The organism is Winogradskyella sp. SYSU M77433 (assembly GCF_029911945.1).
GTDB lineage: Bacteria > Bacteroidota > Bacteroidia > Flavobacteriales > Flavobacteriaceae > Winogradskyella.
Genome location: NZ_JARYTG010000003.1, coordinates 1 through 115,343, shown reverse-complemented (window position 1 = coordinate 115,343; position 115,343 = coordinate 1). Strand labels below are relative to the sequence as shown.

Sequence of the window (115,343 nt, the reverse complement as noted above, 5' to 3'; positions counted from 1 at the left end):
AAACAGCTATTGTGATACAATTATAAAGAAACTAAACTCTAAGAATAGAGATTACGAAGAAATATTCAAACATTGTTATAAGATAATAGACCTTTTACCATTTCCGAGTAAAGATGTATTGAAAAGAGCCAAATACAATCAAGAACTTTTAGAAAAAGCTAAAGAGTACGTAAAAAAACTGTAGAGAACACCATATATAATTCATTGCTAGTTAATACTTCCTTACGAAAGTCCTCGAGGGCTATTTATCTGTGATTTATTTGCAAATTTTAATACTTAAACACTCAAAGAAATAATACACTAGACCGATAAGCGTAATACTCAAAAAAGCTAATAAATTGCTCATTTGAATTACACACTACTTTCCATTAATAGTTAACAGCTGTTTTATTTTCCTAAAACTACTATATTACTTCTTAAAAGTGTAAACAAGATAGCTACCATTCTCATCACCTTTGTAGTATAAAAACATTCTATAACAAATTAACTTAAAAGTGATGAAAGTAAATTTAAAAAAAACAGTTAGAATTAGCCTTATGTTAATTGTCTTAATAGGACTTTTTTCAAGTTGTTCAGACAGTAAGCTATCAGATTTACAGGCTAAAATCAATGAATTAGAAACTGAGCTAAAAACTTATAAAGAAGCAGAAGCTGTAACAAAACAACGTTTGGTAGCGTTTGATTCTTTAGACTACGATTTCTACACTAACCAAAAATGGGATAAGTTTAGTCATAGTCATACAGATGATATTGTTGTGTACAATGCAGATGGAAGTATTACAGAAGGCCTTTATCCTGCACACATTAATGATTTAAAACCAATGTTTGTATTTGCGCCAGATACACGTATAGAAAAGCATCCGGTAAAATTCGGAAATAAAGATTGGACAGCTGTTATTGGTGAGTTACAAGGCACCTTTACAGAGCCAATGCCTATTGGAGAAGGTAAAACCATTCCGCCTACAGGTAAAAAATTCAAATTAAGAATGGCTACCATTGCACATTGGGAAGGTGGTAAAATGACAGAGGAATATTTGTTTTATGACAATCAAGACTTCATGAAACAAATCGGTTTAGCGCAATAATATTAATAACCTATAAAGTCTTACTGTAAGTTTAAAACTGAAAATTATATTTTCAAAAACCTGACAAACAATCCATTTGTAACAATTCACAGCATTTTACTACTAATAAGTAAACAGAAGTTTAACTATTAAAAAGGAAACGTTATGATTCATAAAGGAGCTTTAGCATTAGGTGTTATTTTAGGTGCAGCAGCAGGTGTATTGTTAGCACCAGATCAAGGCAGTGTCACCAGAGAAAAACTAAAAAAAGAAGGTAAGAGTATAAAAGATCAGTTTGTTGAGGACTTTACGGAAGTAAAAGACGATTTATCTAAAGCCGCTAAGTCTGGCAAGGATAAGTTTAAAGAAGATTTAAAAGATTTTGCGTCTAAAGCAAGCTACAAAACTGAAGATGCCATTACTTTTTTAGAAAAGCAATTATCAGTTTTAAAAGAGAAAAACAAAAACTTGCAGAGAACAAGTTAGTAATAGTTGTCATTCTGAATTTATTTCAGAATCTGAAACAAGTTCAGATTGACAACTTATTTTAGTTTCGTCAGTTCGAGTGAATTTTGTGAGTGAAAGGAATAAAATTTGTATCGAGAACAAGTATTAAATAAACTTCTCGATACAATTTGCTCGTTCCTCGCAAATCACTCGAAGTGACGTTACTATTATCCAATAACAGCAAGCAACTTTTCTTTGACCTCTGGCCATTCAGCTTTCAAAATACCATAACAGCACGTGTTACGTCTGTAGCCATCCTTCATAAGCTTATCACTTCGTAAAACACCTTCTAAAGTAGCACCAAGTTTCTCAACCGCTTTTCTAGATTTCTGATTTCGGTCATCAATCCTAAACTCTACTTTTTCAAATTCCAGCGTTTCAAAGGCATATTGAAGCATCAGGAATTTCATGTTGGTATTGAGTCCTATACCTTGAAATTCGTACCCAATCCAAGTCCAACCAATATGCAACACTTTGTCTTTCCAACTGATCAGTCCATAACGTGTTGAGCCTGCATAATTTTTAGAAATTTTATCAAAGACAATAAAAGGAATAGTGTTTTTGTGATAATAGCCATCAACCGCAGTTTGCACGTAAGCCTTCAATGCTTCAGGAGTAGAAATATCGGATGGAGAATAATAAATTAAATCCTTCTGCTGCGCGATGGATTCTAAATGTGTGTAATTGCTTAAGTCTAGTAAACTTAGTTTTACACGGTTGTTTTCTAGGTTTGGAATAGTCATAATTTTGTTTTGTCATTGCGAAGCTGACTTTTTTCGTCAGCTGTGGCAATCTTTTCAATGTAAGCTTTAATTATGAGATTACCACGTCATTCGTACCTCATTCCTCGTAATGACACAAATCACTCGAAGTGACGATACTTATTATACCAAGTCATTTATATAATCCACATTAACCACATGCTTACCTTCAAAAGGTAAAATAGTGATGTTATTCCCAAAGAGTTTGTGAGCTCTTTCTGTTTCTTCTTTTATACGTGCTTCATCCAAATACTCATCTTCGGTACCATAAATCAGTTTTACGTTGGTGCTTTCAGAGAGATATTCAAAATCTTTAGCGGTTAATTCTTTCGGAATTCCACCAGAATGTAACACCAATTGCGCACATTGTAACTGTCGTTTAGCTAAATAACGCATAGCTACACTCACACCTTGCGAATAACCAAAAACGATAAGATTAACGTGCTCTGGAATGTTTTCAGCTTCAAACACACTATCAAAATAATTGAGTATGTTTTGCATTCCTGCTTCGGTATCTACTTTAGTCAGCCAATTGGCTCCAACATGCATTTTGGGTTGCATATAGTACTTACTCGGTGCTTGTGGCGCAATGATATAATTATCGTTTGGGTCTAATGCTTTAAAATACTTCAAAAAATAGCGACTTAGATAGCCCATACCATGACACACAAACCACACATTTTTAGTTTGTTTGGTAAGCACGTTTAACGTAGAGTAGGAGTTGCTTGTGGTATAGGTGATTTCTTTCTCTTGCAAATTCATTATTCTTGGTAGTTTCAGTATTTTTGTAATCGACAATAAAAATAAGCTTTATAATGCAAATGTCTAAAGAAGATTTCTTAGCAAGAGCCAATGCAGCGAGTAAAAATACACTGATGGAAACTCTAGAGATAGAGATGGTAGATTTTGGTGATGATTTTTTGGTAGCCAGAATGCCAGTAACACCAAAAGTACATCAACCAGACGGTGTTTTGCACGGAGGAGCCACAGCAGCCTTAGCTGAAAGTGTTGGTAGTTTTGCATCTCATATATTTATAGATACCGAAAATTTGTTTGTTAGAGGATTAGAGATTACCGCTAATCACCTAAAGAGTATTAGAGAAGGTTTTGTTTATGCGAAGGCAACTTTTCTGCATAAAGGTAGAACCACGCAACTTCTAGATATTAAAGTGACGGACGAAGCGGATAACGTGATTTCTATTTGTCGTTTGTCTACAATTTCACTTCCAAAAAAGAAATAAGCATGACTGAAGATTCATTTTTTGAAGCTTTAGAGCAGCAATATGCCCAAAAATTACCATTTGTAGTATATCGAAGACCTGTAAACTCTGTTGTTAAATCGTGGTTACAAAAAGATGATGCACTGCATAAAACAAAGGACTTTAGCGAAAGTGGGTTTGTGTTTGCACCTTTTGATTTATCTGAAGATAGTATTCTATTTCCGCAAGACGACTGTAACATGTCAGAGCTTGACATAGTAACCTTAACGTCGGATGATTTATTAGATGAAAACACAGTAGAAGCTACAGGAAAGGAAGTGCACGAAACTTTAGTGCAAAAAGGTGTAGAAACTATTCAGCAAGGAGACTTGAAGAAAGTGGTATTATCTCGTGTTGAAGAAAAAGCTTTAGCTGATGAGAATCCTTTTGTGATTTTTAAAAGGCTGTATAACAAGTACAGGAATGCTATGGTGTATTGTTGGTACCATCCCAAAGTTGGTCTTTGGCTTGGCGCAACACCAGAATTACTTTTAAAAGTAGAAGGAAAACAATTAACAACCATTGCTCTGGCTGGTACGCAACCATATGGTAGAACGACCAATGTCACATGGAAAGATAAGGAGATTGAAGAACAGCAAATCGTTACCGATTATATAAAACAGCAAATAGAACCATTTACGGATAAAGTCAATATTTCAGAAGTTGAAACTATTAGAGCAGGAAGTTTACTGCACCTAAAATCGAGAATTACTTGTGTGATTGAATCGGCCGAAAATTTATATCCTGTTATTGAAGCCTTGCATCCAACACCAGCAGTTTGCGGTTTTCCAAAGCAAAAAGCCAAGGAGTTTATTTTACAACACGAAAACTATAACCGTGAGTATTACACTGGTTTTTTAGGAGAATTGAATCTTAAGCAAAGTAGAACCCGAAATACAAATAGGAGAAACGTTGAAAACAATGCTTACGCTGTAGTGAAAACACATTCTAATTTTTATGTAAACCTACGTTGCATGCAATTGAAAAATGAAACCGCTTTGATTTATATTGGAGGTGGTATTACCAAAGATTCCGACCCTGAAAAAGAGTGGGAGGAGACGGTAAATAAAACCAAAACAATAGGTAATGTTTTAGGTTAAGTCCATAGAGATTTTCTTATCTTTGTTTTTTGATGAAACACTCTAAAATTCCCTTATCACAGACCGTTGTAGCCTTATGTAAGGCACACAATATAAAACACATTGTAATTTCTCCAGGAAGTAGAAATGCACCTTTAACCATCGGTTTTACTCATGATGAGTTTTTTAACTCATATAGTATTGTAGATGAACGTTGCGCAGCCTTTTTTGCGCTTGGTATGGCACAACAATTAAAAACACCTGTAGCAGTAGTTTGTACTTCTGGTAGTGCTTTGCTTAATTATTATCCTGCAATTGCCGAAGCTTATTACAGTAATATTCCATTAGTGGTTTTATCAGCAGATAGGCCAAAGCATTTAATAGGTATTGGTGATGGACAAACCATTATGCAAAAGAATGTTTATGGTGAGCATGTGTTATATAGTGCGAATCTAAAATTGGATCTAAAAGATGAACAACGCTTACCTGCTGAAGACGATATTCCTATTTTTAAGAATATTGAAAGTAGACTAGAGCGTCTTTTAGGTTTTCAGAAAGACATACAGGAAAATAATGAGACTGAAACACATAATGCTTTATCTATAGCGACTTTGAGATCAGGACCAGTTCATATTAACATTCCATTCGACGAACCCTTGTATGAAATGGTTGATGAACTCACCATTGAGCTTGAACCTTATAAAATTCAGACTAGAGTAGAGAAAGTCGATAATTTTGAAATCAAAAGTTTACTGGATATTTGGCATGATGCCAAGCGCAAAATGATTTTAGTCGGCGCTCTAGAACCTAATGCTGTAGAACAACAATGGATTGAGGAAATAGCAGATGATGATAGTATTTTGGTATTTACAGAAACCATTTCGAATTTTCATCATCAAGATTTTTTCCCAGGTATAGATAAGATTATTGCGCCATTGGGTGAGGAAGAATTTAAGGAATTACAGCCAGATATTTTATTGACGTTTGGTGGACTCATTGTCTCAAAGAAAATAAAGGCTTTTTTAAGACAATACAAACCTGAGCATCATTGGCATGTTGGTTTGCATCATGCAAATGATACTTTTTTCTGTTTGGAAAAACATATTAAACTTTCTCCAAACACATTCTTTAGTGAATTTTTGCCGCAGGTAACACATCATACCAAAAGTACTTACAAGTCCAAGTGGTTAGAAGTAAGACAAAAAAGAAGAAAACTGCATGAATCATATTTAAAAACGATTCCTTATTCAGACTTTTCAGTATATAGTACAATTCTAAAAAGCTTACCAAAACAAAGTCAGCTTCAAGTCAGTAATAGTTCTACAATTAGATACACACAATTATTTCAGCTAAGAAAAGATATCAGCGTATTCTGTAACCGAGGAACGAGCGGTATTGATGGAAGTACAAGCACAGCAGTTGGTGCTTCTGTAGTTTCAAAAGAACGAACCACCTTTATCACTGGTGATTTAAGCTTTTTTTACGATAGTAACGCGTTATGGAATAACTACATTCCAAAGAATTTCAGAGTTATTGTTATCAATAATAAAGGAGGTGGTATTTTTAGAATTTTGCCAGGTCATAAGAATACAGAAAACTTTGACCAATTTTTTGAAACCAAACACAATTTAACGGCAAAACTGCTTTGCGAAATGTATGGTTTTAATTATGTAATGGCAGACACGGAGGCCTCATTAGATAAGGCTTTAAACTCTTTTTACGATAATGCCAAACGACCAAAGTTGTTAGAGGTTTTTACACCTTCTCAAGTAAATGATGAAGTATTGTTAGACTATTTTAAATTCATAAAATAGTTGTAAGATTAAGTCTTTGTAAATAGTGACTTAGGTACTTTTAGTGTGTCTAAAAAATACGTACCTTTAAAGAACAATTTATATAATCTAAAAACTTAAATAACATGAGTAAAAGAGACGACCTAATCGTTAAGTATGCAGCTGACTTAAAAGACAAATGCGGAGTTAATCCAGATATGGATTTACTAACAAAAGTAACAGTTGGTTTAGGACCTTCTATTTATAATGCTGATTCTTCTACAGTTTCAGGTTCTGATGAAAAGGAGCTTGCAACGGTAAAAAATAACTTTTTGATTAAGAAATTAGGCTTATCAGAAAGTGACGATTTAGATGGAGCTATCGCTTCAGTTATGGAAACTTATGGAATGTCCAACAGAAACAAGTACAGAGCGGTTGTTTATTATCTTTTAACAAAGCATTTCAAAAAAGAATCGGTTTACTAAGAATCGATTTTGAAGAATTTATAAGGCGTTATAATTATTAGTAGTTATAGCGCTTTTTCTTGTTTTAATATGAATATCTTTGCAGCATGATACATTTAGGCGAATACAATACACTCGAAATTTTAAGAGATACAGAACCAGGATTATTTCTAGGTGATGGTGAAGATAATGAAGTTCTATTACCGAATAGATATGTTCCTGAAGTATTTGATATTGGTGATAAAATTGAAGTTTTCGTTTATTTAGATAATGAAGAGCGACCTGTTGCAACAACAGATCAACCTTACATTAAAAAAGGCGACTTTGCTATGTTGAGGTGTAATCAAGTGACTAAATTTGGCGCCTTTTTAGATTGGGGTTTAGTAAAAGAATTGTTTTGCCCATTTAAAGAACAAGCTTTTAAAATGAAGTCAGGCGGATGGTATTTGGTATATTGTTACTTAGATGAAGAAACCGAACGTTTAGTAGCTTCAAGTAAAACAAATCGTTTTTTAGATAATAAAGAATTAACCGTTTCTCAGTTTGATGAGGTGGAATTAATCGTTTCCCATCCTTCAGAAATAGGGATGAATGTCATTGTAAACAAAAAGCACTTAGGTTTGGTGTTTAATGATGATATTTATAAGGATATTAGTGTTGGCGACCGTTTAAAAGGTATCGTAAAGAAAGTAAGACATGATAATAAGCTAGATATTTCACTTAGCCAAATAGGTTATAGAAACATTGAGCCAAATGCAGAGCTTATTTTAAAAGAGCTAGAAGACAATAGTGGCTTTTTGCCTATTCACGATAAATCGAGTCCTGAAGAAATCAAAGACATGCTTCAAATGAGTAAAAAAACCTTTAAAAAGGCTATAGGCTCTTTATACAAAGACCGTTTGATAACTATTGAAGAAAACGGAATTAGACTTAATAAATAGAATTTAATCTGTAAAATCAGATAAGCAACCTTCAACCCATTCAATAGCATCTTTTATATTACTAAAAGACTTTCGGTTAGATGAATTCCCATTGGCATCGAAAAAATGATTTTCAATCTCAAAAATTTGTCTAGACATAGGTTTGTGCACTATAACAGCATAGGCTTTGACATTGTTGACACTGTTGTTGAGAAGTTTTGAATCAGATAAATCTATTGAATAAGAGTTGACACGATTCGCAATAACACCTATAGGTATATTTCCGTAATATGCATTGATTGCTTCGGAAACTTCTTTAAAATTCTCAAAAGGTTACATTTTCACCTTCATTGAATTCTGTTACTAAATAATTTTCAAAAAAATACAAGTCTCCAAGGCTTACTGTTAGGACTTTGTATTCTTTTTTTTCGGTCAGGGTCGGGATATAGGTTTTCATAAAAAAAATACGTGGTAAATATATTAGGCTTCAATAAAAAATCAAAACAATAATTTGGTATAGTTCATTATTATTAATTCCGTATTTTTGCACCCAAAATAATATCAAAAATGAGCCATATAGATTGGAAAGTTGCCAAATCATATGAAGATATAACATATTCTAAATGCAACGGAGTTGCAAGAATTGCTTTCAATAGACCAAATGTTAGAAATGCCTTCAGACCAAAGACAACATCAGAGCTTTACGATGCGTTTTATGATGCTAATGAGGACGTTAATATAGGTGTTGTATTACTAAGTGCAGAAGGACCATCAACTAAAGATGGTATTTGGAGTTTCTGTTCTGGAGGCGACCAAAAAGCCAGAGGTCATCAAGGTTATGTTGGTGATGATGGTTATCATCGCTTAAATATTCTAGAAGTACAACGATTAATTCGTTTTATGCCAAAAGCTGTCATTGCAGTAGTGCCAGGTTGGGCTGTTGGTGGCGGACATAGTCTGCATGTGGTTTGTGATTTAACCTTAGCAAGTAAAGAACATGCTATATTTAAACAAACCGATGCCGATGTCACCAGTTTTGATGGTGGTTATGGTTCTGCTTATCTAGCAAAAATGGTTGGTCAGAAAAAAGCACGTGAAATTTTCTTTTTAGGTAGAAATTATTCAGCGCAAGAAGCATACGAAATGGGAATGGTAAATGCGGTTATTCCTCATGCTGATTTGGAGCAAACGGCTTATGAATGGGCTCAAGAAATATTAGCAAAATCACCAACTTCTATAAAAATGCTAAAGTTTGCTATGAATTTAACAGACGATGGTATGGTAGGTCAGCAAGTGTTTGCAGGTGAAGCAACAAGACTCGCTTACATGACAGATGAAGCCAAAGAAGGGCGTGATGCTTTCCTTGAAAAAAGAAAACCTAACTTCCCTAAAAAGTGGATTCCATAAATTAGAGTGGCATAGATGAAAAAAATTAAACCGTGGCTCTCAGCCATGCGCTTAAGAACGTTACCGTTATCTGTTTCAGGTATAATTTTAGGAAGCTGTTTTGCTTATTATAATGGAAAATTTGATTGGTTGGTTTTTCTATTGGCTATTCTCACAACAGTAAGCTTACAGATTCTTTCTAATTTAGCTAATGACTATGGTGATGGAGTAAAAGGCACTGATAATGATGAGCGTGTTGGCCCTCAAAGAGCCATTCAAAGTGGTGTCATTACTCCAGATGAAATGTTTGATGCTATAAAGTTCAATATAATTGTAGTTATTATTTTAACTATATCACTCATTTTAGCAGCTTTTGGACCAGCTAATTTACTCTTCTTATTGATTTTTGTGTTTTTGGGTGGAGTTTCTGTTTATGCAGCGCTTAATTATACCATGGGCGATTCGCCATATGGTTATAGAGCTTTAGGTGACGTTTTTGTTTTTATCTTTTTTGGCTTGGTAAGTACTATTGGTAGTTATGTATTGTATATACATGCTGTAGATCATGTCACTATACTTCCGGCCATTTCATTAGGACTTTTAAGTGTTGGTGTACTCAACCTTAATAATATGAGAGACATTGAGTCTGATATTAATGCAGGTAAAATCACCTTAGCAGTAAAACTAGGCTTAAAACGAGCTAAACAATACCATTATTTTTTAATTGGTGGCGCTATGCTGTTAGCAGTTGTTTTCTCAGTGTTATATTATGTAGAGCCTTATAATTACTTATACCTCATTGCTTTTGTGCCTTTAGTTTTTCATGTGAAAAACATTAAAAAAGCTAAACTTCCAGATGATTTTGATAGTCAGTTAAAAGTATTGTCATTATCTGCTTTTCTATTCGCGTTACTGTTAGGTATTGGTTATATTTTGTATTAATTTTAGGGAAACTATTTCTTAAAAATTAATATTGAAATGAAAATCACATTTTACGGTCATGCCACATTGGGCATACAGATTAAAGATATCCATATTTTAGTTGATCCTTTTATTACAGGTAATGAAAAAGCTTCAGCAATAGACATAGAGAAATTAAAAGCCGATTATATTCTATTAACACACGCTCACCAGGACCATACTCTTGATGTTGAAGCCATAGCCAAACGAACAGGAGCAATCATAGTTTCTAATCATGAGATTGTTACTCATTATCAAAATTTAGGTTTTGAAGGTCACCCGATGAATCATGGAGGTTCATGGGACTTTGAATTTGGTAATGTAAGATATGTTAACGCCATTCATACTTCATCTTTTCCTGATGGAAAATACGGAGGACAACCAGGTGGTTTTATAATTGAAGGCGAACACAAAAATATATACATAGCAGGAGATACTGCATTAACTATGGATATGAAATTGATTCCATTACGGACAAAACTAGATTTAGCTATTTTACCAATTGGAGATAACTTTACTATGGGAGTTGAAGATGCAATCTTAGCAAGCAATTTTGTAGAATGCGATAAAGTATTAGGCTATCATTTTGACACTTTTGGATATATAGAAATAGATCATGAAGAAGCCAAACGTAAATTCTTTGAAAAGGATAAAGATTTGATGTTGTTGGAAATTGGTGAGAGTGTAGAGTTGTAAGAGTTGAGTGTTAAGTATATATGTTTGAATTAACAAATGACCAAAGGCTATATTTTGGTCTAGAATCTATAAAAGACACTTGGGTAAGAAAAGAACTACCAAAAGAAACTGATAGTATATTATATTTTGAAGGTGATACCATCAAGAAACTAATTATTTCTAATGAAAATGAATATTTAGAATATCAATATGATGAGGATACTGATAATAAGGATTTTCTATTGCCTAAAACAAAAAAAGGAAAGTCTAAAAGGTTAACACTATCTACATTATATTCGAGAAAAGCGATAGGTATTTATTTAAAAGTTAGATCTAATGGAAGTTTAATGATTGGCAATTATACTTCTCAAAAGATGTTTTATTCACGAGATTGGGAATGTAGTCTATCAAATGGTGAATTATTTTCTTTAGAAGAAATGATAACTGATTTTATAGAGAAATCACCTTTAAATCATTTGTCATCAATAAAAATATTCAGAGAGGACAAAAGAAAAAATGTAAAATACAAAGCTGGAGACTTTTTTGCATTTAAAATAAACAGAACGGAGTATGGTTTTGGACGTGTTTTACTAGATATTAACAAAATAAGAAAGAAAAAATTGATAGCCGAAAATCATGGATTGCAGTTATTAATGGGCCCAGCGGTGTTAATTAAAGTTTATGCTTTTAAGTCAGAAAACAAATCTGTAAATATTGAGGAGTTGAGGGAATTAAAAGCATTTCCTTCAGAGTATATAGTAGACAATGTATTGTTTTATGGTGAGTATGAAATTATAGGTAATTTGCCTTTAGAAATAAAAGAATTGGATTTTCCAATTTCCTATGGAAGAAGAATTGACCAGACTCCAAATGTATTTTTGCAATGGGGCTTAATTCATGAAGAACTCTCAGTTAGTAAGTTTAGTAAATATATGTCTGGCATAAACGACAATTTACCTGAAAATAACCCTTCAAGATTTATGAGAAATCCATATGGTAATTATGGAATAGGTTTCAGATCTAGCTATAGTGCTTTGGAAATTGACCGTTTAATAAATAGTAAGGATAAATTTGGTTTTTCTTCTGGAGAAAATTATTTATTACAGAGGGATTTGAGAAACCCGATCAATGAGGTGATTCGTAATGAGGTTTTATCGAAGTTTGGATTAGATTTTAATAAAAGTTATCTTGAAAATTCAGTTACAAAAGGAACTTTAAATGTTCTCGATTTAATTGAAAATATCAACTAAAATTAATTGTTAGAGTAAACTTACCGTACTTGACTTCTCAAAACAACCTTGTGTAATAACTTAGGAAAAAGGCGTTTCAAGTAGACGCCTTTAGTTTCGCCTTTGCCAATGTAAGCTTCAAACTTTTCCTTTTTAATGGCTTTTAGCATACGTTTGGCAAATACTTCTACTTCTAAGCCGTTTTCGGTTGCGGAATCTTGTTCGTTTTGAGTTGAGCCATCACCAATTAAAGCATTGCGCGCAACGTTAGTGTTCACAAAACCTGGACAGATCATGGTGACTTTTATGTTATCCTTGTCGTGTTCTAATCTAAGAGCATCAAAAAAGCCATGTAAGGCATGTTTGGCTCCGCAATAAGCTGAACGGTATGGTGAGCTGAATTTCCCCATTAAACTTGTAACGGTAACAAAATGTCCTGATTGTTTGGAAATAAAATGAGGAAGTAAGGCTTTAGACAAAGCAACTGTTCCCAAATAATCAATATCCATAAGTTTTTTATCCACTTCTATATCAGTATCTATGATTAAAGAACGTTGACTAATGCCACCATTGTTGATAAGAATATCAACGTTTCCAAACAACGAAATAGCTTTTTCTACAGTTGCAGGCATCGTTTTATAATCAGCTAAATCTAAAGGGAGGACTTTGATGTTTTCAGGTTGTTGGCATTCGTTTTTAACGGTGTTTAAAACTGTTTCTCTTCGAGACGATATGATGAGTTTGCAGTTTTGTTTCGACAATTCCAATACTAAGGCTTTCCCAATGCCACTCGAAGCACCAGTAATCCAGACGACTTTATTTTCAAAGGTCATAGTTGTTTTTTAGAGTTTAACCATTCTTCACGTAGATCATTACTCAATTTACCAGTACCATCATGTTTCCAGCCAGGTGGTTTAATCAAATATTGAAAACGATCTTTAAGAGATTTCTTTCCTGTAAAAGTATCTTTTAGCATGTTCCACCATTCAATAAAGGCAATCTTTACTGGGTTGTATGTCTTAATATTCGTCACTAAACCATACATTACTTTTTCATCATCTAATTCAGGCTGAAATGTGCCGAAGAGTTTATCCCAAATGATCAGTATTCCGGCATGATTACGGTCTAAATAAATCGGATTACTGCCATGATGTACACGATGGTGCGACGGTGTGTTAAATACAGCTTCAAACCAACGTGGCATTTTATTGATAGCTTCAGTATGAATCCAGAATTGATACAATAGGCTTATGGACATTTGTAACAAAATCATTGCAGGATGAAAACCTAAAAGCGGTAACCATAGCCAAAAGATAAAGGTGTAAAAACCGCCAGACCAAGTTTGTCGTAATGCAGTACTAAGATTGTAGCGCTCAGAAGAATGATGCACTACATGAGATGCCCAAAACAAACGACATTCATGCGACACACGATGAAACCAATAATAGGAAAAATCATCGGCAAAGAACAGTAATACAAACGACCACCATACTATCGGAATAGTAAACAATCTGAAGTTATCATAGATCCAAAACAAAGCTAATAACACCAATGCCTTACTTGCAAAACCCAAAATAACATTGCCCAAACCCATAGCAATAGAAGAAAAAGCGTCCTTAGTTTCGTAAGTATTAATATGCTCTTTTGTAGTTACATATAACTCTAGCAACATCGCCAAAATAAAAAACGGAATGGCGTACAAAATTATGTTCGGAAAATCGGGCATTTTGATTGTTGTTTGACTCCTAAAATACAAAATTATTTAAGTATTTTTGAAAGAGATTATGAAGGCGACTTATCAACGATATGTATTAAATTTTAAAAGACCAAGCGGAACGTCTCGTGGCGTTATGACTACTAAAGAAACTTGGTTTATAAAACTCAATTCAGGAGATAAAATTGGTGTAGGTGAGTGTGGTATTCTAAGAGGTTTGTCCGTTGACGACCGACCAGATTATGAAGACAAACTAAAATGGACATGTAACAATATTGATCTTGGATTAGATAGTCTTTTATCTGAGTTAAAAGAATTTCCAAGTATTCAATTTGGTATAGAAACAGCTTTTAAATCTTTAGAAAGTGAAGGTCCCTTTTTGTTATTTCCTTCTGCATTCACAAAAGGTTTTGATAATATTCCGATTAACGGATTGGTTTGGATGGGAGATGAAGCGTTTATGAAGACACAAATTAAGGAGAAAATTGAAGCTGGTTTTGATTGTATAAAAATGAAAATTGGAGCCATAGATTTTCAAACTGAATTAGATATTTTGAAGTCTATACGGGAGGAATTTTCAGTTTCAGATATAGAATTACGGGTTGATGCTAATGGAGCTTTTAGTTCAAGTGAAGCTTTAGAAAAACTGAGTCAATTGTCAGAATATCAATTGCATTCCATAGAGCAACCAATAAAACCTAAGCAGTTTGAGGTAATGGTTAAACTTTGTGAAGTGACACCTTTGCCAATAGCTTTAGATGAAGAGTTAATTGGTGTTTTTCATAAAGAAGAAAAGCAAGAATTGCTTCAAACTATAAAACCACAATACATTATTTTAAAACCAAGTTTAGTTGGTGGATTTCGAGGTAGTCAGGAATGGATTGATATCGCCGAAAGCTTAAATATAAAATGGTGGATTACGAGTGCGCTTGAAAGTAATGTTGGGCTCAATGCTATTTCTCAGTGGACATACAGTCTAAAAAATAACATGCCACAAGGTCTAGGAACAGGAAGTTTATTTACTAATAATTTTTCTTCCCCATTAACTGTAAAAAATGGTACTTTGCAGTACGATACAAAACACTTTTGGAAATTTAATTTATGAAGTTGAATTATATACAACAAGCCTACAAAGGCTTACATGAAGGCTGGAGATACATAGTCGGAGTTGTTATTATTATAGCATTTATAGTGGCAGGACAAATACCATTTACTGTAGCTGCAATTTTTAAGGCACAACAACAAGGTATGAATCTTTTTGAATTAGATGAAGCTGCTTTAATGGGAGTTTTAGAGTCTAACCTCAATTTGGCTTTAATGCTATTGTCTTTTGCTTTTGGACTTGTGGGTATTCTTGTAGTCAACAAATTTTTACACAAAATGTCGATAACACAGTTAACGACTACTAGACCAAAAATAGATTGGAAACGCTTTTGGGTCATCTTCTTTGCTTGGGGTATTTTTTCTTCAGGATTGGTGTTGTTAGATTATTTTATGTCACCAGAAAACTATGTATTGAATTTTGACCTCAATAAATTCTTAATATTATGTGTTATTGCCATAGCTTTAGTGCCATTGCAAACCAGTTGTGAAGAATATTTGTTTAGAGGTTATTTGATGCAAGGTTTGGGTATAGCAACTAAAAATAGATGGTTTCCACTCTTACTTACTTCTGTTGTTTTTGGGCTTTTACATATAGCTAATCCAGAAGTTGAGAAATTAGGCTATGTGATTATGGTTTATTACATAGGGACAGGGCTGTTTTTAGGAATTATGACTTTAATGGATGAAGGCTTGGAATTGGCTTTAGGATTCCATGCGGCTAACAACTTGTTTACAGCTTTATTGGTTACTGCGGATTGGACAGCCTTTCAAACACATTCAGTTTTAAAAGATATGTCAGATCCTACAAGTGCTGGTTTTGCTGATGTTTTTATGCCAGTATTTATAGTATTCCCAATAATTTTATTCATTCTTTCTAAAGTTTATGGTTGGAAAAACTGGAAAGAAAAATTATTTGGAAAAGTAGAAGAACCACCAAAAGAAGATTATAAAATCATAGAATAGATGACACCTCAGTACGACAAAATCCATAACCGCTTTAAGTTTAACGGTCTTCACTTTGATTTTGAAGACTTAAAAGAAGTTGCCTACAGCTTAATTAAAGAAGGTGCACCTTATGAAAAGGCAACTGGAAATTTTTTAATGGATTGGCTGAATAAAGAAGACTTTATTTATGTGAATACCTCAGGTTCTACAGGGCAACCAAAAGCTATTAAGTTAAAGAAACAAGCCATGGTTAACTCTGCTATTGCCACAGGTGATTTCTTTGGTTTAGAACCAGGAGATACGGCAATAGACTGTTTACCGAGTCATTATATTGCAGGAAAAATGATGTTGGTTCGTGCTATGATTTTAGGATTAGATATTGATTGTGTTGAGCCAAGTGCACATCCTATTTTTGATTATGAAAAGCACTATGATTTCTGTGCTATGATTCCGCTTCAACTAAAGCATACCATTAATTATACAAGCAATATTGACACCATCATTGTAGGAGGTTCTAAAGTTACAAAACCGTTGTTAGAGAAGATAAAAACCAAGACGTCTAAATTCTATGAGACTTATGGTATGACAGAGACCGTAACTCATGTTGCGGTGCGTCAATTACCTTCTAAAGGTCATAAAGGACAGTCTTTGTTTACAGCGTTACCAAATGTTGTTTTTGGACAAGATGAACGAAAATGTCTCACAATCAAAGCGGCTAAGCTTGTGAAAGAAACTCTAGTCACTAATGATATTGTCGATTTAAAATCCGATACCACTTTTAAGCTACTTGGCCGTTATGATAATGTGGTTAATTCTGCAGGAGTAAAGTTGTTTCCAGAGCAAATAGAGGACAAGCTACAAGCAATTATAGATGAACGCTTCATAATTGCTGGTGAAGAAGACGAAGCACTTGGAGAAAAGCTAATTCTAATTATTGAAAACCCTAGAGATTCCGTTGAAAGCTTTGAAAACCGTATAAAGTATCTTAAAGGTATTACTAGATATGAAATACCTAAGAAAATCTATTTCGTAGATAAATTCTCTGAAACAGTTAATGGTAAAATCCAACGAGATAAAACGATTGATGCTGTTATTGGGTAGACTTATTTTATTTTTTAAAATTTTAAAAAACAAAAAACCCAATGCTTTGCATTGGGTTTTTCTGTATTTTAATCTTAACTAAGGATTAGTTTCCTTCAGCTAAGTTTTTCATTTCTTTCTCTACCATTTCGTAGAACTGATCAATCTTAGGCATAACAACAATACGAGTACGTCTGTTTTTCGCTCTGTTTTCAGCAGTATCATTTTCTACTAAAGGTACATAGTAACTACGACCAGCAGCAATTAATTGTTGAGGATTTACTTCTAAGCTTTCTAAAACCCTTACAACAGAAGTTGCACGTTTTACACTTAAATCCCAGTTATCAACTAATGGTGGTTTGTTATATGGTACATTGTCTGTATGAGACTCTACCATAGCTTCAAAATCTGGTTTGCTATTGATAACCTTAGCAACTTTAGCTAAAATTTCTTTTGCTCTATCAGTTACAGTGTATTGTCCACTTTTGAACAATAATTTGTCAGCGATAGAGATAAAAACAACACCTTTTTCTACATTAATTTCAATATCTGGATCGTTGATACCAACTGCTTTCTTAAGACTTGTTACAACAGCAAGCGTAACACTATCCTTTTTAGTTAAAGCATCTTGAAGTCTAGATATTTTTAAATCTTTTTCTTTTAAGCTTTCTAATGATTTTTCAAGGTTTTCAGCACCTTTTTGTGTTAGAGTAGTTAAGTTACCTTTGGTATCAATTAAATCTTGATTGGCCTTACGTAAATCAGCTAACTGATCTTTCATGGTTTCAACTCTTGCATTAGCAGCAGCAGCGTCAGAAAGACATTTGTTTAATTTTACTGTGGCACTATTCAATAAATCTTCAGTTTCTTGATATTTTGCCTGAAGTGCAGCATGCTCTTTCTTAGAAACACAAGATGCTAGCAACACTAAAGAACAAACACTTAATAAAACTATTTTCTTCATAAGTTTCGTTTTAGTTTAAATTGTTAATTTTAACATTTCAAAATTAGAGAAAAGAAGACAGGCTTGTACAAGGATTAACAAAAATTTTAACAGTTTTGTAAACAATCAAAATGTTTTCTTTCCCTTGATAAAGTAACTCCATACAACGGAAGTTATTCTGTAATAACCAGCACGTTTTGAAGTCTTTTTGCGTTGGCTTAAAACCGTATTTAAATTCAAATAAAAAGCGCCATGTGCTTTTAAAATGGCTAAAAAATGATTGGGTTTTAGTTGTACTAAAAACATCAATCCAGCAATACCATCTAATAACATTCTAACGAATGCTTTTCCGAAAACATTACCATCGGCATTCTTAACTAAAGTAAATAGACTATTTCTAAAATTAAGATAGGTTTTCTTTGGATTATTAGTTTTTAAAGTGGCTCCACCAACATGGTAAACCGTTGAGTGGCCAACATATTTAATTTGGTGATTTTGATTGAAAGCGCGCCAGCATAAATCAATTTCTTCCATGTGAGCAAAATAGCTTTCATCAAAGCCGTTAAGATTATTAAAAACAGCATTGCGAATAAAAAAACAAGCACCAGAAGCCCAGAAAATATCAATGATATCGTTGTACTGTCCTTTGTCTTCTTCAACAGTATTAAAAATGCGTCCTCTACAATAGGGATAGCCATATCTATCTATAAATCCACCCGCTGCACCAGCATATTCAACTTTCGATTTGTCTTTATAATCTAAAATCTTAGGTTGAATAATTGCTGTCGATGGATGATCATTAAATTCTTTCAAAACAGGTTTTAGCCAGTCTTTTGTGACTTCAATATCGCTATTCACTAAACAAAAAAGAGATTCTTGAATCTTTTTTAGGGCGTCATTGTAACCTTTAGCATAACCACCATTATCTATGTTCTGAATAATTTTTACTGTTGGGAAATGTTCAGAAACAAAGCTTACAGAATTGTCTGTAGAAGCGTTATCGGCAACATATATTGTAGCATTTTCGGAATGCTCAATAATTGAAGGCAAAAACTGCTTCAATAAATCTTTGCCATTCCAGTTAAGGATAACTACAGCAATGTCTTTGGTGTCTAACATTTAATTCTGTTTGTAATCTGGTATATCTCTCAAAAACGAATATGCTTCAGCTTTCATATCCATTTCACAATAATAATGATTAATTCCGTTAGTCACCATCAAATATGTAGCATCTAAAACTAAATTGTAACGTGCAATTTGGTCAAACGTAAGTTGATTAATGTTGATTGAAGGTGCTTTGCATTCTACAATAAGGTGAATGCTACCATCTGAATTGAAAATGACAATATCATAACGTTTTTTCAACCCGTTGATAATAAGTTCTTTTTCAACATTGATGAGTGATTGTGGATATTTTTTATGGTTAATCAAATAATGGACACAATGTTGGCGTACCCATTCTTCAGGTTGAAGAACAATGAACTTTTTACGGATAACATCAAAAATAGAAACTTTATTTTCTGTACTTTTGAGTCGATAATCAAACTTTGGAAAGTTGAGATTTTGCAATGTGTTTTCGCTATTTTTTTCAAATTTAGTATAGAATAAAACAAAACCCAATTTTAGAATCCCAAATTCCATCATAGTTTATTTTATTTAGAAATTACACCACAATTGGACGACGTAAAAGCATTAGTATCAGCAATAAAAAAGGGTGACCTTAAACCTATTTATTTTTTAATGGGTGAGGAGCCCTATTATATTGATAAGATTTCGGATTTTATTGAAGGTAATGTTCTGGATGAATCTGAAAAAGGCTTTAATCAAATGGTGCTTTATGGAAGAGATGTTAGCATAGATGATATTGTCAGTAATGCCAAGCGTTATCCTATGATGGCTGAGCGACAAGTGGTTATTGTTAAGGAGGCTCAGGATCTCAGTAGAACTATTGAAAAACTGGTTCAATATGCCGAAAATCCACAACCAACTACTGTTTTGGTTCTAAATTATAAATACAAGAAATTAGATAAGCGTAAAGCCTTATATAAAGCGCTAAACAAAAGTGGTAATGTCGTTTATGAAAGTAAAAAGCTTTATGAAAACCAAGTTCCGGATTGGATTAGACGAGTTCTAAAAGGTCAAGGTTATGATATTTCTCCCAAAGCGGCTCAAATGCTTGTTGAATTTTTGGGTACAGATTTAAGTAAGGTTAATAATGAACTTAATAAGCTTAAAATTGTATTACCTGAAGGCACACATATTACACCAGAGCATATTGAGGAAAACATAGGAATTAGTAAAGACTTTAATAATTTTGAGCTAAGAAAAGCGGTTGGTGAGAAAGACGTTTTGAAAGCTCATAGAATTGCTAAGTATTTTGCTGAAAACCCAAAGGACAACCCAATGGTCGTTACCATAGCGTTGCTGTATAACTTTTTTTCTCAGTTGTTGCATCTTCATGGTATGTCTGATAAGAATCCAAGAAACGTTGCTTCAGCTTTAAAAGTGAATCCGTATTTTGTAAATGAATACATCACTGCGGCACGAAATTATCCTATGAAACAAGTGAGTTACATCATTGGTTTATTACGAGAATTTGATGTTAAAGGGAAAGGAGTAGGAGCTAACGCAGTACCTCAAGGCGACTTACTTAAAGAGTTGTTGGTAAAGATGTTAGGTTAGTCTGATTTTTTTTAATCCTTAATAATTAGCTTTTTAGTTATAGTTTTCTTATTTGTTTCGGATTCAATTTTAATCAAATAAGTACCAGCTTCTAAATCAGAAATATTAATTTCTCTTTTAGTTGAAGACTTCATAAGTTGTCCGTTGATATTATAAATTTTGAATTTGCTATTTTCTTCATTTATAATAATACTATCTCTTGCAGGATTAGGATAAAAAACAATATCATCTTCATCAAAATTTTCATAGGATAGTGTAGATGTATTGAAGCTAAACAACCCTGAAGCTGTTCCAAAAAAAGCTTCCGAAGTGATGTAGTAATCTGTTTCACCAAAAGTCGCTATACCTTCCGTTTGAAATGAATAACCCGTAGGTACCATAACCGAAGATTTCGTAATTGTACCATTAGTGAATAAACCAGAACTAAAACCAGAGAGTTCGGTTATGAAAGTTCCTTCTGCATCATATCCTATAAGCATAATATTATCATTAATGGTGTTATGTATTCCACCAGTAACTAAACCTTCACTGTCAAAAGAATCAATAATTGATATACTATGATTTCCAGGTGTTTTTGGTAATTGATAAATATTGGTTTGCCAATCAATCCAATTTTTGGAAAAAATATACAAGTTGTTGTTGTAGTGAACTAAAGCTTCAGCATCAAAATTTGTATTCATAGAACTAGGTGTAAAGTCCGTTTGATCACTGTAACTAAAATTAATAACATCTGCTGTTACGCTGGTGTTTGCAAAATAATCAGTAATTAATATTCTATAAATTTTTAAGTCAGTTCTACTACCTTGATTGTTCCCAAAATCAGCAATGTATATATACGTATCGTCATGAGATAAATCTTCCCAATCTACGTTTGTAGCGTTAGAGATGGTGACAGTTCTAGAGATATTGCCAGTAGAGGTATCAATTTCGTAAAGTTCGTTATTACCACCAGAGTCGTTATGAGTGATGAGTGTATTATTGAGATAAATTAACCCTGAGGATTCACTAACATTACTATCTAAAGGTGCTTCTAAAACCAATTGCTGTGCCTGAACTTGAGTTATTAGAAAAACGAGAATGAATAGATATGATAGAAATTTCATTTTAGTAGCTATTTTTAATAAATGTAAGCATTTAAAATTATTGATTTAGAACTTTGTGATAATGTAATAATTCTTCGCTGTCATTTGGTATGAATGTTTTACCTATTAATGAAAACCCTAGTTTTTCTAATAGTTTTCTAGAAGACGTGTTTTCTTCCAATGTATATCCGCTGAGTTCAGAGATAATAAAATCTGAATAAGCAGCCTCTATAAGCTTGTTAGCAGCTTCATAGGCATAACCTTTGCCTTCATGTTGTGGCAGAAATGCAAAACCAATATCTACAACTTCTAAGCCATCTCTTTTATACAATCCACAAGTGCCTAATTTTACATTATCTTCTTTTCTAATGACTACGTTATTTGAATAGCCATACTTCTCTAGATTAGGCAACATTCTTTCTGAAATGTATTGTTGAGCTTCTTCTGTAGAATTAATATTTCTATCACCAATGTACTTTTTCCATTTTGGTGAATTCATTAATTCCAAAATGAAATCAGCATCCTCTATAGAAATGGGTTTAATGATTAATCGTTTAGTTTGTAATGTTTTGTAATTAGTCAATTGATAGTTTTTATCTAAAATTAATCAATTTTTGAATTTATATAGAAACAAAAAAGAGGGTATAAAACCCTCTTTGTAAATTATATATCAGAAATATTATTCTTCTGATTCTTCCATAGTGTGATATACGTTTTGTACATCATCATCTTCCTCAAGTTTTTCTAAAAGTTTTTCAACATCTTCAGCTTGCTCTGGAGTTAATTTTTTAGTGACTTGAGGTATACGTTCAAAACCTGATGAAATGATTTCAATATTATGCTCTTCTAAATACGATTGAATATTGCCAAAACTTTCAAAAGGAGCATAAATCATTACACTGGTAACTTCGTTGCCATTTTCGTCTTCATCTGTGTCTTCAAAAATTTCTTCAACACCAAAGTCTATAAGCTCTAGCTCTAATTCTTCTAAGTCTAAACCATCACCTTTAATCTTAAAATTACAAGTGTGATCGAACATAAAAACAACAGATCCCGAAGTACCTAAACTACCATCTGTTTTATTGAAGTATGAACGCACATTTGCAACCGTACGTGTGTTGTTGTCTGTTGCAGTTTCTATAAGTACAGCAATACCATGTTGTGCATAACCTTCAAAAATCACTTCTTTATAATCACCTTGACTTTTATCTGAGGCACGCTTAATAGCACGTTCAATATTGTCTTTTGGCATGTTTACAGACTTTGCGTTCTGTATTACAGCTCTAAGACGCGAGTTACTGTCAGGGTCTGGACCACCTTCTTTTACAGCCATTACGATGTCTTTACCAATACGAGTAAAGGCTTTACTCATGGCAGACCAACGTTTCATTTTTCTTGCTTTCCTAAATTCAAAAGCTCTTCCCATGTATTAAAATATTTTTGTTTTCTTAATTAATTGAATGTATCTAAAATTGAAAATTTAGAATAACAAATTTAAATAAATCTATTAATCATTAGGAATATGTTTTTTCAAAAAGTTTTGATTGGTATTATTAAGGTTGTTTATAACAGTTTCTCTTTTGTTGTTCAATTCAGTGTTAATCTTGTTATAATCTTTTACACCTTTATTGTATTTATTCACTAGAGCATTATAGCCGTCAATTTGTTCTTGGGTACGTTTTTTTTGTGGTGTTTTTTCTAAAGCTGTTTGTGTCTTTTCTAAATCTTCTTTTGATACAAGAAAATCTACTAGAATAGGCATTTTATTATCTGCTTCATCAATAAAGAACTCAAATGCTTTTTTTGTAGCCATTACAATTGATTTATCATTTTTGTAGTTTTCAACACTTTTCAGTATTTCTAGACCTTCTTTGGCGCTCTCAGATAATGCGTTTGCATTTTGTTGTATAGCATTAGCATCATTGTTATTTAAAGCTTCCATTAAATACACTTCATTAATGTATACTTTAAAGTAAATGAGATAAAGCTTTTTGTAATAGCCAAAAACTTCATTTGATAAAGTCATCTTTTTTCCTAGGTCTGTTTCGCTCTCAACTATTTTTATATTGTGCTTATTAGCAAAGGCATAATAATTAGCTTCATATTCTTCTTGAGTTTCTTCAAGCTTTTTATCTGCCATTTCTTGAGCCATCATGTAGGCTTCCATTAAATCGTAGGATTGTTCGGCAACTTCTTTCATATCAATAATTTTTGCATAATCATTATTGAGCAAGTTTTTGTTGAATCTTAAGCGATCTAAAAGCTGTCCTTTAAATTCGTTACCATCATAACCAGGTGCTTTTTTGATATTTTCAATGGCCTTATCTAGTGTTTTTAGTAGACTTTTTCTTTTGTTTTCAACATTTCGGTCACTTTTGCTGTGGGCTATTGCTTTAGTGTATTTCCACATTTTTTTTGTGATTCCTTCTTGTTGTTCACCTACAAATTCTAAATAATCTACAGCAGTATCGAACTTTTGAGCATTAACAGAGAAGGCTAATAAAAAAATAAAAATGATAAAAAAATGTTTCATGTTGAATGTTAATTTATTGATTTAGTATAGAGTTTGCAATATAATAAGCTTCCTGAATATAAGGGTCTTTAGCTATTGATTCTTTAAGATTTTTATTTAGTTCTTTATCTTCAGAATTGTATGATAATATTTCATTTGTAGAATCGGTATTTCTTACTTCATAAACAACTTTTGTTTTATCCATAGCTTCTTCATAATTACTGTAGGCTTCAAAATAATTTTGGTCATCATTAAAAATGAAATCTAATGAAAGTGGGTAAGAACCTTCTCTATAAACGTAATTGTTTATAAATACAGCATTAAAGTCTTTTATGGCTTTGAAAGCTATGCTTTTATTCACCCTTTCTTCACTTTGAAGTTTTATGCCGTCTATATTTTTTTTAGCCTTTACCTTTGGTTTCATGATGACATCAACAGTTGAATTTGGTAATGTGTAAGCCAAATATTCTTCTCTGGTTTTGTAACCATCGTAAATGTTTGGTAATGATATGTCTGGTTTTATTCCGATACCTTGATGACTTTTTCCTGTAACTCTGTAAAACTGACCCATGGTTAATTTTACAAAAGCTGTGTTTTCTGAGTTATTTAGCGGCATTATGGTTTGTGATGTTGCCTTTCCATGAGTTACTGAGCCAACAATAATAGCTCTATTATAGTCTTGCATAGCACCAGCAAAAAACTCTGAAGCAGAAGCACTAAACTGATTTACTAATATAACTATAGGTTTGCTGAAAATTGTACCTCTATTAGGATCTCTTATAGTATAATTGTTCTCATTTCTAATAGCAGATATTGCTACTGGTCCTCGGTCTATAAACATTCCAGATAAGTCAGCTGCTTCTTTCATAGAACCACCTCCGTTAAATCTCAAATCTAAGATGAGGGCTTCGATATTTTGTTTTTGGAGTTTGTAAATCTGTTTGGCAACATCATTACTAACTCCCAATCCGTTAATAGACTCTAAGTCTGTATAAAAACTAGGGATGTTAATATAGCCAATATTGTGAACTTCGTCTTTTATAATAAAGCCAGTTATGGTGTTTGCTTCAATATTAACAACATTTTTAACGAGTTTAATATTCTTTATTTCGCCGTTCTTTTTCTTAATTTTAAATGATACGGATTTGTTTTCTGAATTGTTTAAAAAGTTTAGTATAGTTTCGTTAGAAGTGCAATAGGTTTCAATGATTTCGCTTCCACTATCTAAGGAAATAATGATGTCATTAACTTCAAAGTTCCCGTTTTTAAAAGCTGAGCTACCTGCTGAAATATGTGCAATTGTAATATCTCCGTTACTCTTCTTGGTTGTGGTTATTCCGAAAGATAATTGAGAATTTCCGACAGATTGTTCAAACATATTCTTATCAGAACTACTTAGGTAAGCCGAATTAGGATCTTGATATTTTAATAAAGCATCTAAAAAAGCTTCTTCTACATAATTATATAAAGAGCCTTTAGTTTGTTCTAAATCGTTAAGAAGGCAGATTTCATTATCAATTACCTTTTGTTTTATTGATGATTCTAAAGATTTGAAGTTGGATGAAATATTAGAATAAATTGAATCATTTTCTACTAATTTTCTTAAGATTTTGTATCGAACTTTTTTATTCCAAAATTTTCTTTGAGCTTTTTCGTTTTTAAAATATGAATAATCTTTTTTAGAATAATAATGTAAGCTATCAATACCACTATAATCTAAATTAACGTTTCTAAGAGATTCCAATACGTCTCTAGAATCTTGGATTCTGCTTTTTAAAGTTGTATTGTATTTAGTTAAAAAAAGACAGTTTTTATCTTTGATATGGTCGTCAATTAAAAATTCATCTTTTTTAAAATCAGAGATGTCATTTTCGGTAAAGAAGTGTTTGTCTTCATCAATCTTGTCTAAAAAAAGATAAAAAACATGTTTAGATAAACTGTCGTTTAATGGCTTAGGACTAAAATGAGAGCTTTGTATGATGTCGTTAACTTTTATTAGCTCATTACAGAATTTATCATTTTGAGAAGTTGAAATAAAAAATGTGAAGCTAAATAAAAGAGCAAAAGTTTGTTTCATTTAGTAATCTTTTACTCTTCAACCTCTACAATAGCCTCAATAGCTTCAGCTAATTTAAAGTCCTTATCGGTAACACCGTCTGCATCGTGTGTGGAAAGTGAAATTTTAAGAACATTGTAAACGTTTGTCCAGTTTGGATGATGATTTTGAGCTTCACATTCAAAAGCAATTCTACTCATGGCACTAAAACAATCCTTGAAATTGTCAAACTCAAATTCGGCATGGATAGCGTTTTCAAAATATTCCCAATCTGGAAATCGAAGTAGTTTTTTTTCTATAGTTGCTTCGTCTAATTTCATAAAATAAGTTTATCGAAAAGTACTAAATATGAAGCGTATAGACAAGCTTATTTCTGAAGTTCTTCTAAAACCGTAGAACTGGTAATTTGTAAGTGTTTTGGTAATTTATTAAACTTTGGTAATACGGCTAAATATCGGTCTTCATTTGTGGTGTAGACTTGTTTTAGGATTACTTTTTTATCTGAAATAAAACTAAGTACATCTTTTATAAAGTCGTCGTGATGCACTAAATCTGTACTGCCCAAGTGAAAAACACCATGCTTATTTCTGTTAATGATATAATGAATTTGTTGTGTCACTTTTTTATCTAATGTCACATTCATTATAAGATTAGGAAATACTTCTATAGGTTCTTTATCGGAAATTAATTGTTTTATTTCTAGTATTCTTGGGCTTTTAGAACCAAAAACCATTGGTAATCTTAAAACAGCAACTTGCTTTTTGGGTAAGCGCAATAGCATGTTTTCTATTTTGATTTTGAAATGACCATAAATACTATGACTTAGCGTTTTGTCTAGCTCATAACTGGGGAATTTACTGTAAGCATCAAAAGCATTAGCAGAAGACAAGAATATAATTTTACATCCAGATTCAATAACATACTCCGTTATGTGTTGATGCGCAATGGTCTGTGCATGAAAATCACCACGAAGTGCTGAGATAATAATAGATGGTTTGCAGGCTTCCAATATTTCATAAACATCATCTTCTTCAACATTATATTGAAAAAACTGTTTATTCTTTTCAAACTCTTTTTTAGGTGTTCTATAAGTCCCAAAAGTTCTAAAGTAAGGTCCTAATTCTTTATATATAGCATTGCCTAAATAGCCACTAGCACCAAGTATAAGTATGCGATGTTTATTTAAATCCTGCTTCATTAATCAATCGACACTTAAAAATGACATTACCCTTTGTAAAATGGTAATTTCACAACAGTTGCAGGAATTGCTTTTTTACGAACTTGAATATGGATCTTGCTTCCAAAATCTGAAAACACAGGAGATACATATCCTAAACCGATGCCTTTTTTAAGAGAAGGAGACATTGTTCCAGAAGTTACTTTTCCTATTTGCTTCCCGTTAGAATCAACAATATCGTAACCTTGTCTTGGAATTCCTTTTTCGTCCAATTCAAAAGCTATCAATTTTCTGTTTAAAATATGTTTTTTCGATTCGGCAAGGTTATCAGAGTTGGTGAATTGCTTTGTGAATTTGACAATCCAGCCTAATCCAGCTTCAAAGGGTGATGTTGTATCATCTATATCATTACCGTAAAGGCTGTAACCCATTTCTAGACGAAGTGTATCTCTTGCAGCTAAACCAATAGGTTTTATGCCATAAGCAGCACCAGCTTCAAACACTTTATCCCAGATTTGTTTTACTTCAGAGTTTTTACAGTAAATCTCAAAACCACCACTTCCGGTATAACCCGTAGCAGAAATAATTACGTGCTCAATTCCTGCAAAATCACCAACTACGAAATTGTAGAATTTTATTTCAGATAAATCATGACTAGTTAATGCTTGCATAGCTTCTACAGCTTTTGGACCTTGAATAGCTAATAGAGAATAATCTTCGCTTAAATCTCGTAATGTTGCACCAACATCATTTTTAGAGCTTATAAAGTCCCAATCTTTTTGAATGTTACTTGCATTTACCACTAATAAGTAAGTGTCTTCTTTAACTCTGTAGACGATTAAATCGTCAACAATTCCACCAGTTTCATTTGGTATACAGCTGTATTGTGCTTTTCCAACCGTTAGTTTTGAAGCATCATTACTGGTTACTTTTTGAACTAGCTCTAGAGCATTTGGTCCTTCAACCAAAAATTCACCCATGTGAGAGACATCAAAAACACCAACAGCACTTCTTACCGTTTCATGTTCAATATTTACACCTTCGTATTGTACTGGCATATTGTAACCTGCAAAAGGAACCATTTTAGCTCCAAGAGCAATGTGAGTATCGGTAAGCGCTGTATTTTTCATTGTGATTATATTTTGATGACTAAAAAATTGATGCGCAAAATTAATGAATTTTATGAGGAACTTTTAAAAATCGAGCAACCAATCATCAACCTTTTTATCTTCAGAACCATGAAGCACTGATATATCACCTGTAGATTCAAATACAACAGCTTTAACTTCAGAAATCTGTATAACATTGGCTTCTCTAAGTTTGGCTTTTAAATCTGAAATAGTGACTTTACATTTCTTTAAGTTGTCTTCTAGAATCTCACCATTTTTCATTAATAAGGTAGGTTTATTGTCTGTTAGTTTTCGGATGGTTTCCCACCGTCTTCCATATGCAACACTTATTTGAATTATATATAATATCAGAAGACCAATAATACCATCTTGAAGCACAACAGATTTGGATAATATGGTTGAAGCTAGTATTGAACCAATTGCAACGGTAATCGCAAAATCAAAACTAGACATTTTGGAGAAACTTCGTTTACCGCTTAATCGTGTTAATAAAACGAGTGCAATGTAAATTCCTAATGCCGTTAATATTATAGCTGATAAAGTAATATTGTTTGTAGTAAACCATTCTTTCATTCTGAATTGATTTAAAAGTTAAAACATCTATGATTTTGTTTAATTTATAAAATTTCAATGAACAACACTTTGTATTTATTAAATGGGTCAAGAGTTTTATGGATAGTATTATCAATTGACAGTTTATCACTATAATTTCGTGTAGTATAACTAATCAAATATATTATGAATAGCGCATATCAAAAATGTATAGAAGCCTGTCAAAAATGTTTAATCGATTGCCAAAACTGTTTGGTTGAAATGGCAGGTATGGAAAGTATGAACGACTGTCCAAAATGTTGTGTACAGTGTGTTGATGCTTGTTATATTTGTATAAAGATGATGGCTGCAGATAGTGCTTATGCAAAGCAATATTCTTTGTTGTGTGCTGAAATATGTGAGTATTGTGCAGACCATTGTAGTGCACATCATCATGAACATTGTAAAGTTTGTGAAGAATCTTGTAGAGCGTGTGCAGAAGAATGTAGAAAAATAGCAGCTTAAAAAAATTCAAAATGGCATTTATCGGACATATCATTAAAGGAGCAATTTATCTCAAAGACTTTGTTTCGAAAGAGGTGAATCATGTTGAAGCTCAAAAAAATGTACTTAAAGATTTATTGACAAAAGCAAAAGATACCCAATTCGGTAAGCATTATGATTTTAAAACAATTTTAGAGTCTGATGAAGTTGAAACAGTTTTTGCGAAACAGATTCCATATTTTGATTACAATAAAATTAATGAGGCTTGGTGGCATAAGTTGCATGAAGGTGAGTCTGATGTTACTTGGCCAGGGAATCCTAATTATTTTGCATTGAGTTCTGGTACTACAGGAAAAACCAGCAAACGAATTCCTGTGACTGATGAAATGATTGAAGCCATTAGGCAAGCAGGAATAAAACAAGTTTTTGCTCTCAAGAACTTTGATTTACCAGCAGATTTCTTTGAAAAAGATATCATGATGTTGGGAAGCTCAACAGATTTACAGGAAAACAATGATCATCTCGAAGGAGAAATTAGTGGTATTAGTGCTAGTAATATTCCGTCGTGGTTTAGTGGTTATTATAAACCTGGAAAAGACGTTGCTAAAATAGATGATTGGGATGAACGTGTACAAACTATTGCGGAAAGAGCAGAGGAGTGGGATATAGGAGCGTTGAGCGGAATTCCGTCGTGGATAGAACTAATGCTTCAAAAAGTGATTGAACATCATGATTTGAAAAACATACATGAAATTTGGCCGAATCTTCAAGTTTATACTTCAGGAGGTGTCGCTTTTGGGCCTTATGAAAAAAGTTTTAATGCTTTGATGGGCAAACCAGTTACCGTCATAGATACCTATTTGGCTTCAGAAGGTTATATAGCAACTCAAGTGCGTCCCGAAACTGACGCTATGCAATTGAATACAGATAATGGTATTTATTTTGAATTTGTACCATTCAAACCTGAATATATTAATGAAGACGGCTCACTTACAGACGAAGCACCTTCGTTAACTTTAGCGGAAGTTGAAACGAATCAAGATTATGCATTAATTATAAGCACAGTGAGTGGAGCTTGGCGTTATCTTATTGGTGATACCATCGAATTTACAGATGTTGAACGTGCTGAAATCAAAATCACAGGACGAACTAAATTTTTTTTAAATACCGTAGGTTCGCAATTGTCGGTAAATAAAATGGATGCTGCTATGCGAGAACTGGAAGAGCAGTTTAAAACTAAAATTCCTGAATATACCATTTGTGCAAAGCGAAGTGAAGAGGATGGTGAATTTTATCATTATTGGTATTTGGGTTCGGAAATTGAAAATCCCGATGAAGAATCTGTGGCTAATGCTCTTGATGAAGCACTAAAAAACGCGAATAAAAATTACAAAGTAGCAAGAAGTAAAGCTTTAAAAGGAGTAAAAGTAAAAGTCATTTCGCCTGAAGTTTTTTACGACTGGAACGCACATAACAAAAAGAAAGGTGGACAAGTAAAAATGGAACGCGTTATGAATGAAGACAAATTCAAAGATTGGGAGGATTTTGTTAATAATTAATTGGCTTGAAGCAGGTCTTCTCGTTCTTTCACTAACTCTATAATTTCTTCAGGAGACAAATAATATCTTTTTATTCTGTCTTTATAAGTTTGATTAATATCGGCATTATTTAATATGAAATCTTTCGTTTTCAGAATGTAAGATTCCATACCTTGATTTACTGCAAAAGAATCCGCAGCTCTTTCTGCTTCAACAATATGATTTTGAGAGAGTAAGTAGTTAATTCCAAACCAAACTAGATTAAAATTACTTCTATTTTGATAATCTAAAATATGACCTAACTCATGACCAATCCAACCCACAAATATATCTGAAGGCATATCAACAGTTTTAAATTCTTTATCAGATATTTTGAATTTCTCACTTATTAAAATTACATAACGTCTATTCTTTTTACTTCTAAAGAAACTACCAAAAGTAGGTCTGGCCTGCATTGTAGATTTTTTTATGTTTTTTTTGAACTTGAATTCTATATGTGTGCTATCCAATTGCGGATAATAATCCAAAGCTTTGTTTACTTGTGTTTCAATATTTTTTGGAATTATATGCTGTGCACTCATAAAATTTAATGTCGATATTATAAAAAAGGTTAAAAAATGTAATCTCATAGTCTATCAATGAATATAAGGTTTTCAAGAGTTTTATACCAGTTTTTATGATATACTTTAACATTTGATTACTACAAATGTCAGCAATAAAAAACTATAATTGTTAGTATTTTTGTGTTGGTAGAAATTTATTCAATAAAGTAGTCTCAAATTGTCATTTCAGCGTATACAAGAAAAACTTAAAATCTTAGCCGATGCTGCTAAGTATGATGTTTCATGTTCTTCAAGTGGAAGTAAAAGAACAAATACTAACAAAGGTTTGGGTGATTCTTCAGGTATGGGAATTTGTCATTCTTATACTGAGGATGGCAGATGTGTGTCTTTGTTGAAAATTCTACTAACTAACCACTGTATTTTCGATTGTGCTTATTGTGTCACTAGAAAAAGTAATGACATTAAGCGTGCTGCTTTTAAGGTTCAAGAAGTGGTGGATTTAACTATTAATTTTTATCGCAGGAATTACATCGAAGGCTTGTTTTTAAGTTCAGGGATTTTTAAAAATGCCGATTATACAATGGAGCGTTTGGTAGCTGTGGCGAAGAAACTACGAAAAGAGGAAAATTTCAATGGCTACATTCATTTAAAATCTATTCCTGGAGCTTCTGATGAATTAATGCGAGAAGCAGGTTTGTATGCAGATCGATTGAGTGTGAATATTGAAATCCCAACAGAATCTGGTCTTAAAAAATTAGCTCCTGATAAGAATAGAGAGGATTTTATTAAACCAATGGCTAAAGTGAAAAATGAAATTATTCAATATAAAGCCGAAAAGAAAATCATAAGAAGCACTCCAAAATATGCTCCTGCAGGACAAAGTACACAGATGATTATTGGAGCAAGTGGAGAGAATGATTTTCAAATTATGCAAACCTCAAATCATTTTTATAGAAACTTTAATTTAAAACGGGTTTACTATTCGGGTTATGTCCCAATAAGTTATGATGATAGGTTGCCTAAAATAGGTAGTGAAGTGCCTATGCTTAGAGAAAATAGATTGTATCAAACTGATTGGTTAATGCGATTTTATGGTTTTGATGTTAGTGAAATTCTGAATGAACAACACCAACACCTAGACTTAGACATAGATCCTAAATTGAGTTGGGCTTTACGTAATTTACATGAATTTCCTGTAGATGTCAACACTGCTGATAAACGTATGTTGGCTAGAATTCCAGGTCTGGGCATGCGATCGGTTCATAAAATATTGAATGCAAGGCGCTTTAGAAGATTGAATTGGGAACACCTCAAAAAGATTGGTGTAGCACTTAATAGAGCAAAATACTTCATGGTTTGTGACAGCAATCAGTTTGAAAAACGAGATTTGACTTCTGAAAAAATTAAAGGTTATATTTTACAAAATTCAAATAGTAAATATAGAACAACGTTAAGTAATCAATTGAGTTTATTTGGATAGATGCAATCAAAAACTTTAATATATGACGGAACTTTTGATGGCTTATTGTGTGCTGTCTTTCATGTCTATGAGTATAAGTTAAAGGATGTAACTATTAAGAATAAATTTTCTGTGCAATCACAATTATTTTCTGATAATGAAAATATTATAACGGAAACTGAAAAAGCCAATCGTGTTTGGAATGGCATTAAAAATAAAACAAGCAGAACAGGTAGTTACCAATTGTACTATACTTTTTTGAGTGAAAGAGAAGGTGTTGAAAATATAATGTTAGATGCTATTCGATATATTCTTAGTTCAAGAATAAATAGCGACAAAGATTATTCTCATCCTTCTATTTTACAAGTAGCTCAAATTGCAAAAATGGTAGGAAGGGAAAAGCATAGAATGGAAGCATTTGTAAGGTTTAAACTGACTAAAGATCATATTTATTTTGCCAATATAGAACCTGATTTTAATGTGTTGCCACTTATCATTAAACATTTTAAAAGTCGATACGCAGATCAAAAATGGTTGATTTATGATATTAAGCGCGCTTATGGTATTTACTATGACTTAGAAAATGCTGAAATCATGAATATTGAACTGCCTTCTGGTTTCAATTTTTCAAAAACGGATAGCGATTATTTTTCAGAGGAAGAGTTTGAATTTCAAAAGTTATGGCAAGATTATTTTAAAAGTACCAATATAGAATCACGAAAAAACATGAAGTTGCATACACGACATGTGCCAAAACGCTATTGGAAATATTTAAGCGAAAAACAGCCTGATTAACTTTCTGACACCTTTTCAGAATAAGCTTTTGCCCAATTATCAATTCGAGATCCAAAACATTCCAAAATTGCATCGACACCAATAACACTACCTTTTGCTAAACGACCTAAAACGGCAATGTTGACTTTATTCTTTTTGTTTTCGGTTTCAACGTAAGCATTTTCATCTGTTTCTATACCGAGTTTAGAATGTATTGGTGAAATTAAATCGTGTTGTAAAAGGTTTGTGACTAAAGGTGAATTCACTTCCAATAGTTTTGGAGAATCGAGAACACTATTAATCATTATGTTTACATTCTTGCGGTCTTGACTTTCATTGGTAAGTCGCCAACCATGGTTTTCTAGCTCAATATCTGGATTATTAACAAAATTTAAATTTAAAATTCCAGCGTCCACCAAAGCCAATAGTTGTTGCATGCTTTCTATTGGTGGTCCATAAGAGTAGCGTTTACTTTGTTCGTCTTGAGCAATCACATCTTCTATGATTTCAGGTTTTAGATTTGCATAAGAAAAAGCATCATAGAGTGTTGGTTGGCAATGTCGCCAAACCTGACCAACACAATAGTCTAAAGTGATTTTAGTTTCACCCAAAGCCATTTCAATATAACTTTTAATAAGATTGTAAGTGCTGATATTGTTGTTTTGTAGTGTTGGGTGTTGATGGTCTTTGTTTTGTAACCAATTCAATACTACGGATTCAATTTCCTTTTTTTCATAATTATGACTTACAGCTTTGTCTCCTAAATCAAGAAAAACTCTGGAGCTAATTTCAGCTATAGGTTTTATCAAAAAGTCAATAGTATTAAAGTTTTTGCTGGTTTGTGCTACAGAAGTAATTGAAGTTTTAAAATATTCTAGTTCTTCATCTGTTGGTTTGTACCAATTATCAATATGTTCATTTAATGGTTTTGGAACTAGAGGTAAACCATCTAAAGAGAAAGGCACAATTTGAAGTTGTTGATCTTTAACTTTGTAATATAAGGTTTCAAAAGTCTGATCATCTGTGATTTTGAAATTACCAAAATCGTTTATGGTAAGGTAACGCATTACATCTATCAAAGAGAGTCCAAAACCTCTAATACCAATTGAAATGTTTGTTTGGTTCTTTATGTCTTTAAATAGAGATACTGGATATGTATTCTCGTAAACTTTGATCTCAGTGTTTGATTTTGAATGTTCAATCCATTCATTGAGCTGTTCAGAATTTTTTGTTGATTGATGACCAATGCTTAAAAGCACGTCATCTACTTTCCAAACTTTATTGTCTGATGATAGCGCTAGTTTATTGTTTTCTAAATCAATAGATTTAATGGAAGTCTTAAAGAGTTCAAAACCTGATTTAGATTTTAAAACATCAATTATTGAGTTGGCGCGTTCCGAAAGGTATTTACCCACTTTTTTTCTAGGAGGAAAGGTATCTGGCTCTAGTTCATTTTGGGAGAATTCACACCATTGATGATAAGAAGGAAACTGTGGAATTATAGTATTTCTATATACAATTTTAGGTCTTGACGGTAAGTCTACCAAGGCACGTTCTGTTATATTTATAAGATTGCTATTTGGTTGATCCTTGTTCCAAGCCGCACCTGTGCCTAGTTCTGTTTTACTTTCAAAAACTAAAATATTGATCTCTTGTTTTCTCATCGCTAAATGATAAACAAGACGTTCTAAAGCATAGAGTCCACGAGGTCCAAATCCAATAATAGTTAGTGCTTTCATATGGTATTAAAAGTAATAAAAAAACCACCTTGAATAAGGTGGTCTTAAATAATATATTTCAACTAATTAAAATTGATATCTTATTCCTAATGCGATGTCAAAATCTAGATCGTCATTATCGTAGTAATCATCTCCGAAACCTAACTCAGGTCTAAAATCTAAAGATAAGATTAGTGGAATGTCAAAGTTGTATTCAATACCAACATCACCTGCTATAAATACAAATGTTTCGCTGTCATCACGACCACTAGGTACATTATCGAAGCTATAAGACGCTAAACCACCACCAGCACCTGCGTACCAGTTAAAGTTACCATCTAAGTTCCAAACCCATTGATATAATCCTGCTAACTTAAAACCGTCATAATCACTTCCACTCCTAAGTCCTAAATCTAGTTCTAGTCTATTGTTTCCTCCAAGTCCACGTTGGTAGGAGATTTCAGTTCCAAATCCGTCACTATCTCCAATTCTTAGCCCAATAGCGTTATCAGCTATTTCTTGTGCGCTGGTTACGGTTGTGAAACCTATTAATAATGCACTTAATAAAAATAATTTTCTCATAAGTTTTAAAGTTTTAATTTCTATATTTCAAACAGCAAGTAATACTGTTAATTCTACAACGGCAAATTTATGTTAAAATTGAGTTAGCACATTTTACTTTAAGATAATATTATAACACATTTCCGACAAATTTTAACACAAATGCGCTCTCCAATAACAGATAAACTTCAAAAACTAAGCACCAATTTTGAAGGTGATTTGCATTGTGATGATTTAACCAGAAAACTGTATGCGACTGATGCTTCGGTATATAGAAAATTGCCGTTAGCTGTTGCTATTCCTAAAACAAATAAGGATATAAAGTTGCTAATTGAGTTTGCAAATGAGAATGAAACGTCAATAATTCCTAGAACAGCAGGAACATCATTAGCTGGTCAATGTGTTGGTGAAGGTATTGTTGTAGATGTATCTAAACATTTTACTAAAATTTTAGATTTTAATGAAAATGATAGAACAGTTACAGTGCAACCTGGTGTGGTTAGAGATGAATTGAATAATTTCCTAAAACCTTACGGATTGTGTTTTGGACCAAATACATCAACATCTAATCGTTGTATGATTGGCGGTATGGTTGGCAATAACTCTTCAGGTACAACGTCTATTCAATATGGAGTAACGAGTGATAAGGTTTTGTCAATAAAGACAATTTTAAGTGATTGGAGTGAAGTTGAGTTCTGTAATATATCAAAGCAAGAATTTCAAGATAAGATAAAGCTCAAAACGCTTGAAGGTGCTATCTACAAAACTATTTATGAAGAATTAAAGACCGAAGAGGTACAACATCAAATCAAAGAAAACTTTCCTAAACCCAATATACATCGTAGAAATACAGGCTATGCTATTGATGAATTAGTAAATTCTGAGGTATTCATTGCATCCGAAACAAAGTTTAATATGTGTAAACTATTGGCAGGAAGTGAAGGTACACTAGCATTTACTACAGAAATAACATTGCAATTAGATCAGTTGCCACCAGAGGAAAATGCTATGGTAGCACTTCATTTTGATAGTCTAGCGAAATGTCTTAAAGCGGTAAAGGTGGTTATGCAGCATAATTTGTATACCTGTGAAATGATGGATGATAGTATCCTTAATTTAACAAAGCATAATAAAAGCCAGCAAGAAAACAGGGATTTTGTAGTTGGGAATCCGGTAGCGATCTTAATGTGTGAAATTCGTGCAAATTCTCAAGGAGAATTGAAAGACCTAATTTCAAAATTTCAAGAAACAGTAGAAGTTCTGAATATGAGTTATGCAGCTCCAATACTATTTGGAGATAATGTGAATAAAGCTGTAGAGTTGCGGAAAGCTGGCTTAGGACTTTTAGGTAACATGGTTGGTGATAAAAAAGCAGTGGCTTGTATTGAAGATACTGCTGTGGCTCTTGAGGACTTAGATAATTATATTACTGAATTCACAGAATTAATGACTTCGTTTCACCAGAATGCTGTGTATTATGCGCATGCAGGAGCTGGTGAATTGCATTTAAGGCCAATTTTGGATTTGAAGCAGTCTGGTGATGTAAAACTCTTTAGGCAAATAACAACTGAAGTCGCAAAATTGGTAAAAAAATATAATGGTTCTATGTCGGGAGAGCATGGTGATGGCATTGTGCGTGCAGAGTTTATTCCGATGATGATTGGTAATGACAATTATGAGATTTTAAAAGTAATAAAGTCTGCCTTCGATCCTAAAAATATATTTAACCCAGGGAAGATTGTAGAGGCATTACCAATGGATAAAAACCTTAGGTACGTGCCAGATAGAGTTGAGCCGCAGATTGAAACTGTATTAGATTTTTCGAATTCAGAAGGTATTCTTCGAGAAGCAGAAAAGTGTAATGGCTCTGGAGATTGTAGAAAATTACCAGAGTTTGGTGGTGTTATGTGTCCAAGTTACAGAGCAACACGAAACGAAAAAGATACCACAAGAGCACGTGCCAATGCATTACGTGAATATTTAACAAATTCCGAAAATTCCAATAAATTTAATCATACCGAATTAAAGGAAGTTTTCGATTTGTGTTTAAGTTGTAAAGCTTGTGCTAGTGAATGCCCAAGTAGTGTAGATGTGGCAAGTCTAAAAGCTGAATTTTTGTATCATTATCAAAAGGAAAATGGGGTGTCTTTAAGAACGAAATTATTCGCTTATAACAATACGTTCAATAAATATGCAAGTCGAGTTCCGAGGTTGACAAACTTTATGTTTTCTAATAGTTTTACTAGCAATATTATTAAATCTTTTAATGGAATTGCTAAAGAACGAAGCTTGCCTTTAATTTCAACAAAAAGTTTATATAAATTATTTCAAGAAATTGAAAATCAAGAAATTGAATTAAAAATAATAAAAGAGGTTTATTTGTTTAACGATGAGTTTACTAATCATCTTGATACTGAAGTCGGTGTTGATGCAATTCAACTTTTGAAACATTTAAATTATAAGGTAAATATCATTTCCCACGCTGAATCTGGTAGAGCAATGCTATCAAAAGGGCTTTTGATTGACGCAAAAAAAAGGGCCAATAAAAATGTTTCAATTTTTAAAGATTTAATCTCAGAAAAGACACCTCTTATAGGTATTGAACCTTCAGCCATTTTAACATTTAAAGATGAGTATCTAAGATTAGCGGATGATAAAGGTTCAGCTAAATCTATAGCTCAAAAGACGTTTCTAATTGAGGAATTTATTCAAAAGGAAATAGAATTAGGTAATATAACTTCAGAACAATTTACTCAAGAAACTAAAGTTATTAAATTTCATGGACATTGCCATCAAAAGGCTTTAGCCAATCAGAAATCTAGCTTTGATATTCTAAACCTTCCTGAGAACTATAAAGTCACCATAATACCAAGTGGTTGCTGTGGTATGGCTGGTAGTTTTGGCTATGAAAAAGAGCATTACGAGGTCAGTATGCAAATCGGTGAACAAACCTTATTTCCTGCCGTTAGAAAATCATCAGAAGCTATTGTTATAGCTGCTAACGGAACAAGTTGTAGACACCAAATTAAAGATGGTACAGGAAGAATAGCAAAACATCCCATTTCAATTTTAAGAGAAGCTCTACTTTGATTTTTGCTTTTTAGGTTGTTCTACTATGGTAATTGCAGCAATCAAGTCCTTAACATCCATATCTTTTAGTTCTTCATCTGCAAAGAATGGAGAAAGTTTATCACTGTTGTAGTTGTAGACTTTCCAGCGTTTAAACTGATATTCTAAAGCCGTAAAGTTTTCTACCCAATCACCAGAATTTAAGTAAGTGGTTTTACCATGTTTATTTTCTTTTATCAGCATTTTAGGCTGATGGATATGGCCACAAACCACATAATCATAACCATTTTCTATGGCTAAATCCGTAGCAACACTTTCAAAGTCGTTGATATATTTAACAGCACTTTTAACACTGTTCTTGATGCGTTTTGAAAGGGAATAACGCTCTTTTCCAAGCTTTTCTAATCCCCAGTTCACTACGCTATTTAATAATATTAATAAATCGTAACCCCAACCGCCAAGTTTGGCTAACCATTTTGCATTTTGAATTGAAATATCAAAAACGTCTCCATGAAAAAACCATGCTTTCTTCCCATCAAGATCCAAAACTAGTTTATTTACTATGGAAATATTGCCAATCTCAGCATCTGTGAACTTCCTCAGCATTTCATCATGGTTACCAGTAATGTATATTACTTCAGTACCATTGGCGGCAAAATCCATGATTTTTTTAATAACGCTAAGATGTGACTTTGGAAAGTAACGTTTTTTGAACTGCCAAATGTCAATTATATCACCATTAAGAATCAATTTCTTAGGCTCAATACTATTCAAATAGGTAAGAAGCTGTTTGGCTTGACAACCAAAAGTCCCCAAATGAACGTCAGATATAACTGCTATTTCTACTTTTCTCTTTAAATTCAAGGCAATAAATCAATAGATGCAAATTACAGGTATTGCTATTAACTAACTGTAACGCTATAATTAACTAACTATGAGTAAACTGTTATTAAATTGTTATGAGAAAAATCATGTAAAAAAGTGCTTTTCAGTATTGAAGCTATATGACAAAAATTCTAATTCGGTTTTTGTTTCTGTTAGAATAAAATTACATTAGCGTAAAATACACTTTGAATGGCAGGAAATACCTTCGGGAAATTATTTAAACTCACCACTTTTGGTGAATCGCACGGCAAAGCTATTGGTGGAATTATTGATGGCTGTCCTGCAGGAATTGAGTTGAATCTTGAAGCCATACAGCACGAATTAGATAGAAGAAAACCTGGACAATCCAAAATTGTTACACAACGAAAGGAACCTGATACAGTTGAGTTTTATTCTGGGATTTTTGAAGGGATTACAACCGGAACGCCTATAGGTTTTGTTATTCATAATACCAATCAAAAATCAAAAGATTATTCGCATATCAAGGATGTGTATCGTCCTAGTCATGCCGATTATACTTACGATAAAAAATACGGAGTTAGAGACTATAGAGGTGGAGGTCGAAGCTCAGCTCGTGAGACTGCAAGTAGAGTAGTGGCAGGTGCTATTGCTAAACAGATGTTGTCTTTAATAAAAATTAATGCATTTACGTCTTCTGTTGGTGATATTTTTATAGATAAGCCTTATCAAGATTTAGATTTCGATAAGATTGAATCTAATATTATCCGTTGTCCGGACGAAGTTTCTGCCGAAAAGATGATTGCTAAAGTACAAGAAGTAAAAAAACAAGGTGACACTATTGGAGGAACTATAACCTGCGTTTTGCAGAATGTTCCTGTTGGTTTGGGAGAACCTGTTTTTGATAAACTTCATGCTGAATTAGGAAAAGCGATGTTATCCATAAACGCCGTTAAAGGTTTTGAATATGGAAGTGGCTTTTGCGGTGCAAAAATGATGGGCAGTGAGCATAACGATAAGTTTAATGAAGACGGAACCACGCAAACCAATTTGTCTGGCGGAATTCAAGGAGGCATAAGCAATGGTATGGATATTTACTTTAGAGTTGCTTTTAAGCCTGTTGCTACCACATTGCAAAAACAGGAAACTATAAATAGCAAAGGTGAAACCGTTGAAATGCAAGGTAAAGGTAGACATGATCCTTGTGTGGTGCCAAGAGCTGTACCTATTGTAGAAGCTATGGCTGCTTTGGTTTTAGCAGATTACATATTACTCCGTAGGCAAGAGTCTAACGATTGGAAATAAACGATTAACTTAAGAGATTACCGCTTTTGCGGCAAATATTATGAAGAAACTAGCATTACACTGGAAAATAATTATAGGAATGGTTCTCGGTATCATTTGGGCTTTATTATCAAGTTCAATGGGCTGGAGTCAATTTACAATAAATTGGATTGATCCTTTCGGAACTATTTTTATCAACTTATTGAAGCTTATTGCTGTTCCTTTAGTGTTGTTTTCTATTATCAGTGGTGTTGCAAATATTGGTGATCCTTCAAGTTTGGGTAGAATGGGAGGAAAGACTTTAGGAATCTATCTGGTTACAACAGTTATGGCCATTTCTCTCGGCTTATTGCTTGTTAATATTGTAAAACCAGGTAAACTTATAGATGAACAAAGTAGAATTGATAATAGAATAAGTTATGAAATATGGGCAGATGCTGAAGGTTATGAAATAAAAGATGGAATCAATTATTTGAAAGATCCTGAATTTTTCGAACGTGCTCAAGAAATATCAGAATTATCAAAAAGTGAGCTTCAAGATGCTGCAGTTGCGGATAAAATGAAAACGGTAGATAAGCAAAAGCAAACCACACCGCTTCAACCTTTAATAGATATTGTTCCTAGTAACTTTTTCTATTCATTATCTAATAATGGATTAATGCTTCAAATAATATTCTTCGCTATATTTTTTGGTGTCTGTTTATTATTTATTCCTACTGAAAAATCAGCTCCTGTTTTAAATCTTGTTGATGGCATCAATGAAGTTTTTCTTAAAATGGTTGATGTTGTTATGCAAGCAGCACCTTTTTTTGTATTTGCTCTTTTAGCCGGAGTTGTGAGTAAAATGGCAGGCGACGACATTGGTAAAGTGGTTGAGATTTTTAAAGGTTTAAGTTGGTATTCTTTAACTGTTTTAGCAGGTTTGCTTTTAATGATTTTTGTGGCTTATCCTTTAATCCTAAAGCTTTTTGTAAAGAAAATACCTTACACAGGATTTTTTAAATCCATGAGTCCAGCACAAACCTTAGCTTTTTCAACTTCTAGTAGTGCTGCAACACTTCCGGTAACTATGGAGTGTGTAGAACAAAACCTAGGAGTCAATAAGAAAATTAGCAGTTTTGTTTTACCTATTGGTGCTACGGTAAATATGGATGGAACGAGTTTATATCAAGCTGTCGCAGTTATATTTTTGGCACAAATGCACATGATAGATTTAACCATTGGTCAACAAGTTACGGTTGTGTTAACAGCAACATTGGCATCTATAGGTTCTGCAGCTGTTCCTAGTGCAGGTTTAGTTATGCTTATTATTGTGTTAAGTTCGGTAGGTCTGAATCCTGCTTGGATAGCCATAATTTTTCCTGTAGATCGTATTTTGGATATGTTTAGAACTGTGGTTAATGTTACTGGAGATGCAACAGTATGCTCAATAATTGCAGATGGAGAAAACATGTTAGATTACAGTGAGCATGATAACCCTACACAAACTTTTGATTTAGATTCATAATTTTTATATCTTCAAATATTACTTTTTAAGATTGCAATAGTAACTAACCAAAATCATAACGAATGAATATTTGCTTTATAATGTATCCTTGGGAGCAAATCGATCCCGAAAACGACACTAGTTTAACACTCATAAAAGAGTGCGTAAAACGAGGTCATGGTGTAGCAATGTGTACACCAGCAAATCTTACCATTAGAAATAGTGTCACTAATGCATTTTGTAATGTTATTGGGAGAATGGAAAAAGTTCCGCCAACTTTAAAAGCATTCTATAATAAAGCAAAGCTTCGCGAAGAAATGTTGCCTTTAGCTGGTTTTGATGCTATTTTCTTTAGAGCAAATCCACCTTTAGATCCAATTATGCTCAACTTTTTGGATTCGGTAAAGGATGATGTTTTTATTGTGAATTCTTTACAAGGTATGCGTGAAGCAAATAACAAGCTTTACACTGCTGCTTTTGGTGATGCACATAGTAACATTATACCGAATACACACGTGTCTAAGAACAAAAGGTATTTAGTAAAACAGATTAAAGATTCTAAGGCAGACAAGATGATTATAAAACCATTAAATGGTTTTGGTGGTTCTGGTGTTATTCTTATTGAAAAATCGGCCATGAGCAATATCAACTCATTGTTAGATTTTTATATTTCTAATTCTGATGGTACGTCAAACTATGTTATTCTTCAAGATTATATTGAAGGAGCAGATCAAGGTGATGTTAGAATTTTAATGCTAAACGGTGAAGCGGTAGGTGCTATGAAACGTGTTCCTGGAACTGACGATCATCGCTCTAACGTATCTGCTGGAGGAAGTGTACAAAAGCACAATCTTACCAAAGCCGAAAAGGCATTATGTAAGCAAATAGGACCTAAATTGGTTAAGGATGGACTTTATTTTGTAGGTATTGATGTTATTGGCGGTAAATTGGTTGAGGTCAACGTGATGTCTCCTGGTGGAATAACTTATATCAATAAAGTGTATAAGAATAAAATTAAAGTTGAAGAAAAAGTTATCGACTTTTTAGAAAGCAAGGTTTTAGATCAACTTCAGGCTTTTGATAGACGTGCAAGATTACGAAAAACAGTTGATGAGGCTTAATTCATTATAGATGAATTCAATTCCATTTCAAACACCTCTTGTTTCTGTTCAATGGTTGAACGAAAACATCGATTTACCTGAATTAATTGTTTTAGATGCTACAATAAATAAATCCATCGATACATCTTCAGTAAGAATTCCACATGCAAGATTTTTTGACATAAAGCAAAAATTCAGCGATGTGTCAGCTCCTTTTCCAAGCACGTTACCTTCTAAAGAACAATTTGAACAAGAAGCTCAAAGTCTAGGAATCAACAAAAATTCAATTGTCGTAGTTTATGATGATAAAGGGATTTATTCTAGTGCTAGAGCTTGGTGGCTATTCAAAACGTTTGGATTTAAAACTGTTGCTGCTTTAGATGGAGGACTGCCAGAGTGGAAAGTGCAAGGTTATAAAATAGAATCCTACTCAACTGTAATTTTTGAAAAAGGAAATTTTAAAGCTGATTTTAATTCTTACTTAATGACAGATTTTAATGGTGTTGGTGAATTTTCTAAAAATAGTGATGCTCTAATTATAGATGCACGCTCCAGTGAGCGCTTCCAATGTAAAGTAGATGAACCTCGTGAAGGTTTGAGACGAGGCACTATTCCAAATTCAGTAAATTTACCTTACACGGACTTATTTGATGGTTATACATTGAAACCGGTTAACGAATTAAAGATTATTTTAGATCATATATTTAAAAAACAAACTACATTAGTATTTAGCTGTGGCTCTGGCATTACAGCCTGTATATTAGCATTAGCGGCTACTTTATGTGATTATAAAAATCTTGTGGTCTATGATGGATCATGGACAGAATATGGAACTTTAACCTAAGCATAAAATGAAAACAATTCACTGGACAAGGGATGAACTCGTAGCATATATTCTTTTGTTTGCTGCCAATTCTGACTTTAAAGAAGACAATCGTGAACGCAACATTATCATTAAGAAAGTGGACATGAATACCTTTCAAGAAATTCATGACGAATTTGATAATGATAACGATTATCAAGGTATTAAAAAGATAATGACGAGTTTAAAACAGCACAATTACGATAAGGACGATATTGAAGTATTATTGGCAGATATAAAAACGCTTTTCTTTTCAGATGGTAAATTCAATATTAATGAACGTAATATGCTTAAAAGTTTAGAACGCTTATTTAGTACGCTATAATGAATAAACTTAATACTTGGCTTTTAAAAAACACCTTTTGGATTTTACTTTATTTAGCGATTTCAGGTTTATTATTTCAATTTGTAGATATACTTAATTTTAAACAAGATAGTTTTATAAAGTGGATCTATTTATTTTTTGATTTTAGTTATTCAGACCTTAAGTTTTTTGATTTAGAAGTCTTTACTTTTAAACGTAATTTAGAAGGTGGTTCTTATTATTATATAAGTTACTTAGACATTGTATTTTATGTACTGTTTATAATTTCTGTAGTAGTATATAAATTATCAAACTATAGAGAAACAAAAGTGATTCAGTTTTGCCTAAGTGTTATCTCACTGTTTACAATCTTATCCTTTTTGTATCAAGTTTATGTATTGTTTATCTTTTTTGAAGTAAAAGGCTTTTTAGGAATACTGTTTTTATTAAAAGCAGTATTTATGTTTTATGTGTGTTATTTCTATCTAAAGACATGGAAGGCAGAGCTAGAATATATACAGTCCAAAGAAAATCAATTATCTGATTTCAAAACTTTCCAATTGAAACCAGCAAGTAAATGGAAAAGATTAGCACATCACATTATAGATATCTTTTTGATTTTAAGTATATTTTCTAAATATATTTTTGATTTCCATGTTAGTACTTTAATACAAGATTTTCAAAGTTTAGTTGGAGAGAACATTGCTGGTTGGATAGTCTTTTTTGTGTTCACCACAACGTACTACTTAATTTTTGAAGCCTTGTTTAAGGCAACACCCGCAAAATATTTAACACAAACCAGCGTGGTAAGTCTAGAAGAAAAACCGGTTAGTTTCTTAAATATTTTAAGGAGAACATTAAGCAGGAAGATTCCTTTTGAAGGATTTTCATTTTTAGGAAAAATAGGTTTGCACGATAGTTTATCAAAAACAACAGTTGCAGAGCAGGTGAAAGAACCTTCAAAATATAAAGTTTTCTATATAGTCTTTATAACCCTCTTTGTATTGTTTTTTTTGTATAAAATTCTTGTAGTGTTTCATTTTATTTACGGTTTCTAATGGAAAAGTTAAGTGTTCAACAAATTATAGAATGTATAAATAGCGAACAGTGTTTTCATGCTGTTGCTGAAGATTATTCCTTTACTTTAAAGATAGACGAATACGTACCTTATGCTTGTGCAGCAGTGCATGATGGTCATCAATTTAGAAAAGACCTTTGGGACAATTGTCTACATTCAGAATACGACAGATGGTATGAGGAAGATCCTGAGACTAAAAACATGATTATTTCGCATCCTATAGTCATTGCAGGATGTAATTCTAGATTTGAATATGATTTAAATCGTGATCCGGAAAATGCTGTTTTCGATACCGCTTGGGGAAAACAACTTTGGAAAAATCCATTACCAGAATTAGAGAAAGCTAAAAGTCTAAAAAAGCATCAGAGTTTTTACAACGTCGTGGAAACGCTTATATCTAAATTAGAAGAAAAATTTGGAGTCTGTGTAGTTTATGACATGCACAGTTATAACTGGAAACGCTGGGATAGAGAAGTGCCAACATGGAATTTAGGAACTTCTAATATTGACAACGATAGGTTTGGAGATGAAGTTGGACGTTGGAGAAGCTATTTGGAATCTATAAAATTTCCGCATAACATTAAGCAAACTGCAAAAGTCAATGATACCTTTCAAGGTAATGGATATTTCTTAAAATTTATTACCAATAACTTCAAGAATACCTTAGTTTTGGCAACCGAAATTGCAAAGGTGTATTGTGATGAATATCAACAGATCATTTATCCTGAAGTAGTTTCTACAGTAGAGGAACAACTTAAAATACTTTTGCCAAAGCATGCAGCAGAATTTTACAAAAATTTTAAAAACTAATGTCCCAAATTAAAGCAACGGATGAGTTTCATGATTTGTTTGATATTGATGCTAACCTCAATAGGTTGGTTAAAAATATTGAACTGCTTAATTACATTAACCCGTTAAATATAGCTTCAGAAAAAAAGAAATTTTATTCTTCAAAATATAACTACGAGCCAGAGTTTAAGTACCCAAAAATGCGATTTAACGGTTATAAATTGCATCGTTTATTTTTTTCACAACGATTAGAACGCATTGAAGATGATGATATCAGACAGCTTTATGAAGACATTATCTATGAATATTCTGGTTTAATTGAATGTATTGAAACTATTGGTCAAGGTCGTAAGTTTTATTTCAATAGTTTAAAAAGCTTTGGAACACCAACCGAAAAGGATATTGAAAACGCTAAGTTTATCTTACGTTTTGATGATTCTGAATTTAATGAGGAAATGCTTCCGATGTTTAGTGCTGAAGAAGCTAGAGCTTATTTTGATGAATTCTCTAAGCGTTATGATTTTGAATATAACATCAAAATATCGAATAATCTTTCTGCGGCAGCCATGGTGCTGAATAATACACAAACTTTAGTACTACGAAAAAGCCATAAATACAGTAAAAATCAATTAAAAGTATTGACAAATCATGAAATTGGTGTCCACATGGTAACCACATTCAACGGTTTGTCGCATCCACTAAAGGTGTTTTCTAACGGGTTTCCTAATAATGTAGAAACACAAGAAGGTTTAGCAGTTTATTCAGAATTTATGAGTAATTGCTTAACTATTGAGCGCTTAAAAGAGTTAGCTTTTAGAGTGATAGCTGTAGATAGTTTAAACAAGGGTTATGATTTTAGTGATACGTTTCATTTGCTACATAATCAGCATAAATTGAATAGAGATAAAGCATTTGCGATTACCTTACGCGTGCATAGAGGTGGTGGTTTTACCAAAGATCATCTTTACCTTTCAGGTTTAAGAAACGTTTATAAATACGCTAAAAAAGGAAAAGATTTAGGTGTGTTGTTAACAGGAAAAGTAAGTCAGGATTATATTCCAACCATAAAGAAAATGCAAAAGCTTGGTTTGGCTTTACCACCAAAGTATTTTACGGATGCTTATATTACAAATGATAATTCAAATCCAAATCTAGATTTTATTCTAAAAAGTTTAAAATAAATATTACGTCTGACCGACTCCGTTTGTCGAAATTTAGAAGAAGAATTTAAACTTAAATAAAAGCCTCAAAGCTTGATGTTTTATAACTTTCAGTGTAACTGAACTATTAAAAAGTTAGACATGCTTTTCTATAGAATTTGATTCATTCCCAGCTAACGGAAGCTAGGCTCAAACTGTCATTATCTTGCTTTGAGGCTTAGTTTTTTGTCATTCAGAGCGAATCGAAGAATCTTAAAAACCGAGTCGTTTTTTAGACTTCGATAGGTTCATTTTGAAAATATACTATAGATTAACCCGCTTATATTTTGGATATTTAATAGAATATGAATGTTTTACAGTTTCTGTTTCACCTGGTTTAAGGTTTAGTATCCATTTTAGGATCCCTTTTTCATCATCGTATTCTGAACTTCCTGTTTCAATATCATCTAGTTTTATGTCTTTATTTTGACTGATTGGAATGCGGTCATAAAGTGATAATTCAATATCAGATTGTTTATTGTTCTTAATTTCAATTTCGTAACCTTTGTAAATAACTTTATTGCTACCAATAAATGTGGTTTTCTTAAAATCGTTAAGCTGAGTACGCTTTACCACAATATTAGGGTCTACACCAAGAGAGATTGTTAGGCTATCTGTTGTAGCACTTGGGTTGATATTGGTTTTTCCAGAATAGCTTCCTTCAAAATAGACGTTAGCTTCAGCAGGAAGTAAATTGTATTGTTCCCAATTTCCAATTTTAGCTGTTAAGAAAACATTCTCATTAAGAACAGGTGCCGCAAAATAGTTGTAGTTAGCAGGCACATCAAATTTATCTATTTCAATAACCGTAACGTCTCCATCTGAAGGTATAGAATATTTTTTATTGATTTCAAAACGAGTGTTGGTGATTCCTGTTGCAACGGTATTTCCTAAGCAATTGATTTTACTTTCTGAACCGTTCTTTAATGTTACAACAACAACACCTTTGGCACCTCGATTCCCATATATCGATGTAGCACCTGCATCTTTTAAGACTTGTAAACTTTCTATATCATCAGTGCTAATTATATTAAACTTATCTGATGTAATAGGAATACCATCTACAATAAATAAAGGTTCATTATTACTGTCAATAGATCCTACACCTCTTAAATTAACTGTAGTATTACCACCTGGTTGACCATTTTTGTTAACTATATTTAATCCCGCTACCTGACCAGAAAGAGCTTGCGCAAATTTAGAGTTCGGTCTGTTTCCATTAGCAACAATTACAACTTCATCTAATGACTGTATATCCTCATTTAAACCCACATTCATAATACTAGAATGAATTGGCAGTTCTTCAGTCTGCATACCTACATAAGAATATACTAATGTGTTGCCTGAAGTAGTTTGCAAACTATAATTACCATCAAAATCGGTTTGCGTTCCATTAGAAGTGCCTTTTTCTATAATAGTTACACCAGGTAATGGTAAGCCATCAGTAGTAGAGGTAACAACCCCAGATACAGTTTTTACAAGTGGATTGTATTTGTAATTATAGCTTTTTGTAGCACGTTGCGATTGGTAATTACTATAGCGATTAATGAAATTGAGATATTTAGGATTGACTATAGGTTTAACATTATTTGTATTGGGATCGCTGGTAGATAGCACTAAATTCACGTTATCCCAATCACAACCAGAACTCTGATAAACATGGGCTTTATATTCAAGATTTAAAGGACTGTTTATTTTTTCTGCCTTTAAATCATAAATAGGAAACCAACCTGCATTTTTTATATTGTAACTGATGTTTAAATCTAATGTGGTATTGATGTCGCTATTGAGCTTAAGTGTTATTTCACCCGTTTGTATTTTTTCTTCAACGTTGAATTCAATAAGTTGTTTTCTTAAATCGTTTTGATTTTCTTCATGTTTAGCAATGTTCGCATTAGAGACGTTGATTGCTTTTTTAAGCTCTGTAATTCTAGTTCGATAATACGTTGCGAAGTTTTTTAATTGTTCTAGACTAACCACTTCGGTTTCATTGCCCAATCTTTTATTGCTTTGAATAAGGCTTATCTCTTCGTTATAACCAGCGATTAGCTCGTATTCACTTTCAATTTTAGTATCGAGAACTTTCATTTGGTCTTGCAACGCTGTTATAGAATCAGATTGTTTTTGCTTGGATAGATAATTAATTCCATAATTGATAGATAAAACAGAAGCATTTTTTAAGCCTGAAATTTGAATGCTACTTTCTTCAATGTGTGGTGAAAGCCCATTAAAAGTAAATTCAGTAGTCCCAGATTTAAGATTTATAGTCGATGTTCTATTGATTTCCGCTCCATCTAAATAAACTGTAACATCTGTTATATTACTTTTTTGCTGCCCTATTACTATTTGGGATATGATAAAGAATAAAAAGAGTAGTTGTTGGTTTTTCATGATGTCTTTAAATTTAGGTTTTATCCAAAACTATATGAGAATTTACCATTACTAAACTATAAATGAGTAACATGATTATATAGAGTAGTGAAGTCGGCTTATGAATTAGTTAAAAATGTAACTCATGGGTATTTTTTACATGTTAACATATTTTAACAGTTATAAATGACTTATATCGAATTTTTTATTTGAAGAAGGCAATCATTTATAAATTTGAACCAACAAAAATGTGCTATTAACCAATTCGTTAATATCCCTCTAAAGTAAACGAATTGAAATTAAATTTTTTGTTTAAAATTAGTTTTAAGTAAGTTGTTAATTTAGAAAAGCCCTTTTAAATTGTTTTAAAAGGGCTTTTTCTATTCTAAAAATTTAGACTTTAGTTCTGGTGTAGGAATCATACAAGATTCCTTTTTTCCATACCATTGATATCGGTTTTTGGCCACATAATCATAAACCCAATTTCTAATAAAAGTCGGTACAATAAAAAAGATAGTCATTAAATTATTTGGAAAACCTAAATGTTTAGCAACATGTAACGCTGCAGAAGATTTATATTTTAATGAGCTTTTCTTTGGATTGTAAAGCAAAATAGAATCTACTGCATCTGTATTTACACCAAAATGTGCAATAATTTCTTTACCAATAGCACTTTGTAGAGGTGCAAAAAGGAATTGGTCTTTTTTGTCTCTTTTTATAACATACAAAACACTGCTGTTACATAGATTACAGACTCCATCAAAAAGTATTAATTGTTTATCCTCAGGGACTTTAGCGTTCATACTATAAAGTTAAACTTTTTTAGCTTCCACCAATTCCAAAAGATCTAAGCTAACATTTGTTGTAAATAAGCCATAGTTTACTATAGCTTTTCCTTTTTCAATAGCGTCAATACTACCAACAGCTTTACCATCTTGCATACGTACTCTATCACCGATTTTTAAAGCTGGTTTAGGTGGCTCAGGTTTTTGTTGTTCTATTTTTTTAGCTTCTTTCTTCTTTTGTCTAATGACTTCAACCTTCTTTTCGGCTTCCTTTTTTATTTTGGTTTCCTTAGCTTTTTCAGCACGTTTTTGTTTTGCCGATATTTTTTTTCGTTTAGAATTTTCAATCTGAACTAAACGAAATAGTTCAGCCATAAGCTCTCGCTTTCTTTTGTTTTCAAAATATTTTTCAGAAAGATCATTAACTTTTTGGCCCAGATAAATTAAACGTTGATTACTGTCATATAATTCTTGAAAACTTTCTAGCTTCTTTTGAACTTTAGCATTGACTTCTTCAAGTTTATCAGCTTCAGACTGCTTTTTCTTTTCGTTTTCTTTTAGAGAGCGTTCGGTTTTTTCGAGCTTACTACGTTCTTTTTGAAGTTTAGCAATTGTAGCATCAAATCGTACTTTACCGCGTTCAATTTTCTTTTTTGATTTGTTGATTAAACTATAAGGAATGCCGTTTTTTTGTGCGACTTCAAAAGTAAAAGAACTACCAGCTTGTCCTGTTACCAATTTGTACATGGGCTCTAAGCTTTTTTCGTTAAAAAGCATATTGGCGTTTTGCATATGAGGCAGCTCATTTGCTAAAAGTTTTAAATTGGAGTAGTGGGTTGTGATAATACCAAAAGCACCACGTTCGTAAAAGACCTCTAAAAATGTTTCTGCCAAAGCACCACCTAGTTCAGGATCACTACCTGTACCAAACTCATCAATTAAGAACAATGTTTTGTTATTACATTTTCTTAAGAAATAATTCATCTGTTTTAGACGATAGCTGTAGGTACTTAAATGGTTTTCTATAGATTGATTATCGCCAATATCGCTTAGTACTCTATCAAAAATACAGACCTTACTGCGCTCATGGACAGGAATAAGCATACCACTTTGTAACATAGTTTGTAATAAGCCAACCGTTTTTAAGGTGATACTTTTTCCACCAGCGTTAGGTCCAGAGATTACTATAATGCGGCTTTCTTTATCTAGAGCAATAGTTTGAGGATAGGTGTCTTCGTTTTTTGCTTTATTGTTTAGATAAAGTAGTGGGTGATACGCATCTCGTAAAAATAAACGACGTTCTTCTGAGATTTCAGGTAGAATAGCATCCATGCGATTAGCGTATTTTGCTTTTGCTGAAATGATATCTATTTGGGTTAAAAACTCTTGATAGGTTTTTAAAAGTGGTGAGAATAGACGAATGAAGTCTGTGAGTTCTTTTAGAATTTTAATAACTTCTTCCTTTTCTTCATATTCTAAATTATTAAGCTCTCTAGAATATTGTAAGGTCGTTTCCGGTTCTATATAGACAATACTACCTGTTTTGCTACCTCCCATTATAGCACCTCTCACTTTTCTACGATACATAGCTTTTACAGCTAAAACACGTTTGTTATCTACAACAGACTCGCGGATATCGTCAAGATAATCTAGATTGTGATAAGTGTTTAGTGCAGAGGTGAAGCTACTATTAATCTTTGTTTTGAGTTGATTTATTGATTTTCTTAACTCTGAAAGTGTAGGTGAAGCATCATCCTTTATCTCACCAAATCGATCAACAACTGCATCTACTTGATCTATGAGAGCAGTAGTAACCTCAATGGAATTACTTTGTTGGTAGAGGTTAGGATAGTATTCTTCAAACTTTTTTAGAAATTTTAAAATAGAATTAACAGTAAGAGAAATACTCACTAATTTTTGTAAGCTTGGAACTTCAAGATAAGTGTTTTCAATCTTTAACAGTTTTAGCTCTTTGGTTATTGCATCAAATCCATGATTGGGAATTCTATTTTCATTTTGAAATGATGACAGATATTCATTAACATATTTCAATTCAAGTTGAATTTGCTCTACGGTAGGAAATGGTAGAATGCCCAAAGCAGCATCCCTACCTAATTCGGTAGAACAATGTTCGCTAACTTGTTTTAAAACTGTAAAAAACTCTAAATCCTTTAAGGTTTTTTCATGAATGTTTATCATCTATCGCTTTCGTATTTTGAGATGCAAATTTAAGTTAATTGTTAGGATATGCCTAATGCAGATCTCTTAAGTTATAATTAACGTTTTTATACTTTTTACATTACTTCTATAATTGCTATTTTTGATAAATTTTAATGGAGTAATGAACGTAGATATTCACCAAAGCTGGAAACCCTATTTAGAACCTGAATTCAATAAACCTTATTTTAAAACTTTAGTTGAATTTGTAAAACAAGAGTATAACACCCACAAATGCTTTCCTAAAGGTTCAGAGATATTTAATGCGTTTAACCATTGTCATTTTGGTGATGTTAAAGTTGTTATTATAGGACAAGATCCTTATCATGGCATCGGTCAAGCTAATGGGCTTTGCTTCTCAGTAAATGAAGGGATTGCTCATCCGCCATCTTTAATTAATATCTTCAAAGAAATAGAACAAGACTTGGGTGTAACTTATCCTAAAAGTGGAAATCTTGAGCCTTGGGCAGATCAAGGCGTATTATTGTTAAATGCAACTTTGACTGTAAGAGCACATCAAGCAGGAAGTCATCAAAATAAGGGCTGGGAGCAATTTACAGATGCTGTTATTAAGCTTATTAGTGATAACAGAAATAATGTAGTTTTCTTGCTTTGGGGAGGATTTGCTAAAAAGAAGAAAAAATTAGTTGATACAGAGAAACATTTTGTTTTGGAAACAGGTCATCCTTCACCTTTGAGTGCCAATAGAGGTTATTGGTTTGGTAATAAGCATTTTAGTAAAACTAACTCCCTGTTGGAGCAAGTTGGCCAGTCTGCAATTGAGTGGAAACTACAGTAGTTGGTTTCTTCTGTTTAATAACTCGAGGCTTCTTATTCTTAACTACTTTAGAAGTTTTGTTACAACTAAAGATTAACAATAAAAAATTAAGAGCAACTAAGGAGGATAGGACCAATATAATTGTAATGACCATAGATTGATGAGTTGATTTACTTTAACATAGCTATAACAAATTTAAATAAAAAATTGACATCCTGAAAGTTATAGCTGAAAACCACCCAATTTTAACAGTTATATAATTTGTAAAACCTTTAGGAAACACTAATAACACTATTGTTACTCTAAGTTTTTAGAGCAATTCTAAATTTCATGAACCAAATCCGAATAACCAATCTTTTCTGGAATAATATTTAAATCAAAAAGTTGATTTTGGATGTTTTTTATCGTTTTCTTATCTATTACGGTTTGTGACCATTCGGTTAACGACAACCACTCTTTAACGTCTTCTATTTCTTGCTCGTAACGGTTAGCAATGGTTTTGTCAATGCTAGGAATAGATTTAAAATCTGCTGTGGTATTATTGATAATGTCTAAAATAACTTTAAGGTCATCTTCACTATTATCTATAAATTCTTGTCTAACAGCAATAACAAAACAAGGCCAAGGAGAAGGGCAGTTACCAATTCTTCTAAATGTACCATCGTCTACCAAAGGTTTAGTGGTAAATTTCTCCCACATGAAGTAGTCAGCGTCTTCTTCTGTTAACCCTTTAACAGCTCCATCGAGATTTTTGATGACTTCAAATTTTAAATCCTTTTCTAAATCCCAATCGTTATTTTTTGCATTGACGTAAGCCATAAGGTGAGAGCCGGAACCATATCTGCTTATGGCAGCTCTAGTGCCTTTAATATCATCAATAGTATTGAATTTTGAATTATTAGCAACATGAATCCCCCAAATTAAAGGACTCTCAACAAAAGTTTGAACGATTTTTGATGGGTTGCCATCTATTATATCTGCTATAATTCCTTCGGTTAAAATTACTGCTATATCAATATCTCCATTACGCAAACCTTTACACATTTCGCCTGTTCCTCCATAATAATCATGCCAGCGTAGGTTAATGTCTTCTGCTTTATATTCACCATTCTTTAGTGTTAAGTACCATGCTAAATTAAAGTGCTCTGGTACACCACCAATATTTACTTTTTTCATTGTGCTGAATTTCTTTTAGTGCTTTCCGTGAAAGTGGAATAACACTATATGTTTACTATGCGTTCTAGCGCATATACAATTAATTTTTCTACTGTTTTCTTTGGGTCTTTGCTAAAATCGCCAGTAGCTCTATTAGCAATTATAGCATTCAGAGATAATGCTTCGTGCCCTAGTAATTTTGAAAGTCCATATATTACAGAGGTTTCCATTTCAAAATTGGTGATTCTAAAGTCTTTGTAATTAAAATTGTCTAATTTAGAATTTAAATCAGGATCATGAAGTGGTAATCTTAAGACGCGTCCTTGAGGTCCATAGAAACCACCAGCTGTACCTGTCATACCTTTGAATATTTTATCACTTTCAAAATATTTTTCAAGATACTTACTATTATTTATGATAATAGGACGTGCTTTATTTTTGTCCCAATTAGTATGCGTTATAAAAGCATCTTCAATTTCGGGATTACTAATACCTTCTATTTGATAAAAGTGAAGCATACCGTTAACATCAAGTCCATGTGTGCTTAGTAAAAATGCATCAACTGGAATATCTTGCTGCAAAGAACCAGAAGTTCCTATTCTAATGATATTTAAACTTGTGAGTTCAGTTTTTGGTTTTCTGGTTTTAAGATCTATATTAACTAAAGCATCTAATTCGTTGAGAACAATATCAATATTATCAGGTCCTATACCTGTTGAAATTACAGTAATTCTTCGGTCTTTATAATATCCTGTTTGTGTTTTGAATTCTCTTTTTTGTGTACTGAATTCAATACTATCAAAATGTTTTGTAATCTTTTCAACTCTATCCTGATCTCCAACAAAAATTATAGTGTCTGAAATATCTTGAGGCTTCAAATTGAGATGATAAACACTTCCATTAGGATTTAATATTAATTCTGAATCTTTAATTGGCATTTACGATAGTTTTTACAAGTTTATTTTGCTCTATACTGAATTGATATTCCAAACGATTTACTCCACCGTAATACATATCATTATTAATCTCAGAAGCATAATTGTGTCTATTAAAAAGAGCTTCATGTCCTTTTCTATTTAACATCAATCCATTTTGTGTTATATCATAAAATATGGATAGCTTTTCTATAATGCGATGAAATTGTGTATCGCCGAAACCATAATAGCCTTGATAGTTTAAAGCATATCCTAATAAATGATGAACAGATTTTATATCATTTTCTTTTATGATTTTAAGAATATTTTGTTCTATGATTCCTAAACCATTGTTTTGATATGGAAAACGCTGCAAATGTGCCTTTAGGCAGTTACTCATGTACTTAAAACTAGATTCTTTGACGATGTAAGGTTTTAAAATGTTGTGATCTTTGCCACAATAAGTTCTCCATAAAGCAATGGCTAAATCAATATCGTCTTTTGTCAACCGTATTTTATTCTTGTAGTGACTTTTTAATTGTGCAGGACTTAATTCTGGTAAACCTTTTAAGCTTTTTTCACCTTCAACGCGTCCGCTACAAATAAGATATAGAGGTTTTTTTATTTCTTTTTGATGAATTAAATTGATAACGCCTAGAAGATTGATGTGACAGAACAAGTCATATTCAAACCATAGGTTGATTTCATCGTATTTTTCGACTTTATCCAACTTTGATAATTCTCTTATAAGAGCTGATCTATCGACTTCAATATCATAATATTTCTTCAAGAATTTGGTTCTAATATTGAAGAATTCATCTGAATTTATAGCTGGAATTGTAGGACCTTCACATAGCATTTCTTGCCATGTTAAAATATCCTCTTTAAAGTCTAATTCTCTTAGGTAATCTGTTAAAGCACTACCATTTGTAATATGCAAACAATTTTCACTCATATATTAACCACCAACACGTTTTACGTTAAACCCTTTTTCTTTTAAAATAGCCATGATTTTATCTCTATAATCCCCTTGAATGATGATTTTATCATCTTTAAAACTTCCACCAACACTAAGTTGAGTTTTTAAATCCTTGGCTAATTTTTTGAAATCTTCTGCGGCTCCATTATAGCCTTCTAAAATGGTAATTGGTTTGCCTTTGCGCTTTTCGTATTTGCAAATAATTGGGTCGTCTTGCAACCATATATCACTTTGTTCTTCCTTTTCTTCAGAAGGTTCAGGAACATGATCTGGGAATAGGTTTTTTAATTGGTCCTGTAAATCCATTTGTGTTCAATTATTAGTTTTCAGTCTTCAGTATTTAGCACTTTCTCTTAATGCACTGCTTACTGAGGACTATGAACGGCTAACTATTTTTTTATAAGTCCAAGTTCAATTAAACGCTCAGTTAAAAATTCACCAGCAGTAATATCGCTATAAAGTTTAGGATTGTCCTCATCTACACAGCTTTCTAAAACATCTAGCTTCATTTCGCTGATAGGATGCATAAAGAAAGGTATAGAGTAACGAGAAGTACCCCAAAGTTCACGAGGTGGATTAATAACTCTATGGATTGTAGATTTTAATTTATTGTTGGTGTGTCTAGATAGCATATCTCCAACATTTATCATTAATTCGTCTGGTTCAGCAATAGCGTCTACCCATTCACCATCATGGCGTTGCACTTGTAAGCCACGTCCTTGAGCACCCATTAAAAGTGTTATTAAATTAATATCACCATGCGCTGCAGCTCTAACAGCATTTTTAGGTTCTTGGGTAATTGGAGGATAGTGGATTGGTCTTAAAATTGAGTTACCATTATGAATGTAATTATCAAAATAAGTTTCTTCTAAACCTAAATATAAAGCTAAAGCTCGTAAAACATATTTTGCTGTTTTTTCAAGCATTTGATAGGTTTCTTTACCTACTTTATTGAATTCTGGTAATTCTTTTACTTCAACATTTTCAGGATATTCTTTTCTACGCTCTTCATCATCTTCTACATATTGCCCAAAGTGCCAAAACTCCTTTAAATCTCCCTCTTTTTTACCTTTAGCACTTTCTTTTCCAAAAGACACATAACCACGTTGACCACCAATTCCAGGGATTTCATAATTTTCTTTGGTTTCTAACGGTAGGTTAAAAAAGTTTTTCACCTCTCCATAAAGTCTATCTACTAGTTCATCATTCAAAAAATGACCTTTTAAAGCTACAAAACCTATATCTTCATAAGCTTTTCCTATTTCATCTATAAATTTTTGCTTTCTTTTAGGATCGTCAGAGATGAAATCCTTTAAATCTACACTAGGTATTCTATCCATTGGATTTGTTTTTGTTTTTTTAGACAATATACAAAGGTAATTAAAATAGCGCTAAAAATATTAGGTCGGATTTATATACAATTTAGAGTCTGTTCTACATTATTGAAGCAATTTTATTTACATTTGAAACTTTACAGAAAGAATATTCTATGCCTACAATTACAAAAAGCAATATAGATTACGATAAGAGAAATTTGACAGATAAGAGCTTATTAAAGCTTTATTACAATATGTTGAAACCGAGACTTATTGAAGAAAAAATGCTCATTCTTTTACGTCAAGGTAAAATTTCTAAATGGTTCTCTGGTATTGGGCAAGAAGCCATTTCTGTAGGTGTTACAATGGCTCTAAAACCTAGCGAATATATTCTGCCAATGCATAGAAATCTTGGAGTTTTTACAACAAGAGAAATTCCTTTACATAGATTGTTTTGTCAGTGGCAAGGCAAGGCTAGTGGCTTTACGAAAGGACGTGATCGGTCTTTCCATTTCGGGACTCAAGAATATAACATTGTTGGTATGATATCGCATTTAGGACCTCAATTAGGAGTTGCTGATGGTATCGCACTAGCTAATATTTTAAAAAACAATGGTCAGGTTACAGCTGTTTTTACAGGAGAAGGAGGTACAAGTGAAGGAGATTTTCATGAAGCGTTAAATGTTGCTTCAGTATGGCAATTACCTGTGCTCTTTTGTATAGAAAATAATGGTTATGGTCTTTCCACTCCAACTAATGAGCAATACAACTGTAGGCATTTGGCCGATAGAGGTAGAGGTTATGGTATAGAATCTTTTGTATTGGATGGAAATAACATCATAGAAACTTACACTAAGGTTAAAAAACTAGTTGAAAGTATTAGAAAACGTCCTAGACCAATTTTGATAGAATTCGAAACTTTTAGAAGACGAGGACATGAAGAGGCGAGTGGTACAAAATATGTTCCTGAGGACTTAATGCAAGAATGGGAAGCTAAAGATCCTATTGAGAATTACCGTAGTTATTTATTCAGTAAAAAAGTGCTTAATACTGAAATTGATGAGCAATATATTTCTGATATAAAGGCTGAAATTGATACAGCTTTGGAGTCTGCATTTGCAGAATCAGATATAATTCCTAATGAAACTATTGAGTTAAGTGACGTTTATAAACCATTTGATTATAAGGATTATAAGCCAAATAGTACTACAAATGAAATAAGATTGGTAGATGCTGTTTCTGAAGGTTTAAAACAATCTATGGAAAAGCATAAAGACTTAGTGATAATGGGACAGGATATTGCTGAATATGGTGGTGTTTTTAAAGTCACAGAAGGTTTTGTTAATCGCTTTGGTAAAGAACGTGTACGCAATACACCAATATGCGAATCCGCTATTGTTGAAGTTGGAATGGGATTGTCTATTTCAGGAATGAAAGCAGTTGTAGAAATGCAATTTGCTGATTTTGTGACTTCTGGTTTTAATCCTATCGTAAATTATTTGGCAAAATCTCATTACAGATGGCAACAGCAGGCTGATGTTGTGGTACGGATGCCTTGTGGTGCAGGTGTTGCTGCAGGTCCATTTCACTCTCAGACCAATGAAGCTTGGTTTACAAAAACACCTGGTCTTAAAGTCGTTTATCCAGCTTTTCCATATGACGCAAAGGGACTATTAGCAACAGCTATTAATGATCCTAATCCAGTGCTATTTTTTGAGCACAAGGCGCTCTATAGAAGTATAAAACAAGAAGTTCCTACGGATTATTATACGCTTCCGTTTGGAAAAGCATCATTATTAAAAGAAGGAAATCAAGTTTCTATTATTACCTATGGATCTGGTGTACATTGGGCTTTAGAAACTTTAGGAAACAATCTGTCAGTTTCAGCAGATTTAATTGATTTAAGAACTCTAAATCCTTTAGATAAAGAAACCATTTTCAATTCGGTAAAGAAAACAGGTAGAGCTATTATTCTTCAAGAGGATTCTATGTTTGGTGGAATTGCAAGTGATATATCAGCTATGCTTATGGAGGAATGTTTTCAATATCTAGACGCACCTGTTAAGCGTGTTGCAAGTATGGATACACCTATTCCATTTATAAATCAGCTTGAAAATCAGTATTTAGCCAAAGGTAAGTTTGAATCTGCACTGAAAGAACTACTTTCTTACTAATTTTTAAAATCACAAAACGTGTCTAATTGTCATTATAATAGCTTGTTATGATGAAATTTTGACATGTGTTTTATCTTTGATTCTGCCAATTTTTGTGATGGCATTTTTTTTGAATAGTACTGGGAAAATTGATGTTTAATTTAAAATATAAAACTAATGAGCAATTTAATCCCAACTGTTAAGAGAAATGGTAGTGATAGAAATTCTAAATTAGGTTTTAGAACATTACCAAGCATATCATCATGGATGGATGATATAATTAACGAAAACTTTGGAAATGAATTTTTATCTAACTTCAATACTGGTATTACGTTACCAGCAGTGAATGTTTTAGATAATGACAATGAATATGTGGTAGAAATGGCCATACCTGGAATGAAAAAATCTGATTTCAATATCAATGTTGAAAATGATGTTTTATCAATATCAGCAGAATCCAATATCGAAGAAGAAGAGACTAAAGAAAATTATACAAGACGTGAATTTGGCTATTCTTCATTCAAACGAACATTTTCATTACCTAAAACTGTAGAAACAGATAAAATTGAAGCTAAGTACGAAGACGGTTTACTAAATGTAGTTTTACCTAAACGTGATGAGGCTAAGAAAAAACCTTTAAAACAAATTGAAGTTTCATAATTAATATGTTTTAAAGATTGAAAGGTCAGCAATTGCTGACCTTTTTTTTATGCTTATACTTAATATGTGTATTATTTAGATTGGTAGATATAATAACTTAATTAGTATATCCAATTTTGAAAAAATCAATTAACTCACTTGTTTTGTAGCTCATAGATTTTAAGGTGTTCAATTATTTAAAATTTAGTGTATTAGCTTTTTAGTTAAAGATACTATCTGGTTTTAGTTAAAATATTCTTAAATATTCTATAAATGCTTACTTTTGCACTCTATTAAAAATCCCAATTATGAAATTTAAATTACTATTTACTTTTTTATTTACTTGTGTTTTTGGTTTTGCCCAAGTTATACCCGATGAAGTAAAGCCTCCAAGTTGGAACTTAGAAGGGTTACCAAATGTGAAGGCTCATAAATTAGCGTCTTTTAATCTTAAAAAATTACAAGAAGAAGATAAAATTAATGACCAAGACAAGTCTAAACCTTGGAGATTTGGTCATGACATTTATGTAGATCACGACTTTAACGAAGTAGGAAAATGGACAACTTTAGACAACGGTGACCGAATTTGGAGAATGGCCTATACATCGGAAGGAGCTTTAACATTAAATTTTATGTTTGATATTTTTAAAATTCCTGAAGGAGCTAAACTTTACGTATACAATGATGAGAAAACAGATTTACTACGTCCTTTTACCCATCATAACAATAATGCTGAAGAAGTTTTAGGAACTTGGTTAGTTGAAGGAAACAAAGCTTGGATTGAATATTATGAACCAGCTAATACGGTTGGAATGGCAAAATTAACTATAGGTTCTGTTGTTCATGGCTATCGTACTGCTGAAACGTATCAGAAAAATTTAGGTGATTCAGGTGATTGTAATCATGATGTAGATTGTGATATTACTCCAACTTCAGATCCTTTTGAAATTAATACAAGAAAAGAGGAGGTTAAAAAGGCTGCTGGAATGCTTTTAACCGGAGGTTTTTCATTTTGTTCTGGTACTTTAGTTAATAATACAAATAATGATGGAACACCTTATTTCTTAACAGCTAATCACTGTGGAGGAGGAGAAGGATCTTGGGCATTCAGATTTAATTGGAGAAGTCCTAATCCTTCGTGTGGTACTACTGCTAATAGTACAAATGGGTCATTTAATCAAACAGTAAGTGGTGCAATTCTCAGAGCTGCAAGTGATGAATCAGATATGGAGTTGGTTGAAATAACTGACCCAACATTTTTTAACAACAATCCAGATGTTGTGTGGGCAGGTTGGAACAGATCAACAACACAGTTGCCTTCAGTAAATTTTGGTGTTCATCATCCGAGTGGTGATATACAAAAAACATGTAGAGATGATGATGGAGCTACACGTATAACTACTGGTTTTAATGGCAATGGTGCTGCTAAAATGTGGAGAATAGCCGATTGGGATTTAGGAGTTACAGAAGGCGGTTCATCAGGTTCAGGTTTGTTCAATGAGAATGGACATTTAATTGGTATGCTTTCAGGTGGTAGTGCTGCTTGTGCAGGAACTAATGACAATGGTGGTTTTGATATTTATGGTCGTTTTGGTGTTGCTTGGGATTTTGGAAGTTCTACTTCTTCAAGATTAAAAGAGTGGTTAGACCCTTCGGATTCTGGAGTAATAGAATTGGGTATATACCCAGCATTAGAAACTTATGATATTGATGCTCGGGTAACCGCAGGTTCAGGCAATAGTTCAGAAATTTGTGGTGAGGATTTTTCACCTCAGGTTACGTTAACCAACTTAGGAAACCTTAATTTAACTTCGGCAGTGGTCTCTTATTATTTGGATACGGAAGCACCAACAACCATAAATTGGACTGGTAATTTGGCTAGTGATGGTTCTGTTGTTGTTGCTACACCAACTTATAGTGGATTAACTGTAGGCTCTCATTCATTTACTATAAATGTTACCAATCCTAATTCAACCATAGACGAAAATACATCTAACGATAATTTTGTTTTTAATTTTCAAATATCGCCATCTTTTTCAACAACCTCATTAGTTTTAAATTTATTGACAGATGAATTTGGAGATGAAACCTCATGGGAATTTGTAAATAGTTCTGGTACTGTGGTAGCGAGTGGTCCGACTTTTAGTTATGCTGATGAGACATCTTATGTTGAAAACATTACAATTCCTACCTTTTCAGAATGTTATACATTTACAATATATGATGATTATGATGACGGTATGTGTTGTGATTATGGAATAGGAAGTTATAGTTTAGAAGATGAAAATGGCACAGTGATTATTTCTGGTGGTGATTTTGGTTCTTCTGAGTCCATTACTTTTAATGTACTAGACCCTCTTAGCGTTGATGAATATGGTTTAGAAAATTATATTTCTTTCTATCCTAATCCTGTTAATGATGACTTAAGTATAACAGTGAAACAATTGAATGATAATATAGATTATGAAGTATTCAATATGTTAGGGCAAACCATCACTAAAGGAAATTTAGTGCCAAATAACACTAATAATATAAATATGACTAATTACCAGTCTGGTGTTTATTTTGTGAAACTATCCACTTTAAATAGCTCATTTACTAAGAAGATAATGAAGAACTAAGATTGCAATCTTAAGAATATAAAAAAAGTCAGTTTCATCTTTTTGGAACTGACTTTTTAATTTTCTGTGTGTTTAGCTGATTGTATCTCACATTTTAATGTTTTCTAGGTCATCATCTAGACTATTAGATGTATTGACAATTTTAGATAAAGTTTTCATGATTGTTTGATTTTTTGATTGATGTTTTACTACAACTATCTGTAGCGTCTTTTACTATTCCAAGTGTAGCTTTTTGTGTCTGTTGTTGTACCTGATAAATGGTTACTGTTTAATGTTCTCATGATTTTTGTTTTTTAATTGATTTACACTTAATAGACGATGGATTTATAAAAATGTTACAGATTCTAGTTTCTAAACTATTGATTTAACAGATTTTAACTTTAATCAGTATATTTATATTTATGAAGATTATAAAAGTCATACTATTATTAATACTACTTATTAGTTGTGATAAACAAGTAGAAAAGCCTTGCTATAACAAAGATTTAGAGGTTACAGCAACGGCTTACAACTCTTTAGTTTATCAGACTAGCTCAAATCCTCATATTACGGCCTTTGGTGATAGTTTAAAACCAGGTTTGAGATATATCGCAGTTTCCAGAGATTTAATAGATTCTGGTCTTGTGCATAATACCGAAGTTAAAATTGAAGGTTTTGATAGTCTGTACATCGTAAAAGATAAAATGAATAGACGTTACCGAAAACGTATCGATATATACATGGGAACCGACGTAAAAAAAGCAAGAAATTGGGGCAAAAAGAAAGTGAACATTCAGTATTGCTTAAAACCGAAAGATACCTTATCTAATTAGTTCGTTTTACAGCAACCTCAGAAACTATAAATGGATATGCTTCTTTTATATGTTCTAACTCTTCACCTGATAATTCTTCAGGACTCTTATTGAACTTCAATTTGGCATATTTAGTTCTTAAGTTATAATAAGCTTTGGTTATTTCGTCTTGTACGGCAATAAAAGCTTCATATTTAGTTAAAGCATCGTGACTCAATGAAATTACAGCATCTTTAGGATGGTCGGAGGAATTTGATAGTTTTTCACCAGAACAATAATTACACTTGTCCGAGCCATTATTGTCCACAAACGATTCTACTAAGCCTTCAATAGCTTCAAGGTTTACAATTTCCTCATTAACCATAATTTCCTGTTTATCGTTAAGGGCTATTCTTAACAAATTCCGTTCTGGAATATCTTTAGTACAATACCCAGTTTCACAAATTCGAGGTAGTTGTCTTAAAATGCCTTTATCGGCAGAAATAGTTGTGGTTACCAAAAAGAAAATTAGTAACAAAAAGGCAATGTCTGCCATAGATCCTGCATTGACCGTTGCAGAATGTCGTCTAAATGATTTCATAATATAATTATTTAAATGTTAATATTTTATGAAACACAATAACAGTACCAATCTTGTTAAATGTTGTTAACAATTCATCCTAAAAACCTTTATAATATGTTATTTTTGCAAAATTAATTCAATAGGAAAAGAGCTACATGTCAACCCAAACTAAAATGCAACAAGATTCTACAACGGAAAAGCGTCTTTACGATTACCAAGTTAAAGATCTTAACCGCATTTTTGATGTTATGTATGAAGAGTCCGATGATTTTAACCTTCTGTACCAATTACCTACAGGTGGAGGGAAAACAGTCATTTTCTCTGAAATTGTAAGACGTTATATTGAAAAACACAACAAAAAGGTCGTTATACTCACGCATCGCATAGAGCTTTGTAAACAAACGTCTAATGTGTTATCTGGCTTTAATGTTAAAAATAAAGTCATTAACAGTAAAGTAAAAACTTTACCAGATCAAGATGACTATCAGTGTTTTGTGGCAATGGTAGAAACACTAAACAATAGGCTTTCTGATAAGGATTTTGAATTAAAAAACATTGGTCTTGTTATTATTGATGAAGCTCACTATAATTCATTTAGAAAACTATTCAAGTTTTTTAAAGCGTGTTTTATTCTTGGTGTTACCGCAACTCCGTTGAGCAGCAATATAAAGTTGCCAATGAAAGACAATTACGATAAACTCATTGTTGGAGATGATATATCTACACTCATTAAAAATGGCTTTTTAGCTGATGCTGAGTTCTATCATTATGATGTTGGTTTAACAAGTCTTAAAATTGGAATTAATGGTGATTATACCGTAAAATCTTCTGAAGCCTTATACACCAACAGCCTTATGCAATCTAAGCTTTTAGACGCTTATGAAGAATTGGCCAAAGGTAAAAAGACATTGATTTTTAATAACGGTATTTACACTTCAAAAGAGGTGTATTACACCTTCAAAAAAGCGGGCTATAATGTTAGGCATTTAGATAATACGGCTGGTAAACAAGAACGAAAAGAGATTTTAAAATGGTTTAAAAACACACCAGACGCAGTTTTAAGTTCCGTAAGTATTCTAACCACTGGTTTTGATGAACCTTCAGTTGAAACTATTATTCTCAATAGAGCAACACGTTCTTTAACTTTGTATTTTCAGATGATTGGTCGTGGTAGTCGTATCTATCAAGATAGAAATACGTTTCAAGTTATTGATTTAGGAAATAATATCGCACGATTTGGACCTTGGAATCAACCTGTAGATTGGCAACACATTTTTAAATATCCAGACTTCTATCTTGAGAATATTGTTGATGATGAGTCTATTGAACGAGATTTTGTGTACACAATGCCTGATGACATCAAGAAAAAATTCAAAAACTCAGACAATCTCGATTTTGATGTTAAGGCAGAGTATAAGGATGTCTTAAATTCTGGTAAAAAATCATTTACAGTCATAGAGCGTTCTATAGAACAACACTCCAAAATTTGTATTGAAAATAGTGAAGATGTTTTTGATGCTAGAGATTTGGTAAAAGATCTTCAAGACGAAATTGCTTATAGAATTAAACAGTACTGTTATTGTATTATGAATAGTACAGATAATTACAAAGACTGGCTTTTTGAAGAATACAACAGAAAGTTAAGAATAAGTTTCAATGGTAAGTTTTAACTTTTTTTTGTAAGGATTTATATTTTTATACGTTTATTTTGAAATAGGTATAGTTTTTGTTCCTTATTAGAAAAATTAAATTATAGTGAAAACCCTAAAAATCATATTTGTGTTATTCTGCTTATTAAGCGGAACGATGGTTTTTGCTCAAGTAAAAGATAAGCAGAATAAATCTATCCCAATTCCAGCAGAACCTTCTAAAAAAGAAAAAGATTCCGTTCAGGTGAAAATTAAAGTTGAACCTATTCTTAAAAAGGAAGAAGAGGATAAAGCTAAATCAGATACCAAACCAGAAGAAAAGAAGTTTGTCATTAGAGAAACAGAAAAGCCATTTTCTATGATAGATGACGATGGCTTAAAAAGTCCAAGCGAAATCTATGAAAAACGTTGGAAGAAGGAAGCTGCAAAAGGAGGTATAATTCAAGTCATGTCCGATCAATTTCTTGGGGAACATAAAGTTGATACTAAATTTGTAAATATTGTTTGTAGAGACCATGAGTTTCCTGATGGCGACAGAGTTCAAATCAAAGTGAATGATTACATCGTAAAACACAGTTTGCTATTAACAAGTAATTATAGAAGAGTAGAAGTCAACTTAGCAGAAGGTAAAAATACTGTGGAGATAATAGCTTTAAACCAAGGAGAATCTGGACCAAATACAGCTGAGTTTGTAGTGTATGATGACCAAGGTAATGTTATTTCTTCTAAAGAATGGAACTTACTTACAGGTGTTAAGGCTGTTATAGTTTTTGATAATCAAAAAATGACAATAAAAGAAAAGACTTCTGAGGAAGATGAGAAAGCAAAAACAGCTTCTAACTAAGTAATTTCAATCACTTCACTAGGCTTCATAGCGTCTAATTCATAATTACCTATTCTTACTCTTACAAGTCTCAATGTAGGCAATCCAATTTTTGCTGTCATTTTACGAACTTGTCTAAATTTTCCCTCAGTCAACGTTATAGATATCCAAGATGTAGGGCCGTGTTTTTCATCTCTAACAAAGCGATTAAAAATGTGAGATGTATCTTTTAGGATTTTAGCTTTACAAGGTTTTGTATTGTAAGGTTGTCCGTTGATGGAAATTTTAATTCCGCTTTGCAACTGTTCAATATGTTCTTCGGTTATCAGTCCATCAACCATAACATGATATTCCTTCTCAATACCAGAACTGGTAATATGATGACTAAACTTACCGTCCGTTGTTAGTAAAAGTAAGCCTTCGGATTTTTCGTCTAATCTGCCAACTGCCATTATATTTTCAGGAAAATCATATAATTCTCCCAATAATTTTTTAGACCTACGTTTGTTTTGATGATTTACAAACTGACTTAAATAACCATAGGGCTTGTAGATTTTATAATACTTATGTTTTTCTACCACCATGTTATAAAGCATTTCTGAAATCCGTTAGTATTATCTTTTATCCAACATAAAGGTGATCGCTTTTGTGCTATTGACTCTTCAATTTCAATAATAACATTTTCGAAAGCTAGCCAATCAACTGTATTATGAGGCGAATTAATCCATTCTAATTTTTCAGGAATATAAAACAGATAATTTTTTAGCATACCTATTTTTTCAAAATTTAAATACCATCCTTGAATGCAATCAGTATTCAACGAATCAATATCAACATTTTGATTATCATAAGGTAAAAACAGTTGTGCTTTAAAATTTACGTGTTGTTTAAAATCTTCAGCTCTAAGATTTAAGCTTTCTAAAGCTTTTTTTGTTTTGTTATGATAGAGTAGAGGCAATTGCTTTTCTTTCAGCTTTTTTAGTTTGTAAACTAAAGTATCATTGCGGTTTGGTCCAATCCAGTATTCTAATAGATTATTATAAGTTTTACTATTGTCATAAAGATAAAACTTATAGATAATCTCTAAATGAATTGGCTGTTTTTCTTCTTCAATAAGAAGATCTAATTCACCAATAGTTTGTTTATCATCTTGTATCTGTAAATTTTCACTGAGTATTTTTATACTTGAAGTTTGCTTCAACTGAAAACTAACAAATTGCTCAACCCATTTACCCAAACGTAACTTTTTATGAGGATTATTTACTTGAAATTCAGAATCAATATTGTTAATGCAAAACTGTTTTAGTTGTAATACATCGTCCTTTTTCCATAGCAAATCTGTTTGCTGAAAATCTTTGAAAAGAGAGTTGAAAAATGACGTTTTTTTCAATTTTTATTTTGAAAAAGGTGAATTATAGTTCAAAAATACTCAAAACCTAACTTAAGTCATATTTTTTCTTTTTTGTGGTAGTTACCTTTAAGGAAACGATTTTTAAACAATTTAATCTTCACAAAAAATAAATATTATGAAAGTATTTGACAGTAAACACATTAAAAATGTGGCTTTTGTCGGTGCTCACCACACTGGCAAAACCACACTGTCTGAGACCATGCTCTATGAAGCTGGTTTAATAAACAGACGAGGCACAGTAGAGCAACAAAATACAATTTCGGATTATCATGATATTGAGCACCAACGTGGTGCTTCTGTTTTTTCTACACCTTTGCATACCGAATGGAGAAATTATAAAATCAATATTATTGATACACCTGGTTTAGACGATTTTATTGGGGAAATTATTTCTTCCATCAGAGTAGCAGATACTATTGTAACCGTAATTAATGCCAAACATGGAGTAGATGTTGGTACTGAAATTATTTGGAATTATGTAGATCGCTATAACAAACCAACACTTTTTGTTATCAATAAAATAGATAGTGAAAAAGCTAATTTTGAAATGAGCGCAAACAGTCTTAAAGCGTTGGTTGGCAATAATGCGGTTTTAATTCAATATCCTCTACAGATGGATGGTGCGCAATGTATTATTGATGTTCTAAAGATGAAATGCTACAAGTTTGGTCCTGAAGGAGGAAAACCTGAAAAATTACCAATACCTCAAGATCAATTAGATTATGCTAATCAATTGCATAATGAATTAGTAGAAAAAGCTGCCGAAAATGATGAAGAGCTCATGGAATTATATTTTGAAAAAGGTACTTTAAATGAAGATGAGTTACGACAAGGTATTAAATTGGGTATGTTGAATCATGATTTCTTTCCTGTATTCTGCATTTCTGCTTTAAATGATATGGGAACAGGTCGTTTGATGGGCTTTATTGATAATGTAGCGCCAGCAGCAGCTGATTTAAAACCAGAACAAACTATTGAGGGTGATTTGGTAAAACCAGAAATGGATGCTGATGCATCACTCTTTGTCTTTAAAACCATCTATCAGCCTAACCTTGGGCAAATCACCTTTTTTAAAGTAAAGTCAGGTGAAGTTAATGTTAGTGATAAACTTTTCAATACTAGAACTGGAGAATCAGAAACACTGAATCAACTCTTCATTATGGATGGAAAAGAAAAACATACAGTTCAAAAATTATCTACAGGAGATATTGGTGCAACCACAAAGCTAAAGTATACAGAAACCAATGATACACTTGCAAGTAGTCCAGAATCTGGAACTATAAAACCTATTAAATTTCCACAACCTAGACTAGTTAAAGCTGTTTTTGCTGAATCAAAGAATGAAGAAGAAAAGCTTAGTGAAGCATTAAAACGTATCCATAGTCAAGATTTAACGGTAGATTTAACTTATAACCATGAGACACATCAAACCTTAGTAGGTACGCAAGGCGAGTTGCATTTAGCGATTTTAAAATGGCTTTTAGAAAATGTTTATGAGGTTAATGCAAAATTTGAGTCTCCTAAGATTTCTTATCGTGAAACCATTCAGCGAAGTGCTACAGCTAATTATAGACATAAAAAACAGAGTGGTGGATCTGGTCAATTTGGTCAGGTACATCTTAAAATAGAACCGTATTTTGAAGGTATGCCAGAGCCAGAAGGCTTTTCTATAAGAGGAAAAGAAGAAGCTGATTTGCCTTGGGATGGTAAGCTGGTGTTTTATAACTGTATTGTTGGTGGTGTGATAGACCAACGCTATTTACCTTCAATAATGAAAGGTATATTAGAAGTTATGGAGCAAGGTCCATTAACTGATTCTTACGTCAGAGATATAAGAGTTATGGTTTATGATGGTAAAATGCATGAAGTAGATTCTAATGATATTTCATTTAAAATTGCTGGTTCACATGCGTTTAAAGAAGCCTTCCTTAATGCAAATCCAAAACTTTTAGAACCGGTTGAAAAAATGATTTTGCGCTTACCTGAACAAATGATAGGTAATGTAATGACAGAGCTACAGAGTAGAAGAGCGGTTATAAAGGGTATAGATTCGGACTCTAATTATCAAACAATTGAATGTACGATTCCATCTGCGGAATTAACAGATTTTTCAAGTCAACTACGTTCTATCACTCAAGGCAGAGCGAGCTATAAAACAAGTTTTGAAGGTTATAGTCCAGTGCCAGGACATGTTCAAAAACAGCTAGTAGAACAACAAGAATTAATAACAACCTAAATATATAAGTTATGCAAAGTAAAGTAATGTATTTAAGCGATTTAAAGTTTAATATCGATACTTGGAAACGTGAGTTAAGATTTCATTTTAATGAAATGGATACCTTCCAAGAAAAGTTAGAAGAAATAGTATCTCGAATTGAAGATCCTATTGAATTGAAAAAACTAGAGGTTTTTCAAAATCGTATCATGATTGAAAAAGATGCGATTTCAAAATTAATGCATCGTTGTAGAAATAAATTGGCTAATATTAATAATGTAGATTTTAATGAAAGTATTGATGGCCGTTTAGCAAATGAACAACATACCTTACGCGACGATATGCGCGATTACATTAGAATGCATTATGATCTTAAAGAAGAGCTTATGGACTTCTTTTTAGAAGTGTTATGAAGTAAGTAGACACAAAATTGAGATTAAAAAAAACAGCCACATATTCTGTGGCTGTTTTTTTTTATTTATTATTGAATAACTAATTTTTGTATTCGCTTTTTATCAGCTTTATTATTTAATTCTATAATATAAATACCAGAACTAAGATGACTAGCATTGATAGTTTGTCGAGAGTCAGAATTATTTAATTGTTGACTCAAAATTTTTCTACCATGAATATCATACAAAATAGCATTAGTGGACTCTTGCAATAATCCATCAATAACAATTGATTTACTTTTGTTATCTGTGAAAATCAATAAACTATTCAAGCTAGAATCTAATGTGCTTAATGCTGAATTTTCAAAATGAATAAAGAATCTTCCAACACCATTGATTTGACTTGATGGTGTAAAAACATAATCATTTGTGTTCAATAGTGTAAATGTACTTGTTAGATTGTCTTCTAAGTAGATATCGATATTATCTGGCATATCAGTTTCAGAAATACTTATTGTTATTTCCTCACCTTGATTAGCATGAACACCTAAAGCAATTGTAACATCGTTCATATCAGTATCTCCTAAGGCTTGAATTGAAAAAGGAGTACCTGTATTGTTCTGAACTAAGTTAGAATACAAAGAAAAGTCTGTAGCACTTCCATACAAAGCCGCATCATAACCAGGATCTAGACCTAGTGTGGCATTACTATTAAAATAAATATCTGTATTATAACTATTAGAAGAAGAACTAGAATTTAGTGTTATATGTCCAAAATGAGCCGACTGGTTTGAAGCACTTCTTCCTAATATGAAATCATCAGAGGAACCTCCAACTCTCATTTCAGGTGTAAAAGTGACCGAACCACCTCCTGTTTTACTTCTTACATAGAAACCTTGACCAGGCGCTATTAATTGACCTGTCGTTACACTGTTTAAGATAGTCCAACCATCGTTAGAGTCACCATCATAACCGTAAATAGCTTTATATGAGCCTTCGTCTAATTCTAAATTATTCAAAGAGAAAAAAGTGTCGAAGTCAATATAAGACGAATAAGGATTACCTACTAGGTTCCACCCTTCATAATAAGACCCATTAGTATCTGTTAAATTAACAACAACAGAGTTTGTCTGAAGATCACCTTCAAAAGTAAAAGTTGTACCACTTATACCATCTTCTGATGCATCTCTAGCAGCTCTGTAACCTATACCAGAGTTTATTATAGTAAGTGAGTTGTCTATTATTGAGTAAATTTCATAGGCTCCATTAGGTTCATCAAATGGACCAAAAAGTTTTTGATTAATATCATTTGGGTTTTCAAATATGTTTGGATTATTACTAGCGAAATCTCCAAATTCTTGGTTAGCCACAGGAGGAGATATTAAATCGTTTGCTGTAACTCCATTGAAAAGATTAACATGTCTCTTATATTTTATATTTCCTGTGCTGGTTCCGCTAACGATAAGACTTGAATACTTATCGGATACGGAATTTAATATAACTTCTCCATTATTGGTAAAATTACCATTAATAATTAATGTACCTCCTTCAAGGATTTCAATACTACCACTTGCGGAAACTTCATAATCACCTTCAAAGGTTACAGTTTCATCAACACCAACAATTAAATCCATACAATTATTAGGAGCCGTAAAGACAACTCCATTACTTTTATAATCTGTTTGATAGCCATCGCTAAAAGAAGCTTCAATTTGGACACCTAAGCCATCAGAGTCTAATCCAGTTAATACAACTGTTTGAGGACTTGTAGTTATTGGGAATGATTGCCCATTTACAATTATTGATCCTGTTTCTGGAGCATCTGTATAAGTTATGGTTAATTCTTGAGTATATGTATTATCTACTGGGTTACAATTTGTTTGTGTGCCAGCTATAATATCAGTAATTTCTGTTGTATTATCAAAAGGCATAAACTGCATTAATGATGCTTTTGGCTCAGTACCACTATCATCACCACCATATGAAGTATGACCACCACGTCCTCTAATATGAATGCTAACTAGGTCATTTGTACCATCACTATAAAGTTGTAATCTTAAAGCTTCTGCATATTTAGGAGGATCATTTGTGCCATCCCAAACATATATACCATTATTGATCCAGCCACCTTGACCTTCTTCAATTGTAATCCAAGAGCCTTCCCTTAGATAACTAACTCGCCACATAGTATTTGGTTGTGGTTGGTTAGGAAATGATCCGCCAAAAGTTATATAATTAACAAACTTTGGGTGCGGCCAATCTACTCTCCAAAAGAATCCATTTTCAGCATCAACTGTGCCTAAATTATATTGGTAGGATTCACCATATTCAGCGAAGTTAGTTGTAATTTTATAATCTTGTAGTGATGGATCGTAAAGTATGGCTAAAGGGTTACCTCTACCTGAGCTTTGTATATGTCCACTGAGTTCAGCTGAAGATAGTAGAGCTAAATTTATTATAGGATTAGGATTGTTCGGTCCTATAGTACTATTTTCATCTAATTGATTTATCCATTCTTCTATTAATGCAACCGCAGGTTCATCAATTATGCTTTTAGCAAGTGGCGGCATCATAATAGCGGGATCAACACTATTCATTCTATGGTATAAAATGGATTTGGATGCATCACCAGCAAAAACAATTTTTTCATTTGGATCAATACCAAGAGGACTTAGTACACCTGCAGTAAGTAGTTCAGTAGCTTCAAGTGTATTAAAATATCTTAAATCAAATTCAGCTCTATTACTATTATCGTGTCTATGACAATATGCACAGTTCAAATCTAAATAAGATCTAGCTTTTTCATCAAGTGAGGCGTTGGTGTCATTCAGTGGTTTATTTGTAATAATATCTTCTGTGTCGGTATCAGTTATAGATTCGTCAATTATCCCTAAATGACTAAGTGTTACTAATTGATTTCCTGTAAGACCAGTTTCAGGGTAAGTGTAGTCTGTGTTTAAATATCTTGCTTTTAACCCAAGCGATCCTTTATTAGCTTCATTGTGGCAGTCTATACAGTTAGAGTTTGAAGGAAAAAACCAATCTTGAATTCTTGTTCCACCACCAACAGTAGCTATTTCTACAGGCTCTTCTGTACTGGTCGTTTGTAAAACAGCATCTGTTTCTTGTTCGTTCCAATTATAGGTTAAAAAATACATATTGCCATCGTCGCCTACTACAGATACTCTTGTTTCAATCTTTTTTGTCACCGAAGGGTCATTATCGTCAATTTTAAGATCAAAATGCTTTACAATAACTGTACCTGATGGAAAAACCCAATCACCATATTCAGAGTATTGTATTTGTTCATTAGGACCACTATGTACACCATCATTGTTAGGTACTGCTATCCATCTTCTTTTCAAGGCGCCATCAGACCAAAAAGGCTCATATAACTCATAGGGAACAAAGCCATCTTCTACCTCAAGAGTACTTAAGTCAGTAAAAATACCTGTTTGTGAGAGTAATTGAGGTGGATCTGGAAAATTATCATCATTATCTATTAACTTATATATATTAGTACTAAACCCAAGATTTAAAATATACAATTCACCATCATTATCTTCACCAAAGGAAATTATATCTTGTGGTGTAAATGTTGCTATTTCTACATATTCACCAGTAGTTGTGTCTACTGAAAATATTTCATCACCACTTCCATAATCAGCACATATATATTTACCATATAACTCTGGGATTGCAGAACCTCTGTAGACAAAACCTCCGGTAATAGAGTTGGCGTCTTCTGGACTAAAAGCCAAAAGAGGTTCTTCATGAGCCATATTGTTGAAAAGTTCAGGGTCACAACCTGGACCAGCAATAAAACCTTCATAATTTGGCCAACCATAATTAGAGCCACCTTGTAATACATCAACTTCTTCGTGAGTATTCAAACCAACATCACCAATGTAAAATGTACCAGTACCACTATCTTTAGTCATCCTAAAAGGATTCCTTAAACCAATAGCATAATATTCTTCAAAGAAATCACCTGACGTATATACATCATTTGGATCTGAAGTTGTTAAATTTGGTTGACCGTAAAGCGTTGTTGTAGAGCCTACCGTATTGTCACTAAAAGGATTATCATCAGGAATCCAATATTCAACACCTGTGATTTCATCTGACTCACCAGCATCTTGAGGCATTTTTCGTACTGCAGGATGACTTCTTGTAGGATCTTTGTCTACATCTAGTCTTAACACTCCACCACGAAGATTTCCAAATATATCTTGAGCTCTTGCCCAAGAGCCATGCTCACCTGTAGTTAGATAAAGAAACCCGTCATCGCCAAAATCCATTCCACCACCATAATGAGTGGTTCCATACATTCTATTCTTTAAGATTGTCGTTCTAGAACCTGTAACAAAACTCATAGTTGTAGGATCTACTTCAAATCTCTCAAGAATAACGAAGTTTCCTTGGTATACATCACTTGTCTCACTATAATAACAACCTTGTCCAGTATATTGTCCAAAACCAGGTAAATCTTGTCCATCGGAGTTTTTTGTACAATAGTATACGTAGAAATAATTTTTAGGGTTAGTAGCAGCGTCAAATTCAGGATGGATAGTTAAACCTAAAAAACCACCATCAGAAACCAAACCTACTTCTGATGATAGGTCTAGTAATACATTTTTTGTAGTTGTACTTTCGTCATTGTCAAACCAAAAAATTTCACCATCAAGTTGTGCTATCACAATTTTTTCTTGGTTAGGTACCATCTTGAAAGCAATAGGGTAGAAGAAAGTTAAATTAGGAAAAGCAACTCTATAAGTAGCATCTAAATCAAAATCAGCACCTACAGGAAATGCATTGTTTGCATACGGACCAATAGTTTGAGGTGTTAATAATCCTGGGCCTGAAAAATAGGGTATAGAACTAAATAATAGTAACGAAAGGGTGACGATTAAAGAAATTCTAATTTTAGCTGATTTGGGGAAGATATCAGTTATTAAAACTCCAATTTGTTTTTTGGAAATAATAGGTCTCATGAACTGTTTTAAGAAATAAAATTAATAGCAAGCCTAAAATTAGTAATTAAAGTTTACCACTAAGAATCAATTCGATGAAGTATCATTAAAAACGATGAAGTTAATTGCAAGAAAATGAGTGTGTTAAATATGGTGATTTTAACATTTAAAGATTTCAAAATGTTAATTTTATGAATTAAACAAGCTTATAAGAAATTATTATAGCACTTATTTAGAATATACTAAAAAAAGTGCTATAAAACTTGATTATTCTAATATTTAAAGCTATCACATTAAATCCCTACCTATAATAACTCTGACTAGTACCTTTAGTACAGGCACAGTTACTAGCATTTTGAAGGAAGTCTAGTCCAATAGTTACCATATGGGTTCCCGTATTAAACCCGGATAGGTCGTTCATAGTAAGCTGGTAAGAATAGGCAAAGAAAAACTGGTTGAAAGTAATCCCAGCCATAGGACCAATATTCAAAGGTTTCAAAAACTGATCGTTAAGGAACCTGTAGGATCCACCCAAAAAGTAGTAGTCTCCCTTTCTGTTAAACTTTCTGTATTTAAAGTTGATATCGGTACTAGAGCGCTTGTCACTATCGAACATCTGGTAGAATACCGACGGCTCAAATTCCACATCTTTATTAGCATTACTTTTAATGACCACACCAGAGTAGATCTGATAATTTAATAATCGGCTCGGCTCGAGTTCTGTAATGCCATCAAGATCCTTAGGTAAAAGGTTGTTGGCATTAAAGCTCAAGAAGAAGGCCTTCCAACGGTATAAAAGCCCAGCATCAAAATTATTGTTAGAGTTGGACCTGTCATCAGTAATTGTTGGATCCACAATTGGGATATCATAGGTTGTATTGAAGTTCTCGATATCGATTCTAAAACTGTTGATATTGTAGGATAGTCCAAAAGACAAAAACTGTTTGGATTTATAATCTAATGTCAAGTGGTGCGCAAAAGAGAACTTAACACCTTTCTGTCTTGTGTTACCATTCTTGTCGTTATAGGCAGATATACCCACACCAGTACGGTTCGATATCCTAAAGTCGGCGTATAAGGATTGGTTGTCTGGTGCATTCTTAATACCGACCCATTGCGTCAGTCCATTGGCTCTAATTTTTAAATTATCACCAATACCAGCATAAGTAGGGGAGACTACAAAATCATTGTCCGCTAGATATTGTGTAAATACAGGTAAGTTTAATTCTTGACCATAGCTAAACGATATGGTAAAAAGCAATACAAATATTATAAGTTTTTTCATCACAATCAATTTTTAAGCTATTATATAATTACCTGTATAGAGTAAAGTGTCCAACAAATTCCTTATCAATGGTATCGTTTGTTTTTACCACGAACCAATAATCACCCATAGGCAATTCAGCACCTTTGTATCTACCGTCCCAAACTTCACCAACACGGTAAGTCGCTACTTTACGTCCATATCTATCAAAAATATCAAAGGTTAGGTTAGGGTAGTTTTCCGTACAACCAGGTGCCCAAGTATCATATTGCCCATCACCGTTCGGTGTAAACCAGTTCGGGATACAAATGTCAATAAACTCCATTTCTATCTGAGCCGTAGCAGAACAACCACTACTATCTGTAGCAGTAACCGTATAGATACCAGATTCTGTGATGATATAGCTATTTTCACTACCATAATCTTCACCGTTCATTGTATAAGTATAATCACCAGTACCACCCGAAGCCGTAGCGATAAATTCATTTAAGCCACCTTCTTCAAAAGTTAGTGTTACAGGGTCATAACCTTCAATATCAAATAATTCGGTAGTCTGTATACAACCATTGGTATGTCTAACATCGATGAAATGATCCGTACCTACAGGAACATTAGTAAACACATTACTTGTTTGGTAAGCTCCGCCATCCAAAGAGTAATCCAATTCAGAAGTATCCGTAATAGAATCGTCAACGGTTACAGTTACGATACTTATGTTATTGTTGTTCTCACAGGCCGTTTCAATAGTAATCTCAGGATTAATAAAAACCGACTCAGGGAAGGTAATGTTCCATTCAGACTCACAACCTTCAGCATCTCTAACATAAACGATATGATCACCACCTTCAAGATTTGTAAAATCAAACTCCGTTTGTGTTGCCGAACCAGTCGTATAAGTGCCGCTATAGTCATCTAAACTAACACTGTAAGGCATTGTACCGCCAGAAATATCAATACTAAACTCACCAGTTTGATCGCCTTGACATAACTCTGGAAAAATAGAATTTGGCACAATACTTAAGATTACCGGTTGTGGTTCTTCAACTGTAAAATCAAAAGTTAGATAACACCCAAGTTCATCCTGAACAATCAATTCATAATCACCAGGTGCCAGGTTTTCAAAAACATTAGAATCAAAGAATTGGTTCAACTGTGGTGATATCGCATATTTTATAGTTCCGGTTCCACCAGTTGCCGTAATCTCTACCGAGCCATTTTGGTTTCCAAAACAGCTAACATCGCTGACTGCTATTGTAGCATCTAAAGGAGCCGTTGGTTCGGTAATGCTTATCGGAGCAGAGGTTGTGCTACAATCACCACTCTCAACTAAAACAATATAGTCACCAGCATAAAGTTCCGTAAAGAACCCAGGGCTGTTCTGTGTTGCAGTAATAGGATTGCCACCACCATCTTGTAGTGTGTATACATAGTTGCCTAGTCCACCAAGAGCCGTTGCAGATATAGAACCATTGTTGTCACCCGAACAGTTAATGAACAGGTTCGAAGCTTCCAAGGTTAAGGTTAACTCAGGTAAAGGATCAACAGTAATCTCATTGGAAACATTAGCCATACAGCCATTAGCATCCTGTACATAGTATGAATACGTGCCATCTGGCACAGAGAATGTAGTTGATGAACTAAAAGTTCCTAATATGTTAGTAAAACTACTATCGTCACTATAGGTATAAGTTCCTGTACCACCAGTAGCACTTAGAGTTAAAGTAGATTCCGTTAAACAAGTCTGTGTTGTCGTTCTAACCAAGTTGACCTCAATAGGAGTAGGCTCACCGATAACGATATCCACGGAAGTAAACTCACAATCATAGCCGTCAGTAATGGTTACCGAATAAGTTCCTGGGCCTAAATTGTTAAATACATTAGTCGTTTGAGGACCAGAAGAACTAGCAGTTGGTAAAATAGTATTCAAAGTATAGCTATAGTTGCTTCCTTGTCCACCAGTAACATTGGTAATGGAGATACTAGCATCTTGATCACCAAAACACGCTAAGGTTGTAGTACTAGGAGTGAATGTCGCCGTAATCGGAGTTGGTTCAACTAATGTTATCGTTTCCGAAACGATACAGCCACCAGCATCTCTAACATTTACTGTATAAGTACCTGCAGATAATCCAGAGAATGAATTATTAGAAGAATAGGCCACCGTAGCGTCACCAGTCAATTCATATTCAAAACTTCCCCAACCACCAGTAGCAACAGCAGAGATGGTACCTTCGTTGTTGTTACAGGTTACATTTGAAGTTTCTGATATAGAAAGCGCCAAAGCTTCAGTAGGTGATGCAATGACCACATCAGCAGTATTGGAACAGAAAGGAATATCAGTCTCAGTGATAACCACAGTAAAAGTACCAGCATTCATACCAGTAACCGTTAATGGGTTTGTAGAGGTGTTAGCATTTACAGGGCCTAGGATAGAAGTGTTCGAGCTATCGAAAATCTCATAAGTATAGGCACCAGTGTAATTTGTAATATCAATATCAAAAGCACCCGAGTTGTCCCCAAAACAAGTCACAGCACTAGGGGTTAGTGTAAATGTAGGTATGATAGCTTCAGGTAAAGAAATAGTGGTTTCTTCAGTACATCCAGTTACAGCATCAGTCACCGTAATCGTATATAATCCAGAAGGCACTCCAGAAAACACATTACCACTTAAACTTACCGAAGCAGGATTTGGAGACATACTATAGTTGAAAGTACCCGATCCACCCGTAGTAGTTAATGTAATCTCACCATCGTCGTTATTACAAGTAGGTAAGGTCGTCGCTTCAGGAGATATGAATAAAGGAGCAAAAACATCAACAGAAACCAAGTTACCACAACCATTAGCATCCTGTATTTCTACCGTATGAGTTCCAGAATAGAGATTTGATATGGTAAACGGAGCAGACATGGTCTGAAAAGCACCGCCATCAATACTATAGCTATATGGAGCTATACCAGCCGTATCCAAGGTCACATCGATTTCAAAGTTACCTTCGGTTACCGTACATTGATTGTTCAATGTCGCAGAAATAACTGGAGTTGGATCCATAGGAACCACAGTTAAAGGACTTGATATAATACAGCCATAAGCATCAATAACATGAACATAGTAATCACCAGCATCGACATTGAATACACTTGCTGATGCCCAACCAGCATCCGTAGCAGTTGGAGCAGTAGCACTTGTTGTGATTTGGTATTGGTAAGGAGCTGTACCATTTTGCGCCACCGCACTCACCATACCAGAGCTAGGCTCACAATTAGCACTCTGATCAACCGAAACCGCTAATTCTAATAAGAAGGCAGACTCTGTAATGTTAAATGTTTCAGTAATTACACCACAACCAGCATTTGTTCCAGAAGTCTCAGAGATGTTCACAAAGTAGTTTCCAAAAGGTAATGGCCCTAAATCGGATACATCTAATGTTCCATTAGCAGGCACATTACCTGTACCACTAACACCAGTAGAGTTGAACGTTAAAGAATCAAAAATCTCAAAAGTAACATCAACACTGCTAGAAGCACTGTTGTTTATGGTAAACGATACATTTCCATCTGCACTACCTGTACAAGTAATATTGTTTGATGTTAACGCCGAAGCCGTTAATGTTGAATTGGTTGGTATTGGTGTCGTAGCAGGTTCGTAATAACTACAATTTGTAGATTGGTCATACACAATGAAGGTATAAGTCACGCCAGGAGTAAGTCCTGTAAACGTAGCCGATTCACTACCTGGAGAATCCTCAGGAATCCATGATCCCGCAGGATTAGGATAAACAGAAATAGGACCTTGATAGATGCTGAAGAAGAATGGTCCAGCACTAGTTAAAGTAGAACCAATACTAACAACAGCCTCACCACCCGTAGCACAATCTACAGTAGAGTTAACAATAATATCTAGATCCGTTGGAGGAGAAGCCACAAGCACATCCTGAACTAAAACAGAACAGCCATTAGCATCTACAACGTTAATTTGATAAAGTCCGAAATCAACCACATCAAAGCTAACAGATGTAGACCCTGTTGTATTAAGCTCAGAGTTAGAATAGCCATTAGTTCCCGTTACAAAATAGTTGTAAGGAGCCGTACCACCCGTAACCGAATCCACGATAACAGATCCTTGAGACACACCACCAGCACCACAGGTAATATCGACAGCACTATAGTTAACGTTGATAGGATCAGGCTCACTGATAGTAATTGTTTCCGTAGCCGTACAAGATTTAGCATCGGTAAGTGTTACCGTGTATGTTCCAGCAGGTAAGCCAGAAGTCTGTGTACCATAGTCGGTACTTGTAGTATCGTTGTTTACATTGATCACAAACGGAGGAGTTCCCACAGAGGTATCAATAGTAACATCAATAGCACCATTACTATCACCATTACAAAGTATAGATTGACTTTCTGCCACTAAACTCAGGGCAGGTAAAGACAATGGTAATACGTTAATTTCTGATGACTCGGCAGTACAGCCATTAGCATCAGTGATTTGGAACTGGTAAGTCCCTTCATTAGGTGTTGAATATGTAAAAGAAGCACCTGTTGACCCTAGATCGGTATAAGTACCACCATTAAAAGAAACAGCATAAGTATATGGTGCAGGTCCTGTAATAGTTCCGCTTAATACCGCATCTGGTGAAGCCGTACAATCCAAGTCCTCTGTTAAAACCACATTAAGGGTAGGAGATGGGATAGGGTCTATAGTGTACGATTCACTGTAGGTACAATCGTTTTCATCTCTTACTTGGAAAGTGTATGTTCCTGGTTCCAATCCTGTGAAAACATTTGAGGATTGGTAAGCTGTAGCTGCAGCAGCAGGAGCAATGATCTGGTATTCTAAATTTCCAACACCATTGGTTACCGATGTAATAGTAACATCAGTAGTATTGGTAGGACAGGTGACACCAGAATCCGTGAATTCCATATCCGTTGGCGGATTTAAAGCCGCAACGGTAATTTCATTAGTAATCGATGTACAGTTATTGGTATCTCTAACCGTAATGGTATAATTTCCTTGGGTTAGTCCCGTGAAGGTATTACTAGTTTGAAAGTTGATACCGTCAATACTATATTCATAAGGAGCGTCACCGCCAGTTACGGTAGTTACCGTAATGGTTCCCGAGTCTAGACAGGTAAAAGGTGCTGATAGCTCAGCAGTTCCTGATATAGCCGTGTTGGCAGTTATGGTAACTGTCTGTGGATCTGTGACACAAATTGAACTACCTGTGTTGTATTGTAATACGACATCATAGTCACCAGCTGTAAGCCCATTAAAGGTGTTGGAACTAGTGAAAGTTGTTCCACCATCGATACTGTACTGGATCCCATAGCCATTAGCATTGGTAACGTTAACGGTCAATACACCTGTATCACCAGGATCACCACAAAGAATATCGGTAGTAGAGATATTGAATTCTGGTTCAGGAAGACTGTCCACAGTTATGGTTGTACTAGCACTACAGTTGTTAGAATCTACAACAGTTATGTCATAAGTTCCAGGTGCTGTAACCACATATTGTGGTACCGATTGGAAATCCGTAGTACTATTGATGAAGTAATAGTATGGTGGTGTTCCACCATCAGGATATATGGTAATCTCACCATCGGTACAGGTTAATGGCACAGTTACAGCAGCAGTCACTGTTAAAAGCGGTGGCTCTATGATAGTAATGTCTTCTGAGAAGATACAGCCGTTTTCTGTTTCTAAGGTAGCTGTGTAAGTTCCTGGATTTAGATTTTCAAAAGTGTAGCTGTTATCCGTAATAGGTCCAACTGTATTTACTAATGTTCCTCCACTATATAGTGTGAAAGTATATTGTGGGTCAACATCATTAATGGCTAAATGTATACTACCCATTTCACCATTACATATAGGTTGTGTTACAGTATGGCTTGCAGTGAATTCTCTTGCTAAAACTTGAACATCTGGAACTGTAAAAACACAAGGGTTGGTTGTTACGCCAGTTTGTCTAATGTAAACAGTGTAGGTTCCAGGATTTGGAATAGAAAACACATTACTAGATTGATAATTGACATCATCAAGACTGTATTCATAACCACTAGGTACGTTATTCACTGTAATACTACCATCTGTAGTACAGATAATATCTTCAGAAACTACGGTAGGGTCTAATAAGTTTTCGTAAACATTAAAATAGAATTGTACGAAACATCCACCAGGATAGTTAATTGTAATACGGTATTGACCAGCTGTGTCAACAAATAAACCAGATTCACTTGGTGGAACTGTATTCCAAACACAAGAATCATCTTCATTAGCACAATCAGGATCAGAAACTGCAGCACAACTTGTTTCATCTAATATTTCCCAAGTTATGTTTGTAGAATCAGCAATGTTTGTTTCAATAAACACAAAATCATCAGCACCACATAAGAAGATGTTTGGTAGTTCTTTTCCGTCATTAGGACATATAACAACCTCATCAGCATAAGGTATTACAGGGTTTGTAGTATCATTGCCATAAAGTTGTACATTATATTCTTGTACTATAGACTGACAAGGTGCGATAGCTGTGTTGTAAGAATAATACGTTCCTGTGTCTGTAACAGTTATGGTTTGCGATGTACCTATTACAGGTGTTCCTGTTGGACTTGTTGACCAAGCATAAGAATCATATCCATCAGCAGCCGTGAGTTCTAAGCTTTCACCACATAAAACATGCTCTTCTTCAAATGTACAATCTAAATCAGCTAAGAAATTAGTGGCTTGAGGAGTTACTAAACATCCTGTATTACTATTAACACTAGGATCATCAGTAATTGTAAAATCAGGATTTATGGTTCCTTGATACGTAGCATAAGCTTGGTTATTAATAACGTTAGAACAAGCATCTGCTAATTGTCCACAATCATCAACTACCTGCGCATTTATTCTAATTTCATAAACAGGATCATTTTCCTCAACTAGAGATTCATCAATGTCAAAAATTAATTCTCTTGTAACAGGATCATAACTCTGAACAGTTACACCTGGTGGTAAAACTAAATCTGTAGGATGGTTATAAACTATATTAATAGGAAGAATATCTCTAATTGTTAAATTAGTAGCATCATCATTTCCTGTATTTTGAAAACCTATAATATAGTTTAGAGATGAACCTAGTCCAACGAGTTGACCACCAATATCATTACCAGCATCATCTTCAACTATTTTAGTAAGTACAATATTAGGTGCTATAATTTCAATAGCGAAAGCACTGAAATAGTAATAGTAGATATCAAGGTTACTACCTAAGCTTATATTAGCACTCGTGGCATTATTAGCAATAAGTGTATTTCCTGGGTTTGGAATGTTTATTATACCAGCATCAAAACCAAGTGTGTTTGTACTACTTGGGTTTCGATCTGTGAATAATTCAGGTGTATTGGTAGCTGGATCAATATCAGAAACCGAACTATTAAAGAAGTTGTTTCCTGGTCTTATTACTGTTCCTGCATTATTAGTTGCGCTAATTGTTGTTCCGTTTAACCTTAAATAATCACCAGTATAGCTTCTATCACCTTCAATAGTACTAAATGCAAATTTAGCACGTACAGGGCCTACAGGAATAGTGTTAAAACCACTCACAGGAAAAGTTTCATTAATAACACTTGTAATCTTTGTAAAACCATCAAACGAAGTAATGTATTGTGCAGGCATTAAAGGGTCTTCATATACAATAAATAAAGACCAACCAGCGGATAAACCTTCGGAATTTGGTCTTGGACCAACTAATGAAGATATGTTTGCAACTGTATATGTTCCTTCAGGATCAGGTAGTGCTGTTAGCATATCAGTTACATCGTGATAATATGCAAATGTGTTAGACTGATAATCATTAGGAGCATTTTGATAGTATATTTCTGTACCAGTTATATCGACATAAGATCCTCCAGGAACTTTAAATTTAACATCTGAAATAGGTGAGTCACCATCGACTACTGAACTCCAATATAAACCAGCATATACGATTTGATAACAGCCATTATCACTTGGTACATCTAAATCGGCACTACTGGAATTGAAGGTACTTGGATCTCCGTCAATATCTACATGTACTGCTGCGTTAGTCCAGTCGTTTGTGGCATTTCCATTGTAAGGATTGGTAGGGTGCAAGCCCACATTGCTGTTTCCGATTAAAAGGATGTCTCCTTTTAATGCTTCATCAAATCTCGGAGAAAACGGTACGAGGTTTTGTGCAAAAGTTAGTTGTCCCAATAATAGTATTACTACAACTATTGTAATTCTAGAAAAAGTAGGTTTTTTCATGATTATCTATTTTTAAATCCTCACTTCTTCTTTGGGGCTTAAAGAAGTGAAGAGCGCTTAACTTCTATTTAATTTTCAATCTTCACTATCGACATTTTTCCATTGTATGGTCTATTTCCTTTTGATTTTAATGCATTGTTTGCACTTTGTATACTATCATATTTTTCATAATAGATATAGTATTTACTTGTTGCAACATCATGGAAGAAGTCAACATCAGATCTTCCGGACTCTACAACTTTAGTAACAAACTCGTTTCGTTTTTGAGGGTTGCTATGCACAGCAATTATAAGGTAGTAACCACTTTCTACATTTTTAATGTTTTTAAGTATTTTTATATTATTTCCAAGTTCTTCACCATAATCAAAATCTTCAGCAGTATATGGTGTTTCTTTTGTTTCTGTTGTGCGTTTTATTCTTTCTAACGCAGCTCTGTCTTGAGCGTATCTATCTTCTTCATTGTCAAAAGCTGCACGTTTTATTCTACGTCTCTTTTCAAACTCTGTCGCAACTCTAATTTCTTCAAGTTTAGTTTCAAGTTGAGATCTTGTTTTTATAGCTTTTAACTGTTCATCTTTTAAACGATCTATTTTTTTCTTGTAGAATAGGTTGACTTCGTCCAATTCTGTATTAGCAATACGTTCGTCATAAAGCTCTTCTAAATCTTTAATTTCTTTGTTACGTTCTTCAATAATTTTGTCTAATTCAGACTTGATTGCATTAAGCTCATTATTCTCAGCTGTAACACTTTTGAAAGGTCTAGGTTGAACTTTAATACCTTGATCACTTAAATCATTCTCTTCTTTAAGCGCCTTAAGGTCTTCGTCTTTAATGTTAATAATATCATTATATCTATCCATTAAATCATTTTGTTGCTCTTTAGAAGCTTCTGTAGATTTAGCTATGGCTTGCATAGATTTGCCTAAATCATCAGTAGGTTTAGTAACTAACTCTTCATTAGTTAGTTTCTCAGCTTCCTCTTTAGCCTTTTGTTCTGCTAATAATTTAGCTTGTTCTTCGGCTTCTTCTTTAGCTTTTTGTTCTGCCAATAGTCTAGCTTGTTCTTCAGCTTCCTCTTTAGCCTTTTGTTCAGCTAATAATCTAGCTTGTTCTTCAGCTTCTTCTTTAGCTTTTTGTTCTGCCAATAGTCTAGCTTGTTCCTCAGCTTCCTCTTTAGCCTTTTGTTCTGCTAATAATCTAGCTTGTTCTTCAGCTTCCTCTTTAGCTTTTTGTTCTGCTAATAGTTTAGCTTGTTCTTCGGCTTCTTCTTTAGCCTTCTGTTCAGCCAATAATCTAGCTTTTTCATCAGCTTCCTCTTTAGCTTTTTGCTCAGCTAAAATTTTAGCTCTAGTTTCAGCAATAGCTTTAGCTTTTTCTTCTTCTTCCTTCGCTTGTTGCTCAGCTAATTTCTTGGCTTCAGCCTCTTCTTTTGCTTTTTGTTCCGCTAATAGTTTGGCTTGTTTATCAGCTTCTTCTTTAGCCTTTTGTTCAGCTATTCGTTTTGCTTCTGCCTCTTCTTTTACTTTTTGCTCAGCCAACTTCTTAGCTTCAGCATCTTCTTCAGCTTTAGGTTTAGAAGTCCCACCAAGTAAATTTGTATTTCGAGATTTTGTATTAGAAGACTTAACTACACGACGTCTTCTTTTCTTGTTTCCATTTGAAAAAATACCAGTCACTTCATCATCATTACCATAATTGTAATAGTTATCATTTTTGAATCGGTAGGCCAAAGTGATTTCGTGTGAAGGACCAAATTCACCTAAATCACCACCAATAGGTGTCTCATAGTTGTATTCAATTGCAATCTGTTCAGTAATATTCAACCCTAAACCACCTGAAACACCATATAAAGTATTATAACCTACTTGTCCCCAAATTCCTTTAGGAACTGTAAGCATTGCTATACCAGAGATAATAGTTTCATCTTTTTGAAATTCTGATTTTATCATACCAGAAAACTTACTTTCATCAAAAAAACCTCTACTATCCATATAACCCGTATAAAGCATATGTGCTTGTAAGCCTTGTTGTGGATTATCTTGAATAAGTTCTGAAGTGTTAAGATTATACAGCGCGAGGTTGCTTACAGAAACCCCAAAATCTAAAAACTCAGTACCGAAATTGATACCAGGATTAATAGTTAGCAAAAAATTTGAAGGTACATTTTCTAATGCTGGATCTGCAAAGTTTGTAACTACATTAGAAGTGTTAACACCACTACTGTAAGCACCAACATTAAGACCAAAAGTAAGATTGTTATCGCGTCCTAATCTTGCGTTGTAAGCAAAGTTTAATACTCCACCAAAAGTTGTAAGTACACCATAGTTTTGCTGAAAAACACTTGCACCAGCACCTATGTTTTCACTAAATCTACCAGAATAGGCAGCAAGGTAGGTGAGTGGTGCATCTTCAAATTGTACCCATTCTCTTTTGTTGTATACTGTGATATATTTTGTTTGTTCTCTAACAAAACTAAATGTTGGGTTTATAGCAAAGCGATTGAAGGTTAAAGAATTTCTTGTAGGTAAATTAAACGCAACTACTCCGTCATCTTCTTGCGCTTGCAAAAGTTGCGAGAAACAGATACATAATAATATGACTAATAAATATTCTTTCATATCACTTTACTACAGTTATTGAGCCTTTTTTAGTTTGATTGTTTGATGTTGTTATTATATAGTAGTAAACTTGATTAACACTGGTTAAATTCAAATCGTTTTCTGGCCAGTTATTTTGATAATCATTGGTTTGCAATACAATTTTTCCTTGGTTGGTCATAATAATAACCTCAGTGTCTGTTCCACTTACATATTGCTGCGGAATCACCCAAGTATCATTAATAGTATCTCCATTAGGACTTATCATATTAGGTATTTTTTCTACATCTGGGAATAAGTCTAAAGCCTCTTCAATTATAAATTCATATTCAACTGAAGCTTCACAACCTACAGTCTCTGTTATAACCACTGAATATGTTCCAAAATCTGTAGCTTCATAAGTAGCTTCTGTAGCACTTGGTATTAATGAACCTTCTAAATACCACTCATAGATAGGAGCTGTAGCTGTAGAAGTGACTTCAACAAAAAGAGTTTCGTCTTCAAACATTTCATTGATTTCAGGAACATTTATAGAACTTTCAAATAATTCGCTGACCAAATCAATAGAGCCAGAAGCAGAACAATCACCTAAATCTACTTGAACTGAATAAGTCCCAGACTCACTTGTTTGGTACATTTGGCTTATAGCATCAGGAATTATAGCTCCGTCTTTGTACCATTGATAGCTGTTACCACCAATAGTACTCAAAGTTGTAAGACCTTGCTCAGGACAAAAAGGATTACCTAAGCTAGAAGCAATAGTAGCGTTAGCCTCTCCAGAGGTTGCTTCACTAATTGTAACACGGTTAGAAAATGAATTTGACGTACATGTACCGTAATTAGTTTCAACAAAATAAGTGCCTTCTTCACTTACCGCTAGAGTAGGCCCTTCAGCTACAAATACAGAAGTTGTTGGTCCAGTTTCTCTGAACCAGTTAAAGGTTAATGAAGGATAGTTTAAAGGAGAATCATTAGATCCAGTACCAGGATTGTCTATTGTAAGCAGATAACTACCGCCTGTACAAAATGCTCCTGTGGATACTAAATTATTGATTGTAAAAGGTGAATCCTGAAGTTTATAATAAGCTGCAAAAGAAGTTGAACCAGAACTTGTTGCTACTGGTGATGTACTTTTTATACGTATTCTATAATTTTCTCCTGCAGTGGTTTCTGGTATAGAAAACGTTAAAGTTGCTGGCGACGTTGTTACCTCGCCTGCGTTAGATGTGTAAATAGTTACTGCCTCAGAAAAATCTCCATCAGGATTAGACATTTCAATTATAAATTGATTAGAACTGTCTATCCCATTTTCTGGTGAAAATACAAATGTAGTGTTATAGGTGTTGAAAGATTCACTTGCACATGCCTGACTAAACCCTAAATTAGGAGAACCAATTACTATCTGAGCTGTTACTTGTTCAGATAAAATTGAAACAAGAACACACAGAACAACTATAAGTTTGTTTAGGTTAATAGGTTGGGACATTTTTTTGGGATTGTAGTTTTCTAGGCTTATAAGCTTAAAGGATTTCTTTTATGATTCATAGCAATTCATATTAAAAATTTAATTTGAATTGCTATGAATCTCATTTGCTCTCTTAGTAGGAAAATGAGAGTTTTTTTCTAATCTTCATCGTCAAAGTTATCATTAGAAGCAATGATACCATTTACTTTTAATCTAAAGTCTGGTTTTCTACTATTGTCAGAGTCGATGAATGTTTCAGAATCAGGACCTTTTGAATATACATTATCAAAAGCTCTACTACCATACCAACTTTCTAAGTCGTCGTTATTGGTTTGTCCTTTTTTGAAAATGTTTCCTTTACAGTTATTGAAGTACGTATTTGTAAACTGTATTTTGGCTAGGTTATCGTTATTGATAGCAATTCTTTCATCTAAGATTACAGCTGGATTAAATCCAGAAATTACACTTTTATCAATTGAGAAAGATACATCAGGACCAACATAAATAGCTTCTTGAACAAGACCAACACTTATATCGTATTTAATATCGTTGCTCACATTCATAAGCGTTAAGTTTTCTGCTTTAACAAGAGTTTCTTTTTTTGAAGCATCAGCATCTTCCTTAATGTTATAAGAACTAACGTGTAAACATTTAGAGCCATCAGGACTAGAAATGTAAGGAGATCTAACTGCTAAAGAATTATAAATATTAGCTTGTGCTCCGTGATTAAATTTAAAATCATTTTTACTAGATCTAAAAGATACTGCTTGCTCTAGTAACACTTCACCACCAAGAACATTGAAGGAATTTCCTTGTGAGTAGCTTACCATAACATTAAATATTGATGTTTTTATACCTACACCAGCGAAAGTAATACCACTAAAGTCTTCGTGACCAACAGTTCGTTTTCCAGCATATTCAATTCTAACATGTTTTAATACACCAGAGTTACTGTAAGCATCGTCACCACCGTAGCTTATGTTTTCAGTTGACGAAGGTTTTAATCCATAATTTAAAGAAGATATTCCTCCGAAAATATTTATTGGAGCATTTCCTAGAAGGAAAATACCTCCCCAATCACCTTGTTTCTTATCACTTTTATTAGAAGTAAACACTATAGGGTCAGTAGCAGTTCCATCTGCAATGATTTTTGAACCTCTACTTATAATAAGAGAACCTTTGGTTTTAAAATCACCAAGGATTACTGTTCCAGGCTCAATTGTAAGAGTTGCTTCGTTAGTAACGTAAACTTCACCCAGTAGAAGGTAGGTGTTTCTTTTTGTTAACGTTGTATTCTCAGTGATATCACCACTCAATATCTGAGTAGGCTCACCATATTCTGTTTGATTAGGCTTAAAATCTGTCCAAGAGTTTAGCCAATTGTTGTAACCGGTAATTCCTTTTTCCTGTTGTGCAAAGCTTCCACAAAACACAAATAATAAAAGAATTTTAGTTAAAGTAATTTTTTTCATAGTAGTCAAATTCATTATTAGATTAAAGGGCGTTTTAAACTATTAGACCAAACATAAAAACAATACCTATGAAACACAAAATTTATCGATGAAATACATGTATTAATATAAAAAAACTTAAAATTCTTACAAAAAAATTCTTTTTATCGATTAATAAAATACTATTATCAGTTAAGTGTGTAAATTTTAAGTTTGAAATGAATAAAAAAACCCAAGCAAAAAGGCTTGGGTTTTTAAGTATATGTTGAGATAATTTGAGTTAATCTCTTTTAAAATCTTCGTAAGTATGTAGTGCTTTTAAAGTTGATTCGTAGAACAAAATAGCAGCAATTAAATCTGTTGTGTCAGAATAAGGTAAAATCTTCTTTTGAAACTCTATCGCTTTATCAAAATAAGTCTCAGAAGCTTCAATATTTTCTTCTAAAGCCTTAGTGTTATCTTTTGTTTCTGGTATACCTAAAGAAGCCATAGTAACTCCTGGCTTTGTTGCGAAAGCAATATTTGGTAAAATATTAACAATTACTTCAATACGCTCTATGTATAATGTTAGTAGATCGCCTTTTGGAAGTTTTTCCAAATCTTCACGGCTATGATATTTTGAAATATTTACTTTACCACTAATAATACTTGGCGATTTATCCTTTTTTTGGGCAAAGCTAGTACCAATCATCAAGAAAAAAAGGATACTGAATAAAGTAAGTTTTGTTTTCATTTTAGGGCTTTTATTTATTCTTAGTGAAGCAAATCTATACAAATTATTAAATAAATCAACTTTTTTTGACATTTTTTTTGAAAAAAAACACACATGAAATGCAGATTTTATGGATGAAATACACTTTTTAAGGACGAAAAGTAAAATTATCCGATAAAAAACACATGTCTTTTAACTCGGTTTTTAGGGCATTATTTCAGTCTTATTTTGAGATTTATTTTGTGTGAAAAATTTTAAAAAGGTAGCATTTCATCGGAATTTTTTGAATCCTTTTTCATTTAGTCGGAAATAAATAGCATTGATATGATTTTTAATGGATTACGATTTTAATAGTAGAAATTTGACATATCTAAAATGTATAGCCCTATGAAAAATCTAATTCGTAATTTTAGTATTCTGTGTTTCTTTTTATTTGTTAATACGCTTTTAGCTCAAGACTTTGATGCAGCTACGAGCCCATTGTTTGATAGAGCAGAGGCACAATTAAGTAACAGTGACACTATTCCTGATTACAGATCTCAAACTAATAAATTAAAGTTAACAGGTGTTGTGTACCAAAGTGACGGAGTAACTCCAGCTAAAGATGTTATAATATATATTGAACAAGCTGACGAAAATGGAAACTTTGATTTAAGAAAAGAAGGTGATGAGCGCTATGTGTTCCATAGAAGTTGGGTAAAGACAGATGAAGAAGGAAGATACACGTTCTATACATTTGTTCCAGGTAATGACAGACGTTATAATCAACTACAACAAATATATCCTTTAGTAAAGGAGCCTTCTAAAGATGTATATGCTATTGATACATTTTTATTTGATGAAGATCCGTTATTAACTAAAAGTTGCAGAAAGCGTATTTCTAAGAAAGGTGATCCAAATAGAATTTTGAAGTTAGAAAACAAAGATGGATTACTTGTTGCACAACATAATATAGTATTAAGTGCTTCTTAATTATATAGTATAAAAATTATTAATTAACCCAATTACAATAACCCTCGTTATAAACAATGCTTGTTTGGTAATATAATAAAACAATAGGTTAATAATGTTGTTTTTTATATTCTAGATTAAAGGTAAGTTTATATCATGATTTTTGAATGAAACATAAAGTAATTGACCTCAATAGAGGTCGCTAAAAAGAAACATTCAAAAGACATATTCTCTAAAAACTCATAAAAGCTCTTGAAATTATCAAGAGCTTTTGTGTTTTGTAATGGTTCAATAAATGAGTAAAGCCCTATTCATTTTCATGAATAAGACTTTACTACCAAATCAACCAATCAAAAAATAGTTTCAGTAAGGCTTTGGTATGCCTTCTGAATCTGTTTCAATAAATTCTAATACCGTAGACGGATTTTTTACTTGCTTAGCTTTATCAGCAGTAAAAACAATTGCACCGTTAAGAACTTTAGGTTCTTCTCTTAATAAGGTAATGCAATCATTTTCGTTGAATGCACTTAGGTCGCCTTCAACTTCTTGCTCGTTTAGTAGGCTGTTGATGCTTTTATTTAAGCGACTTGCTAAGTCTGCCCATTGGGTTCCTGTGACTTTCGTCTTGGTTATATCGATGTCTAAAAGGCTTTTTTCTGATGCTTTTAGATATGCTAATGTCTGTTCGTCTGTATAATTTTCACCGTTGTAAACACAGGTGATTTCTCTTTCGTCTTCGCTAAATATTCCCATAATTAATGTGTTTTCATTGTTTGCTTTCTCTTTTCTAACTGTTTTAATAGTTCTTTTACACTTTCTGAAACTGCTGCTTGAAAATCGTCTTTAGATGATTCTGCAAATAGGCGAGGACCTGGTGCGCTTAAGCGAATGCCAGATATTTTTCCTGTTTCGTCTGAGGATGTGTTTTCTGTTTTAAAGAATACATCTGCTCGTGTAACAAACTCGAAGCGTGAGAAAACATTTTCTAGTTTGTCTTTTGTAAAGCTTTCTATGGCTTCACTTGCACTAACATCGTGGTATTGAAATATTACTTGTTGTTTATTTATACTTGTATCTGCCATAATCTTTTGCTGTTTTAATCTGTTATTTCAAAGTTATGATGATAGGCTAAGGTGCTTTGACTTATATGCTACAATTGTTTCCTTATTTAATTAGAATGCTAATTTGTAATTGTTTATTGGATTGGTTGTGTAAGAAAAATCTATAGTAACGTCGGATGAGCCTCGGCTTAGGCTCGGGATAACTACGGGATAGACATGGGTATGATAGGGTGGAGGTTAGGCTTTTGTATTAATATGTATTTGTAAGGATAGGATTCTTTTTTATGTTTTATTTAACGTGGTTTTATTGATAGCATTAACTTATAGATTGATTACGGCAATTTTTGATGTGTGGCTCTTGTAATTTTATGGTATAGCAAATCAGAGAGGTTTGCAATAAAAACTAAAAATTATAGAATTATGTCTAAACCATGGCAAGATAAAGCAGAGGGCAATTGGAATATTGCTAAAGGAAAATTGAAACAAAAATGGGGTGATCTTACTGATGATGATCTTGATTATAAGGAAGGTAAAGAAGATGAGCTCTTAGGTAGAATACAAAAGAAAACTGGAGAGTCTAAGTCTAAAATTAATGAGTTCTTAGAAGAATTAAAATACTAGTTTACTAAAGTTTATAACTTAGTTAGTTTGTTTAGAGAGAAAAAATCTTGCTTATGGCAAGATTTTTTTTTTGATGATTTTAAAGATGTATAGTGTCTAAAGCACATACGTGCATTTTGTATAACAACTCGTATAAAAATAGTAAAAATGTTATACAAAATGCATGACACTAAAAATTAATTATCATTTTGATTGTGAAGCTATTGCATTAAATTATATATTAGCAAAAAAAAGACGTAAATACAGACTTATTTACGTGTTGTGCTTCATTAAAACCAACCGCTAACCAATGATAAAATTCTTTAGAAAAAGAAGACAAGATTTACTTTCAAAAGGTAAAACCGGAAAGTACTTTAAATATGCCATTGGTGAAATTATACTTGTAGTGATTGGAATTTTAATTGCACTTCAAGTCAATAATTGGAATACAAACAGGGTTGACAATCAAGAATTACAAAAATCTTTAGAAAATTTACATGCGGAGTTTACCATTAATGAGCAAATAATATCTAAAGCTATAAAAGCAAATGATAGTGTAATAGAAACTGCGAAACGCCTAATTAATCTAATGAATTTGGAGCGCGAATTGCTTACGAATGAAAACACAGACAAACTTCTATTTGATATTTTTGAAAATGGAAATCTCGAGGTTACTGAAAATTCTATTTTAGAAATATTACAATCCAATAAGCTTCAAAAAATTAAAAACGATTCTTTAAAAAAGTTAATCGTAGAATGGACGCAAAAAAGAAATAGGATTGCCTTTACTGGAAAAAATGTTTCTGAAAAAGATGAATATTTACTCAAGTATTTGATGAAACGATATCCTCTAAAGAATATAGATGCCTATGGCGTACTTCAATGGAAAGAATCTTCCACTATAGAAATTGACAAGTATCTGATTTTTTATGACATTGAGTTTGAAAATATAATAGATGACTACCTTTATAATATTGTGAACTTCAATATGCGTTTAAAGAGTCTTAAAGAAAATGTTAATCAAATCATAGAATACTCTTACAAAGACTATGACTTAAATGAATAAATAACGAAAGCACAACAACGTGTATAGCTCATTGCGGCTGAATTCCTAATCGGAATTCATTGCAATTTGCTATCTTTCGGTTACGGCGGAAAATCATAGCTGATTTTCCGCAACGAGCCATACACAAAACCGTTAAGTGCAATAACTTCTTCGAAAATTGGTCAAAGTTTTGTTAGCAAAAGTCGTTTCAAGAAGAAGGAAAAAAAGTGGTTGAACTCTGGTTGAACCAGAGCTTCAAGTTTTATCGATAAATCGTGTGAGAGTTACACTATCAAATACGAGGTTTCGTATTAAAAACTTGGTAGAAGGTCGTGGATTTTTTTGAGAAAATCAAGGCTTCGGCACTTTTTTTTAATTCTACAAGCGACTTTGCCTTTAAATAACGACAACATATACCTGTACATATTGCATGATTTAAAGGCGGTGCAAACCAAACTGTGAGACTAAATTATGCTCGAATCGTGACTGCGTAAATAAGCGCACCAGCCATTTTACGGCTTTGAAATAATTGCACTATATTTACTACACTTAACAAGGGCTATATACAATAGTAGCATGTCCATTGTGATAAAGCGGTGCGGTGTTAAAATGCTGCGCATTTCTGGTTCACACCGTCGCTAATACTGTACATAGCCTTTAACGTTAGCTACAATTTAAACCAAACATTATGAAGAAAATTATTTACCTGATTTTATTAATTACGATTTCAAATTCTGTTTACTCACAGAAAAGCCTTATTGATGAAAAAAATGGATTCAAAACAATAAAACTTGGAACTCAAAAAAGTTCTTTCAGCAATTTAGAACTATTTCAAAACTTGGATGATGGATTAAAAGCTTATCGTTACAGACCATATGATAGCGATTTATATAAAGTTTTTGATTATGAATATGATGCAATTATTCTATATTTCGACAAAAATAGCTCATTAGTTATGATAATGATTACCAAAGTATTTACAGGTAATAATTTCTATCAAAATGCACTGAGTTTTTCAGATAAAACAAGAGAAACGTTTATGAGAGTTTTTGGAAAATTTGACGAAGTGGATTCAGACGATAATAGTGGAAATATTAGCGTCACTTGGTATGGAAAGAAAGCGTTTTATTCTGTAGGAACAATTTACTTTGGAATTTCAAAAGGCAAAGCTGAATCGAATGTTATAATTGGAAAAACGGAAAAATTGAGTTCTGGATTTTGATAAAAAACTGTAGCTAACAATGTATTATATTAATTAATTCAAATAACCCCTATAAATAAAGGGTTTTAAAAGATTAATTTAGAAAGGGTACAACATAGGTATAACATTTTAACCTATCATTTGAAGTGATCTAAAGATATAAAAAAACCGCTTCTAAATTAATAGAAACGGTTTTCAATATGTATTTAAACTTAAAGTTATTAAGCTGCCGTACCAGAGCCTAAATACACACTATTCGATACTTGTGTACCATCAGCAGAAACAAATGCCATAAATAGCTCTACAGTATCTCCCGCATAGGTACTTGGTATAGTAATTACTTGAGAACCTACAGTTCTATCAGCACCATCAAGAATTGATACAGATTCTTTTTTACTTGGATTGTAAACTAATACCATCGCTTTATCGGTTGCATTTGCATTACCCTCTGCCGAGTTATCATCCCAATCAAAAGTTACTTGTCCTGGTGTTGCTAAATCGGTTGAACCATTTAAAACACTTGACAAAGAACCTCTACTTAATAAAGCTAAAGAATAATCGATTGTAAAGTTAGGTGCGATGCCTCCTACTGCATTATTTAATACATAAGACATTGCAGCATTAAATTCTGTTTTCTTAACAGCAAAAGCCTTATATCCAACTTTAATAAAATCGCTTGTCGCTTGAAGATACTCCAATGTAATAGTAAACTTATTACGCTGATTTACCTGTCCTTCTGTACGTGGATTCGCCACGCTTGCTGGCTTAATTCTTATGTAGTCAATACCTTTCCAACTACCGCCAATAATACTACCTACCTTACCCGATAAGCTTCCTAAAATACCCTGTGGAATTTTTCCCATTTTTATAACAATTTAAAATTAATATTCGTTCGGACTTGGTACGGACTTGACATTGCTTTTAAACCTTCTTTTCGTTACTAATATAACGAGAATTATGCCATTTTGTTACTGTTTTAGGCTTGTCTGATGCCTTTGCATTAGGCTTCTTTACTTTGCATTAGTTTGAAACAATTACGGATATATGCAACCTTTAAAACTGCCATTTTATCAATGACATTTTGAAGCTCTTTTTCCTTTTTATTGATAACCTCAACCGCTTTGATGTGTTTTTGCATCTGGTCGCTGACATTATGAGAGGATTTGAAGCCTTTTTTAAGCGTGTTTCTGCAATCATCTACAGAAATAAACGGAATAACACTACCTTTTAAATAATAAGCGTAAAAACCGCCTATTTGCAACATCATAGATAAGTGAAATAGCGTGTTTTTTTCTGTTTCGGTTTTTGTGATTACTACAAAACAGTTAGGACAAGGATTTGAGAGGGGTTTTCCGCTGTTAAGTCCTTTGTTTAGGATAAAAAAATGAGGGTTCGAGTAGGTTCTTCCGATTAGGTGGGTTTTCATTTCAAAATAAGACATAGCTATCCAATTAAAAGTTCGCTACGCTCACACATATTTTTTTTGAAAATGAAAAAGAAAAAAATTAAAAAAAGAAAGCCTTCAGCTTTGTGGCGTGGGTAAGGCTGTCAAGCTTTTTTTAAAAAAGTTTTTGAAAAATTTTATTGAAAATGAAATTGCTCTAATTTAAGCCTAAAGCTGTTTTGTAGTAGTAATAAAAAGTTTTTTAAAAAACCGTAGGCTTGAGCTTTATAGCCTTAAAGCGTGGGATGTAGGAAGCCACATATATTTGCTATCTTTTATTAATTTAATGTTATACCTGCCAATATTACTATTATAACAAGCATAATGATTGTGAAAAGTTTAGTACCAAAAGAATCATCACCTTCAGGATTTTCGATTTTATTACCGTTTACATCTAAATCGTGAGGAAAGAATAAATCAAATAAATCTTCAATTATTTGTTTCATACTATAAATATAACTTTTCTGGGGAATTAACACTTAAAAAAATAGGTTTTAGTACTGTACTGAGCGATGGATGAAGCGTATGTATGGGTAGCGTTTTAAATAGTTGTTTGATAAAACAGCATTTAAACAAGCTACTTATACAGGACTTTTAGACAATAGCTTATTGATTTTTTGAGGTACGATAAAAAGTAATATGCTATGGCGTAGTACTGCACTTTACAAACCTATTTTTTTATAACCGCTGATTTGGGTGGTGGGGAAAAGTGGAAAGGTAAAACGTGGAATATATAAACTATTACGAAAATGACATAATTAATACATAATAAAAAAAATTGAATATACAAAGAGGTCTAAATAAACTAAAATAACCAAAAAATAATATCCTAATACTTATCTTTAGAACTTTTAAAACAAAACCTATTATTTATAATATTAAATGGGAAATAAGGCTACAACAGTTGAGCAACAAATAAACAGGTTAGTAAAAAGAGGACTTGTTTTAAACAATAATGAAGACATTGAAAAAGCAAAAGAAATATTATCAGATATAGGCTATTATAGATTAGGTTTTTATTGGTACTACTACCAAGATAAAGACACACATGAATTTAATGAAAATGTAGCATTAGATGATATTGTAAAACTCTATTATTTTGATTTTGACTTAAAGATGAAACTTTTAAGATATATATATAGAATAGAGGTACATTTTAGGACACAATTAGTATATGAGGCATCAAACCATTATATCGACAATAATACATGGTATGTAGAACCAAAAATAATTAATAAACTAGACTATGATGAATTTTACCAAATATACGAGAAGGTAAAAAGTAACAGTAAGACTTTATCAAAGCACCATGCTAATAACCCTGATCAAGATTATGCACCTGCTTGGAAAGTTTTTGAGTTTTTAACCTTTGGTCAAGTATTTAACTTCTACAATAATTTAAAAAACCAAGAACTCAAAAAGAAAATAGCTGGAATTTATGGATTTAGAGACATTAAATTGCTTAATAACTATTTGAGTGCATTAATAAATATTAGAAATATTTGTTCACATAATGGCGTACTTTTTGATTATGAACAACCTTATGGGATAATGCGTATACCTAATATGAAATATAGAAATAAGACATATAATAATACAAACCTCAATGCTTCTATAAGATTATTGCTATTCATGTTAAGCAAGGTTTCTAAAAATAGAGCCAATGAGTTAGAACAAGAATTGAAGGATTTATTTACTGCTGCAAAAGAAAATAATCTAGTACATGACGTTATTAATACTAAAATCAAATTTGACTTATAGTGTTAAATAATAACTAACATAATAAATATTGGTATTAAAATTGTATATTTGTACTCGAAAGTGCCCGTTTATACATTCCGCTATATGTGAGCACTATAAAATAAGATTAAAATAACCTAGACGTTTTACGCTCTAGGTTTTTTTTATACTGCACTATAGTAATATTGAAAATACATGAGTAATTAATAAGGTTAAAAGAAGTTAACTTTAAAAAATACGATTGTAAAATATATGTTCAAAATGTGGTTTAATGTTCGGATTTGAGCGTTGGAATAGCGGATATTTTACATAATACCAGTTATAGCTACAAAATGCATTAATACTGCGATAGCAAACCTTTGAAAAGTGCCGTTTGCTACTATAACTTGTATTATGTAAACATAGCTTTGGGTAGTTTTTGGTGTGAGCGTTGGCAACAGCTCTTTACTTTTTTATTGTACCTATTTGTTAAAATATAAACGTTTAAATAAAACAAGTAATGTGCTGTGTGAGGGTTGGCAACCAAAAACTACAAGTGCGTTGGCGAGCGGAACAAAATAAAAGACAGAGGATTTTGAGGTACGAAAAAACTGGGTTTTATTTTGTGGGGAATTAGCTTACCTTATACCTTTCAGAACGCATCCTAAAGGCTTTTTCACTACCTTCCATAACATCGCAAATTTCTCTTTTAATTTCATCTCTTTCAACAGTACCAGAGTGCAAAATTGAAGTATAACGACTTTCTGAATCCATTGAAATTATATATTCTGCATCACCATTTACAGGAATATTAGCATTATGAGTTACAACAATAATTTGTCTATTATCTTTTGCTAATTTTAACCTATCTACAATCAAATCATATACTAAACGATTATCTAAATCATCTTCTGGCTGGTCTAATAACAAAGGAATAGAACCAAAAGACAATAAAAATGTTAATATAGCTGTAGTCTTTTGACCTGCTGATGCTGTAGATAGTGATTTAAAATCATTTGAATTTTCAGGTTTATATTCTACCAATACTTCATCTTCAGGCATAAACAAATCTAACTCATCCATATTAGCATCTGATATGCTACGAATAGCATTTTTAAAATGACCACCTACTAATTCAAATTTATCGTCAAAGTAGTTAGAACGAAATTCCTTTTTTATATTTTTAATTAAAATCTCAACTTGCCCTCTAAAACAAGCTTCTTTTAACTTCTTGAAATCATCCTCAAACTTTGTTTCTTTGCCAATTATCTTTCTAATTTGATGTTCAAAATTGGCTTCATTTCTAAAAGGATTGATTTTTACTCTAATTTTGTTATCTGATATGTTTTGTTTAATAAACGCTTTACGCTTATCTGTTATATCCTTACATAACTGTATAAATTCAACTTGATATTTATCACGGTTTTCCATTTCTAAACGCTCACTTTCTTTAATAATATCTAGCGCATCAAGTTCTAATATTTTAGATTCTATCTCTTTTGATATTTCTTCGTATTGATCTATAGTTACCACACCTTCATCTTCTAATTCTTTTTTCTTTTTATCATAATCAGAAATTGCCTTAACATATGATTTTTTCCATACAGAAGATGATATTTTAGTTTCTAAATCTGATTTTACCTGCTCTAAAGAACTAATTAAGCTTTCAAATGCTTTGTACTGTTTTACTACCTGATTATCTATGTTTGATAATAAGCCATCTATTTCATCTTTGTAAGCAACAGAGATACTATCAAAACTTACCTTATCTATATTAAAATTTGATTTAAAATCTTCTAATTGAGATATTAAACCCTCAATTTGTTTTTTATAATTATCAAGTAATTTTTCCTCTTCTTCAAAAACCTTTTTTTCAGCCATTAAGTCTTTAATACCTGCCTTATCTAGAGTTTGTAATTTCTTCCTTAAATCTTCAATATCAGTTTTTAATTTGAGCCTTGATTTTAACCTTACTTGATATGCTCTTATTGTACTACAAGATTTTAAATAATTTTCTTTTGTTACTTTACGTTTATCCTTCAGCTCATTTATTTCTTCAACATTTATATCAATTCTTTCTAATAAAGCATTTGGGTTTTTAGATATTTCAAATATTTGCTTCTGTGAATATTGCTCAAATTCCAAAAAGTTTAAAAATTCATCATCATTTATTTCTGTCCAAACATCATCATCTAACCTATGTATTTCCATAAATTGATTTGTTGAAGTTATAATATTTGAAGCCTTTACTCTATATAAAAAATCTTTACGAATAAACTCGATTTCAATTGTAGAATTATCATTGAAAACACCTATTTCATCAACACCTTTTAATTCTGTTTTTTTATAAAAATTATTATGCTCTGATATTAATTCAGTAAAACTTTCGAGGTTTTTTGTTCGATTAAAAACACCTCTTACAAATCTCAAAATACTAGATTTACCACTACCACGACCACCTATAATTGTATTTAGCTGTGGGTTAAATTCAACTTTAAAAGGTTCTTTGCCTGTTAATGAAGTATCAGTAATCGTAACTGACTTAATCCAAAAATCAGGTTTTTTAATAATGTTATCAGTATCATTAAAATCATTAACAACCCTATGAGAAGGCAAAAGAAATGCTTGACGTAGTCCTTCTAATGTAGGTTTTTCATCCATTTTGATATAAGTAAATCTTGTACCAATACCATATAAACCGTGTTTAGAATTTTTGGGTGCGTGAGGATTGTCTGAAAATGTTAGAATTGCTAACTCTTTATTTTTAGCATACTCAACTGTCCTATACCAATCATAACCTTTAGCATCATCAATTTTAGGTATTGGATTATTATAATAGTCATTCAAATATGGAATAATTTCTTTAATGGTATTTTTTGTAAATTCATTATCACCAAAGATTTTATGTACTACTTGAACCGCATTAATATCACTTCGTTTATAAAAATCTTCTAAATTTTGAGCACTCAAAGTACTTAAACCTGCAAACTCATCTATATGAGCTGGAATTATTAAAGCATCACATTTATCTTTAACAATATCTGCAATTTCAAAAACAGATTTAGTCGTTGTTGCATTTTCTTCACCATATACATTATGCTCAATATCGCATTTACTTAATAAACTTTTCACTTCCTCTTCACCCTTTGATGGGTCGAACAAAACCAATAAATGAATTTTTGATGTATCGCAAGTTATTTCCACACCAGGGAAAACTGTTAAGTTTTTCTCTTTTGCTGCTTCTTGAATTGCTTTAATACCTAAAGGCGAATTATGGTCTGTTACAGCTACACAATCTAAACCTTGCGCAATAGCTCTAGCAACCCACTGCTCTGGTGTTACATTTTTATCATCAAAACATTTGCTTACAGTTGTATGTAAATGTAAATCGCACTTATACCATCTTGCCCCTTTAAAATCGTACATAATAATGAATTAAAAAATTTCAGAAAACAATTTCCAATGCTTGTTTAATTTGCCTGGTGTATAATCATATTCAAAATCTATTTGATTGTCTTCTGAATATTCTTTTAAATAGGTATCGTTATTAAAGTAGTACCATTGATTATTTTCTAAAACAACCAAACCACCTATATAATTACCTCCTTCTTTATTCAGTTCTATTAATTTTTTTGCTAAACCTTCGGCTCTACCTTCTGGGTTTTGAGCTGTATTACCACTCTTTGTGTCAAATATGCCTATTCTACCATCTTTGAATTTAATTATCCAATCTGGGTAAAATAATGCTTCTTCTTTTTTACCTGTATTAAAATATTTTAAGCAATAGTATTCTTTACCTGAATCGCCATTTTTAAACCACCAATCTATTTTATCTTTATGTTGTTCTAAATAGTTTAAAAACTTTAATTCGTTTACTCTACCATTGTATTGTTTCTTTAAATAAAAAGGTTGAACTACACTTAATTCTGAAGTTCCTTCATGTTTTGTTAACTCTGCATAATCATCAGTAAAGGTGTATTCTTCTCTAATTTCAAATAAAGGTGCTTCTCGTTTTTCTATTTCAGTCTTTCGCTTTTCTAGAAACGCCTTTTTAATAGGATAATATGTTTTTAGTGTTTTGGTTAATGCTTGACGAAATATACTTGATTGCTCTTTGTTTAAATCATTAATTAATATACGATAATACAAATTACTATCTTGGTCAAAAATACTCTTAAACCACACTCTAAAGGCTGATTTTAAAGGCGACCAAGAACGAGCAACGTTAGATACTTTTGCTTCTGTTTCTGTTTGCTCTGTTAATAATTGATAGCAATATAAATTGAATAGTTTTTCTACATCATTTCTTGATATTTCGTAATCTTCTTCGTGCCCTTTTTTAGCATAGTCAAGATTTATTTTATCATAATCTGTAAATACTGCATCAACAATTAATTTATTAGTAACTGTTGGGTTTATATCTACTCCTTTTGCTACGATTTTTTCTCTAATACTAATTGGATGGTCTTTTTCCTCAACATCAAAAAAATTATTAAAGGAACTTAAAAATGACATTTGAAATTTTACTGCGTGACCTAAATCACCATAATCAACTCTTGATACAAAATCTGAATAAAGACCTTCTATATTTACAATATTATCCTTTCTTTTAGAGGTATAAATAAAAGGTTTGTTTTTTAGTGTTTGATCTGGAATTTCTACATCATTACGCTTGTAATTAGTAAATAGATAGCCAGTTCTTAAATTAGGACTGTTCTTATAATCGTCTTTAGCATTAGGTTCTGGCATCCTTAAAATTCTACCAATTGTTTGTGTATAAAATGATGCTGAATTAATTTCCCTAAACATTACTAAAACGTGCGCTCTTGGACAATCCCAACCTGTACCTGCTGCTTGTTTGAACAACATAAAATCAATATCACTTTCATTATGAGTAATGAAATCCATATTTTTTTGTTTACCATCAAACCACAAAGCAACTTTACGCTCAACATCTATTTTCTTTTTAGTGAGATAATCAAGTACAATTTGTTCTTTTGTTTTTTGACCTGACTCTTTTAATTTACTATCATCATTTGGTAATTGAATTAATACTAAAGGGTTGATATCTTTACCTAAATCTTTAAACTCTTGTTTTAATTCTAATTGCCTTTCAATTGCTAACTCCAGTAATAATTCGTCTAAATCTTTGTTAGGGTATTTTTTTAAATCCTCTTCTGTTTGGACTGCTATTTTTTCTTTGATTAATCCCTCTGCTACGACATCATTTCTATTAACTCTTACATAACCTGCAAGACCCTCATCTTCTTCATCCCTATTTGGAATATATTTAGGCGTTGCAGAAACATTTAGTATAACTTTTGGATTAATAATATCAATGATATTTTGTGCTAAATCAGTTCTACTACTTATGTGGCTTTCATCTACAATAAGTATTATTTCTCTGCCTTCTTTATGTGTGTTTTCTATTAAATCTTCAAAATAGTAACCCTGTTCTTTTAACAAAACCTCATCATCTGGTCTCCTTAAAACTCTATTATCAGCACTAGTAGAAACTAACTTTTGCCAATTGATAAATAGTATATCATTTTTATAAAACTTACCTTGTTTAAAATCATTAACTGTAAGCAATCCATTTTCTAAATTAGAATCAAAATATTCCTGAAATTTATCTTTACTCTGCATTGCTAAATCATCAGAAAAAGTAATCCATATAAAAGCCTTGTCATAATCCCAATTTGGTAGCGCATTTAGGCCGTGAATAAAATTTGAAACCATAAATGTTTTACCACTTCCTGTTGGGGATTTAAAAACTAAATGTCTTTGAGGTTCTGTTTGTTCCCAAAGCCTAATAAAACTTAATGTTAATTTATCTATTGCTTTCTTTTGAAAGTCTAAAGGACTGAATTTGCTCATACAGTTACTATATTGTATATCTTTTTGTAAATCTCTAAAATTGGTTGTGGTATTGTTTTGATAGTAATATGGTCTAAATGGTCAAATAAACTCTCAAACTCACTTCTATTACCCCAACTAAATAAGTATAGTGCTATTGGTTTTTTTATACTTTCTACCTTATCTAAAAAAGTTTCCATTTCGGTTAATTCTTCTTTAAAATATATGGCTGTTATCTTTTTATCATTTTCAAATAATTGATAACATTTACTTAATTCTATTTCTTCTAAAGTATTTTCAGCTATTGAAAGTAAATAACCTGCTTTATGTGCTAAATAAGATTTATCATCATCTGTTGCTGATAATATATTATTAGAACCAACAAAATCTGTTTTGTAATATTTTAAAGAATTACCAAGCCCTGTAATTTTGTTTTGCTTTTTTGTATAACCACTAATTATAAACCTTCCCTTTTTAACTTCTACTTTTATATCATCATATTGACTTTTATAGGGTTCATTAGTGTATTTATCAATAGCTTCTAATATTGATGAGTTATCTTCAAGATTCCCTTTATTTAAAGTTAATTCGAACAGAGTGTCTTTTTGGTTTTTTGTTTGTTGATAACCATTTATTACATTATTAAGTCTTGGGTGGGTGACTTCGTGAGCAATATTTGCTTCATTATTAGTACATAAAATTACCTGACGCTTACCTTGATCTATATTATTTTGCTCTAGTACTGCTTGACCTGTTGAGCCGCTACCTGCAAAAAAATCTAATATTATTGAATTTTTGTTATGAGTACCAATACTAAAAACAAACTTTAAAAAATCAACTGGTTTTTTACCATTTGTAAACTTGATACCACCTTCATAACCAACATTATTAAAAATCTCTTCAAAATCATAGAAGTTAGGATAAGGAACAAGTTTAGTGTCTTTTTTGTTTAATGGTAAACCTTGATAATAAAAACCATTAGTACCAGTTGTATCAAATGGTTGGCGAATATAACGATAACCTAAACCATCACCTCGAGTACCCATATCAATTACCTTATACAACGTACCTAAACCATCACTTTCTTTTCTACTTCTTAAGTTTAGTTCATAATATTCAGATGCGGAACCACTCTGGGTAATTAAAGAACCTCGAATATTATATTCTTTTAGAGCTTCTGTAGAAGGCTCAACTCTTTCAATTTCATATTCGCCTGCTTTAAATATATGTACCTCTCTCCCTGCAATATTAGCAATATTTGGGTTGTCTATTTTCTCTACTACTTTATATTGATATGCACTTAATGATGTATTATCCTTAACTCTCTTTATTGTTTTGAACTTATTTGATTTACGATACATCAATAAGTATTCAGATGTTTCGTGAAAATCATTATCTCCTCTCAAAATTCTATCCTCGTGTCTTACCTTTATATTAAATGTTGTTAGGTAATTAGAAGGATGAAAAATTTTATCACATAACAATTTTAAACCAGCAAATTCAACCTCATTAATGGAAATAAACATAGTACCATCATCTTTTAAAAGATTATGTGCTAATTCTAACCTTTTATTCATAAACGACAACCAGTAACTATGCCTCAATGGGTGGTCTTTTGGTACTTCTGTGCCATCTGGATATTTATCTAAAATTCTTTTATCTTTATACCTAAAACCATCAGAACCTGTGTTATAAGGTGGGTCTATATAGATTAAGTCAATTTTATTTTTGTGTGTATAATTTAAACAAGTTAAAGAATGATAATTATCCCCTTCAATTAATAAATGAGTAGGTTTACCATCGTTATTTTTAATTGCTTTTTCTTTTACCTCTGTTAAAATTGGTAATTGGTTTTCAGATTCTTCTTCAAAAGCTTCTGGAACATCTAACCAAGTAATACCATATTTTTCTGTTTTTATTCTATTATTTGAAATCTCTAATTTCTTTTTTAGAGCTTCAATTTCTGCAAGTAGTTCTCTTTCTGTTGGCATTAGTTATCGTTTTCTTTATTAGAAACAATCAAATCTTTTATATCTACATTTAATATTTTAGCAATATCGTAAAGGACTTCAAGTGTAGGTTGGTTTCTGTTTTGAACATAACCATTTACAGTATTAAAACTTTTACCTAACTTATCTGCTAACCAGACCTGTTTAATACCCTTTTCTTCTAAAACTTCTTTAATTCGGTTCATAAAAGGTTGTGATTTGAAGCAATAAATATATAGTATTTACATTGTATTTATATAATGTATTGCGTTATATTTTTAATTAATATGATTTAGTATTGATTATTTATTTAAAAACTAATAATTCTCCAATATGGATTTTATTTCTTGAAGCCTTGATAAATAGGGTTTATAAATTAAATTACCATTGTTTGACTTTATTGTTGAAAGATGACTATTAATAAATTTTGAAACATCTAAAATCGTCGTACAATTATTAAGTTTTACATGACTTGTAGGCAATGTAATAGAGTCAAAAAAATCTTCAAGCTCTTTTATCTCTTTATCCCAATTTAAGACTTGTTTATCTTCATAGGTTGTATTAAATACATTATCATTTATTTTAATTGCTTCAATTGGTTGAGCCTTAACTTTAGCCTTTTTAGTTTTTGAATCTGATTTTAACTTCTGTTCTACTGTCGGTTGATTTAAAGTAGTTTTTTGTTTAGGCTTAAAAATTGGTTTCTCTCTGAAATCTTGCCAATTTAATTTTATTAGATAGTCTGCTATATCTTTACCTTGATCTCTGTCTTGACTAGGTGCAAGTTGTTCTAATAAGTTTGAAACAATAAATGTTGAGTTTTCTAATTTTGATTGAATAAATTGGGCTTTAGTATGCCACAAATTATATGCTTTACTTTCTTTAGACAAATCTGGAAAGAGAAAAACTTTTCTACCTTTTAAAGCTTTACATTTTTTAAGATTCAAACTACTTAAATTATAGACCGCTAACCAAAGTAAATTTTTAGGATTGTTAGGAAAACCAAAATACAATGTACCATAGATTGCTGTTTTTGGTGCTTCTACTAACGCTATGGGATTGTATGGATATTTGTTTAAAAGATGCTCTCCGAATAAGCAAGATACTTTAGCATCGTTGTTGTTGTATTCTTTTAGCCATTTCGGTAGTTCTTTTAGATTGTTGCTATAATGCTTTTCTATTATGGCGTGTAAAAAATTAGTATTTATAGTGTGGTTTGACTTATTAAAGGTTTTTACCTGTATTGCTCTTACATTATTATCAATATCAATAAATGGAAATGTCGTTCCACCTTTACAATACCCTTTTGTTACAGTACCTAAATGATATTGCGCTATAATTTTTTCAATAACATCAGCATTAAAAGGGTATGTTATATTATTCAATAAATTTTGAATAAAATTGTTTTCTTGATAAGCTGTTCTTGTTTTGTAAAACACTTCTTTTGGAATAAAAACTTGTTTAGGTTTTACAGCAACTTTGTTGTTGTAATAGGGTGGTATTATTGCATTGTTATTGTCTCTTGCATATCCATTTTTATATGGGTTTAAATGATACCCACAATTAACCTCTCTATCACATTTGCCATATTCATTAGGTAAATATTGTTGTGTTTCTATTTCAACATATCTTACAAAGCGTTTTTTATGACAAGCTGGACAACGATGTTTTTTGCTACCTTTTTCAAAAATGTATCTGTATTGGCTCATAAAAAGTTTTCTCTAGAGGGTAACTTTAATAACTTTAGTAACTCATACTGTTACTTTAGTTATTTTAATTACTGCTTTTAAACATCTTTTTTTAATAGGGAATTTCCTTTGTAATAAAAGCTGCTAGTTTATTACCTGTTACACGTTCTACTATTATTTTATAGTTTTTTAGCCTTTTAGAAAAATTGACTTTACTTACTGGTTTAAAACCATCTTCTGAACAATACTGTCTGTAATGTGGGTATAGGTCTTTTATAAGTGTATAATCATTAGGGGAAATAGTATAGTCGTTTTCATCAATAAACATTTTAACGCTATCCGATTGCGTTTTATAATCTGCAACTGCTTCTTCTGCTGCTGTACATTTTGAAAAGCCTTTTTGTGCCAACAAACGATTTAAGCCTTCTAAAACCCAATTAAAAACACCTGATAATTCTGTTTCTATAATTTTATTGTGTAGGCTTTTATCTTGCTTTTCTGGTGGAATGGTAACATCAAAAGGAATAATTAAAAATCGTCTAAAATATGCGTTTGTTTGTTCTACCTCTTTTGGTAGATCATTACAATTGAATATTAACTTGGCATATTGTTTTAAAGTGAACGGTTCGCCATAAGGTAATCGAGCTTCTACTGGTTCGCCTGAAACTAATTGTTTGAAAATTGAACTTTCTAACTTACCATTAATTTCCGATGCATAATTCACTAATTTGTTAGCTATTTTTGCTCTGAAATAACCATTTTCATTTGTTAGGCTTTGTAATGAATAATTGCTCGTATTTTCATCACCAAGTAAGGCACTTACAACTTGAAAAAATACAGATTTTCCATTTGCACCGCCACCATAAAGAATTAATGCTTTTTCTTCTTTGAGCCTATTGCTATTGTGTTTAATAAAAAGAAAACCTAGAAATTCAGCTAATACATTTTGTCGTTCTATATCCGGTAAAACTTCATTTAAATAGTTTTTAAATATTGGTGCTTCTGCATCTGGGTTATAGTCAAAAGGTAATTGATACGTGATAAAGTCATTAGGGTTAAATGGTCTTATTAGTGTACCTTCTGCATTTATTTCAAATGTTCCATTTTTTAAATTTATCAAAACATTGTCGGCTGATGGTGGTATAGCTTCCAGGTAAGCTGTTGCCAAAAATTGTTCGTATAACTCCTTTTTGAATCTATAATATTTCGCAGAAAATTTAGGGACACCCATTTTTTCGGCTGCTTTACCTAAAAACTTCTGAAAAGCTTCTTTGTCAATTTCACTCCAATAAGAACCGTTGTATAAATAAATGAAACTATGATTTTTACATAAACCCCAATTATTACTTTTAGCTACATTTAAAACAGTATCAATTGAAATAATTGAATAATGTTTATTTGTAAGCTTAAAATTGTCGTGAACACTTGGGTTTGCTATTTTCTCAAAGTCAACTTTATTAAATTGCTTTAAAAGTTTCGATAAGATATTAGCGTGTTTCACCTCTTTAGTTTCTATTAAGCCATTAATATGCCTAATAATTGTTTCAGGCTCTTCTAAACTCTCAAATTGAGGATTTAATGGTACAGCATTGCTCATAACTTAAAGATTTAGATTAGTAATTATTTCTTTTTGTTGAGAATGCTTTACGATAGTTATTGTCTAATAACTTTTGCACGTCACTCATTCTATAATAGATTTTAGAGCCTATTTGTGAAAATGAAATAACGCCTTCATCTCTCCAAGTTTGAGCGGTGCGTTTGCTAATATTCATTAGCTGAAGAAATTCTTGATTGTCTAAAAAAGTGTCTTGAGGTTTCTTTTGTTTTTCCTCTAATTGCTTGTTTAAAACGTCTAAACGATTAACTAAATCTTTGTACTGTTGGGTGCTTAAAATGATTGCTTCCATTACGATATATTTTTAAAATTATACCGCAATATTGCCCTTAACATAGGTAGCTATAGGGGCACCCTTATAATACCCTTATAACAGATGTATTTTAATGTATTGGATTGTTTTTAATGTACTGTAATGCTTCCTTTTTATATTTTTCCGATGTAGTAGACGCATCTAATTCTGACTTCAATTCTAAATTTATTTTATCGGCAAAAACATTGCATAAGGTTGACAAACCAATATTAGGAATTATCATCTTTTCTCTTAAAGCTTCAATCACTCCCCTCAATGCACCTTTTTTTCTTGGTGTTAAAATGCTAGTGCCATTTAGCGTTATACTTAAATCTTCAAGTAACTGCAAAATATAATCTTGTTTGTTAGTTTGAGGAATAAGAGAATTGAAATCTTTCTTTAATTCTTTAGATGTTTTTTTAGAGATAGATGTAATACCTCTTTTAAAATCGTTTAAAGCACTTGTTGCAGCTTCTTTAAATAAATCAAAATGATTTGCATAATGCTTCCAAACGTGCATTGCGTATTTAGATAAATAGGTTTCTTCTTTGTATTCCATATAATTTGGAAACCAATACGTATCGTGATATAGTCTTTTAAATGCTTCTGCTCTTTTTTCTGGTGTATGGGTTTTAAATTGATTTACCGATAATGTGAGGTATTTATTAATTTCAAAGTCGTTTAATGGCTTGATTCTTTCAAATAGTGAGTTTAGAAACTCATTATATAAGACACCAGAAATGAAGTTATCAAAATACATTGGGTCAAAAGTATATTTTTCCCATTCATCATCAAGTTTACGTTTGTATTCTACTGCCTCTATTGCTAAACGTTTTTCTAATTCTTCTACAATAAAAACGTCTTTAGGTTCATCGTACTGAAAGTTGCTATACATACTCATATTTTTTAATTGATGTATTTATCTACTGCATTATCCAACTCACTACTAATAATTTTTGCGTACACTTGTGTTATACCTATATCGGAATGATCCATTAATTTAGATACGTGCTCTATTCTCATACCATTATTTAATGCTCTTGTTGCAAATGTATGTCGGCTAATATGAAAGGATAAATTAAAAGGCAATTCTAATTCTTCTCCCATTCTGCTCAAATACATATTACTCAATGAAATTGCTCTATTGGTTATTAAACTCCTGTGTTCTCTATCTTTAAAATATAACTCATCAACTTTAGCAAAAGGAAAAATTATATCGTTTTGCTTTTGGTCTTTGTTTCTGTATTTCTCTAAAATATCTACCGCTTTTTGACCTATTCTAATACTATGCTGTCTTTTCGTTTTTCTTATCGTCTTTGTAATTCTGTGATTTTTGCTATCGTAATGCTTCCATTGTAATTCGATAACATCGCCAAAACGTAACCCTCCAGAAAAAACAGAAAAGATAAACATATCTTTAATAACCTGTGCTTTGTGCTGTTGTGGAACTTCTAAATTGATAAAGGCTTCAAACTGTTCTTCGTTTAAATAGCGTTTTGTAGTCTTATTTTTCTTTACTTTAAATTTGGTAAATGGCACAAGCTCGTTGGATATTAAATCTTCTTTCTTTGCTTCCCTAAACATTAAATTTAGGATTCTAAACGCATAATTTATAGTTGTGTTATTGTTGCCTAATTTAGAACTGCAATGTGATGCATATTCTTTTAAGGTAGTAGCTGTAATATCATCAAACATTATTTCACGATGCCCTATAAACCTTTCAAATTTTTCTATGTTGTTTTTATAGCTTCTGTAAGTAGATAGCGTTACAGTATCTTTTAACTTCTCGCATCTATCATAAGCAAACTCAAAAAAGTTAATTAAGGGCTTGCCCTTAATGGCCTCTTTTATTCTTCTTGCTGATGTAGATTGATTTCTTCTTTCAAGGTCTGCAATCTCACCTTCTGCATCTGCTATCTTTCTTGAAATGTATGCGTTTAACCTTGTTGAAGATTTATGATTCTTCTTGACTTTTTGTTTATCTTCATCCCATTCATTAGGCTGTAATTTTACACTTAATGAAATGAATTTAGTTTTTCTGTTTTTGATTACTCGTAAATAAAGAGGTGCAAGTCCAGCTTTATCTATCTTGTTTGTTCTTAATACTACTTTGATTGAAGACATAAAACCCTGATTAATAGGCGGTGCAAATGGGTGCAACGCAATACGAAGGTACAACAATAGGTACAACAAACCTAACTTTTAGTAGCATTTTATTGCATTATTTTGCATTACCTAAAAACAACAAATCCTTATATATAAAGGGTTTAAAAGCAAATTAGTAAAAATGAGTGATAATACTATATAACAATGTATAACCGCAATTACGGCGGATTCGACTACGTCCGAATCCACTCGGAATTGCTAACGCCAGTTCTTAACCGAAAATTATTAACTTTAATCCCGTAACTGACGGTTATACGTGACCGTTAGCAACAAGCTGAAAAATGAAACAGGCATTGAACATATTGCTTCTAATTTTAACTTTTGTTTCGTGTAGAAATGAATCAAACTCTGAATTGAATAAAGCTACATCTGATAAAAACCTAGAAGTGGAAACATCAAAATATAGACAAATCATTTTTGGAAGATATTGCGGAGAATGTTACGAAAATTGCGCGCCAATGTTTCGCCTGATAATGAACAAAAACAAACCTACTCTTACGGCGGATTTTGAAGATACTTATTTTAATTTAGAATCTAGACTTGAATTTAATACTAATATAATCCAAGAAGAGAAACTCAAAATTGCAAATGAGATTGTGGAAAAAATTCCAGAAGCCCTTTATAAATGGAAAACTGACAAAGAAAGATTTGGGTGTCCTGACTGTACGGATGGATGCGGATATTATCTGGAGTTTATAAAAAAGAACGGAGATTTAAAAATTTTTGACCTGGACGATTTTGAAGAGACGGAAAATATTCCGAAAAAAGTTTTGGAATTCACTCACTTTCTTGCCAAACGAATTGATAAATTAACTGAATGAAAAGCCAGTTGCCAACAATTTATAACCGCAATTACGGCGGATTCGACTACGTCCGAATACACTCGGAATTGCTAACGTCAGTGCCAAACCGAAAATTAACGCATATTAACCCGTAACTGACGGTTATACGAGACCGTTGCCACACATTTGAGAAAGGCATCGTCCTGAAATAGGTTGACTAAAAAATCATTTAAAATTAGTCAACATATGGAACAACAATCAAAATCATCCT

The 115,343-nt window shown here is 32.6% G+C and carries 97 protein-coding genes (1 of these 97 running past the window's edge); 44 read left to right on the top strand and 53 right to left on the bottom strand.

The window, feature by feature from the left end:
• The 3 genes from QGM60_RS06535 to QGM60_RS06525 all read left to right on the top strand — a co-directional run.
• Positions 1-184, top strand: partial view of an AIPR family protein gene (locus tag QGM60_RS06535; RefSeq protein ID WP_281139437.1) — the 3' portion only. 1,550 nt of this gene lie to the left of the window's left edge; only the last 184 of its 1,734 coding nucleotides appear in the window; its start codon lies beyond the left edge, outside the window; its stop codon occupies positions 182-184.
• A 313-nt stretch (positions 185-497) separates the two neighbouring features.
• Entirely contained in the window at positions 498-1,085 is a 588-nt protein-coding gene (locus QGM60_RS06530) for an ester cyclase (protein ID WP_281139436.1), read from the top strand.
• Between the two features lie 144 nt (positions 1,086-1,229).
• A complete protein-coding gene (locus tag QGM60_RS06525) occupies positions 1,230-1,550 on the top strand; it encodes a YtxH domain-containing protein (RefSeq protein ID WP_281139435.1) in 321 nt (106 codons plus the stop codon).
• A 188-nt stretch (positions 1,551-1,738) separates the two neighbouring features.
• On the opposite strand, the gene QGM60_RS06520 is transcribed toward QGM60_RS06525, so the two are convergent.
• Positions 1,739-2,314 (bottom strand): GNAT family protein, encoded by a 576-nt coding sequence (locus QGM60_RS06520; RefSeq protein WP_281139434.1) that lies wholly within the window; start codon positions 2,312-2,314, stop codon positions 1,739-1,741.
• Positions 2,315-2,455: 141 nt separating this feature from the next.
• Positions 2,456-3,094, bottom strand: a complete 639-nt coding sequence (locus QGM60_RS06515; protein WP_281139433.1) for an esterase — start codon at positions 3,092-3,094, stop codon at positions 2,456-2,458.
• Between the two features lie 53 nt (positions 3,095-3,147).
• On the opposite strand from QGM60_RS06515, the gene QGM60_RS06510 reads away from it, so the two are divergent.
• From QGM60_RS06510 to QGM60_RS06490, 5 genes are all read left to right on the top strand, one after another.
• Positions 3,148-3,573: a hotdog fold thioesterase gene (locus tag QGM60_RS06510; RefSeq protein ID WP_281139432.1), complete on the top strand. Its 426-nt coding sequence runs from the start codon at positions 3,148-3,150 to the stop codon at positions 3,571-3,573.
• 2 nt (positions 3,574-3,575) lie between these two features.
• Positions 3,576-4,691, top strand: coding sequence for a chorismate-binding protein (locus QGM60_RS06505; RefSeq protein ID WP_281139431.1), 1,116 nt, complete (start codon positions 3,576-3,578; stop codon positions 4,689-4,691).
• 32 nt (positions 4,692-4,723) lie between these two features.
• Entirely contained in the window at positions 4,724-6,484 is a 1,761-nt protein-coding gene (locus tag QGM60_RS06500; protein WP_281139430.1) for a thiamine pyrophosphate-binding protein, read from the top strand.
• A gap of 104 nt (positions 6,485-6,588) precedes the next feature.
• Positions 6,589-6,927 (top strand): DUF2853 family protein, encoded by a 339-nt coding sequence (locus QGM60_RS06495; RefSeq protein WP_281139429.1) that lies wholly within the window; start codon positions 6,589-6,591, stop codon positions 6,925-6,927.
• Between the two features lie 86 nt (positions 6,928-7,013).
• Complete coding sequence (locus QGM60_RS06490) at positions 7,014-7,847, top strand: S1-like domain-containing RNA-binding protein (protein WP_281139428.1); 834 nt, start codon at positions 7,014-7,016, stop codon at positions 7,845-7,847.
• A gap of 3 nt (positions 7,848-7,850) precedes the next feature.
• Here QGM60_RS06490 and QGM60_RS06485 read toward each other — a convergent pair whose 3' ends face one another.
• Positions 7,851-7,985 (bottom strand): hypothetical protein, encoded by a 135-nt coding sequence (locus QGM60_RS06485; RefSeq protein ID WP_281139427.1) that lies wholly within the window; start codon positions 7,983-7,985, stop codon positions 7,851-7,853.
• A gap of 408 nt (positions 7,986-8,393) precedes the next feature.
• On the opposite strand from QGM60_RS06485, the gene QGM60_RS06480 reads away from it, so the two are divergent.
• The 4 genes from QGM60_RS06480 to QGM60_RS06465 are packed head-to-tail and all read left to right on the top strand — an operon-like array spanning position 8,394 to position 12,097.
• Positions 8,394-9,233, top strand: coding sequence for a 1,4-dihydroxy-2-naphthoyl-CoA synthase (locus tag QGM60_RS06480; protein ID WP_281139426.1), 840 nt, complete (start codon positions 8,394-8,396; stop codon positions 9,231-9,233).
• A 15-nt stretch (positions 9,234-9,248) separates the two neighbouring features.
• Complete coding sequence (gene menA, locus QGM60_RS06475) at positions 9,249-10,154, top strand: 1,4-dihydroxy-2-naphthoate octaprenyltransferase (protein WP_281139425.1); 906 nt, start codon at positions 9,249-9,251, stop codon at positions 10,152-10,154.
• Between the two features lie 36 nt (positions 10,155-10,190).
• Positions 10,191-10,868: a metal-dependent hydrolase gene (locus QGM60_RS06470; RefSeq protein WP_281139424.1), complete on the top strand. Its 678-nt coding sequence runs from the start codon at positions 10,191-10,193 to the stop codon at positions 10,866-10,868.
• Between the two features lie 20 nt (positions 10,869-10,888).
• The gene (locus QGM60_RS06465; protein ID WP_281139423.1) at positions 10,889-12,097 is read left to right on the top strand and encodes an immunity 26/phosphotriesterase HocA family protein; all 1,209 of its coding nucleotides are present in this window, start codon (positions 10,889-10,891) and stop codon (positions 12,095-12,097) included.
• Between the two features lie 20 nt (positions 12,098-12,117).
• Here the strand turns inward: QGM60_RS06465 and QGM60_RS06460 are convergent, their stop codons facing one another.
• On the bottom strand, positions 12,118-12,909 hold the full coding sequence (locus QGM60_RS06460; RefSeq protein ID WP_281139422.1) for an SDR family oxidoreductase: 792 nt from the start codon (positions 12,907-12,909) through the stop codon (positions 12,118-12,120).
• Positions 12,906-13,802: a sterol desaturase family protein gene (locus tag QGM60_RS06455; RefSeq protein ID WP_281139421.1), complete on the bottom strand. Its 897-nt coding sequence runs from the start codon at positions 13,800-13,802 to the stop codon at positions 12,906-12,908. The genes QGM60_RS06460 and QGM60_RS06455 overlap by 4 nt, the downstream gene beginning before the upstream one ends.
• 58 nt (positions 13,803-13,860) lie before the next feature.
• Here QGM60_RS06455 and QGM60_RS06450 point away from each other — a divergent pair, with 58 nt between their 5' ends.
• The 3 genes from QGM60_RS06450 to QGM60_RS06440 are packed head-to-tail and all read left to right on the top strand — an operon-like array spanning position 13,861 to position 16,940.
• A complete protein-coding gene (locus QGM60_RS06450; protein WP_281139420.1) occupies positions 13,861-14,895 on the top strand; it encodes an o-succinylbenzoate synthase in 1,035 nt (344 codons plus the stop codon).
• Positions 14,892-15,857: a CPBP family intramembrane glutamic endopeptidase gene (locus tag QGM60_RS06445; protein WP_281139419.1), complete on the top strand. Its 966-nt coding sequence runs from the start codon at positions 14,892-14,894 to the stop codon at positions 15,855-15,857. The genes QGM60_RS06450 and QGM60_RS06445 overlap by 4 nt, the downstream gene beginning before the upstream one ends.
• The gene (locus QGM60_RS06440) at positions 15,858-16,940 is read left to right on the top strand and encodes an AMP-binding protein (protein ID WP_281139418.1); all 1,083 of its coding nucleotides are present in this window, start codon (positions 15,858-15,860) and stop codon (positions 16,938-16,940) included.
• 85 nt (positions 16,941-17,025) lie between these two features.
• Here QGM60_RS06440 and QGM60_RS06435 read toward each other — a convergent pair whose 3' ends face one another.
• The 3 genes from QGM60_RS06435 to QGM60_RS06425 form a co-directional block, all read right to left on the bottom strand.
• A complete protein-coding gene (locus QGM60_RS06435) occupies positions 17,026-17,883 on the bottom strand; it encodes an OmpA family protein (RefSeq protein WP_281139417.1) in 858 nt (285 codons plus the stop codon).
• A gap of 105 nt (positions 17,884-17,988) precedes the next feature.
• Positions 17,989-18,981: a glycosyltransferase family 2 protein gene (locus QGM60_RS06430; protein WP_281139416.1), complete on the bottom strand. Its 993-nt coding sequence runs from the start codon at positions 18,979-18,981 to the stop codon at positions 17,989-17,991.
• Complete coding sequence (locus QGM60_RS06425) at positions 18,982-19,431, bottom strand: type I restriction enzyme HsdR N-terminal domain-containing protein (protein WP_348634899.1); 450 nt, start codon at positions 19,429-19,431, stop codon at positions 18,982-18,984.
• A 105-nt stretch (positions 19,432-19,536) separates the two neighbouring features.
• On the opposite strand from QGM60_RS06425, the gene holA reads away from it, so the two are divergent.
• Positions 19,537-20,544 (top strand): DNA polymerase III subunit delta, encoded by a 1,008-nt coding sequence (gene holA, locus QGM60_RS06420; protein WP_281139414.1) that lies wholly within the window; start codon positions 19,537-19,539, stop codon positions 20,542-20,544.
• A gap of 11 nt (positions 20,545-20,555) precedes the next feature.
• Here the strand turns inward: holA and QGM60_RS06415 are convergent, their stop codons facing one another.
• The 9 genes from QGM60_RS06415 to QGM60_RS06375 form a co-directional block, all read right to left on the bottom strand.
• A complete protein-coding gene (locus QGM60_RS06415) occupies positions 20,556-21,647 on the bottom strand; it encodes a T9SS type A sorting domain-containing protein (RefSeq protein ID WP_281139413.1) in 1,092 nt (363 codons plus the stop codon).
• A 37-nt stretch (positions 21,648-21,684) separates the two neighbouring features.
• A complete protein-coding gene (locus tag QGM60_RS06410) occupies positions 21,685-22,209 on the bottom strand; it encodes a GNAT family N-acetyltransferase (protein WP_281139412.1) in 525 nt (174 codons plus the stop codon).
• 96 nt (positions 22,210-22,305) lie between these two features.
• Complete coding sequence (locus tag QGM60_RS06405; protein ID WP_281139411.1) at positions 22,306-23,052, bottom strand: YebC/PmpR family DNA-binding transcriptional regulator; 747 nt, start codon at positions 23,050-23,052, stop codon at positions 22,306-22,308.
• Positions 23,053-23,133: 81 nt separating this feature from the next.
• The gene (locus QGM60_RS06400; RefSeq protein WP_281139410.1) at positions 23,134-24,159 is read right to left on the bottom strand and encodes a hypothetical protein; all 1,026 of its coding nucleotides are present in this window, start codon (positions 24,157-24,159) and stop codon (positions 23,134-23,136) included.
• A 13-nt stretch (positions 24,160-24,172) separates the two neighbouring features.
• Positions 24,173-26,215, bottom strand: coding sequence for a S41 family peptidase (locus QGM60_RS06395; protein ID WP_281139409.1), 2,043 nt, complete (start codon positions 26,213-26,215; stop codon positions 24,173-24,175).
• Positions 26,216-26,226: 11 nt separating this feature from the next.
• Positions 26,227-26,514 (bottom strand): 4a-hydroxytetrahydrobiopterin dehydratase, encoded by a 288-nt coding sequence (locus QGM60_RS06390; RefSeq protein ID WP_281139408.1) that lies wholly within the window; start codon positions 26,512-26,514, stop codon positions 26,227-26,229.
• A gap of 47 nt (positions 26,515-26,561) precedes the next feature.
• On the bottom strand, positions 26,562-27,392 hold the full coding sequence (locus QGM60_RS06385; RefSeq protein ID WP_281139407.1) for a sugar nucleotide-binding protein: 831 nt from the start codon (positions 27,390-27,392) through the stop codon (positions 26,562-26,564).
• A 26-nt stretch (positions 27,393-27,418) separates the two neighbouring features.
• Entirely contained in the window at positions 27,419-28,501 is a 1,083-nt protein-coding gene (gene gcvT / locus QGM60_RS06380; protein WP_281139406.1) for a glycine cleavage system aminomethyltransferase GcvT, read from the bottom strand.
• Positions 28,502-28,564: 63 nt separating this feature from the next.
• Complete coding sequence (locus QGM60_RS06375) at positions 28,565-29,074, bottom strand: YetF domain-containing protein (RefSeq protein ID WP_281139405.1); 510 nt, start codon at positions 29,072-29,074, stop codon at positions 28,565-28,567.
• A 165-nt stretch (positions 29,075-29,239) separates the two neighbouring features.
• Between QGM60_RS06375 and QGM60_RS06370 the strand changes: the two genes are divergently transcribed.
• On the top strand, positions 29,240-29,557 hold the full coding sequence (locus QGM60_RS06370; RefSeq protein WP_281139404.1) for a four-helix bundle copper-binding protein: 318 nt from the start codon (positions 29,240-29,242) through the stop codon (positions 29,555-29,557).
• 11 nt (positions 29,558-29,568) lie between these two features.
• Positions 29,569-31,095: a GH3 auxin-responsive promoter family protein gene (locus tag QGM60_RS06365; RefSeq protein WP_281139403.1), complete on the top strand. Its 1,527-nt coding sequence runs from the start codon at positions 29,569-29,571 to the stop codon at positions 31,093-31,095.
• Here QGM60_RS06365 and QGM60_RS06360 read toward each other — a convergent pair.
• On the bottom strand, positions 31,092-31,655 hold the full coding sequence (locus QGM60_RS06360; protein WP_281139402.1) for a hypothetical protein: 564 nt from the start codon (positions 31,653-31,655) through the stop codon (positions 31,092-31,094). The genes QGM60_RS06365 and QGM60_RS06360 overlap by 4 nt on opposite strands.
• 199 nt (positions 31,656-31,854) lie before the next feature.
• On the opposite strand from QGM60_RS06360, the gene QGM60_RS06355 reads away from it, so the two are divergent.
• Positions 31,855-33,117 (top strand): putative DNA modification/repair radical SAM protein, encoded by a 1,263-nt coding sequence (locus QGM60_RS06355; protein ID WP_281139401.1) that lies wholly within the window; start codon positions 31,855-31,857, stop codon positions 33,115-33,117.
• Positions 33,118-33,891 (top strand): TIGR03915 family putative DNA repair protein, encoded by a 774-nt coding sequence (locus QGM60_RS06350; RefSeq protein ID WP_281139400.1) that lies wholly within the window; start codon positions 33,118-33,120, stop codon positions 33,889-33,891.
• Here the strand turns inward: QGM60_RS06350 and QGM60_RS06345 are convergent.
• Together QGM60_RS06345 and QGM60_RS06340 are read right to left on the bottom strand one after the other, a co-directional pair.
• Positions 33,888-35,609, bottom strand: a complete 1,722-nt coding sequence (locus tag QGM60_RS06345) for an FAD/NAD(P)-binding domain-containing protein (RefSeq protein ID WP_281139399.1) — start codon at positions 35,607-35,609, stop codon at positions 33,888-33,890. The genes QGM60_RS06350 and QGM60_RS06345 overlap by 4 nt on opposite strands.
• A 66-nt stretch (positions 35,610-35,675) precedes the next feature.
• Complete coding sequence (locus tag QGM60_RS06340) at positions 35,676-36,170, bottom strand: hypothetical protein (RefSeq protein ID WP_281139398.1); 495 nt, start codon at positions 36,168-36,170, stop codon at positions 35,676-35,678.
• A gap of 141 nt (positions 36,171-36,311) precedes the next feature.
• Here QGM60_RS06340 and QGM60_RS06335 point away from each other — a divergent pair, with 141 nt between their 5' ends.
• Positions 36,312-39,239, top strand: coding sequence for an FAD-binding and (Fe-S)-binding domain-containing protein (locus tag QGM60_RS06335; protein ID WP_281139397.1), 2,928 nt, complete (start codon positions 36,312-36,314; stop codon positions 39,237-39,239).
• Here the strand turns inward: QGM60_RS06335 and QGM60_RS06330 are convergent.
• Positions 39,231-40,082, bottom strand: a complete 852-nt coding sequence (locus QGM60_RS06330; RefSeq protein WP_281139396.1) for a UDP-2,3-diacylglucosamine diphosphatase — start codon at positions 40,080-40,082, stop codon at positions 39,231-39,233. The genes QGM60_RS06335 and QGM60_RS06330 overlap by 9 nt on opposite strands.
• A 210-nt stretch (positions 40,083-40,292) precedes the next feature.
• Here QGM60_RS06330 and aroC point away from each other — a divergent pair, with 210 nt between their 5' ends.
• From aroC to QGM60_RS06290, 8 genes are all read left to right on the top strand, one after another.
• Positions 40,293-41,366 carry a chorismate synthase gene (gene aroC, locus QGM60_RS06325; RefSeq protein WP_281139395.1) on the top strand — a complete coding sequence of 358 codons (1,074 nt, stop codon included), beginning with the start codon at positions 40,293-40,295 and terminating at the stop codon, positions 41,364-41,366.
• Between the two features lie 40 nt (positions 41,367-41,406).
• On the top strand, positions 41,407-42,852 hold the full coding sequence (locus QGM60_RS06320) for a dicarboxylate/amino acid:cation symporter (protein WP_281139394.1): 1,446 nt from the start codon (positions 41,407-41,409) through the stop codon (positions 42,850-42,852).
• 62 nt (positions 42,853-42,914) lie between these two features.
• Positions 42,915-43,952 (top strand): glutathione synthase, encoded by a 1,038-nt coding sequence (gene gshB, locus QGM60_RS06315; protein ID WP_281139393.1) that lies wholly within the window; start codon positions 42,915-42,917, stop codon positions 43,950-43,952.
• Positions 43,953-43,962: 10 nt separating this feature from the next.
• The gene (locus QGM60_RS06310) at positions 43,963-44,775 is read left to right on the top strand and encodes a sulfurtransferase (RefSeq protein ID WP_281139392.1); all 813 of its coding nucleotides are present in this window, start codon (positions 43,963-43,965) and stop codon (positions 44,773-44,775) included.
• A gap of 7 nt (positions 44,776-44,782) precedes the next feature.
• A complete protein-coding gene (locus tag QGM60_RS06305) occupies positions 44,783-45,118 on the top strand; it encodes a hypothetical protein (protein WP_281139391.1) in 336 nt (111 codons plus the stop codon).
• Entirely contained in the window at positions 45,118-46,155 is a 1,038-nt protein-coding gene (locus QGM60_RS06300; RefSeq protein WP_281139390.1) for an RDD family protein, read from the top strand. Before QGM60_RS06305 ends, QGM60_RS06300 begins: the two co-directional genes overlap by 1 nt.
• Positions 46,155-46,985, top strand: coding sequence for an N-formylglutamate amidohydrolase (locus tag QGM60_RS06295; protein ID WP_281139389.1), 831 nt, complete (start codon positions 46,155-46,157; stop codon positions 46,983-46,985). The genes QGM60_RS06300 and QGM60_RS06295 overlap by 1 nt, the downstream gene beginning before the upstream one ends.
• Entirely contained in the window at positions 46,985-48,145 is a 1,161-nt protein-coding gene (locus QGM60_RS06290; protein WP_281139388.1) for a flavohemoglobin expression-modulating QEGLA motif protein, read from the top strand. Before QGM60_RS06295 ends, QGM60_RS06290 begins: the two co-directional genes overlap by 1 nt.
• 282 nt (positions 48,146-48,427) lie before the next feature.
• Here QGM60_RS06290 and QGM60_RS06285 read toward each other — a convergent pair whose 3' ends face one another.
• The 3 genes from QGM60_RS06285 to QGM60_RS06275 all read right to left on the bottom strand — a co-directional run bounded on the left by QGM60_RS06285 (position 48,428) and on the right by QGM60_RS06275 (position 53,517).
• Positions 48,428-50,554, bottom strand: coding sequence for a mucoidy inhibitor MuiA family protein (locus QGM60_RS06285; RefSeq protein ID WP_281139387.1), 2,127 nt, complete (start codon positions 50,552-50,554; stop codon positions 48,428-48,430).
• A 359-nt stretch (positions 50,555-50,913) separates the two neighbouring features.
• Entirely contained in the window at positions 50,914-51,336 is a 423-nt protein-coding gene (locus QGM60_RS06280) for a DCC1-like thiol-disulfide oxidoreductase family protein (protein ID WP_281139386.1), read from the bottom strand.
• 9 nt (positions 51,337-51,345) lie between these two features.
• Positions 51,346-53,517: a DNA mismatch repair protein MutS gene (locus QGM60_RS06275; RefSeq protein WP_281139385.1), complete on the bottom strand. Its 2,172-nt coding sequence runs from the start codon at positions 53,515-53,517 to the stop codon at positions 51,346-51,348.
• A 142-nt stretch (positions 53,518-53,659) separates the two neighbouring features.
• Between QGM60_RS06275 and QGM60_RS06270 the strand changes: the two genes are divergently transcribed.
• Complete coding sequence (locus tag QGM60_RS06270) at positions 53,660-54,334, top strand: uracil-DNA glycosylase (RefSeq protein WP_281139384.1); 675 nt, start codon at positions 53,660-53,662, stop codon at positions 54,332-54,334.
• Between the two features lie 300 nt (positions 54,335-54,634).
• Here QGM60_RS06270 and QGM60_RS06265 read toward each other — a convergent pair whose 3' ends face one another.
• From QGM60_RS06265 to QGM60_RS06245, 5 genes are all read right to left on the bottom strand, one after another.
• Positions 54,635-55,489, bottom strand: coding sequence for a substrate-binding domain-containing protein (locus QGM60_RS06265; protein ID WP_281139383.1), 855 nt, complete (start codon positions 55,487-55,489; stop codon positions 54,635-54,637).
• Between the two features lie 44 nt (positions 55,490-55,533).
• On the bottom strand, positions 55,534-56,406 hold the full coding sequence (locus QGM60_RS06260; RefSeq protein ID WP_281139382.1) for a nucleoside phosphorylase: 873 nt from the start codon (positions 56,404-56,406) through the stop codon (positions 55,534-55,536).
• Entirely contained in the window at positions 56,396-57,337 is a 942-nt protein-coding gene (locus tag QGM60_RS06255; RefSeq protein ID WP_281139381.1) for a DUF1835 domain-containing protein, read from the bottom strand. Before QGM60_RS06255 ends, QGM60_RS06260 begins: the two co-directional genes overlap by 11 nt.
• Before the next feature lie 3 nt (positions 57,338-57,340).
• On the bottom strand, positions 57,341-57,667 hold the full coding sequence (locus QGM60_RS06250; protein WP_281139380.1) for a translation initiation factor: 327 nt from the start codon (positions 57,665-57,667) through the stop codon (positions 57,341-57,343).
• 83 nt (positions 57,668-57,750) lie between these two features.
• Entirely contained in the window at positions 57,751-58,701 is a 951-nt protein-coding gene (locus tag QGM60_RS06245; RefSeq protein WP_281139379.1) for a 2-oxoglutarate and iron-dependent oxygenase domain-containing protein, read from the bottom strand.
• A gap of 149 nt (positions 58,702-58,850) precedes the next feature.
• On the opposite strand from QGM60_RS06245, the gene QGM60_RS06240 reads away from it, so the two are divergent.
• The 4 genes from QGM60_RS06240 (at position 58,851) to QGM60_RS06225 (ending at position 64,902) form a co-directional block, all read left to right on the top strand.
• Positions 58,851-60,851 carry a dehydrogenase E1 component subunit alpha/beta gene (locus QGM60_RS06240; RefSeq protein WP_281139378.1) on the top strand — a complete coding sequence of 667 codons (2,001 nt, stop codon included), beginning with the start codon at positions 58,851-58,853 and terminating at the stop codon, positions 60,849-60,851.
• 156 nt (positions 60,852-61,007) lie between these two features.
• Positions 61,008-61,490, top strand: a complete 483-nt coding sequence (locus QGM60_RS06235; RefSeq protein WP_281139377.1) for an Hsp20/alpha crystallin family protein — start codon at positions 61,008-61,010, stop codon at positions 61,488-61,490.
• A 287-nt stretch (positions 61,491-61,777) separates the two neighbouring features.
• Complete coding sequence (locus QGM60_RS06230; protein WP_281139376.1) at positions 61,778-64,090, top strand: T9SS type A sorting domain-containing protein; 2,313 nt, start codon at positions 61,778-61,780, stop codon at positions 64,088-64,090.
• A gap of 401 nt (positions 64,091-64,491) precedes the next feature.
• Positions 64,492-64,902 (top strand): hypothetical protein, encoded by a 411-nt coding sequence (locus QGM60_RS06225; protein ID WP_281139375.1) that lies wholly within the window; start codon positions 64,492-64,494, stop codon positions 64,900-64,902.
• Here QGM60_RS06225 and QGM60_RS06220 read toward each other — a convergent pair.
• Positions 64,895-65,461: a biopolymer transporter ExbD gene (locus QGM60_RS06220; protein WP_281139374.1), complete on the bottom strand. Its 567-nt coding sequence runs from the start codon at positions 65,459-65,461 to the stop codon at positions 64,895-64,897. The two genes, QGM60_RS06225 and QGM60_RS06220, sit on opposite strands and share 8 nt — an antisense overlap.
• Positions 65,462-65,598: 137 nt before the next feature.
• On the opposite strand from QGM60_RS06220, the gene QGM60_RS06215 reads away from it, so the two are divergent.
• Positions 65,599-67,113: a DEAD/DEAH box helicase gene (locus tag QGM60_RS06215; RefSeq protein ID WP_281139373.1), complete on the top strand. Its 1,515-nt coding sequence runs from the start codon at positions 65,599-65,601 to the stop codon at positions 67,111-67,113.
• Positions 67,114-67,198: 85 nt separating this feature from the next.
• On the top strand, positions 67,199-67,936 hold the full coding sequence (locus QGM60_RS06210) for a hypothetical protein (protein WP_281139372.1): 738 nt from the start codon (positions 67,199-67,201) through the stop codon (positions 67,934-67,936).
• On the opposite strand, the gene QGM60_RS06205 is transcribed toward QGM60_RS06210, so the two are convergent.
• Positions 67,933-68,499, bottom strand: coding sequence for a pseudouridine synthase (locus tag QGM60_RS06205; RefSeq protein ID WP_281139371.1), 567 nt, complete (start codon positions 68,497-68,499; stop codon positions 67,933-67,935). The genes QGM60_RS06210 and QGM60_RS06205 overlap by 4 nt on opposite strands.
• Positions 68,490-69,305: a DUF1853 family protein gene (locus QGM60_RS06200; RefSeq protein ID WP_281139370.1), complete on the bottom strand. Its 816-nt coding sequence runs from the start codon at positions 69,303-69,305 to the stop codon at positions 68,490-68,492. Before QGM60_RS06200 ends, QGM60_RS06205 begins: the two co-directional genes overlap by 10 nt.
• 136 nt (positions 69,306-69,441) lie before the next feature.
• Here QGM60_RS06200 and QGM60_RS06195 point away from each other — a divergent pair, with 136 nt between their 5' ends.
• Together QGM60_RS06195 and QGM60_RS06190 are read left to right on the top strand one after the other, a co-directional pair.
• Entirely contained in the window at positions 69,442-71,562 is a 2,121-nt protein-coding gene (locus tag QGM60_RS06195; protein ID WP_281139369.1) for an elongation factor G, read from the top strand.
• A gap of 11 nt (positions 71,563-71,573) precedes the next feature.
• Positions 71,574-71,954 (top strand): hypothetical protein, encoded by a 381-nt coding sequence (locus tag QGM60_RS06190; RefSeq protein WP_281139368.1) that lies wholly within the window; start codon positions 71,574-71,576, stop codon positions 71,952-71,954.
• A gap of 68 nt (positions 71,955-72,022) precedes the next feature.
• Here QGM60_RS06190 and QGM60_RS06185 read toward each other — a convergent pair whose 3' ends face one another.
• From QGM60_RS06185 to QGM60_RS06155, 7 genes are all read right to left on the bottom strand, one after another.
• The gene (locus QGM60_RS06185) at positions 72,023-76,927 is read right to left on the bottom strand and encodes a PQQ-dependent sugar dehydrogenase (protein ID WP_281139367.1); all 4,905 of its coding nucleotides are present in this window, start codon (positions 76,925-76,927) and stop codon (positions 72,023-72,025) included.
• Positions 76,928-77,207: 280 nt separating this feature from the next.
• Entirely contained in the window at positions 77,208-78,191 is a 984-nt protein-coding gene (locus QGM60_RS06180; RefSeq protein WP_281139366.1) for a type IX secretion system membrane protein PorP/SprF, read from the bottom strand.
• A 28-nt stretch (positions 78,192-78,219) separates the two neighbouring features.
• Complete coding sequence (locus tag QGM60_RS06175) at positions 78,220-86,439, bottom strand: T9SS type B sorting domain-containing protein (RefSeq protein ID WP_281139365.1); 8,220 nt, start codon at positions 86,437-86,439, stop codon at positions 78,220-78,222.
• A gap of 68 nt (positions 86,440-86,507) precedes the next feature.
• A complete protein-coding gene (locus tag QGM60_RS06170; protein WP_281139364.1) occupies positions 86,508-89,057 on the bottom strand; it encodes a PorP/SprF family type IX secretion system membrane protein in 2,550 nt (849 codons plus the stop codon).
• A 1-nt stretch (position 89,058) separates the two neighbouring features.
• Positions 89,059-90,522, bottom strand: a complete 1,464-nt coding sequence (locus QGM60_RS06165) for a gliding motility-associated C-terminal domain-containing protein (RefSeq protein ID WP_281139363.1) — start codon at positions 90,520-90,522, stop codon at positions 89,059-89,061.
• A 137-nt stretch (positions 90,523-90,659) separates the two neighbouring features.
• Complete coding sequence (locus QGM60_RS06160) at positions 90,660-91,973, bottom strand: hypothetical protein (protein WP_281139362.1); 1,314 nt, start codon at positions 91,971-91,973, stop codon at positions 90,660-90,662.
• A gap of 259 nt (positions 91,974-92,232) precedes the next feature.
• Positions 92,233-92,685 (bottom strand): hypothetical protein, encoded by a 453-nt coding sequence (locus QGM60_RS06155; RefSeq protein WP_281139361.1) that lies wholly within the window; start codon positions 92,683-92,685, stop codon positions 92,233-92,235.
• 366 nt (positions 92,686-93,051) lie between these two features.
• On the opposite strand from QGM60_RS06155, the gene QGM60_RS06150 reads away from it, so the two are divergent.
• On the top strand, positions 93,052-93,636 hold the full coding sequence (locus QGM60_RS06150) for a hypothetical protein (RefSeq protein ID WP_281139360.1): 585 nt from the start codon (positions 93,052-93,054) through the stop codon (positions 93,634-93,636).
• Between the two features lie 342 nt (positions 93,637-93,978).
• On the opposite strand, the gene QGM60_RS06145 is transcribed toward QGM60_RS06150, so the two are convergent.
• Positions 93,979-94,368, bottom strand: a complete 390-nt coding sequence (locus QGM60_RS06145; RefSeq protein ID WP_281139359.1) for a hypothetical protein — start codon at positions 94,366-94,368, stop codon at positions 93,979-93,981.
• A gap of 2 nt (positions 94,369-94,370) precedes the next feature.
• Positions 94,371-94,697, bottom strand: a complete 327-nt coding sequence (locus QGM60_RS06140; RefSeq protein ID WP_281139358.1) for an HPF/RaiA family ribosome-associated protein — start codon at positions 94,695-94,697, stop codon at positions 94,371-94,373.
• 399 nt (positions 94,698-95,096) lie between these two features.
• Here QGM60_RS06140 and QGM60_RS06135 point away from each other — a divergent pair, with 399 nt between their 5' ends.
• From QGM60_RS06135 to QGM60_RS06125, 3 genes are all read left to right on the top strand, one after another.
• On the top strand, positions 95,097-95,297 hold the full coding sequence (locus QGM60_RS06135) for a CsbD family protein (RefSeq protein ID WP_281139357.1): 201 nt from the start codon (positions 95,097-95,099) through the stop codon (positions 95,295-95,297).
• Between the two features lie 289 nt (positions 95,298-95,586).
• Positions 95,587-96,342: a hypothetical protein gene (locus QGM60_RS06130; RefSeq protein ID WP_281139356.1), complete on the top strand. Its 756-nt coding sequence runs from the start codon at positions 95,587-95,589 to the stop codon at positions 96,340-96,342.
• A gap of 667 nt (positions 96,343-97,009) precedes the next feature.
• The gene (locus QGM60_RS06125; RefSeq protein WP_281139355.1) at positions 97,010-97,543 is read left to right on the top strand and encodes a hypothetical protein; all 534 of its coding nucleotides are present in this window, start codon (positions 97,010-97,012) and stop codon (positions 97,541-97,543) included.
• Positions 97,544-97,743: 200 nt separating this feature from the next.
• On the opposite strand, the gene QGM60_RS06120 is transcribed toward QGM60_RS06125, so the two are convergent.
• From QGM60_RS06120 to QGM60_RS06110, 3 genes are all read right to left on the bottom strand, one after another.
• Entirely contained in the window at positions 97,744-98,385 is a 642-nt protein-coding gene (locus QGM60_RS06120; protein WP_281139354.1) for a DUF6266 family protein, read from the bottom strand.
• Between the two features lie 137 nt (positions 98,386-98,522).
• Positions 98,523-98,948: a hypothetical protein gene (locus QGM60_RS06115; protein WP_281139353.1), complete on the bottom strand. Its 426-nt coding sequence runs from the start codon at positions 98,946-98,948 to the stop codon at positions 98,523-98,525.
• 296 nt (positions 98,949-99,244) lie between these two features.
• Positions 99,245-99,412 carry a hypothetical protein gene (locus QGM60_RS06110; RefSeq protein ID WP_281139352.1) on the bottom strand — a complete coding sequence of 56 codons (168 nt, stop codon included), beginning with the start codon at positions 99,410-99,412 and terminating at the stop codon, positions 99,245-99,247.
• 436 nt (positions 99,413-99,848) lie between these two features.
• Here QGM60_RS06110 and QGM60_RS06105 point away from each other — a divergent pair, with 436 nt between their 5' ends.
• Positions 99,849-100,727 carry an Abi family protein gene (locus tag QGM60_RS06105; RefSeq protein ID WP_281139351.1) on the top strand — a complete coding sequence of 293 codons (879 nt, stop codon included), beginning with the start codon at positions 99,849-99,851 and terminating at the stop codon, positions 100,725-100,727.
• A gap of 591 nt (positions 100,728-101,318) precedes the next feature.
• On the opposite strand, the gene QGM60_RS06100 is transcribed toward QGM60_RS06105, so the two are convergent.
• The 9 genes from QGM60_RS06100 to QGM60_RS06060 all read right to left on the bottom strand — a co-directional run bounded on the left by QGM60_RS06100 (position 101,319) and on the right by QGM60_RS06060 (position 114,248).
• Positions 101,319-104,111, bottom strand: coding sequence for a TrlF family AAA-like ATPase (locus QGM60_RS06100; RefSeq protein ID WP_281139350.1), 2,793 nt, complete (start codon positions 104,109-104,111; stop codon positions 101,319-101,321).
• A 9-nt stretch (positions 104,112-104,120) separates the two neighbouring features.
• A complete protein-coding gene (locus tag QGM60_RS06095; protein ID WP_281139349.1) occupies positions 104,121-106,562 on the bottom strand; it encodes a DEAD/DEAH box helicase family protein in 2,442 nt (813 codons plus the stop codon).
• The gene (locus QGM60_RS06090; RefSeq protein ID WP_281139348.1) at positions 106,559-108,532 is read right to left on the bottom strand and encodes a site-specific DNA-methyltransferase; all 1,974 of its coding nucleotides are present in this window, start codon (positions 108,530-108,532) and stop codon (positions 106,559-106,561) included. Before QGM60_RS06090 ends, QGM60_RS06095 begins: the two co-directional genes overlap by 4 nt.
• Positions 108,532-108,735, bottom strand: coding sequence for a helix-turn-helix transcriptional regulator (locus QGM60_RS06085; protein ID WP_281139347.1), 204 nt, complete (start codon positions 108,733-108,735; stop codon positions 108,532-108,534). Before QGM60_RS06085 ends, QGM60_RS06090 begins: the two co-directional genes overlap by 1 nt.
• 111 nt (positions 108,736-108,846) lie before the next feature.
• Positions 108,847-110,238 carry a DUF6371 domain-containing protein gene (locus tag QGM60_RS06080; protein WP_281139346.1) on the bottom strand — a complete coding sequence of 464 codons (1,392 nt, stop codon included), beginning with the start codon at positions 110,236-110,238 and terminating at the stop codon, positions 108,847-108,849.
• 91 nt (positions 110,239-110,329) lie between these two features.
• The gene (locus QGM60_RS06075) at positions 110,330-111,814 is read right to left on the bottom strand and encodes a phage/plasmid primase, P4 family (protein ID WP_281139345.1); all 1,485 of its coding nucleotides are present in this window, start codon (positions 111,812-111,814) and stop codon (positions 110,330-110,332) included.
• A 16-nt stretch (positions 111,815-111,830) separates the two neighbouring features.
• Positions 111,831-112,124 (bottom strand): helix-turn-helix domain-containing protein, encoded by a 294-nt coding sequence (locus QGM60_RS06070; RefSeq protein WP_281139344.1) that lies wholly within the window; start codon positions 112,122-112,124, stop codon positions 111,831-111,833.
• Positions 112,125-112,215: 91 nt separating this feature from the next.
• Positions 112,216-113,019 carry a hypothetical protein gene (locus QGM60_RS06065; RefSeq protein WP_281139343.1) on the bottom strand — a complete coding sequence of 268 codons (804 nt, stop codon included), beginning with the start codon at positions 113,017-113,019 and terminating at the stop codon, positions 112,216-112,218.
• 11 nt (positions 113,020-113,030) lie between these two features.
• Positions 113,031-114,248, bottom strand: coding sequence for a site-specific integrase (locus QGM60_RS06060; protein WP_281139342.1), 1,218 nt, complete (start codon positions 114,246-114,248; stop codon positions 113,031-113,033).
• A 323-nt stretch (positions 114,249-114,571) separates the two neighbouring features.
• Between QGM60_RS06060 and QGM60_RS06055 the strand changes: the two genes are divergently transcribed.
• Positions 114,572-115,111 carry a hypothetical protein gene (locus QGM60_RS06055; protein ID WP_281139341.1) on the top strand — a complete coding sequence of 180 codons (540 nt, stop codon included), beginning with the start codon at positions 114,572-114,574 and terminating at the stop codon, positions 115,109-115,111.
• Positions 115,112-115,343 lie beyond the last annotated feature (232 nt).

Bases quoted from the DNA above. Each gene is read 5' to 3' on its own strand.
- QGM60_RS06530 (WP_281139436.1), top strand. From the start codon at position 498: ATGAAAGTAAATTTAAAAAAAACAGTTAGAATTAGCCTTATGTTAATT.
- QGM60_RS06525 (WP_281139435.1), top strand. From the start codon at position 1,230: ATGATTCATAAAGGAGCTTTAGCATTAGGTGTTATTTTAGGTGCAGCA.
- QGM60_RS06520 (WP_281139434.1), bottom strand. From the start codon at position 2,314: ATGACTATTCCAAACCTAGAAAACAACCGTGTAAAACTAAGTTTACTA.
- QGM60_RS06515 (WP_281139433.1), bottom strand. From the start codon at position 3,094: ATGAATTTGCAAGAGAAAGAAATCACCTATACCACAAGCAACTCCTAC.
- QGM60_RS06510 (WP_281139432.1), top strand. From the start codon at position 3,148: ATGCAAATGTCTAAAGAAGATTTCTTAGCAAGAGCCAATGCAGCGAGT.
- QGM60_RS06505 (WP_281139431.1), top strand. From the start codon at position 3,576: ATGACTGAAGATTCATTTTTTGAAGCTTTAGAGCAGCAATATGCCCAA.
- QGM60_RS06500 (WP_281139430.1), top strand. From the start codon at position 4,724: ATGAAACACTCTAAAATTCCCTTATCACAGACCGTTGTAGCCTTATGT.
- QGM60_RS06495 (WP_281139429.1), top strand. From the start codon at position 6,589: ATGAGTAAAAGAGACGACCTAATCGTTAAGTATGCAGCTGACTTAAAA.
- QGM60_RS06490 (WP_281139428.1), top strand. From the start codon at position 7,014: ATGATACATTTAGGCGAATACAATACACTCGAAATTTTAAGAGATACA.
- QGM60_RS06485 (WP_281139427.1), bottom strand. From the start codon at position 7,985: ATGTCTAGACAAATTTTTGAGATTGAAAATCATTTTTTCGATGCCAAT.
- QGM60_RS06480 (WP_281139426.1), top strand. From the start codon at position 8,394: ATGAGCCATATAGATTGGAAAGTTGCCAAATCATATGAAGATATAACA.
- menA (WP_281139425.1), top strand. From the start codon at position 9,249: ATGAAAAAAATTAAACCGTGGCTCTCAGCCATGCGCTTAAGAACGTTA.
- QGM60_RS06470 (WP_281139424.1), top strand. From the start codon at position 10,191: ATGAAAATCACATTTTACGGTCATGCCACATTGGGCATACAGATTAAA.
- QGM60_RS06465 (WP_281139423.1), top strand. From the start codon at position 10,889: ATGTTTGAATTAACAAATGACCAAAGGCTATATTTTGGTCTAGAATCT.
- QGM60_RS06460 (WP_281139422.1), bottom strand. From the start codon at position 12,909: ATGACCTTTGAAAATAAAGTCGTCTGGATTACTGGTGCTTCGAGTGGC.
- QGM60_RS06455 (WP_281139421.1), bottom strand. From the start codon at position 13,802: ATGCCCGATTTTCCGAACATAATTTTGTACGCCATTCCGTTTTTTATT.
- QGM60_RS06450 (WP_281139420.1), top strand. From the start codon at position 13,861: ATGAAGGCGACTTATCAACGATATGTATTAAATTTTAAAAGACCAAGC.
- QGM60_RS06445 (WP_281139419.1), top strand. From the start codon at position 14,892: ATGAAGTTGAATTATATACAACAAGCCTACAAAGGCTTACATGAAGGC.
- QGM60_RS06440 (WP_281139418.1), top strand. From the start codon at position 15,858: ATGACACCTCAGTACGACAAAATCCATAACCGCTTTAAGTTTAACGGT.
- QGM60_RS06435 (WP_281139417.1), bottom strand. From the start codon at position 17,883: ATGAAGAAAATAGTTTTATTAAGTGTTTGTTCTTTAGTGTTGCTAGCA.
- QGM60_RS06430 (WP_281139416.1), bottom strand. From the start codon at position 18,981: ATGTTAGACACCAAAGACATTGCTGTAGTTATCCTTAACTGGAATGGC.
- QGM60_RS06415 (WP_281139413.1), bottom strand. From the start codon at position 21,647: ATGAAATTTCTATCATATCTATTCATTCTCGTTTTTCTAATAACTCAA.
- QGM60_RS06405 (WP_281139411.1), bottom strand. From the start codon at position 23,052: ATGGGAAGAGCTTTTGAATTTAGGAAAGCAAGAAAAATGAAACGTTGG.
- QGM60_RS06400 (WP_281139410.1), bottom strand. From the start codon at position 24,159: ATGAAACATTTTTTTATCATTTTTATTTTTTTATTAGCCTTCTCTGTT.
- QGM60_RS06395 (WP_281139409.1), bottom strand. From the start codon at position 26,215: ATGAAACAAACTTTTGCTCTTTTATTTAGCTTCACATTTTTTATTTCA.
- QGM60_RS06390 (WP_281139408.1), bottom strand. From the start codon at position 26,514: ATGAAATTAGACGAAGCAACTATAGAAAAAAAACTACTTCGATTTCCA.
- QGM60_RS06385 (WP_281139407.1), bottom strand. From the start codon at position 27,392: ATGAAGCAGGATTTAAATAAACATCGCATACTTATACTTGGTGCTAGT.
- gcvT (WP_281139406.1), bottom strand. From the start codon at position 28,501: ATGAAAAATACAGCGCTTACCGATACTCACATTGCTCTTGGAGCTAAA.
- QGM60_RS06375 (WP_281139405.1), bottom strand. From the start codon at position 29,074: ATGAAAGAATGGTTTACTACAAACAATATTACTTTATCAGCTATAATA.
- QGM60_RS06370 (WP_281139404.1), top strand. From the start codon at position 29,240: ATGAATAGCGCATATCAAAAATGTATAGAAGCCTGTCAAAAATGTTTA.
- QGM60_RS06365 (WP_281139403.1), top strand. From the start codon at position 29,569: ATGGCATTTATCGGACATATCATTAAAGGAGCAATTTATCTCAAAGAC.
- QGM60_RS06360 (WP_281139402.1), bottom strand. From the start codon at position 31,655: ATGAGTGCACAGCATATAATTCCAAAAAATATTGAAACACAAGTAAAC.
- QGM60_RS06350 (WP_281139400.1), top strand. From the start codon at position 33,118: ATGCAATCAAAAACTTTAATATATGACGGAACTTTTGATGGCTTATTG.
- QGM60_RS06345 (WP_281139399.1), bottom strand. From the start codon at position 35,609: ATGAAAGCACTAACTATTATTGGATTTGGACCTCGTGGACTCTATGCT.
- QGM60_RS06340 (WP_281139398.1), bottom strand. From the start codon at position 36,170: ATGAGAAAATTATTTTTATTAAGTGCATTATTAATAGGTTTCACAACC.
- QGM60_RS06335 (WP_281139397.1), top strand. From the start codon at position 36,312: ATGCGCTCTCCAATAACAGATAAACTTCAAAAACTAAGCACCAATTTT.
- aroC (WP_281139395.1), top strand. From the start codon at position 40,293: ATGGCAGGAAATACCTTCGGGAAATTATTTAAACTCACCACTTTTGGT.
- QGM60_RS06320 (WP_281139394.1), top strand. From the start codon at position 41,407: ATGAAGAAACTAGCATTACACTGGAAAATAATTATAGGAATGGTTCTC.
- gshB (WP_281139393.1), top strand. From the start codon at position 42,915: ATGAATATTTGCTTTATAATGTATCCTTGGGAGCAAATCGATCCCGAA.
- QGM60_RS06310 (WP_281139392.1), top strand. From the start codon at position 43,963: ATGAATTCAATTCCATTTCAAACACCTCTTGTTTCTGTTCAATGGTTG.
- QGM60_RS06305 (WP_281139391.1), top strand. From the start codon at position 44,783: ATGAAAACAATTCACTGGACAAGGGATGAACTCGTAGCATATATTCTT.
- QGM60_RS06300 (WP_281139390.1), top strand. From the start codon at position 45,118: ATGAATAAACTTAATACTTGGCTTTTAAAAAACACCTTTTGGATTTTA.
- QGM60_RS06295 (WP_281139389.1), top strand. From the start codon at position 46,155: ATGGAAAAGTTAAGTGTTCAACAAATTATAGAATGTATAAATAGCGAA.
- QGM60_RS06290 (WP_281139388.1), top strand. From the start codon at position 46,985: ATGTCCCAAATTAAAGCAACGGATGAGTTTCATGATTTGTTTGATATT.
- QGM60_RS06285 (WP_281139387.1), bottom strand. From the start codon at position 50,554: ATGAAAAACCAACAACTACTCTTTTTATTCTTTATCATATCCCAAATA.
- QGM60_RS06280 (WP_281139386.1), bottom strand. From the start codon at position 51,336: ATGAACGCTAAAGTCCCTGAGGATAAACAATTAATACTTTTTGATGGA.
- QGM60_RS06275 (WP_281139385.1), bottom strand. From the start codon at position 53,517: ATGATAAACATTCATGAAAAAACCTTAAAGGATTTAGAGTTTTTTACA.
- QGM60_RS06270 (WP_281139384.1), top strand. From the start codon at position 53,660: ATGAACGTAGATATTCACCAAAGCTGGAAACCCTATTTAGAACCTGAA.
- QGM60_RS06265 (WP_281139383.1), bottom strand. From the start codon at position 55,489: ATGAAAAAAGTAAATATTGGTGGTGTACCAGAGCACTTTAATTTAGCA.
- QGM60_RS06260 (WP_281139382.1), bottom strand. From the start codon at position 56,406: ATGCCAATTAAAGATTCAGAATTAATATTAAATCCTAATGGAAGTGTT.
- QGM60_RS06255 (WP_281139381.1), bottom strand. From the start codon at position 57,337: ATGAGTGAAAATTGTTTGCATATTACAAATGGTAGTGCTTTAACAGAT.
- QGM60_RS06250 (WP_281139380.1), bottom strand. From the start codon at position 57,667: ATGGATTTACAGGACCAATTAAAAAACCTATTCCCAGATCATGTTCCT.
- QGM60_RS06245 (WP_281139379.1), bottom strand. From the start codon at position 58,701: ATGGATAGAATACCTAGTGTAGATTTAAAGGATTTCATCTCTGACGAT.
- QGM60_RS06240 (WP_281139378.1), top strand. From the start codon at position 58,851: ATGCCTACAATTACAAAAAGCAATATAGATTACGATAAGAGAAATTTG.
- QGM60_RS06235 (WP_281139377.1), top strand. From the start codon at position 61,008: ATGAGCAATTTAATCCCAACTGTTAAGAGAAATGGTAGTGATAGAAAT.
- QGM60_RS06230 (WP_281139376.1), top strand. From the start codon at position 61,778: ATGAAATTTAAATTACTATTTACTTTTTTATTTACTTGTGTTTTTGGT.
- QGM60_RS06225 (WP_281139375.1), top strand. From the start codon at position 64,492: ATGAAGATTATAAAAGTCATACTATTATTAATACTACTTATTAGTTGT.
- QGM60_RS06220 (WP_281139374.1), bottom strand. From the start codon at position 65,461: ATGAAATCATTTAGACGACATTCTGCAACGGTCAATGCAGGATCTATG.
- QGM60_RS06215 (WP_281139373.1), top strand. From the start codon at position 65,599: ATGTCAACCCAAACTAAAATGCAACAAGATTCTACAACGGAAAAGCGT.
- QGM60_RS06205 (WP_281139371.1), bottom strand. From the start codon at position 68,499: ATGGTGGTAGAAAAACATAAGTATTATAAAATCTACAAGCCCTATGGT.
- QGM60_RS06195 (WP_281139369.1), top strand. From the start codon at position 69,442: ATGAAAGTATTTGACAGTAAACACATTAAAAATGTGGCTTTTGTCGGT.
- QGM60_RS06190 (WP_281139368.1), top strand. From the start codon at position 71,574: ATGCAAAGTAAAGTAATGTATTTAAGCGATTTAAAGTTTAATATCGAT.
- QGM60_RS06185 (WP_281139367.1), bottom strand. From the start codon at position 76,927: ATGAGACCTATTATTTCCAAAAAACAAATTGGAGTTTTAATAACTGAT.
- QGM60_RS06180 (WP_281139366.1), bottom strand. From the start codon at position 78,191: ATGAAAAAACTTATAATATTTGTATTGCTTTTTACCATATCGTTTAGC.
- QGM60_RS06175 (WP_281139365.1), bottom strand. From the start codon at position 86,439: ATGAAAAAACCTACTTTTTCTAGAATTACAATAGTTGTAGTAATACTA.
- QGM60_RS06170 (WP_281139364.1), bottom strand. From the start codon at position 89,057: ATGAAAGAATATTTATTAGTCATATTATTATGTATCTGTTTCTCGCAA.
- QGM60_RS06165 (WP_281139363.1), bottom strand. From the start codon at position 90,522: ATGTCCCAACCTATTAACCTAAACAAACTTATAGTTGTTCTGTGTGTT.
- QGM60_RS06160 (WP_281139362.1), bottom strand. From the start codon at position 91,973: ATGAAAAAAATTACTTTAACTAAAATTCTTTTATTATTTGTGTTTTGT.
- QGM60_RS06155 (WP_281139361.1), bottom strand. From the start codon at position 92,685: ATGAAAACAAAACTTACTTTATTCAGTATCCTTTTTTTCTTGATGATT.
- QGM60_RS06150 (WP_281139360.1), top strand. From the start codon at position 93,052: ATGAAAAATCTAATTCGTAATTTTAGTATTCTGTGTTTCTTTTTATTT.
- QGM60_RS06145 (WP_281139359.1), bottom strand. From the start codon at position 94,368: ATGGGAATATTTAGCGAAGACGAAAGAGAAATCACCTGTGTTTACAAC.
- QGM60_RS06140 (WP_281139358.1), bottom strand. From the start codon at position 94,697: ATGGCAGATACAAGTATAAATAAACAACAAGTAATATTTCAATACCAC.
- QGM60_RS06135 (WP_281139357.1), top strand. From the start codon at position 95,097: ATGTCTAAACCATGGCAAGATAAAGCAGAGGGCAATTGGAATATTGCT.
- QGM60_RS06130 (WP_281139356.1), top strand. From the start codon at position 95,587: ATGATAAAATTCTTTAGAAAAAGAAGACAAGATTTACTTTCAAAAGGT.
- QGM60_RS06125 (WP_281139355.1), top strand. From the start codon at position 97,010: ATGAAGAAAATTATTTACCTGATTTTATTAATTACGATTTCAAATTCT.
- QGM60_RS06120 (WP_281139354.1), bottom strand. From the start codon at position 98,385: ATGGGAAAAATTCCACAGGGTATTTTAGGAAGCTTATCGGGTAAGGTA.
- QGM60_RS06115 (WP_281139353.1), bottom strand. From the start codon at position 98,948: ATGAAAACCCACCTAATCGGAAGAACCTACTCGAACCCTCATTTTTTT.
- QGM60_RS06110 (WP_281139352.1), bottom strand. From the start codon at position 99,412: ATGAAACAAATAATTGAAGATTTATTTGATTTATTCTTTCCTCACGAT.
- QGM60_RS06105 (WP_281139351.1), top strand. From the start codon at position 99,849: ATGGGAAATAAGGCTACAACAGTTGAGCAACAAATAAACAGGTTAGTA.
- QGM60_RS06100 (WP_281139350.1), bottom strand. From the start codon at position 104,111: ATGTACGATTTTAAAGGGGCAAGATGGTATAAGTGCGATTTACATTTA.
- QGM60_RS06095 (WP_281139349.1), bottom strand. From the start codon at position 106,562: ATGAGCAAATTCAGTCCTTTAGACTTTCAAAAGAAAGCAATAGATAAA.
- QGM60_RS06090 (WP_281139348.1), bottom strand. From the start codon at position 108,532: ATGCCAACAGAAAGAGAACTACTTGCAGAAATTGAAGCTCTAAAAAAG.
- QGM60_RS06085 (WP_281139347.1), bottom strand. From the start codon at position 108,735: ATGAACCGAATTAAAGAAGTTTTAGAAGAAAAGGGTATTAAACAGGTC.
- QGM60_RS06080 (WP_281139346.1), bottom strand. From the start codon at position 110,238: ATGAGCCAATACAGATACATTTTTGAAAAAGGTAGCAAAAAACATCGT.
- QGM60_RS06075 (WP_281139345.1), bottom strand. From the start codon at position 111,814: ATGAGCAATGCTGTACCATTAAATCCTCAATTTGAGAGTTTAGAAGAG.
- QGM60_RS06070 (WP_281139344.1), bottom strand. From the start codon at position 112,124: ATGGAAGCAATCATTTTAAGCACCCAACAGTACAAAGATTTAGTTAAT.
- QGM60_RS06065 (WP_281139343.1), bottom strand. From the start codon at position 113,019: ATGTATAGCAACTTTCAGTACGATGAACCTAAAGACGTTTTTATTGTA.
- QGM60_RS06060 (WP_281139342.1), bottom strand. From the start codon at position 114,248: ATGTCTTCAATCAAAGTAGTATTAAGAACAAACAAGATAGATAAAGCT.
- QGM60_RS06055 (WP_281139341.1), top strand. From the start codon at position 114,572: ATGAAACAGGCATTGAACATATTGCTTCTAATTTTAACTTTTGTTTCG.